This is a genomic window from Enterococcus sp. DIV0421, assembly GCF_051713745.1.
Taxonomy (GTDB): Bacteria; Bacillota; Bacilli; order Lactobacillales; family Enterococcaceae; genus Enterococcus_D; species Enterococcus_D casseliflavus.
This window is the reverse complement of sequence record NZ_JBIOQM010000002.1, coordinates 692,057-807,399: the sequence shown is the minus strand read 5'-3', so window position 1 is coordinate 807,399 and position 115,343 is coordinate 692,057. Positions and strand designations below refer to the sequence as shown.

The window sequence follows — 115,343 nt, the reverse complement described above, 5'->3', positions numbered from 1 at the left end:
ACTCTTCCTGTCGGTTTTTGATTGGCATTATGATGATTTTTTTGGAACGTTTGATCAAAGAAACTAAGATTCATCTTTTATTTCACTTCCTTTTTTGCTTTTTTATTGGTATTCGGATTTTATTTACTCGGTTTCGTTTTGAAAAACTCTTTTCTATTTTTGGCTCTTGTTCCTGTACGTTTCTTATCCCTTTTACTTGAGATTGCAATTTCTTATCCAACGATACTTGCCGTTTATTTGAATCAATTCTTTCGTTTTTTTGTAGGATTTCGCCAGTTTCTTTGTTGTATTTCACACCGTTTCTTTGGCCAACGTCGTGGACGCGTACTTCTTTTTTGTTGCTAGTATTTCCTAGAGTTTGTGTCGTCTTGTTTAACTTATTCGTATCTTTAGGCTGTGAGGATCTACTGTCGGAATTTCTTTGTTTTGCTCGTTCAACTCGTTCATCTTTTTCACGTTGCTGATTACGAGGATTAGCGACCGACTTAATAAACTTACCCTCTGTTTTTTCATTTGAAACCTTCTGAGCGTGCTTCTGACGCGCCTCTTGATCATTGTCAGATTGATTCTTCGGTATATTTCCTTTTTTGAGTTCATTGGATGATCCTGATTCCGATCGATTTTCTGTATCTTCAGTCGCTTCAGGCGTAGGACGTTTCACTTGGCGTAACCGTTGTCGGTTCAATTCTTCGGAGTCGTCTCCTTGACCACTTGACTGGCTGCCAGCTGTTTGATCCTCTCTATTTGTCAAATCTTTTTGAGCTTCAGCAACTTCTTTTCGTTTTCTAAGGCGTTGGTTTTTAGCATCTTTGTTCTCGGCATTTTGATTAGCATTCTTGCCAGATCCAAGTCCATTCTCATTTTCTTCTGTGCCTGGAGAATTTGCTTCCGTGTTATTGCCTGCCTTACTTAATCGATCAAAGCGAGCTGTATTCTTCTTGTTAGTCTTTGTTTGCTTCGGAGAATTAAGCTCATTTGTCGGATTTTTACCGCCACTTTCTTCTTGTGCTTTTTTCTTCTTCTCAAACTCTTTTCGTTTTCGGTCTCGATCCTTTTCACGCTGACTCCGTTCTTTTTCTCGCTGGTTATTGACTCTTTTAGCAGACTGAAAAGGATGAAAAGCTGCATTGATCATGCCACCCGATAACAACCTTACTCGAGAAGAGAATACACTAGCTAACAGATATCGGAACACATAAATGGTCAGCGGTGCAAGTATCCAAGCAATAATGGTAATAATAGACTTAATAACACTGTCTGAAGACTGAATAGTTTTATACCCTAAAGCGATATAACTCACAAAAATCAGTGTAAACAAGGATAAACCACTCTTGATTAACGATAATGAGAAAAGCCCTTTGAAATAACCGCCAAGAATACCACTATCAACGAAGCACATAGCTAAGAACAGTGCGATAGGTAGGAAAACAGGAATAATAATTAGCAGTAGCTGTAGCGCAATTCGCAGCATGCCCAAAATAGAAAAGACAATGGTTTGAATCCCGTTTGTTAGAATATAAAGAACATTGAATCCAGTCAGCGCAAGACTATTGGTATAGGAGATCGTTGAATTATTGAGTTCATCCGCTTCATAATCTGTTACTTTTTGGACAAATTTCACTTGCTTCTTACTAGCGCCATCATTATCAAGCAATGCACCAATTCGGTCATATGACTTCCCTCCGTATTCAATCGTCTGTTTCCGAATCTCTTTTGTATGGTTTGTCCCATAATTCATATATAAATACGGCTGATAGACATTCGAATAAAACACTTCCGAACGAACTTTTTCGGCCACCGTCTGGTTTGTATTTTCATTTGGTTGGAATTGAGGATTGACACCTGCAAACATGTTTTCAATTTGATGATCGACCTCCAACACCGAATCAAAAAAGAATTCATTCCCTTTTGGCGTAGTAAACGTCGCAAATGAAATGCCCACGAGTAATGCAAGGCAAAAAATTTTCACAGCTTCAATCATTCTTCCTGAAGCTGTGAATCTTAAGATCATTACCAAAGCGATTATGACAATGCCTAACGTCATAGCACCATCGTTCATTTTTTCCGCTAGTAACAAAGCCATATCTTGAAAAGGTTCTTTCACCTCTTTTGCAATATCTATCGAAAATAGGATATGCGTTAATTCGGCATTAAATTTCCCAATCATAACAACAATCGAGAAAGTAACGTTTTTCAGCCATGAGTTCGCATTTTGTAAGAAGGTATTAATAATATTCAACGAATCATATTCAACATTCATTAAGCTAAAACTATTATCCTTATAACGATCATATATTTCATCTATATCGTCCGTAGGGTCTTTTTTTTGTACGTCGAAGGAATCGTCTTCTTCATTAACACTTATTCCAGAATTGCCCCTTTCGCCACTATTCCCGCTAGTTCCTGAGTTGCCGTCTGAACCAGAATTTCCATCAGAGCCATTGTTTTCGCTTATTGTAAGACCAATTACATATGGTGAACTGGCCGCTTCAGCTTGTGTAACACTTGCGAGTAATCCAGAAAAAATGAACGTAAAAAATGCTGCTATTCCTAGCAGCTGCCATCTTATTTTCACCTGATGCCCTCCTTTACTCGTTAAAATTGATTGACTGTCTCAAGTTCTAAGGCTCTTTGGGTTGTTTCATCTGTCGTATCTGTTGTTTTGATCGCTTCTAGCCATTCCACAAACAACACATCGATCGCAATCGGCTGATTGCGCCCCATATGATCATGAAAAAGACACGTTCCCTGTTTGAGATTTTTCAACATTTCTATGTTGTCCTTGTTTACAGACATACCGAAAAACTTCAATACTTTTCTACACTGTTCATCGGATCCTGGACGAAAAGCAAACTTATATGAAACGAGATCTTCCATTTCATCACTATCGTTATCAGAATGTGACTGTGTTAACGCATAGATATCAGTATTATAGGCTCGACCTTTACGAAAGCCATTTTCTACTAACTCTTGTCCTCGAGGGGTACTTGTAAAGCCTTTGGCTTCATCAAAAATAATACTTGCATCTTCGTTACTATTCGTTGAAAACACATCAACTAAGTGCATAATGACATCCATAATTGCTTCACTGGCAATTTTTTCATTCCCTAAATTGTCACGATCATTCTGCTTTTCTTTCTCTGTAGGCATTTTCAACCCTTGAATCCCTAATACATTTACTTGTGCAGAAAAATTAAGCCCTTTGCTATCATTTTCTCCAATAATTACTTTCCCGATCCCTTCTTTATAACTTTCGATAGTCGTTCCTAAATCTTTATCTTTGGATTTGATTACTTGGATCACATTGGAAAGATTCGTTGGAATTTCCGGACGATCCATCACATCATTTAAAGCTTCTACTATGATCGCTTTGTATTTTTTAGCAGTTTGAGGATTTTGATTTACTTCCCCTAGAATGTTCAAAATGGTTTTGGCTTCAACTTTTGCCTGTTCTGTTGGCAAAATCAGCAAAGGATCTAACATTCCTCTTGAATGTTCCTCTGTGGAAATAGTGATAAAATTAATCGACTCACATAAAGTGATAAATTCAGACATGTAATGAAATGTTTCCGTTGCTTTTTTTACAAATTTTTCCATTTCATTTTTAGGATCGATATAGAGAGTCTTTTGGCCAAAGAAAATGAGCCAAAAAAAAATATATTTGACAAGCATCGATTTCCCTTGCCCAGATGGACCTTCTATGACAGTATTTCCGTTTCTATGAAGACTACCCTCAATGTTTTTCTTTGCTAAATGCGGCGCAAACCAAATTAGCTGGCTTGAATATGCAAGAGCTTCGTCAACATCACGATATTTTTTTTGATTGATTCCTCTCCCCAGTGGAAAGCCGTACACATTACCGATTGTCCGATACAAATCTAATCCAAGGTCAATTACGTAACCTGTAGTTACCTTTAACTCATAGTCTTTAAATGTGTATGGCGTGGCTAAAAGAGATTGATGGAATAGTGTCATTTGATCGGCTTGCGGTTGATAGATTTTATAGGCAGTTCCTTTTAGGATACTTTTTAGATGATTTATTCGAATTTTTAATTCATCTTCAGCCGTCGCTGCAATAACAAACCACCCGGACATATTCACTACCCGTCGATCTTCTCGCTTCAAATCACGATTTAATTGCTTTAAACGCATATCTCCTTCTAAAATAACTTCATCATCATCTAATTCCGCATCTGCTAGATCGGCTTCATCCATTTGATTCTTAATTTTCTTAAACATTTTCCGCACATGAGAAATATCTGCGGACTTATTCGCAAACCGTAAGCGAAGTTGTGTTTCAATAGGGAAATAACAACTTGTCTGAACTTCTTGAATAAACCCGCTTCCTAACAAACTGCTCGGCATTTCGATGAGTGGAAGAAACGCTTCACAATACGAACTACCGATGTGTCGATGAATCAAATATCCTTCTTTACTATTCGATAGTTCTCCTTCGTTTACCTCAAATTTCGAGAATGTTGTAGGTAAAACTTTTTTTCCTCTATGGAAAAAGTAGTACATTACTTTCTCCAATTCCTTCTCTGAGGGACGTCGAATAGTTTTATAAGCACTGAGATCTTGAAAAAGCGTTTCTTCTTTTTTCACATAAACACTTGGTGCCACTTGTGTCGCCGCTGGTTGACCAGTCACAATCTCATTGAGCCTAGCTCCTAAATAGTTTTTGAATAACTCATAGTATTCCTTAGGTGTCACTACTGGAGGAACGGTCGTTAATTTGGCTAATAGTAGGGTAGAATATTTTGTGACTTGAAGTCCTCTATCTAAAATATATGCCGCTTCATCATAGTAATAACGTCCGACATCTGCCAACTCTCCTTTTACTAATTCATCTTTTATCGTTTGGAAATGCTTCGTTAAAGAAAAAGAAGTGGGGATATTTATAAAATGATACTCATATTCATCATGTGCAAATATATTTTTTCCCTCATCCACATACGGCTTAAAAAATTCAGGATCATTTACCGGGAAATAAACATTATCCAAAAAATATGCGACCCAAATATCCCCATTTTTAGCGAATAAAAAATTACGATATTGCGCTTCAATTGGATATTCTGCAAGGGCAATCTTTGTCTTCATTTTCTTTTCCCTCCTTTTTGATATGTAATTATAAACTGGTCATACACCACCAAGTCTTCATGTTCAATCTTCACTTCTTTGGTTTTCCCATATCGAATCTGACTTACTAGATAACGATACGCATTCTTATTATCCCAAGTCATCGAAAACAAAATCCAAGAGAAAAGGATAATGAAAAAGATAATAATAAACCAAGATTTAGAAAAGAGACTGCTTATAAAAGCAATCCCTTTAATAGCTGTTATTAAAGCAACAATACCAAAGAGCACGATAAATACTGTAGTGGTCACTACATAGGACAGTTTCAACCCGGCAGGAAAGAAACGGGAAAGATTAAATGCTCCTATTTTATAAACCTTATGCGGTTGTTTCCACTCTTTGGTATAATTATATTCCACGAAATACACCTCGAATCATTTCACTTGATCCTTCAATAATAGGAGGCACAATAAATCCAGTTTTCACGATCATTTTTGAGAACCACTCAGAAATTGCTTGTAAATTCCCTAAAATCGCAAACATAACACCAATCCCTACCACGATAAGCAAGGTGCCAAACATTGCACCTGCGCCTCTGGTTAAGAGCGCACCAAATCCTGCAATTACTCCACAAAATACTAAAATAAAGTAAAATTGTGGGGCAAAATTATTCCATAAACTTTCAAAATTTAAACTCATTGTAATTCCTCTTTTCTAGTTATTTTTCTTATTCTGACAAGCCTTTTACAAAATAGCTATCCGTTGTTTTTTCAATTTGGACGTGGAAATAGGAAGTTAATTCACTATTTTCTATATAGAAGAATGAATATGTTCCTTCCACAATGTACATGCCATTCTTTTCAACGATGTTTTGAACATTCACATTATTAAGTGACTCCGCATTGATTCCCTGAACATTCGAAATAAATTTCAAGTTCCGATCATTGGTCACATACAATTGAAAAAAGTCTCTAATAAACGCTTCAATGCTATTTTTCTCAGCGCTATCTACTTCGGTTCCTTTCGTAAAATAGATTGACTGATCATACGCATACGTATTTGACTGATTATTTTCAGATGGTTCAATGTTCAAATAGGTTGGATAATTCACGACTTTAAAGTCTCCATTTGCCATGGACGTCTCCAACTTCAGCTGTGTCGTAACCGATTTATCCGATGTTTCATAGGTTACCTCATAGGTAAACGCATAAAGTGCGTCTTTCCCACTCTTTGTAATATGGCTAGAGATCAATTCAATTCGCGAAACACTCTGTTTTGTCTCTGAATTCTGACTAAGAAAGTTCATGCTATTTAGATTGGTAGCTAACTGCCTTTGCAGCTGTTCCTGTCTGCTTTCTCGATTTGTCTCATCAACAGTAAAAAGCAATCTTATGAAGTTCTTTGCGTAAAACTGCGCTTCAGACTGATCCATAGTTTCTGTAGCGCCTCGGCCACTCGCTTCGGCTTGTGCCAAATTTTTGTTCGCCAAGTCAAGAACATAATTGAAACGGGTAAAATTCATCATATTCATTCCTAGCGAAAATAAAAACACTGTCCAAAAGAAAATGGTCAAATAGCTTCGAATCCCCCGCTTTTCAAAACGTATACTTCGAGTGCTTCGCGCTATTTTTTCCTTCTTCATTTTTTTCTTCTTATTAGAAGACTGTTCCTCCAGCACAACGGGGGACTTCTTGAACGCTTGAGGATTATAGGAGATTTTCCGTTCACTCATTTACAATTTGAAACCTTTCTAGTAATGGTTTTTCCAGCTTGTCCGCAATAATTACTTGATCGACAAGTACATTTGCCCCTGATAAGAATTCTTTTACTAGTGCCCACTGTGCTTTTGTAATCTGAAATTTCTGTTGCAGAGGCTCGTAGTACAATCTGCTACCAATTCTTAATTTTTTTCTATGAATCAGCCACAATACATAAACAACTGCTTGTTCTTTATTGCATAAATGGGAAAAACCCACGGCAATTTTTTCTTCTGTTTCCTTTTGATGGTCTAACTGGATTTCTTGATCCATTCTTTTTCCCTCCTACTCACAAAAACAAGCAACTATGATAACATTCATTTCTGCTTGTTTCTTCACGTATTTCCTACCGATTTCCTTCTTCATAAAGATCTGGAATTGGATTGTCATATGTTCGTGTATAGTATACTTTCCATTGGTCATCTTCTGTTTTGCGGTATTGTGCCCATAAAAACAAGTACTGGCTTTGATCTTGATCATGGTTATAGAAAATTTCTACTGTCGATAACACTTCGTAATTCACTTCATCCAATTGACGGAAGTAGTTCCGATGATCGACTAACTTTGATGTGAGTTCCGGATAGCCTTCTGGTTCTTTATCTAAATACAAAGCCTTAACTCGCTGCTCATTATAGATAAACGAAATCAACGTCTCATTCTTTTTACTTGGACTTTCGAAGGTAAACATTGCTTCTACAAATTGATCATGCGTCTTCAGTATCGACTCTTCTAGTTTAGCTTTTTCTAACCGCGCTTGATCTTGATCATTTTTTGTCCTTTGTTCTTTCCATGTTTCTAACTCTTTTTCTAAGACTTGTATTCGCTCCTTGTCACTAACTTTTTCCACGGATTCCATCGTTGGTGATTCAGTGTCTCCTTGTAAGCCTTTTGCCACAAAAAAACCACCCATAAACAATAAGATGACAAAAGTACTAATTGTATGTTTCTTTTTCACCTCTTCACGCCCCTTCTCATTTCGTATCCGGTGGAATGACGATTGATGCAATCGAATTTGGTCCATTATAAGGCCGTTCAAATGTAGCTACAATTTGACCTTTTTCCGTATTCTGCTCATAGGTTAAAATATTTCCATTGGATAATCCATGGATCACTCCGGTATGTCCCCAAACGGCACTTGCACTCCATGACGCCACTTGACCACCTCTTGACCAGTTAATAATCGCTCCAGGAACGAGTTGATCATACGTTGGATGTTTAATCACTGTCCAACTTAGCGCCGACCAATTATAGGCACTCCCAATATCTGAAGCTGATTCTGTACTTCCAATTACATGAGAAAGTCCGTAACTAGTACCCGCACCTAACCCCGCACCACCCATAAATCCACTATATTCAGCAGATAGTGCGTAACACTGCCCATTACCAATAGAACGGCCTAGTAGCGATTGTAAGTGATCAAGACCTGCTGAACTCACTTGTATCGTAGATGTACATCCTCCTCCGGTAACTCCTCCTGATAATCCACCTAATTGTTCAATCATGCTTGTCACAGTAGGTACCCAGTAGACGTTTAATCCTGTTGGATCATTAGCAGCACCAATCGGGGCATAAGCAGAACTTAATTTTTCGATTGTATTCAATCCACGCTCATTCCATAAATTATTTAACGTTTGCCCGGTCATATCTAGCCCTTCTTCCAACGTCGCAAAATGAATAATTGTACTTCCTTTCATTTGACCACTAGGATTATTATGATTTATTACTGCCGCGCTTTTCCCCCATCCAGTTTCATGCAGAGAAATAGCAATTAGCAAAATCGGATCAACATTGTATTTCTTCCCAACATATTCAAAGGCCGTTCTCTGACCAGCAAAGGCACCTGCGTCTTTCAGAACAGAATCCACCAAATCAGCGTTGTAGCTTCCTGTGATAACAGAGCAACCGGAACCTAAGTCCCCAGCTACTTTCGTTTCATTACCTCCGCTAACGACTCCGAGAACTAAAATGAAAAAAGAAACGGTAAAAACGGCTAACGGAAAGCACATAATAACTATCTTCTTTTTCATGATTCACCTAGTCCTATAAACAAGTAAAACCTAAACATTCGATTCAACTGAATTATCCGAAATAGGATCTTCCGTCATATCTGCTAAAGGTTCTTTAAAGTAACTATCTTGTTCTATACTTTTGTTAACGCTGGTAACTTCTCCAGGAGCAGATTCGACTTCTTGACCACTTAACTCCTCTGAATTGGTAACGTTACTTTGGTTATCGTTTTCTGGTTCTTCAAGTGTTGTTACTTCTAGCAAGACTTCCTCTCCTGTATCACTTTCATCAGCAGCTGATTGATCAGATTCTTCACTTTCTTCTTCAGATGCTTCAACTTGACTACTAACTAGTTCATTTATAGCACCTTCTAAGACTGAAATAGCTGAATCAACAGCATTTTGAGTTGCATTTTCATCTGAAGAAATCGCTTGAGCGTATGTCAATGAACCAATAAATATTTCCCAACTCTCAGTTGTATAATTTTCTTCAATTAGCTGTTCAGCAGAAGTAATAATCGAAATTAATCGGGATTTATCTGCTTTATTGACTAATGAATTTTTGGCTTCAACCAATTCTTGATAGGCCGAATTTACATCATTTTCTTGTACTGATTCTTGCTGTAACAACCATTTTGCCACTGTCAATTTATCAGATAAGACAGCATAGGAAATTGGTGTATAGTCTTCTGCTGATAGTGCTTCACACTCTTTGACCAAACGTGCCAAATAAATTAACGATAGGTCAGGCTGATCGACCTTTCTTAATTGATCATGTGCACTTTCTAACTTGGCATAAGAAGCATCGATCGATGATTGTGACGAATCATTTTCAGAAACAACTTTTTTTGCTTCGTTAAACGCTTGATCGAATACATTTAAGCTTTCAACTGTGTAAATTTCTCTATCGATATCTGACAAACGGGAAATCAGCTCTGAAAGGCTGCTAGTGTTTCCCTTTTTCACAAGATTCTCAATCGCTGTTTTTAAGGCCTGTACTTGTTGATTCACTTGAGTTTGACTTGCTGTTCTTTCCTGTATCATTTGCTCGGCTATCGAATATTCACAAGTAAAAGCATAGACACTGGAAGACACAAATAGACTTTTGTCGATATTAGCGGAATTTTCCACCACACTTTCTAATTCACTATAATCAACAACGATAGGAATTATGGGGATTACTGGAATTTCTGGATCAACTGGCACTTCTGGGATAATCGGTTGTTCTGGAATTATAGGATCAATCGGCTTTGGATCAGGTAGCACATTGCTATCATCTGGAAGTTCATTCGAATCCGGCTGGTCAATGGCTGTATTTTCCTCTTTTGGCTTATTTGATACCGTAACAATATTTTCCTTATCTGCTTTAGTAGCAAGGGTATCAAAAATGAGTAAATCTTTTTGTACAGTGTTTTCGACTGGATTCGAACTAGATTTAAATAGTGAAAAATCCTGAACAGCTAACGATTTATTATTTTCTTTCGTTTGATCAATAGGATTTTTATTGTTTTGTTCTGTGTTTGATTGTGCTTTCTTTACGGAATCGATCGCTGATTGGCTATCCTGACTTCTCTCCATAGGTTTGAATCCACTGATTGATTCTGCAGTCGATTGATTCCTTGCTTGGTCAGAATTCATTTGAGTAAGCCCATAAATACTTCCACCCAAAAAAATGGCGCTAAATAAAGTTATACCTATCATTTTTACTTTAAGTTGCTTTTTGTTCATTGGTAAACACTCCTCTATAAATTCAGAAGTTCTTCTTTCAGGGCAAACTTTTCTTTTGCCACTGATTCTGCCTTCTCTCTGTTTTTACTGCCGCCTTTAGCTAGTTCTTCCAGTTCTTTATCTTTTTCATCGATCGCTTGCTTTAGTTGTTCATAAGTGAAAATTTTTTCTTCTAGAGCAAGGCTGGACGTTTGATCGCAAATATCCTTTGCTAATTCTAAATTATCGCTTTTTAAATAGGCATAACCTGCTAATTCAAGTCGAGAATTATCTCCACTAAAACTAGACGTGTTCTTTTCATAGGAATTGATAACTTCAGCATAATTTGCATTTAATATAGCAAGATCAAATGCGCCAAAAGTCGTCTTGTTTTTCTCAACGAAAGTCTTTAAAGAATTCATAGTTTCATCTGTTTTGTTTTCAAGTACCTTTTGATAAAGATAGTTTTCTATATCGTCTATCTTTTCAGGATAAGTTTTTACAGCAGTTTCATAGTCTTTAGAGTATATGAGTTCCTGATAACTTGGAACCTCCTCGGCAAAAAACTGAGGAACCATTTTTATGCCTAATAAAACCATTAAAGTAAGAACAACGATACAAAAAAAAGCAATCCCTATTTTCTTTAACGAAATTGAAGACTGCTTTTTCATGGCTTTTTTTCTAATTTTTTTCTTTTTTTCAAGTTTGGATGTTCTTTCCTTTTTCGTTGGGATACGCTTCTTTTTTTGAGGAAATAATTTTTCAAGATACAAGATAAATTCTTGTAACTCCTCGCTTTCTCCATCTACTGTATCCAACAAATCCTTTTGTATCTCATTAAACAAATCAAAATTATCTATCGGAAAGGTCAGTTCTCCTTGTAGCAACTCTGATTCATCCTCTGAAATACTATAGGCAAAATACATTTCAATTTCTGATTCCTTTGCAACTCTATTTTCTCTGTTTAGTAATTCAAGTGCTTTTTCTAATGGGATTGGTCGTCCAATTGCAACTTCTATATTTTCAACTTCTAAAAAACAAAAGGTTGCCATTCGTTCCTCCTCCCTCTATCAATTAATCAAATGTGACTGCCTCATCATAAATAATTTGAAATGGACGATTCTTTGAAAACTTAATACGTTTTTCCTGATTTCCTAACGTCAAGATATAAAAATCATCCTTCCCTTCAAAGAAATATGTAAATTCATTTCTCTTACATCCATATTTCTTTTCAATCGCTTGATCTCGTTGTTTTTCAACAAAACGTTCATCTTTAAGTAAAAGAGGCATAACTACTGCATGAATGTAAGCCCCCATACCAATCCCTAAAAAAAAGGCAACAAGTACTAATGTATTGTTCATATTCGTCTCCTCTTGCTTCATATCTTTTATCAATAGAAAAAGACAACACAACCAATTGTTGTGCTGCCTTTTACTGAAGAGTAAGCGATAAGGAGCTTTCCTCCTTCCGTTTTTTAGAATGTTGTGAGTAGTCTAATAACCAACTCTCTTACTCTTTCTTGATCATTCCAAATTGTCTAAAAACAAACAGCTAGTTGTCTAACCGCTTGTTAGCCCTTTTTAGTCTTTGACCTTGTATAAGTCATAACCTATCAATCCTGCCGCAAGGACAAAAATTAATCCAATCACGACCCATACATGGTTATCTTCAGATCCTGTTTTTGGCAACGTTGGTACTACAGAAGCTGCTTTCACTGGTTGTGGTGGTTTTGGTGCTTCCACAATTTGAACCGTTTGATCTTCATTTGTTAGATCCACATTGTGTTTCGCCACTTCTTCAAATGTTTCTTCCTCATCTTCTGTTTTGGCTTGAAGCCATTCCGCAAAACTCAAGCCTTTTCCGGCAAGGTTTCGACCGTCTACCAAGAATTCAAACAAGAATTCCATGGTTTCTTTGTCTGCCGTAAAGATTTTTTCGGCATGTGTGCCTTCAAACGGTGTACCGTCTGGTGTCAAGTAACCTTGTACAATCAATTGATAAATTTGACCAATTGCTAGACCGTCTACTTTGACCCATTCAAGCACTGGTTGATTTGGCAAGTCTAAAATCTCTTTTCCACCATTTTTATTCGTAGCTTTGGTCGTAATGGTTGGATGAACGATTTTGATGGTTTGGTCTTTATCGGTAATATCTGCGTGAGAAGCTAATAATACACCTTCTCGTAAGAGATCTTCAAAGACCACCACTTCTTTGCCTCGTAACGCACGAGCATCTAGGATAAAGTCTAGATTTACTGTACCGTCGGTACTTTCTGCCACAAAGGTTAACGTACTGGTGACCTCTTTGCCGTCTACTAGCACTGGTTGTTCTGTTGCTTTATCCATTAGAATACCGTTTACTGTATACTTGCGACCAATGATCAAATCATGGTAGCTCACAGCGTCTGTAATGGTGACTTTCGTTAATGGATTGACCACTTTCAAGACAGTTGTTTTGTGTGTAGCGGTGGTACGAACACCTGGATTCGTTACCCGTACCGTTTGCCCTTCATCCGTAATATCCGCATGAGAGGCTAATAATACACCGTCTCTAAAGAGATCTTCAAAGACGACCACTTCTTTTCCACGTAACGCACGAGCATCAAAGATAAAGTCTAAGTTGACTGTACCGTCGGTACTTTCTGCTACAAACGTCAACGTACTTGTGACTTCTTCGTCGCCTACTAGCACTGGTTGTTCTGTTGCTTTGTCCATCAAAATCCCATTGACTGTATACGTCTTTCCTACAATCAGATCATGATAGGCAACTGCATCGGTAATCGTTACAACAGCCAATGGATCAATCACTTGTAATCCTGTTTCTTTGTCTGTTGCTTTGGTGCCGATTGCTGGATTGGTGATACGTACCGTTTGCCCTTTGTCGTTGATATCTTTGTGATTTGCCAGCTCTTCGTCATTTCTGAATAAGCTTTCAAACACAACAATCTCACGACCATTTAAGCCGGTTAGATCAAAGGTAAATGGCACGATCACCGTTTCATTTTCTGCTTTGGCAATAAAGCCAACCGCACTTTCTACCGGTTGATCATGAACAAGCAAGACTTCACCGGTTGCTTTGTCCATTAAGATTCCTTTGACCAAGTAAGCTTTTCCTGGAAGGATCTCTTTAACTTCAACGGTATCGTTTAATGTAAACAGCCCTGTTGGGTCTGCGACCGTCAACCCGTCTTCAAAGACAGCTGTGGTATGAACGCTTGGGTTATTTACTTTCACACTTTGGGATACATCGTTGATGTCTTCATGTGCCGCAACTTCAATGCCATCACGGAAGAGTTTTTCAAAGACAACAATGGTTTGACCTTTTAAGACGCTGGCATTGACCACAAATTCCAGGTCTTTTGTGCCATTAGCTTTGTCTGCAATAAAGGTCAACGTTTTTCTGATTTCTTTACCATCTTGTAGGATCGGCGCATTTGTGGCGTTGTTCATCAATATACCTGAAATGGTGTATTCTTTGCCGACAAACAAGTTCGTATAAGAAACACTGTCTTTAATGACGATCGTTTCTAACGGATCCACCACTTTTTCTCCGTCTTCTTTATTCGATGCTTGTGTTTCAAGTGTTGGTGGAATCAAATAGTTGCGTACGGAAACCAGCAGCGTTTCGCCATCATCTGGCGCATTTTGTTTGAATGTGATAGTGAATGCTTGTTTGTCTGTATTTGGTTGGAAGCTTTCTAATGGTGCTTTTTCGACAAAGTAGTAAGATCCAGCGACTAAGCCTTTGACCAGGAGTTCACCGTTAGTATCGGTGGTGTATTCTCCTAAAGCTTTTCCTTCTCCGTTATACAGAGTAAAAGTAACACCTGCAAGTGGCGTTTGTTTGTTATTCCATTCTTCATACTTGAACAATTTCACATTCTTACGTGCTTGACGGTTCGCAAAATTGATCACTTTGATTGGTTCTGTATCATCCGTAATCGAGAACACCAATGGTGTTTTGTTCAACACATAATTTCTCGGTGCGTTGATTTCTTCGATACGGTAGCGATTGTTTCCATAGGTAAACGTACCGTTCGTAACAAGGTAGCCTTTGTCATTTGTCCGGAAAATATCCGTTACTTCGGTATCGTTTGGAATCGCAAAAGTAACATACTCATTCGCTAAGGTGTCAAAGATCTTGAACTCCGTATTAGCAAGTGGAATCACTTTGCCTGTTTCTTGATCGACTTTAACAATTTTGACTTGTTGCTCAATGATTTGGTCTTCTAACACATAACGGAAGGTTTGACCTTGTTCAGAAATCGTTACTTCGAACGGTTCAAACAATTTGTATCCTTCCTTGCCTTTGGTTTCAGAAACACTATAGGTATCAACGACAACCGCATTTTTACCGAAGGTAAAGTAACCGTCTTGGTCAGTCAATACCGCTTTAACGACTTTGCCTGTTGTTTTCGAGGTCAGTGAAATTTCAATGCCTTCTAATTTTGGTTTATTGTCAGGATCTTTCGTGTCCACAAAGTCTTTATTGCCGACTTTTACCCCTTCAATCGTTCCTTTGATCACTTGATCTTTTGCCGTTGTTTCCACAGTGACTGTTTCTACTCCTTGACCGGCATAAACAAGATCAAAAGTAAGTTTATTTGTGTTCAAGTTGTATCCGGTTGGCGCTTTTTCCTCGATCCAGAAGTATTCCCCTAATTTTAAATCTCGGACTTCTGCTTGGACTTTTCCGTTAATATTTTTCAATGTAACAGATTTGATTTTCATACCGTCTGCTTGGTACAATCCATAAACTGCGCCTTCTAAGGTCGCAGCACCTTGTGCGTTGTTTCCAGTTTCTTCATCTTGTTTGAAAATGCGCACAATCCCTTTTTGTTCTTGGTTTTGAATTTTTTGATCTACATTTGTAACTTCAACATCTTGGCCTGCATAAACAATGTCTACTGTCCATGTAGCAGTGTTTAGCACATATCCATTTGAGGCAGCTGTTTCTTTAATTGTATACGTGCCTAAAGGTAATGCCTTTGTTTGGGCTTTTCCTGCATCATTCGTCGTAATTGTGTCTACAAGATCACCTGTAATCGTTGGTCCAGCGTACACTTCAAAAACATTTCCAGCCAATGTATATTGATCATTTGGCATAGTTTTATTGAATTCTACCCCTGATTTATCGATCGTAATGGTCCCTTTTTGCGCTTTGTTTTCAAGGGTCACTTTGATTGTTTTATTGGCTTCAATCGTAAAATCTTTGCTTGTTTCGTTTAATACATAGCCGGTTGGCGCTTTGATCTCAACAACGGTCCCTTTGGTGCCATGCGTGATATTCTTGATCGTCGCAATTCCTTGATCATTCGTTTTCACGGTTTGATCTTTACCAGCAATTGTGACTTTGATTTCTGCATTGGCTAAAGGTTCTTTTGTGTCTGCATCAATCTTTAAAATTTCTAGGTTACCTTGTTTTAGGACATTTAAATTTAATGTGTATCGTCCTGGCTCTTCCGGATTAAGAACAGCAATCGTTTGTTTTCCTGATTTCTTATACACCATAGGAGTACCTAAAAAATCAATCCTATCTAATTTAATAGTTGCTTTTTCAGGTGCGTCTTTCGTTGCAGTAATGACTAATTGATTTCCTTGAATTTTTGCGGTAATCCCTTTAGAAGGAGTTATATTTTTGATATTTCCTAAAGAATTATTCGTATCTGTAACAGTGATTGTTTCGCCGACTTTAACAGTTTCGGTTTTCCCAGCAAAAGACACTTTTTTATTAAATGTCGCTATTTTCTGATTTATCTCATTTTTAAATGCCTCATAATTCAACACTTTATTAACCATCAACGGAGTTGAATTCAACTGTTCATGAATAAATAATTGTGTTGCAATTCGACGATGAAGTGATTTGTCTTTACTATCTTCCCAGCCAAAATATGCAATTAACTCAATTTTTTTACGAATATCTGCATTTTTCAAATACGTATCTAATGCAGATTCTGTAAATGTCCCTGAAGCACCTTCTACCCCAGGTTCAATACAAAAGGCAACTTTCCCATTGACTTCAAAAAGATCAATTTTATCATAAGCAAATGGCGTTCCATTTGGTAAACGCATCTCTGCCCAATAGACACCTTCTGTCGGTTGTGGAGCAACTTCTGTCATTTTTACATTTGCCGTATTTGCGGCACGTGTAGAAACTGCGGCACGACGAACACGGGCTGATCGTGGTTGAGTAACAACAGATGTTTCTTCTGCTGCTTTCTCCGACAATGTCGTTTCTTTCGTGTCAGTAGCGACTACAGGTTCTTCTGTCTTCTCTTCCGTATCCTTAGTGTCTACTGGTTGTTCCGCTGGTTTTTCTGTGTCAACAGCAGATACATCCGTTGCTTTTTCTACAGATGGTTCTGTCGAAGCAGGTACCTCAGAGTCTGGTTGATCTTCTGGAGTTGTTGCCTCTGTTGGTTCAGAAGAAGATGTCGTATTCGACGTGCTTTCTTCTGATGGTTCCGGTGAAATTTCTGTTTCTGCAGGTTGTGTGACCGCTGGACTGTCTCCTGGGTTTTGCGCTTCCCCGATCGTTTGATCAAGAGCTGCTTTTGAGTTGGTTGTCGGTGCATCGGTCTCTGGCATAGGCTCAGCTGGTGTTTCTACAGCTGGAACGGCTTCTTCTACCGGTTGAACTTCAACGGCTTCAACAGGAGCTGGTACCGTTGTTTCTACTGCTGGTTGACTGGGTGTTGTTTCTTCCGCTTGTGCTTGAAACGTACCCGTCAAAAAGCAAAACTGAGAAAATGCCAGAACCGCAGCTGCTTTTAACCAATTCTTTCTTGTTCTTTGTGACACAAGAATTCATTCCTTTCTGTTTGATTTTATCTATAATAAAACGCCGTTACCAGAATTGATAACGACGTGAATGGTTAATTTTATTTTGGTTGATCTGGGGATCTTGCCCGTGGGAATTGCTTCATCATGTTTTCCTCCAAACAAAAAACACTCTAAATAAAATAGAGTGCTCTAAATAAAATAGTTTAATCTAACGGACCATCTTTATAAAAATCAACAGTAAATTTATTTAATGGTTCTGCATTTTTATTTACTAATTGCTCAACCCAGAATCCACTATATTCACTATCTTCTCTCTCGATCTCTGCATAGCCATAATTATTTGCTTCATCTCGAGAATTAAATACTTTTCCACTATTTCCAATCATTTCTGGAAGTGGTTCTTGATCCGTTACTGTTGAAGGGTCAGTGACAGGAACTGTTGTCGATCCACCTTGTTCCCCACCTGTACTTGGTTGTGTCGGTGTCGTCGGTTGAACTGGTGTACTTGGTTTTTCTGCTGGTTGACTTGGCTGAGCAGGTGTTTCTACTGTTCCTGAAGGAGCTGTTGTCCCAGCAGTAGAGCTAGTTGTCCCCTCAACAGAACCGCTTGTCCCGGTTTGACTGCCGTTTGTCCCACTAGCTGCAGCACTTGTTCCTTGACTGCTTGTAGCCGTTTTGCCGCTAGCCGCAGGTGTTCCTTGCTCATTTTGTCCAGGCGTAGCCGTTTTGGTTTTATCTGTTGTTGATTTGGCAGGTTCTTGCTTACCTACTGGTTTACTAGCATCATTCTTATCCTCCGGCTGAATTACTGTTTGAGCAATTGTCTCACCTTGTTTGTTTTGAACTGTCGCTACATTGCCGTCAAATACTAGCGTATTGCCTGCGTAAATCAAATCGACATTCGCAATCTTATTCAGCTCTGCAAGTTTTTGTACCGTCAAATTGGTTGCCTGACTGATTCCCCACATGGTATCTCCCCAAACAATCGTGTATTGATTGTTTTTGGCTTTCGCAACGTCTGCTTTGATTTGTTCTACGGTTCGTGGTGTCCAAACCCGATTGACTTCTGACGCCTGTACATCATTTCCACTCGTGAAAAATACCACGCCTGCCGCTGCTCCAACAATCAAACTGACGAACACTTTTTTACTCATCTGAATTCTCCTCACTTTTTTTATTTTTTTCTTCCGCTAATAATTTGTCATACAACTCTTTCACTGCAATCTTCACAATTGACGTTTGTGGAAACTTTGCCCCATACAAACGTGCTTCCAAAATTTCTCGTATTTCTTGTAAATGTGCCGCAGTATCTGTATCAATTGCGACACTCCCACTTCTCTTTGCCTTTTTTTCTGCCATTGAGTACTCCTCCTCGAAGCTTCTTTATAAGATCTTACAAGCAGATTATAGCATGCTCCGAATTACCTGTAAATACTTTTATATACTTGAAGTTACTAAAAAAGACAAAAAGAAGTTTTAAACATCTATCACCTCCTACAAGTTATCTTATCATGGTTTTTATCGTCAAAATAGATTGATAAGGCATAAATATAATTCTACTTTCCCTTGACAATATAACTTTTCTATGATTTTCCTTCCCTTTTTTTGTTGCTTGATTCATTTTAATGATAGACAAATAGAAACCGTCCTTTTATGATTCTTTTAGGAAGATAATCTTCCATTCTCTTTCTATCCATTGCCATTTTTCTCTGTTCCTCCTTTTTACCCGTTCATTACTGAACCATTTTTACACATAAGAAAGGATCGATGATTGATGATAAAACCATTCAAATACTTATTCGGTACTCTCTTGATACTTGTAGGCCTGTTCGCTGTTCTAGCTTTTGAGCACTTAAACGAAAAATCAAAAGAAAACCAACCAGCGATAGAATCAACAGTTTTAACCGAACCAACGAAAGAAGCAAAAACGTTTGACTTTGCCCAACTCCAAGAAAAAGAAGGCGACGATCTGAAGGATCTCGGCATTTGGCAAATTGACACCATCATTTTCAAAGGAAAACCCAAGGCTATTCTCACCACAGCCAACGGAAAAGAAGTAAGCTTTCCTATCGAGATTACCAATCAGGAGCAAAATGAAATCACACTCCCTACAGTCAACTATGCACCAAAGAATCTTGTCATTGCCCAACAAGTTGGGTTATCTAAAAAAGACAATCAGTATTTCATGTATCAAATAAATCAATAAAATCGAATCGTTCCTCTTATTTCTGCCATAAGATACGAAAAATTTAGAAAAACAACACAACCTTTTATGAGCAATCTATTTTCTCATGTATTTTATTATCCGTATCTCTTTTTTCTCTTGTTATAATCTGCATATACTCGTAATACACATAGGAGATGATAATTTGTATTCTTATATTATTGATACTCTAGCTTTACTAGTAGGAATTATTGGTCTTTTCAAAGAAGGTAAATCTTCTAGTAAAATTGAAATTGTAGAAAGTTGTTATATTCCAAATAACATTGAACAACAGAATCTTGAAACTAAAAGAAGGATTATTCAGTGGTCTCTATTGATTATTTTTATCCTTTCATCCGTTTACATTGTTTACACAAACTTCGGAGCTGTTCCTATTATTAGTTCTGAACAAACTCTTCTTCCTTTTTTCAATGAATTAAATAGTTATTTATTTTTCACTGTGTTGACTCTTACCAAAGGAATGTCATTTACAATCCCTATCCTTGTAGCTTTTGTAACTATTAAGTATATTTTCAGTAAAACTGTTGCCTATAAATTTTTAAGTATATTCTGCTACGGATTACTTTTCATCTTAGCCATTACATTATCATTGTTTTTTAACGATCTAAATACAACAACATTTCTATCATCAGTGACCAATTTCAATAGCGAGATACACTCATTACTAGACTTTTTCAGAATATATACTGGTTATGTTTCGATGGTCCAAATAATTATTTTTTTCTGGATCATTAATCACTTAACACAAAATTTATTGTTACTAGAAAATAAATCTGTATATTTAAAAAATAATTTGGTTACAATTTTAACAAAAATATTTCTTCCAATCTCATTGTTTCTAATTATTCTTTATTGGACATACGTTTTATAAGCCGATACATTACGAAATAGATGAATAGGATAGATAACAAGAAAATACTTGAACAAACGAATTCGTGTCTATCTATACTAATCAAAAAGTACCCATAACAAAGAAAATGACAAAACATAAGTATTACCAATATTCCTCCTGTTTCTACTTTTTCGATCATTGTCATCACTTCTCCTCCTATAATTTAAGAACAAACCATTTCCCTTATTTCTGCCATAAGATATGGAAAATCTAAAAAACAACAAATCAACGCTGCGCCAATCATTCCAAAGAAAAAGATTGGCGCTCTTCTATAATAGAACGATCGAAGTCCTTCATGTAAACAAGTAGCGATTACTAGTAAAACAAACAGACGCATCGTCCAATGAATACTTTCCGCAGACATTTTTTCTCTCTCCTTCCTTTTTCTACTCTTTCAATAAATGGTACTTTTCCCGGAGATACATCAGTTTCGATCGTGAAAGTTGATAGGTTTCACAGAGGTGCTTGACTTTCTTTCCTGCAAGTAAACCTGAAACTATCCGTTCTTCTAATCCTGGACGCAAATCAAAGTAATACTGATGGGATCGTTTTTGAAACGTTTCTTTCGTTTCTCCGTCTTGACGAACCAGATCGATGGGTATGCCTAAAATCACGAGTAACGGATCCCGTCGTTTGATTGCTTGCGGATCATCCGCCCAATTCGGGTGGCGTTCTTCATCGGTTAATTCAAATAATTCTTTTCTCGACAGCTTTTTTACTGTCGCATTCCCCTCACTCATTCTTCTGCTCACACTCCTCTAACACCAAATGCTGATCAATCTGATCTAATGTTTGGTGAATACATGCCAGTGAAATTCCAGAAGTCTTGGCCAGAGAAACAATACAAACAATTGATAGCGTTAAGGCATCAGCTGCGCTTAAATTCCCTGCACTGACCGACAAATCATTCCCCTGTTTTTCAAACAACACACAACCATTCACTTCTTTATCCATCTTCTTTTCGTGCCCCTTTCTTTTTTTGATTGGTTGACCGATACGAGTATTCTGTGTTGAAAATCATTTTTTGTTGGAATTTTTTTCGGCTTCAATCGGCTAAATACAAGGAGTTATAAATACTCGCACCAGTCAGCCAACCACTCGTTTCCCCTTTTTTCTCTTTCTTTTCTGTTGTATACTTGATTTGAGCTAGTTTTCATATCATCAGTTTCATGGATACCCATCAACCCTAAACAATCTAGCTCAGCGGCTGTCGTTTGTCCTTTCACGACAGCCTTTTTTATTTGAAGCGCTTCGGTCGCTGTTCCAGCAATGCACAAATCTGAGCAACCATCCAATGCATGCAACAACCCAACAAACAATACATTCCCCAGAAAAACAAACAGGTACAAAATAGCATGATGCCATATGCGACTTGGCTCATTTTTCCTCCCCCTTGTTGATTATGTTGGTGGATTACTGACTAAATTGTTCGTTCTTTTCCACCATCAAGATTGATCTGGTTATACCCCAAATCTACTGTAATGCTTTCCACGTGTTGAGGAGTTCCCCGTTCATATCCTGCTTCATAATGACTTTTTTCATAGTAACTAACGGTAGAAACTACAACTTCTGCATCCGGATTATTTTGCAATATACTAATCAAATCTTTTGCTTTCATGTTTACCCTCCTATTCCTCCATTTCTGTCACTAACAGACTGACCAACCCAATTCGTTTAATCGTCGTTGATTGTTCAGCTTTTGAATTTCTAGCGGCGGTAATTCCGTCACACGGTATCCTTTTAACGTTGTTACCACATCCACAAAACTATACTTGATTTCTATGATTTCCCTTGCGATATAAAAAGCATTTTCTCCCAATTCACATACATCTCCAACTTTTACCGTTCGTCGTTTTTCCCAGGAAGGCAATGCATTCATCGAAGCTGTTTTGCAGTTGCTTATGATTTCTGTTTCTCTGGAAACTCGATTGTTTGGATCGAACGTACCGATTTTTTGCGCGACTACTGTTGCTTCAATCAGGTCATGTTGCCAACCTAAATTGCCTCCCATGTTGACATATCTTGCTTTCACTCGATTTTGGGCAATCGCTCGAACGATCCAACATTCGCGCTCATGATCAAAGAAATCATTGCGCTTGATCGAGTTGTTAAACCCAATCTTTTCTAATGTGATTAATTTAAGCATCCTTTCACCTATTTCTATTATTTGCTGACGAAATGCCTGCGAAATTTCCAATGAACAAACCCTTCAATCGTCACTCCGTACATGTCACAATAACGCACTAACTCCTCCTTGTTGTATATTTTTCCTCTCGATCAACACTTATTTGTTATCGGACACGGTAAAATGTAGGAAAATGGCCAAAAAACGACATTTTTAAATGTCCATTAACACTTATTCAACGAATCTTTCTTCTTACAAGATTGTCATGCGATCATTCCCTTTCCCTGATATACTTTACTTGATCACTAGATAAAGGAGTCTTTGTCATGGAAAAAATAAAAGAAATCCTATTGATTATTCCTATCTTTCTTATCTTGTACGTTACTCTTTGCCTGATTGTTGCATTTTTCATCAGTGTTTATCGCTTTGCTGTGAAAAAAGAATCTTTCTGGGAAAACTTCAAAGAATGGTTTATTGATTTATTTTTAGAACTCTTAAATCCCTTCAACTATCTTTTTTAATCTGCTGACTCCTACGAATGTCGGGAGGTGTCTAAACCGATGACCCAGTGAAAAAAGAAAGTGAAAAAACACTGGGAGGAGGAGCCCGACACTCGCACGGGTCAACAGATCTGAAACGGATGATCGGAAGATAGGTGTATCATTAAAAGAATTGCTCTCTTTCTGTCCAAAACTGCAACTTCCGTTGAAAATGCTTCTTATGCAGGCTATCGCTGATAATTCGTTCCCGACCACCAATTTGTTCCCATCCGCCAACGATCGCATATTGATACACCCAAGCTTGATCAGAGATTTCCGCATAATCTTGAATCCGCGCAAAATCACTGATAACGGCACAGCCTTTTACTTTCGCATGATCGAACACTTCCGCACGTTGCGTCAATCGGGCGTGTTCTGAAACGATCGTAAAATCACTCACCACCACATAGCCATACACTTCCGCTTGGTCTCGAACCTTTGCTCGTTTTTGAATCTGGGCATGGCCATGAACCCAAGCATCATCACACACTATCGCTTCATCAGAAACCCAACAAGTGTCCTCATGTGAAAGATTTTCCTGTTTCTCTATCCAACCACCCACCTCGCCGGCTTTCACGGTTCCAAACGCTCGACACGCTTGAATCCGATACAGTGTCCGGTGTTCATACGATTTGGTTTCGCCTGTAAAACAATATTTTGGCGTTCGTTCTCTTTCATACCGTGCCATATTTCTCTCCCCCTATTTCGCTAGTAAAGATACTTGATCGCATGTTTATACACGATTACAGGCTGCTCTTTTTCTTTCACTGCCAACAGACATTCATATTTGCCGACCTCGATTAAGGTACCAGTCACCATTTTCCCATCTAGAAAAGCCACCTTGATTAGCTGCCCTTTCTTTCGTTCCAATAGTTCTCGTTGGTTTGGCATTCGTTTCACGGATCTCTTTGGCCGAAAAGCTTTCTGTCTATCATTTGTTCTATTTTCCATCTGTTTCTTGTCCCCCTTACAAACTCATTTTTTCATCAGTCATTTGTCCGTTCCTGTATCCACATTCATTTCTCTGTTCTCTTCTTCGATCTACCCTAACGGGCATTCGACTGGATTATGGCGTCCGGATCCAGAAACCCTAGTAGACAACGGTAAATGCTCGCCCATCTTCTTGATAGGGTCTTCGCAAGTGCCTACATGTACTCCCGCATACGCTCAGAAAAAGTCTTTAAAAAACTCCTTCTGAAGTTTCCACATTACTGGAAATCTGATTTTCTATTTCAAAAATGTACGTAACCTTATCCCCTTAGTAGCGGTTCTGATTAGATAAGGCGCTATGGCTGATCGTTCCGATAATCTTCTTACTTGTGCCATCTATGGTTTACCGAAAACCGTCATCGTTTCCGTTCATTCCTGTTCCCAGTTCCTACCGCATGGACTCACACTACCAATTTGTTGTTGTAGATGCGTAAAAGAGAACCGACGTTGATGTCAAAAAAGGTCTAGCACATATGCCCTAACTTTAGCCGCAGACTCCCTAAGTGCTACTGTATTCGCTAAGTCCTCCATAGATTTTCTAAGCGTCCAATTACTTTCGATCAGATGTTAAGGTACATCGAAAAAGAGAACATCAAGTGTTTGTGTATTCAATTTTTAGTGTTCACCCTATCGCCCTGTTGGAAGCAACCAACGTAACGGCTGTTCAGGTTTCAAGCGGCGTGCGATCGTTTTTCCTGACGCATCCGTTACGCGTTTGATCTCTGGATAGATCGCTTTTAAGGGCAAGGTTTGTTTGTCATAGATTTTCCGCTCCTTTCCTTCCTGGTATTCCTCAAATTCCACAACGTCTCTGTCTTCGACACGAAATTTTCTCATATGGCGAATGATCCGTTTCTTTCCGTCCGATAAATAAATCGTTTCGAATGTGGGAAAACACTGGCACTCTACCCCGAGACGTTGTATATCGGTCATCCGAAAAATCCCTTGATCCTTCACCCGTGGGCCGGATTTTTCAGGAAACGCTTGATTTCTGTCCATTCCTTTTTCGCCTCCTCCGTTGATACTCTGTCACGTATTCTTGCGTGTCTGTTTGGTAAAATGTCCTACGACATACCCAATAAAAAGGCTGATACGGATGTCTCCGCTGGGCAATCAAAAGCCCATTCAAATCATAGATCGTCGCAAGTTGTGGGTAAATCTCCGCAAAATCGTAGGTCTCTAAGTAAAACCGTTGCGTCTGGTATCGCTTTTTGCGAGTGGGTGGTTCAGGAATCACCAAGTATTCACGAAATTTTCCTTGGTGTTTATGCCATTCAAAGAATCGAACAACAGGAATCTTCTCAATGGAGCCATCAGAAAAATGGAATCGTCTGGTTTCTTCAAAACTCCCGCAAGTGACACAAAAAGCATCAAAGTGTTTTTTCGTGAAATACTCCTGTTCATACACTTTTTCTTTTACCATTCCCTCAACCATTTTGTATCGCTTCATTTCTAAGCCAATCCGTTAAGTGAAGGATCGGTGTTTCTTCGATCTCTGTATAAAGCCACGTTTGAGCTTCTTTTCGGTCTCTTTTTTTCCGTTTTCGAATCTCATTTTCCAGCCCTGGAATCAGCGGAAGTTGTTCAGTGTCTGGTACAGGTTCTTTCTGCCGATCCGCCGTGTACATACAAGCTTCCCAAAAGGTTTCTATCGTAGCATGCCATACTTTCTCACGGTTGACATAAGGCTTATCCTTGACACAATTGATTTTTTCCTGAGATAAGAATCGTAAGACGCAGGTCGATAATTCTTGTTGGAAATTTTCTGCGCAGATCCGATAGTTTGTCCCTTGAGACGCAAGCCTTTGTTTTCGGCATTCCACTTGTTTTTTTGTTTGATAGGCAATATCAATCATGTCTTTTGCCGCAACGACACTGGGACTAAATAAAGCCATATGTTGCAATGCCTGGTCTTCAAAAAATGTGCTTTGATGAGTTTGAACAAAATGTGTGCGTAGGATCGCTTCTTGTTCGTATTGTTTTTTCTCCTCGAACGATTCCTCCACTGGCGCAAAACGATCGTTGAAAGAATTCGTTGGCTTCGTATCGATGTTTTTAGTATCAGTATTTTTAGTATCAGGTAGTTCTTTTAGATCTTTACATACCTCAAATTTTGAGGTTACATCATTAGACCGGGATTTATCGACCCTCTGATTTTTTTCGAGATTTTTCGATTCCTGATTTCTCAAGCTTTTTGCCGGCTCTCCTGTACCCTCATTTTTTGAGGTTACAGCGTCAGACCGGGATTTTCCTGTATCCTCAAATTTTGAGGTTACAGGAGCTGCACTTGTTTTTTCAGGAAGTTTCACCTCATTGGCCTTCGGCACCGCTGGGACATTTCCTTGCATCATTTGTCCAATATATTCAGATTGAATATCTCCATTGGCATAAAAAGGATCGTTCATAAGCGTCCCATCTTTTTTCCAGGTCTTTTCCAAAAAAACATCTGTTGGCAGGATCTGAATTTTCCCAACATAAATTCGATTTGGTAGTTTCTTAACCACCTTCCCATTTAAGAATTGATTCCCTTGATGTTCAATTCGAACCAATCCTTCTTTCTCCATTTGTTCAATGATCTTTCGAATGGTTTGTTCGGAACGTACTTTGGTATAAAACTGCATTTCTTTGACCGTCATCAAAATATAAGGTTTTCCCTCTTTGTCTAACAAAGTACGTTCACTCTGCTCATTGAACATCAGGCGATCCACCATTAATCCATATAAAATTCCTGCTTCAATAGGCAAATAATAATAGCGTTCGATCTCATTGAATATCTTGTAATACTTCACAAATGTCCCTGTTTTTAGATCCGCTAACGTATATGGGACAAACACATTTGATTCTGCCATCGACATTCCCTCCTTTGTCATTCACCAAACACAAAAAAACTTCTATGAACGAATTGTTCTGTCAGAAGTTTTTTGCTTGTTATTTTAATTTTCTTCTTGTCTGCGTCTGTTGAAAAAGGAGATTTTTCTCTCATTAATTTCTCATCTGTCTGGTAAATATTATACACTTACTTTGAACTTTTATGCTTATGGGCCTAAATCCGCCTGATCATGAAAGACGATCTCATCAGCGATTTTCCCATCACTTTCAAAAACGATGATCTCATTCATTCCGATTTTTAAAAACGGTGCTGGGACGTACAAGCGCTGCTGCGGTCCTTTTTCCCAGAAACGGCCGATCGTATGACCATTGACTTGGACAAACCCTTTACCCCAGCCTGGCAATTCGATAAAGGTATCTGCACATTCATCAAAAACACATTCAAAGCGTGAGAAACTTGGTTGTCCTTTTTGCCATTTTCCTTGGAAATCAATGGCATGCAAATTATCCATCGGTAAGGGATAGATTTCCCAGTTGCTTTGGAAGGCGCCATTGATGATCACACCGTCTTTGATGCCTTTGTGCTGATGGTTCATTTTTACAGAATAATTGACCCGCCCCATATTCTCCACCAAGATCCCCAACTCGTTTTCTGATTCTAATAAATCGAAACTGTGGGTTTGACCGATTTCTTGATCGTAATCGATGCGCAAAAGTTCCTGGTTGATAAACGTATGGGCACGATCCATCGTATTGATCAGACGGTAGTCGGCAATCTTCCGAGCAGGCCCAATCAGTGAGCGATAATAGATATAGCCTGTCGCTTGATTGCAGGCTTCCATCGATAACGGGAAATTACTTATGATCGGTTGACTGATTGTGTCGATCGTCGAAAACAAGGAGACTCGTTCTTTCACTGAGAATGTTCCATAAGCTTTTCGCTCAATTTTCATACTCAAGGGAAACTCAGGAATTTCCGCATAGTCAGCGATCACCTTTTTGAAGGCTTGGTATTTGGCAGTAGGTTCTCCCCATTCTGTCAACAAGGCATCGTAATCATAGCTAGTGACATCCGGCGCTAAGCGTTCATAATAGTTTGACCCGTTCATAAAGCCAAAGTTGGTCCCGCCATGAAACATATAGATATTGACAGAACCTAATGCTAAACAATCCTGCAATTCCTTTACTGCATCTTGTGTTGAGGTCGTATGGTGCTGGTCGTCACCCCAGGCATCAAACCAGCCGATCCAAAATTCCATGACCATCAGTGGCCGTTTTTCTCCGTGAAATCTTCGAAGTTTTTCAAAGTTTTCCTTGATGTTGGAGCCGCAGTTGATCGTAGGCAATGCCAAGTCTTTGATACTGCCGTTTTCTAGCATATCGTGCCAAGGTCCGTCAGAGGTCACTAACGGCGTTTCTACACCATGCTGCCGCATCGCAGCCACCATTTTCCGCAAATACTCTTTATCATTGGCGTAGCTGCCGTATTCATTTTCTACTTGCATCATTATAATCGGACCACCTTGGGTGATCTGCAGATCCCGCACTTGTGGAAACAAATGGGCGAAATAACGAGTGATTTTTTCCATAAATGGGGGATAATCAAACCGAAGCTTCATCATAGGGTCTTGCAATAGCCAATAAGGCAGTCCCCCAAATTCCCACTCCGCACAAATATAAGGTGCTGGTCGCAAAATGACATAAAGCCCTACTTCTTGTGCCGTTTGGATAAATCGCCGCAAATCAAGGATCCCATCAAATTGATAGACACCTTCCTGTGCTTCATGAAGATTCCAAGGAACATAGGTTTCGACGGTATTACAGCCCATCAAGCGTAGTTTCTCTAAGCGATCTTGCCAATATTCAGGAACGACACGAAAATAATGGATCGCTCCAGAGATCACTTTAAAAGGCTTGTTGTCTAAATAAAAGTCATCTTCAATAGCAAAAGTTCGCATCAGTTACGCCCCTCTTTGACGATATAGGTGGTGTATTGCGTCAGCATCATTTCTGAAGAAAGAACCTTACCCGTCAGAAGATCCGTTTTTCCAACAAACATTTCTGGCAGCGGTTGTGCTTCTTCGTGGAAATTGATGATGACGAAAAATTTCGCCTCTTCATTTTCACGACAGGCAATTTCTAGTTTTGTTGCCTCCTCGATCACTGGGGTAATATCGGTCTCTTTGACGATCGTTTTGAAAAGCTGATCTTGCAGCTGATCTTCCAACTGTCCACCAAAGTAATAGACGGTTCCATCGCCAAATGTATTTTTGGTCACTGCCGGCATTCCTGCATAGAAATTGCTCGTGTAATGCGCTAGCGCTTCGGCGTTTTCTAAATGGATCAAATCGCTGACTAAATTACTTGTTCCTGTAAGTTCTTCATTGACTAACGAAACCCCGTTTGATTGTTCTGGCGCTAATGCATCGATTTCTTCCACCCAGATGCCAGCTAACTCCCGCAAGGGGCCAGGGTAACCGCCTAAGTGAACATTGTCTGATTGATCAACGATGCCGCTCATATACGTTGTAAGTAAAGCACCGCCTTGCATAACGAAATCAGTTAGCCGCTCTTGCATCCCTTCTTTGATCATGTACAGAACCGGAGCTGCGACTAGCTTGTATTTTGATAAGTCAGCATCCACGGGAACCAAATCGACCGCAATATTTTGTTCGTAAAAATAGCGATAGTAGCGATGGATCTGTTCCACATATTTCAGGTCAACGGTTGGACCACTCGTATATTCTAAAGCCCAATAATTGTCCCAATCGAAAATCACAGCAACCTGTGCTTGGGTTTGCGTGCCAATGATGTCTGAAAGCTGCGCTAATTCAGCCCCAAGAGCGGCTGTTTCTCGGAAAACCCGCGTGTCTTCATGACCGACATGTTCGATGACCGCACCATGGAATTTCTCACAAGCACCAATGGAACGTCGCAATTGGAAGTATTGGATCGTATCTGCCCCATGAGCAATCGTTTGATAGCTTTGCGCCCGCATCTGTCCTGGTTTTTTTAATGAATTATAAGGCTGCCAGTTTTGTTGGGAAGGTGTTTGTTCCATCAGCATAAAGGGTTGCTGTTTTAACCCGCGCATCAAATCATGGGTCATGGCTACTAAGCTCCATGGCGTATTGTACGATGGATAATTATCCCACGAAACAAGGTCCATTTCCTTTGCCCACTTGAAATAATCCAGTCCTTTAAAGGTTCCCATCAAATTCGTTGTAATCGGTGTTGTGGGATCGATTTTCCGAATAGCGTCCCGCTCCATCATGTAGTTTTTTAAAAGACTATCCGAGTTGAACCGCCGGTAGTCAATAGAAATACCTGCAAATGCCGTCTTGTCATAGCCGATTCCTTCTGACAGCGCATTTGGCAGCACGATTTCATCCCATTCATACACCGTATGCCCCCAAAATTCCATATTCCAGGCTTTATTCAGTGCTTCGATCGTATGATATTTATCCTTTAACCAGACACGAAACGCTTTTTCACAGTTGTCGCAATAACATTCGCCGCCGTATTCATTATTGATGTGCCAACAAGTCACTTGTGGATTTTCGCCGTAACGTTCGGCTAATTTCGTTGCCAAGCGTTCTGCGTATTTTTGATAAACCAAACTGTTGGGACAGGCATTGTGCCGTTGCCCAAACTTATGATGGCGTCCATCATAATCGGTGCGAGCGACTTCTGGATACTTCTTAAACATCCAAGCTGGCAAAGCAGCTGTGGAAGTGGCTAAGACGATGTCGAAACCTTCCGTACTTAATTTTTCGATGATTTGATCCAATTCCTCAAAATCATAACAATTTTCAGAGGGTTGGATCTTTGCCCATGAAAAAACATTGACGGTCGCGCTATTGATACTTGCTTTTTTAAAGATCCGAATGTCTTCTTCCCAAATCTCTTTCGGCCACTGATTTGGATTATAATCGCCGCCAAATAGTATTCTATCAAAAAATTTTGTCATGTAAGTGAACGCTCCTTTAAAATAAAATGATTTCTACTCTCTTATTGTAAGGCTTTTCATTCTGTTGTAGTATAATACATGAAACACTATTTTATAACTTTTCGAAACACGGAGGTACGCTATGCCTATCTACTTTTATCAAACCAATCAGCAGCTGCCTTTATCTCTTGAAAGCATCGGCAACGATTGGGCGCAAGATGACGTCGCTCGTCCTGATGGTTATCCCTACTTCCATTGGCTGCAAACCGAGCAAGGGGAAGGCCGAATCACATTTGGTCAGGAATCGTTTATCTTACGTCCGAATGAAGGCATTTTGATTTTTCCTTTTACGCCCCATCGCTATTATCCATTGACTAACTGGAAAACATCCTTCGCCACATTCCAAGGCCCTTTGGCAGCTGAGGTGTTAAAGCAGTACACGAATCAGCCCTATATATTAGCTGAAGAGTCAGAAACCTTTTCTTATGTCACCTGGATCAATCAACGGATCAAAGAAGACCAACAAATCAGTTGGGACCCGCTACGGGCTTCTAGCGAATGTTACCGCTTTTTATTGGCGATCATGCAAGAACGCTCAGGGAATCCGACAGAAAAACACCCGCTGTTCCAACAATATCTGGTTCCCGTTATACAAGAAATCGAAACGAATTACGATCAGGCGATCACGATCAAAGAACTAGCAGGGCTCGTCTATGTTTCACCACAGTATCTTTCACGTTTGTTCCAACGTTTTTTGGGGCAATCTACTGCACAATATTTATTGAACTACCGCATGACCCGAGCCAAAGAGCTTTTGGTGGCACAGCCAGATCTGCCCATTCAACAAGCTGCCTTCGCAGTGGGGTTTCAAGATGCAAGTCACTTTACAGCATTATTCAAAAAAAGAGTCGGCTTAACTCCATTGAAGTTTCGCCAACTCTATCATTGATTTTTCGGTTTTAAGACGTCTTGCCATTGCCCCATCTGATCGATAAACTTCTTACTTTTTAAATGAATGCCCACATATTCATCATATAATAAATCAATCACTCGTCGGATCGCGGCTTTCGTTTCTGGCTTTAATTTGATTGAAGCAATCTGCTCGTAGGATATTTGCGAAAATAAGCGAATAAAATGGATCGCCCGAGAATCAGCATGATAACGACGTTCGTCCATCCCCCAGTGCTGTTCACATAAAATACCGCTATATTTTGAGGAATAGTCAAACCGACCGTCGGTTTTTCCGCAGATCGCACAATGGGTCCAATTCGGGGTGATCCCGAAACGGTGCAAAATCTGGATCTCAAAGATATTGGTGATGATCTCTGCGTCGTTTTCTTGATCCATTAATTGCAAGGCCTCATGTAAAAATTGGTATAGATGTGGGTCATAGACTCGATCATCAATAGCAGAATCAGCCAAATTCAATAAGTAGGTTGCATAACCAGCAATAAAAATATCACTTTGGATCGTACGAAAAGGATGGATGTCTTTGGCATTGTTTAAAAAGGACAAGCCTTCCGTTTTGATGGTTCCCATGTAGGTGGCTTCAGTATAGGAGAGCAGCGCTGGTGCCAAGGGGTTATTTTTCCGATGGGCACCCTTGACATAAAACATTTGCTTCCCAGCAGATTCCGTAAAGATTTTGACTAGCTTGTCTTTTTCTTTATGGTCTTTTGAAAAAAGCAAGATTCCTTTTGTTTCAACAAGATTCATCGTCGCACCCCATTTCTTTAAAAAAACTGATCCAGTTCGCTAACTGCATCAGTTTTTCTTCATTAAAACAGATCATGTTTGATCTGCATGTCATCAATACTCATCTTTGCGATAGCCATAATCTGTTAAGAATGTTTGCTTGTCGCGCCAATCTTTTTGAACTTTTACCCATAATTCCAAGAAGACTTTGTCATCTAACAAGTGTTCAATGTCTAAACGAGCTTTCGTACCGATCTGTTTCAGCATTTTTCCGCCTTTGCCGATGATAATGCCTTTTTGACTGTCACGTTCGACAATGATCGTCGCTTGAATATGCACCTTGTCATTGTGGTCTCGTTTCATGGAGTCAACCACGACCGCTACTGAGTGAGGTACTTCATCTCTGGTCAGTAGCAAGACTTTTTCCCGCACCAATTCGGAAACGATAAAGTATTCTGGATGATCCGTGATTTGATCCTCTGGGAAGTACTGAGGCCCTTCTGGCATTTCATCGATCAGTAGCTTCATTAACGTTTCGAAATTATTGCCTTCTGTTGCGGAAATCGGTACGATCTCAGCAAAGTCCATTTGTGAGGAGTAGTCTTCAATAATTGCCAATAAGGCATCTGGATGGACTTTATCAATTTTATTGATCACGAGGAAAACCGGTGTCTGACTTTGGCGCAATCGTTCGATAATAAAATCATCGCCCTTCCCACGCTTTTGGTCCGCACTGATCATAAATAGCGTCACGTCAACTTCTCGCAGTGCACTATAGGCGGTTTCAACCATAAAATCGCCTAAACGGTGTTTGGGTTTGTGGATACCTGGTGTATCGATAAAGATCAGCTGTGCGTCATCCGTTGTGTAGACCCCTTGGATTTTGTTACGGGTCGTTTGCGCTTTGTCACTCATGATCGCGATTTTTTGTCCTACGACTCGATTTAGTAGTGTTGATTTCCCAACATTTGGCCGCCCGACGATCGCAACGAAGCCTGATTTGTGTGTTGTCATTATTGTTCCCCTTTATCTTGTGTTTTGGTGCGCATCAGAAGAGCTGCAGCAATTTTGGCAAGAAGATGATCGCTGCGACGACTAACGCAAAAACTGCAGTCATCAGCACGGCACCAGCAGCCATATCTTTGATTTTTTTTCCGATAGGATGGAAATGGAAATCTGTAAACATATCTACGACGTTTTCAAAGACGGTGTTGATGATCTCAACGATCCAGACTAAGAAAACAGCTAGCAGCAACCAGAGCCATTCCATTTGACTCAAACGGAAAATAAAGCCCGCAATGATCGCAACGATTCCTAGTGCAACATGTTTACGCATATTGCGTTCCTCTTTAAAGACGGTTTTTATACCAGTGAAAGCAAATTCGATCGACGAAATAAATTGTTTGTTTTTCCCAATATTCTTATCTTTTGAGTCCATAGGCATCCAGTATTTCCTTTTGCAATCCAAACATTTCCTTTTCATCTTCAGGTGTCATATGATCATAGCCATTGATATGCAAGAAACCATGTAACGCCAAGAAACCCAGCTCCCGATCATAGGTGTGCCCGTATTCAGCAGCTTGTTCTTTCGCTCGTTCAATGGAGATCATAATATCTCCAAGATCACGCGGCAGCTCTTCAAGGGCTTCGTCAAAAATGATCGACAGCTCTTCGTCTGTTTCTTCTTCAAAGGCAAAACTAATGACATCTGTTGGCATATCTTTGCCGCGGTACTCCCGATTGATTTCTTGGATCGCCGCATTGTCCATAAATGTGACGGACATTTCTGTATCCTCTGGAAGTTCTAAATGTCCTGCAGCAAATTGCAACAGTCCTTCGATCTCTTTGATCTTGGTTTCCCCCACTGAATTTGTCTCATCTAAAAAGGTAATCTCCATTAGCGCTCTCTTCTTTCTTGTTCTTCTTTCATTTTCTCTGCTTCCGACTTCATTTTTGGATATTTGATCCGTGAATGGAAGGTACTGCAAAGTCCGTTGACCAGTGATTTTTCAATCATTCGGATTTCTTTCAAAGTCAGGCCTGTTTCATCCAGTTGACCGTCTAAGATCCGATCATTGATGAGATTTGCAACAAATTCTTGAATCTTTTGATTTGTTGGATTTTCCATCGCTCGAACAGCTGCTTCACAACTATCCGCGATACTCACAACGCCAGCTTCTCGTGTTTGCGGTTTTGGACCAGGATAACGGAAATCTTCTTCCGTTACCTCGGGATTACGCTCTTTGGCTTTCACGTAGAAATACCGCATCAAGGTCGTGCCATGGTGTTGACGACAAATGTCGATCACCATGCGGGGCATTTTGGCTTCTTCGAGAATTTCCGCCCCATCGATCACGTGACCGAAGATAATTTGTTTGCTGTCTTCAGGCAACAAGAAATTATGCGGGTTTTCGGCACCAGCAGGTAAATTTTCTACGAAGAAATTGGCATGTTTGACCTTGCCGATATCATGGTAATAACAAGCCACACGAGTCAGTAAGCTTTGCCCGCCGATTTCGGCAACGGCATTGGCACTAAGATTGGCAACCATCATACTGTGATGATATGTTCCTGGCGCTTCTTCCAGCAACTGTTTTAATAATGGATGATTCGGGTTGCTCAATTCATTTAACACGATCATACTCTCATCCGTCACCAACAATTCGATGTAAGGATGTAGTCCCATCGTTAGCAAATAGCTTAAGAGAGAGCCTGCTAAACCACAAATGATCGTGGTCCAAGTGTTCCCGCGAGCAAAATCCATTCCTTGGAAAATCACCAGCACAAAACTCAGTAAGAGCGGAAAGACGATCACCCACGCTACTGCCGTTTTCCCTTGACTAGCGATGCGGGCGCGCTTGATCATCGTTCCCATCAAGCCAGAGAACAAATAGGTGACTAAGACGGTCGTCAACAAGTTGGTTCCGCTAGAATCAAAGTAAATAAAGAGTGCACTGATTACTTGGAAAATCGCAGACAAAATCCCCAAACGACGGCTGGAGAAAATACTCAGGATCAACGGTGTAAACGCAGCTGGGAAAAACAGCGGGATAAAGGTCACTAATTCAGATTGGAAAAGTTGGAAAAACTTCATGATCAAAATACTGAATGCCATTGCCAAAATATAAAACGTGACCGCATTCATCCGTTTTTCCACGTCTTTCGTCTGTTTCGTGTAATAAAACACCATCAGCATCTGTAAGACTGTTGCTAACACTAAAGCGATCAATGGAAAAACAGAAAAGGTCTGATTAGTCATTCCTAAAAGCTGCAGCTTCTCTAGGGCATTGGCATCGATCTGCGAGCCCTCACGGACAATGATCTCTCCTTGATAAATCATCACTGGAGGAACAGCATCCATGGCGGTTTGCCGTGCTTCTTCTGTCCGTTTTTCATTTGGGATATCGTTCACGACGATTCCTTGATTGACTAAGAAACGTAAGACAGAAGCCATGTCTGAGCTAACGTCTAAGAACTGGATCTTATCTTCCGCCTCAGAACGAAACGTACTTAATTCCGTTTGGCGGATCTGTTTCGCCATTTGTTCATCAACTAATTGTAGCGCATAGGTACGCACTGTATTTAATTCATCATCACTTAATGAGAACATCGTCGTCAAAAAATTATTGGTAAATGACTGATAAAAATCCAGTTCATCATCACTCATTTTTTCAAATTCTTGTTTTAAGGCTGCGATATATTCATCTGTACTAGGTTTAGGGATATTTTCATCCTCATCGGCCTCAGCCACTTTTTTTTCATGGGCTTCATCCACTGATTTTTTGACTGAAGCAACTAAGTCAAATAAATGATCGATACGATCATGCTGCGTTTGCGCCAGTGTATCCTGATACGTGTACTCTGGTGGTACAGCTTCGGCAGCCAGTTTACGTTTTTGTTCCGTCGCAGCGGTATTTTCGATCGTTTTATTGGCACGGATATTTTCTTCCGCCACTTGACCTTCGCTATAATCGACATTGTTTTGTTTGACGCTGGTGTACATGATACCAATCGAAAAAAGAAAGAAAAGGAACATCAAAACTGGTAGATAGAATTTCCCAAGTCTTTCTCTAAATTTCCGTTGTGGTTGAATGATCATAGTTCTCCTCCTAAAAGACGATCAGCGCTTGTCTTTAAGATCTGCTTCTTCATATGCGCGAATGATCTCGGCAACAACTGGATGCCGCACGACATCTCCTGCTTCAAAATTAGCAAAAGCAATTTTAGGGATCTCTTGTAACGTTCGTTCGGCGTGGATCAGGCCGCTTAAAGTCCCTTTTGGCAAATCGATCTGGCTGGTATCGCCATTGACGATCATTTTAGAGTTGAATCCTAAACGGGTCAAAAACATTTTCATTTGAGCGATCGTCGTATTTTGCGCTTCATCTAAAATGACAAAGGCATCTTCTAGCGTACGTCCACGCATATATGCCAATGGTGCGATCTCAATGACGCCTCGTTCCATGAGACGGTTCGTATGATCCATCCCAAAAATTTGATACAACGCATCATAAACGGGGCGTAAGTAAGGATCGACTTTTTCTTTCAAGTCTCCTGGTAGGAAACCTAGATTTTCTCCTGCTTCAACGGCGGGACGTGTCAAAATGATTTTTTGCACTTGGCCTTTCTTTAGAGCTGCAATTGCCATTACGACTGCTAAGAAGGTCTTTCCGGTTCCAGCGGGGCCGACACCAAACACTACATCATGTTTACGGACGGCTTCGATATATTTTTTTTGTCCAGCATTTTTCACTCGGATCGGTTTGCCGTTACGGTCTTTGATGATCTCTTCTTCATACATATCTTTGAAATAATCAAGACTGCCCTTATTCACCATATTCAATGCAGTGATCACATCAGGGGTACTGATATTGATGCCTCGTTTGATCAACTCTTGCAAAGCCCGAATCACGGATTGTGCCTTTTCAGCGGCTTCAGTTTCTCCTACGATTTGGATCAGCTCACCACGAGTGTGAATGACCGTTCCTGTGGAGTCTTCAATAATTTTGATGTTCTTATCGTGGGCACCTAATAATAAACGAACGTCATCGTTTTCACTAAGTGTTATCTCGATCGTTATTGTTTTGTCTGTCAAATATGTTACAGCTCCTTTTTTGGCGTTCTTATTAATAATAACATAAGATGGAAAAAAGAAAAATTACTTATCAAGTACAACAGTCGTTTCCCCTTGTCCTTATGCTTTTTTTAAGTTTTCGAAATCAGAAAAAAAAGCCGCAAGCATGTCATCCATACTTGCGGCGTGAGCTTACATTTGATCCAATAATTCTTTAACGATCGCATTGACTTGATTGCCGTCTGCTTTGCCTTTAACTTGTGGCATTACAGCACCCATCACTTTTCCAAATTCTTTGGAAGAAGAAGCACCAGTCTTTTCAATCGCTCCAGCGACGATTTGGCGGATTTCCGCTTCATCGAGTTGTGCTGGCAAATATTTTTCAACAACTGCAATTTCAACTTTGACTTTCTCTGCTAGATCATTTCGGTCAGCTTTCTCAAACTCATTTAAAGAATCACGACGCTGTTTCATCTCACGAGACAAAACGGTCAACTCTTCTTCTTCATTCAAGTCAGAACCTTTTTTGATCTGCTCATTTTGAATTGATGCTTTCAACATGCGGATCACCTGCAAGGTTTCCTTGTCTTTGGCTTTCATCGCTGTCTTCATGTCATCATTCAGTGTACTTAGTAGTGTCACACTACCAGCTCCAATTCTCAAAACAGTAGAAAATTAGAATTTTTTGCGTTTTCTAGCTGCTTCAGATTTTTTCTTACGCTTTACGCTAGGTTTTTCGTAAAATTCACGTTTACGAGATTCCTGTAAAGTACCCGCTTTTGACACGGAACGTTTGAAGCGACGAAGAGCATCGTCAAGTGATTCGTTTTTGCGAACGACTGTTTTTGACATGTAAATTCCCTCCCTCCGAGCTTAAAAAGTAACCGTAGTTGTTATTGAAATAAAATCCCAAAAAACACGACTGTCCTTTAAAAATTATAGCTAACCCCTGAAAAAGTGTCAAGGCATTCTGTTAAAAAAGTCTTCGATCCCATCAAGTTTGTTTGGGTTTTCATTGACATTCTTCACAACGGCCCAAAATCTCGAAGCGATGTCCCTCGATCAAGCAGCCAGGAAGCTGTTCTTGGAAGAAGTCCATCGGGCAAATATGCAGTTCTTTTGTTTTGCCACAAACCGTGCAAATAAAGTGATGGTGATGATGGTCCTCTAATTCTGCACAGCAGTTATAGCGAAACTTCATCTCCCCGTTCAGCTCTGTTTCTTCTAAAATACCGATCTCAGAAAAATCATGCAGATTACGGTAGATCGTATCATAGCTCAAGCCAGGATACTTTTCTGACATGTATTCATGAATTTCCTTGGCTGGCAAATAGCGATTGCGTTTCACTAAATAGGTGATGATCGCTTCTCTTTTTTTGGTGTATTTAAAGCCATTTTCTTTCAATGTAGTCATGGCATGCTCAATAAGTGTTTGATTTTTCATCGTAGGCCCTCCTGATAAATCAAAATCATTCCGATTCTATCGATCTTAAGTATGGTATAATGAAATCAATAAAAAAGCAAGAGAGGATTTTTCTTATGAAGCCAACTGAACCTGAACAACCAGACTTGCAAGAAAAATTGCAAACCAGTGCCGCAGTGACGATGTTCGTGTTGTCGGACTCTGCCGGCGAAACGGCATCGAAGCTTGCACAAGCGACAATGGCCCAATACCCCAGCGTCGAATTTAACCTTTTTAGACGCACATTTATCCACACAAAAGAGCATTTGATCAAAGCTTTGTCTGATGCAAAAAAACACAACGCCATTATTCTTCATACCTTGATCAAAGAAGAACTTGTGGATTTGACGAATCATTTTTGTGAAGAAGCTGACCTTTACCATTTCGACGTATTGACCCCTCCAGTAAGTGAAGTAGAACGCCGAACTGGCGTAGCACCTTCACGAGAGCCAGGGGCTTTGCACCACTTGAACGAAAATTATTTCAAACGCATCAAAGCCATGGAATTTGCGGTCATGTACGATGATGGGAAAGACCCTCGTGGCTTCTTGGAAGCAGATGTCGTGTTACTAGGGGTTTCTCGGACGTCAAAAACACCTTTGAGTCTATTTCTAGCAAACAAAAATTTAAAAGTTGCTAACCTGCCTTTAGTACCGCAAGCCCACATCCCAAAACAGCTCTGGGAAATCGATCCGAAAAAAATCGTCGGGCTAACAAACGATCCGAATGTGTTAAACAGTATTCGCAAAGAACGGATGCGCTCCTACGGCTTGAACCCAGATTCTGCGTATTCCGATATAGAAAAAATCAAAGCGGAGCTGACGTTTGCCAATGATCTGTATGAAAAACTAGGCTGTGTCGTGATCAATGTCGCTTCTCTTTCCATCGAAGAAACCGCCTCTATGATTTTAAATGCATTAAACTTAGAAGATCATAGTTATTACACGTCAGAAACGAAAGACTAACCTCGATGAAGCAATGAAAAATGGTGAGCAGAAAATCTTCTGCTCACCATTTTTGGTCTGTGGCTCATTTATTATTCTCTTTTAGAACACTTGCAGCCCTTCACGATCGATTTGTAATTGTTCGATATACGCATTGCTCTCCAAGGCATGCAAAAGTTTTGAGATTCGTTCTGCCCGTTCCTCTGGGACGATCGCTAAGACCGTAGGACCTGCGCCGCTTAAGAAACAGCCATAGCCGCCTTCTTCTTCGCAGATTTGGCGAATGGTCGACAAGTGCGGCACAAGCTTTTCCCGATAGGCTTCATGAAAACGATCCTGTTGCATCAATTTTCCTGCAAGAGGCAGATTGCCATTGATGACCGCTGCGATCATCACGTTGGCGATCGCACTGGCTTCGACAGCTTGCTCGTGCGAAAGGGTCTGCGGCAAGACTTGACGACTTGCTTCAGTCAACAGTTCTTCATGAGGAATATAGGCAATGATCTCACACTCTGGAAAATGATGCTTGACTAAATACGTATGCTTGTGCTGATGGTCGTAAGCAGCAACCGCAAAATCTCCATAAATCGCTGGTCCAACGTTGTCAGGATGCCCTTCGATGGCAGTTGCGATCTCAAGCTTTTGTGCTGCACTCAGATTCATGTGGGCCATGCGGTTGGCTAGTTCAATCCCGGCGACGATCACCGAGGAACTGCTGCCTAAGCCTCTTGCCAAAGGAATGTCCGAACTCATTCGGATTTTCAAAGGCTTCATGTTTGGTGCTAATTTCAGTGCCACACGCAAAAGCAAGTTGGTTTCATCCGTTGGGATCTCTGAACCTAGCTCATGGATGATTTCCCACGTATCGTTTTCTTTTAAAACTTCAATGAACAAATACTTTGACAGGGCAATCCCGCAGGAATCAAAACCAGGCCCTAAGTTCGCACTGGTTGCAGGAACGCGGATCTTCATAGATTGGCAACTCCTTCACGAAGATGCTGACGCATTTCTTCTAAATCACTCATCTTATTGATGGTTACTTCTGTCGCTTTGATAGCTGTATCAGGATCCTTCAGACCATTTCCAGTAAAGACGGCAACGACAGTCTCACCTGGTTTGATTTTCCCTGCTTTCACGTGCTGGATGACACCAGCTAGCGAGGCAGCTGAGCCTGGTTCAATAAACACACCATCTTGCGCAGCAATTTTACGGTAAGCATTCAAAATTTCCTCATCGGTTACTGCATCGATGTGTCCATTTGATTCATCACGAGCGGCTTCTGCCAACTGCCAGCTGGCTGGATTGCCGATCCGAATCGCTGTAGCAATCGTTTCTGGTTGTTCGATGACTTCACCACGGACGATCGCAGCAGCACCTTCAGCTTCAAACCCATGCATTCTTGGCAACGCGGTGCCTTTTTTCTCATGCCATTCTTTGAACCCTTTCCAATATGCCGAGATATTCCCTGCATTACCGACAGGAATCGCAAGAACATCCGGTGCTTGTCCTAATTGTTCGCATACTTCAAAGGCCGCTGTTTTTTGTCCTTCTAAACGATAAGGATTGACTGAGTTTACTAGCGCCACGGCTTCGGTTTCTGCAATATCTCGTACTGCTTTTAACGCTTCATCAAAGTTTCCTGGGATCGAAATGATGTCGGCTCCATAAACGATCGCTTGCGCCAATTTTCCCATAGCGATCTTGCCATCTGGAATAACAACATAGGCTTTGATCCCCGCTCTGGTCGCATAAGCTGCTGCTGCCGCACTGGTATTTCCTGTCGATGCACAGACGATTGCTTTGGCACCTTCTTCCACCGCTTTTGCCACCGCCATGACCATCCCTCGGTCTTTAAAAGAGCCTGTCGGATTCAGCCCTTCGTATTTTCCATACAATTGAATCCCTAATTCCTTGGAAAGGCTTGGTAAGGGAATCAACGGCGTGTTGCCTTCAGCCAGCGACAATGCTGGTGTATTTTCGTTGACTGGCAGATATTCCTTGTATTGATGCAATAATCCTTGATACATGTTTATTCCTCCATCACTTTCATTATTTGTATGTCTTGTGCATCGGTATAAGTTGCGAGTTTTTCTGTTAGCTCTTTTTCGCTCATTAGATTGGTGATTCCAGCTATTCGTTGCTCTGCTTCGTTGAACACCGTTTGCTCAAACGCAAACCATTCTGGAAGAGCGTTCCCTTTGATCTCTTGACTTGAAAACGACACATAATGCCGGCTAGGAACTTCTTCTACAGATGCTAATGCTGTTTCTTTTTCAAAAGTTAGAAAAGGTTCAACGATCCCAAAGCTTTTATTTTTTGCTAAAACGGTCAAATCCGCTACCACGCTGGTGGCCGTCGGTCGTGATCCTGCTCCTGGTCCATAAACCATTGATTGATCGATGCCTTCACTCTCGATAAAAATGCCATTAAACTCGTTTTGGATCGTCGCTAACGCATGGTTTTTCGGCACTAATACAGGTCCAACTGACACAGTAAGGGAACCGTCAACTGTCTTTTGTGCTGCACCGATCAACTTCACTTCATAACCAATGGCTTGTGCCTGCTTAATATCTGCCACAGCTAAGCCGCGGATGCCTTTTGTTGCCACATCAGCAACATAGATCGTTTTCCCAAAAGCAAATTTAGTCAGGATCACCATTTTATAAGCTGCATCGATACCGTCAACATCATTAGTAGGATCTGATTCGGCAAAACCTTTTACTTGGGCTTGTGACAAAGCATCTTCATAGGTCATGCCATCTTCCGTCATTTTTGTCAGCATATAATTGGTCGTCCCATTGACGATGCCAAAAATTCCTGTGATGGTATCAGGCAGATAGTGGGTGCTCAATGTACGCAAGATCGGAATGCCACCACCCACGCTGGCTTCATAATAAAGAGACACCCCGGCTTTTTCAGCGATTGCCAGCAGTTCAGGTCCATGGGTGGCAATCAAGTCTTTATTTGCCGTCACAACGTGCTTCTTATTTTCTAAAGCAGCTGAAATAAACGCTTTTGCCGGATCGATCTTCCCGATCAATTCCACAATTACGTCGATGGTCTCATCTTCAAACAACTCATTTGCCTCATTCGTCAACGCAAACCCGTACTTAGCCGCTAACGCAGACTTATCCTCGTAAGGCGAAGCTAATGCTTTCGTGATTTGCACACTGACTCCTGTGCGTGCCAGAATGGCTTCTTTTTGCTCTGCCAACACTTGGCATACCCCGCTGCCGACAACACCCATTCCTAATAATCCAATGTTCAATTGCTTACCCATAATGCCCCCTAACTGAAAACGTTATTAAAAACCGTTCATCTAATTTTAATATTTCCACTAGCATACCAAAAACAATAAGAAAAAACTAGGACTTTTGAGAAATTCTCGCCCTAGTTTTAACGGTGATGGATATGTTCGAATGTTTTTTGCAAAATATCCACAACATGTTTGTCATCAAGACTATAAAGGATGGTTTTTCCTTGTCTTTCCGACTTTACGATCCGATTATCTTTCAAAAGTTTCAGCTGATGAGAAACTGCTGATTGTTCCATATGTACTTGTTCTGCAATCGAAGTGACATTGCGCTCTCCTTCTTGAAGAGACAACAAAATTTTTAGTCTAGTGGGATCACTAAGCATTTTAAAAATCTGTGTTACTTGCTGAATTTCTTCTAGTTTCGGCGTAGTCATCGCGCCACATCCTCTCTTATTTCCTTTTGCATTTTAGCCCTTGATAGACAGCTTGTCAATCAATGCTCGACGATCAAGGAGAAGAAACGAGCTAAAAGACAAGAATAGATCCAAGCGTCAGAAAATTCCCTTTAGAAGCTTCGGTCCCTCAACCGCTGTTTGCTGAGGGAAGCGAACGCTTCTTTTTCTACCACTCGGATCATTCAGCCAATTGTAATTTTTTTGATTATGAAGACATCAGATGACTTTATTCACCTGTGATTTCTTCGATCGCTGCTTGCAGATCAGCAATTTTTTGTTCTGCTGCTTCTGCCGTTTCGCCTTTTGCACCAATATAAAACTTGATTTTAGGTTCGGTCCCAGAAGGACGAACAGCAATCCAGCTTTCATCTTCCAAGGTGTATTTCAAAACATCAGAAGGCGGTGTGGTCATTTTTTGTTGGTGACCATCTAAGCCCACACGAGTCAACAATTTAAAGTCTTCTGTTTGCACGACAGGGGTTCCTGCGAAGACAGAAGGTGCTTTTTCACGGAAAGTCTTCATCAAGGCAGCAATCTTAGTTGCCCCTTCCATACCGCTCATCGTTACAGAAATCGTTTTTTCTGCATAGTAGCCGTACTCTTCAAAAATATCTTGCAGACCATCATACAATGTTTTGTCTGATTGTTTGTAAAAAGCAGCCACTTCTGCTAATAAAACGAGCGCTTGGATCGCGTCCTTGTCCCGTACAAATGGTTTAACTAAGTAGCCATAGCTTTCTTCAAAGCCAAACATGAAAGTTTGAGAATGGTCTTTTTCAAATTGTTGGATTTTTTCGGCAATAAATTTAAAGCCAGTTAAAACATTGATCATATCAACATCGTAGGCTTTAGCGATCGCTGTTGGCAATTCACTAGAAACGATCGATTTTAAGACTGCTGCATTTTCTGGCAATGTTCCAGCTGTTTTATGGGCTTCTAAAATGTAACGGATCATCAATGCACCTAACTGGTTACCTGTCAAGACTTGGTAGTTGCCATCTGGCATTCTTACTGCAGCCCCTAAGCGATCGGCATCTGGATCTGTTGCGATCAATAGGTCAGCACCTTCTTTTTCTCCTAAAGCAATCGCATATTCAAAGGCAGAGTGCTCTTCTGGATTCGGTGATTTTACTGTGCTGAAGTTTGGATCAGCAACCGCTTGAGAGGGTTCAATAATGAATTGTTGGAAACCAGCTTGTTTCAACGCTTTCTCGCCAAGCATCCGCCCTGTTCCGTGAAGTGGTGTATAGACAAGTTTCAAATCTTTGCCCACCGTATCGATCAATTCTTGATCGATCGTGACTTCTTTGATTTCTTTCAGATAGGCAGTATCGATTTCTTCGCCAATAATAGAGATCAAGCCGCTATTTTTGGCTTCTTCTTCACTTAATACAGGAATCTCCAACGGATTTTCAATTTCCCGAACAAATTTTGTCAATGCATCCGCATCTGCTGGTGGCATTTGCCCACCATCTTCCCCATATACTTTGTAGCCATTGTATTCGGCTGGATTGTGAGAAGCAGTGATCATGATTCCAGTAAAGGTTTTTAAGTAACGCACAGCAAAAGATAATTCTGGCGTCGGACGTAAGCTTTCAAAGACAAAGGCTGGAATATCATGTTTTGCCAATGTTTTTGCTGCTTCCATCGCGAACTCAGGTGAAAAATGACGGGAATCATAGGCAATCGCTACGCCACGACGTCTTGTTTCGGGATCTTGTGTATCCATAAAGCGAGCCAAGCCTTCCGTTGCTTGACGAATCGTATAAATGTTCATCCGATTGATACCAGGTCCTAAAATCCCTCGCATGCCAGCAGTCCCAAATTCCAAAGGCATATAAAAAGCGTCTTCTAACATCGCAGGATCTGCTTCTAATGCGGTCAATTGTTCTTTTAATTGTGGATCTAAGTGTTCACTGTTTTTCCATTGATTAAATGTTTGTTCCCATGCCATAAAATAACCTCTCCTTTTTCCGTTAAAATGCTCTAAAATTAGTATAACACTACTTACAGATTTCTCAAAGAATAACCAAACGAAAAATAAAAAAAGCTGCTATCAAAAGTGATTTACACTTTAAAAATAACAGCTAACCCCATTAGATTATTTTGTTAATTGAGCATCCTTTTGTGTTTCAATAAAATCAAACACTTGTTGACCAGCAATACTGCCATCGCCGACTGCCGTTGTGATTTGACGCAAGCCTTTTTCACGAACATCGCCAATCGCGTAAACACCAGGAATTGAAGTTTCCATCTGATCATTTGTTAAGATCCAGCCAGCATCATTCGTGATACCGCTAGCTTTGAATGGTTCTGTCAACGGATCTAAACCAACATAGATAAAGACACCGCCAGCAGCTTCTTCTGTCACTTCATCCGTTTTTACGTTTCTGATTTGCACGCCAGTTACGACCATCTCATTGCCTTTGATTTCTTCCACAACAGAATCCCAAATAAAAGAGATTTTCTCGTTGGCAAATGCGCGGTCTTGGATGATTTTTTGTGCTCGTAATTCATCACGACGGTGAACGATCGTTACTTCAGAAGCAAATTGCGTTAAGTAGATAGCTTCTTCGACTGCTGAGTCGCCTCCACCAACAACGATCAAGCGTTTGTTACGGAAAAAGGCACCGTCACAAACCGCACAGTATGAAACTCCGCGTCCTGCGAATTCTTCTTCGCCTTTGACGCCTAACTTTCTATGTACACATCCTGTGGCAATGATGACTGTTTTCCCTTGATAGGTTTTGTCTTCGGTGGCAACTTCTTTGAACTCACCTTGATCCGTGATGCTTTGAACGATCCCATAGGCATTTTCAACACCAAATTTAATGGCACCTTCATACATTTTAAATGCTAGTTCAGGGCCTAATATTGATTCGAAGCCAGGATAGTTTTCAACCTCAGCCGTATTGTTCATTTGTCCGCCAGGTGCTCCTCGTTCAATCATTAGTACTGATAAATTCGATCTTGACGCATAAAGCGCTGCTGTCATCCCCGCAGGGCCTGCGCCGATGATAATTACATCATACATATATTTCCCTCCAATTTGGACTACCCATACTTTACTTTCAAAAGCAAATTCTTTCAACTCATCTGCTTACAAAAAATAATAAGATATTCCTGCTTTTACTTTTGAAAATTACATTGACTTTCTTTTCAATTTTTGTAAAATTTTCACGATACGTCTATTATATAGAAAATAAGGAGTCCTTACAATTGAATAAGAAAAAACTTTTAGGAAAATCAGACCGTGAACTGATTTTTCTCAGCTGGCCGATTTTTGTTGAGCTATTTTTGCGGGTCGTTATTGGGAATGTCAACGTTTGGATGATTTCTCATTATTCCGAGCCAGCAGTAGCGGCCGTCAGTGCTGCCAATCAACTATTGAATTTAACGGTCTTTATTTACGGTTTCATCACCGTGGGTACTCAGATCATTATCGCACAATTGATTGGTGCGAAAAAACGCGACCAGATACCGAAAGTCATCAATACCGCTCTTTTTGGGTCATTGTTCATCGGGATTTTGATCAGCTTGATGTTCCTTTTCGGCTCAACCTACCTTTTGCGATTCATGGGCTTAGATGCTGAATTAGTTGCTTTAGGTCATGGATACTTAAAAGTGTATGGCGGAAGTCTGTTCCTTTCATCGATCACGGCGGTCATAATTGCTGTCATGCGTAGCCACAGTTTCACAAAACCTGCGTTATTGGTACCGATGTTTGCTAGTATCCTAGCCGTCATTGGCAATTACTTTGTCTTATACAGCCCCTTTGGTTTACCGAATTTCGGTGTGACTGGATTGGCATTTTCTAGCGTCTTTGGTAATTCGATCGGTTTACTAATTGCCGCCATGTTGCTGAAGAAACATGTGAATTTTTCTGTTTTATCTGCCCGTTTCTCGAATGTCTCTTGGGGCGTGATGAAAAACATTTTGACTTACGGATTGCCTTCTTCTGGCGAGTCTCTTTCCTATCAAGGAGCGCAAGTCGTGGTGACGATGATCGTGGCTCAACTTGGCGCAAGTGTCTTGATTGCAAAATCTTACGTAACAGCTATCACCCAATTTGTTTATTTGATCGCCTCCGCATTAAGTCAAGGAAACCAAATCATGATTGGCCGCAATGTCGGTGCGGGTGAATTCGATCGTGCGCATCAGCGAGGCATGCGCACGATGGTGATCGGGATCATCGCCTCGGTAACGATCTGCTTATTGACCTATCTATTTATTGAACCGATCATGGGGATCTTTACTTCCAATACCGAAGTAATCGAGATTGCTAAAGGTGTCTTTTTAGTAGAGATCGTCTTAGAAACAGCGCGTGCAGTCAATATGATCCTAGTTGGTTCATTAAATGCAAGTGGTGACGTGAAGTTCCCATTGATCTGCAGCCTAATTGTTCTATGGGTCATCAGCTTACCGTTTTCCTACTCACTGGCCATCGTCTTTAAATTTGGCTTGATCGGCGTTTGGATCGCTTATGCCATTGACGAAGCATTGCGCAGCGTCTTAATGATCTATCGCTGGCATTCTGGGGTATGGAAAACTAAATCTGTCGTTCATCCACAAGAAGCAGAACCAGAAGTCTTACCAGAAGCATAATAAGAGTCCAGTGGTCCCAACGGCCGCTGGATTTTTTGTTTTTTATAAGAAATAAAATGCGCCAAGAAGTTTGCTTGGTTTTTTTGAAGACTTTGCTCTATACTTATCTCAGAAACTATCGACTATGATTTACATTAAAAGGAGCGTTTGCTATGTCAATCTATGACTACCAAGCAACATTAGAAAACGGCGAAACTTATTCGCTAGCAAACTACGAAGGTCAACCGCTGGTGATCGTCAATACAGCTACAAAGTGCGGGTTGAGCCCGCAGTTCAAAGAATTACAAAGTCTTTATGAAACCTATAAAGACCAAGGGTTGGTCGTTCTAGGGTTTCCTTCTGACCAGTTCAAACAAGAAGTCGACTCAGCCGAAGAAGCCGCAGCCGCTTGCCGAACCACCTATGGTGTTGATTTTCCGATGCACAAGTTAACGGTGATCAATGGCAAAGACGCAGATCCCTTGTTTCGCTATTTGGAAGCAGAAGCACCGGGTACATTAGGCAAAGCCATTAAATGGAATTTCACGAAATTCTTGGTGGACCGCCAAGGTAAAGTCGTGGAGCGTTTTGCTCCACAAACCAATCCTCAAAAAATGATTCCAGAAATTGAAAAAGTTCTTTAAAAAATGGATAAAGGCGACCTTAAGGACAAAACATGTCATGCTTAAGGTCGCCTTTTTTTGTAATTGCTGCAACGCAAGCCTTTTACAGCATTTTCATTGTCGGTTATCAATAATCTCTGAACAGCCATTTCTACTTATACAAATCATTCGTTTCAATAGTTTTTAAAAAGACTTTAAAAAAACTGCAGTCGATCTACTTAGATTTCTCTAAGGGATCAACTGCAGCTTCTTACAATTAGTTATTCGATAAATCTTCACCGTTTGAAGCAATCACTTGTTTGTACCAATCAAATGATTTTTTCTTTGTTCGTTTCAAGGTGCCATTTCCTTCATTGTCACGGTCCACATAAATGAAACCATAGCGTTTTTTCATTTCACCTGTTCCAGCTGAAACTAAATCGATACAACCCCAAGTCGTGTAACCCAATAAGTCGACACCATCTTGTTCAACCGCATCTTTCATTGCTTGAATATGCTCTGCCAAGTATTGGATCCGGTAGTCATCTTCCACATAGCCATCTGCATCTGGTGTATCCACAGCTCCTAAGCCGTTTTCAACGATAAACAATGGTTTTTGGTAGCGATCATAAATGTCATTCATTGTGATGCGCAAACCAAGTGGATCAATCTGCCACCCCCACTCACTTGCTTCCAAGTATGGGTTTTTCACAGAGGCAAAAATATTGCCAGCCGTTTGTTCTAATAATTCAGCGTCCGTGGTTGATACGCGGGAAGAATAGTAAGAGAAGGAAATAAAGTCTACGGTGTGAGCTTTCAACAGCTCAAGGTCGCCTTCTTCCATTTTGATTTCGATCCCATTGCGTTCCATTTCTTTCAGCGCATATTGTGGATATTCCCCACGTGATTGAACATCAATAAAGAAATAGTTTTCGCGATCTGCTTTGCGTGATTCCCAGACATCTTCTGGTTTGCTTGTATATGGATAGTATGCGCCAGCAGCTAACATACAGCCTACTTTGTTCTCAGGATCGACTTCATGAGCGATTTTCGTTGCAATCGCAGAGGCCAATAGCTCATGGTGAGCCGCTTGGTATTTCACTTGCTCAACGTTATCGCCTTCTTCAAAGTAAAGACCTGCTCCCATAAATGGCGCATGGAGAATCATGTTGATTTCGTTGAAGGTCAACCAGTATTTTACTAATCCTTTGTAACGGTTGAAAATCACGTTACACAAGTTTTCATAGAATCCGACCAATTCACGAGAACGCCATGCCCCGTATTTTTCAACTAAATGCATTGGGCAATCAAAGTGAGTGATCGTTACTAATGGTTCGATCCCATATTTGTGGCATTCTTTGAAAAGATCTTCATAGAACTTCAAGCCGTCTTCATTTGGTTCTGTTTCATCCCCTTTAGGGAAAATCCGACTCCAAGCGATCGACAAACGGTAGGTTTTAAAGCCCATTTCGCCAAATAGCGCGATGTCTTCTTTGTAGCGATGATACATATCGATCGCTTCTTTTGCTGGGTAGAAATGTTCGTCATCAAAATCGAACATTTTCATTTGACCAGTAATGACTGGAAAACGATCTTTGCCGATCGGTACCACGTCAACGTTTGCCAAGCCGCGTCCGCCTTCTTGGTAGCCTCCTTCACATTGATTGGCAGCTGTTGCGCCGCCCCATAAAAAGTCTTTTCTAAATGCCATGTTTCTTTCCTACTTTCTCTTTATTTAACTAGTTCGCGATCAAGTTCGCGGGCTACTTCATCTTGTACTTCTACGCCTTCTTTTTCAAGACGTGCGATCGTTTCCTTAAATTTAGGCAAGTGATCTTTGTGGGCAATAAACAGTTCGTCCATGACACGTTTTGCCGTATCACCTGATGGAACCAATGGGTTGATGGTGAAGGCTTGTAATGCGATATTGTAATCCCCCGTCACAGCTGCTTCGATCGTTAATAATTCCATTGCTTTCATTACCTGTAACCAACCTTTTTCAGCTGTCGGTAACTCACCAAAGGCAACATTTCTAGCACCTTGTCCGCCAACGTAAGCTGTTACTTCGACTACGCAATCGGCAGGAAGATCTGGAACGGCGCCTTCATTTTTGGTTGAAACGACGATTTGGGTATTTTTATTAGCATAAATGGAAGCAATCGTTTCACACGCTGCATCTGAGTAGTAAGCACCACCACGTTTTTGCAGCTGTTCAGGTTTATGATCCAATTCAGGATCTTTGTACAACTCAAACAATTCGGCTTCGGTTTGTTTCACTTGCTGTGCGCGTGTACCGACAGTCTTGTACTCTTCGATCGCATGATTCAACATTTCTTCTTGACGATAGTAATAACGGTGATACCCGCAAGGAATCATCTTCATTTGTTCCAGCTGTTCTTTGTAAAATGGTACATCAAAGATATTCTTCGGTAAGCCATTGTCTTCTTCATACATTTTATCAATAATGTCCATCGTAACGTCATTGCCGTGTGAGTCGGTAACTTTGTGCCAGTGGAAGTGGTTCAATCCTGCAAATTTGTAAATCAATTCGTCAGGTTCTTTGCCAAGCAACGCAGGTTCAACCATCGTTGCCATGACAGGCACGTTACACAACCCGATGACTTTGTCCCATTTTCCGTAACACACGATTGCTTCAGTCACCATACCGCTTGGATTCGCAAAGTTGATCAACCAGGCATCGGGACACAAGCGTTTCATGTCTTCAACGATTTCAAGAATGATTGGAACCGTACGAAACGCTTTGAACATACCACCAGGGCCGTTGGTTTCTTGACCAATCATGCCGTAATAGGCAGGAATTCGTTCATCTTTGATACGGGCATTCAGCAATCCTACTCGGAATTGAGTCGTAACGAAATCAGCATCTTTTAACGCTTCTTCTCGATCCAATGTCATGTGGATTTTTACATCGTAGGGTGACGCATCCCACATCCGTTGTGCCATCGCACCAACGATTGCTAATTTTTCTTTTCCTGCTTCGATATCTACTAGCCAAATCTCACGAATCGGCAATTCTTCATAGCGTTTGATAAAGCCTTCCATTAACTCCGGGGTATAGCTGCTGCCGCCACCAATGGTTGCAATTTTAATTCCTTTTGTCATTGTATTGCTCCTTTGCTATTTTATTTACATTCTTATTATCATTCATAAAAACATTTGATTCAATGTAAATAGCATATTTAGAAAAAGCGTTTGCAAATCTTGCTTCTGCTTGCAGGTGTTTTGTAAAAAAGATTTACAAAGAGCATAAAATAAGGAATAATTAGGATGTAAACGATTTGCTAGGTACTGAATAAAAACGAATTTCTGTAAAAACCATTTACAAATAATAATAAAAAAATGTAAAAAGGAGCATATATACCATGTTGTTACAAGAAAAAATGCGCCAAATCAAACTAGCACCCGCCGAACGATCGTTGATTGATTATTTATTAGCCAATCCGACCGCGATGGCGGATCAAACCATCAAGGAATTATCTGAAAAAACCTATGTTCATCCTTCTACTTTTATTCGGATCGCCAAAAAATTAGGCTTCAATGGTTGGCTCGACTTAAAAACGGCCTTTGTGGAAGAGCAAACATATATGAGCAGCCATTTTACCGATGTGGATGCGAACTTTCCCTTCTCTTCCCATGACGGGATTATGACCATCGCCAAAAAGTTGGCAAAGCTTGAACAAACAACGATCGAAGATACGCTTTCCTTGATCCATCATGATGAATTACAAAAAGCGAAACAATCGTTGCTCAATGCCAATCATATCAGGATTTTCGCCAGCAATGCCAACACCTTGATTTCTCAAGACTTTGTTTTGAAGATGCGGCGTTTAGGAAAAAGTATCCACGTCTGCGATACCTTCGGCGAAAGTGCCTATGAGGCATCCAACTGTACCTCCGATACGACCGCGATTTTGATTTCTTACACAGGTGAAAACAAAATGGTTAAAGAAATCGGTAAGATCCTCGCCGAACGGCAGGTCTCCATCATTGGGATGACTAGTATTGGCGAGAATGCGTTAGCGAAATTAAGCGATTGTGTCTTAAATATCACAACAAGAGAAAGGCTGTATTCAAAGATCGCGAATTTTACGATCAATACCTCAGTTTGCTACTTGCTAGATTTGTTGTATGCAGTCGTCTTTTCGGAGCACTATGAGAAAAATCTGCAGCATTTGATCGATATTGGGATGGCGTATGATAAGCGCCCCACTTCATCAACGATAATCGCTGAACCAACCTATGATAAAAACCTTCATTATAAAGACTCACTGTTTCCCAATTAAATGACTGTCAAAAAGCGATCGAGCCTTCACGACCGATCGCTTTTATCCTTATATAGCTGTTTTGCAAGTAAACATTTCCTAAACTAAAGCCGTGATCAAGTCATCGGAACAACCAACTTCTCGTTTGTCAGACTCGATGATATCCAAATAATCCGCTGAGTTGGTCACTAGCACTGGGGTCTCAATATTGAATCCTGCTTTGATCAATGCATCTTTATCAAAGCTGATCAATTTTTGCCCACGAGTGACTTTATCGCCTTGCTTCACATGCGCTTCAAAGAACTCACCATTCAATTGAACAGTATCCAAACCAATATGGATCAAAAGTTCTAAACCATTCTCAGAAATCAACCCGATGGCATGTTTGGTTGGGAACAATGTCATCACAGTACCATCAAAAGGAGCCACAACTTCGCCTTTTGAAGGATGGATCAGGATGCCTTTTCCTAGCACTCCTTGAGCAAAGGCTTCATCTTTGGCACTGCTTAGTGGCGCGATCGTTCCTTCTACTGGAGAAGTGATCACTTCTTTTCGAACAGTCATCGCTGGTTGTCCTTCTGCGATTTCTTCTTCCACTGCATCATCTTTCCAGAAAGCCATGGTCAAACCAAAGCCAATCGCTGCAGCGATCAAGATTCCGAAGACAGAGAACCACATGCCACTAGCGTCGCCTTCTGGAGTGATGTAGTTGAAAATGCCAAAGACCCCTAACCCACCAGAGGTGTAGCTCGTTGTTCCATTGATCATCAAGAAGGCACCTGCGACCGCACCACCGATCATTGAGTAGAAGAACGGCATTTTTTTCGGTAACGTGATCCCATAAATCGCTGGCTCCGTTACACCGAAAAGCCCTGAGATAATAGCTGGTGGACATAGTGCTTTCAGTTTTTTATCTTTCAGTTTAAAGTACATCGCCATCACTACAGCTGTTTGAGCAAAGCTGGCACCAAATGATGCTACCAAAATCTGACTGTAGCCTAGTTGTGTCACTTGCATAATGTGTAGCGGAACAACTGACCAATGCAAACCGAAAATAACCAGTACTTGCCAGAAGAAACCTAGCAACAAGCCATAGGCAGCTGGTGAAAAGTCCATCAGCGCTTCAAATCCTGCGCTCAAAAGATCCGTCAACATACTGATCACAGGTCCAATCACCAAAAAACCAATTGGCAATGCAATCAAGAGAACCAAGAACGGCACTAAGAACGTTTGGACAACAGAAGGAATGATTTTTTTCGCAAATTTTTGAACTTGCGCAGCAAAGGCAATGATAAAGATGACCGGCACCACACTGCTAGTATACGTTGCGCCAACCCACGGAATTCCTAAAAACGTTTCGTACGCAGGCAAGCCTAACAAGCTATACGGTGCAGCAGCTCCCTCGCCAGCGCCTGCAAGAAATGCGGCTTGCAAAGCAGATCCTTGAATTGTTGGGTAACAAAGCGCTGACCCGATCACGATTCCCACCATTGGATTTAAGCGAAACTTTTTCGCTGACGTATATCCTAAAATCACTGGCATAAACATGAAGATCGAATCGCCGATCGCATTAAACATCACATAGGTACCAGTCGTCGTTGTATAATCGATCAAGCCTGTTGTACCAATAAAAAGCAACAGTGCGTTTAGTCCTTTGATCATCCCCGCCGCACACAAAGCCCCTAAGAAGGGTTGGAAGCAGCCGCTCAAAATATCGATCAAACGATCAAACAAGTTGCCACCTGAAGCTGTTTCTTCAGCATCACCACTGATTCCTGCTACATCGATCACTTCTGCATAGACATCAGGTACATGGTTTCCGATAACCACCTGGTATTGACCGCCACTCTTCATGACCGTCACTACCCCATCCATGTTCTTTAAGACTTCATCATTTGCGACGCCTTCATCCTTTAATTTAAAACGCAGGCGTGTGATACAATGCGTCAAGCTATTAATGTTCTCTTTTCCACCGACATTTGCTACGATTTTTTCTGCTAATTCACGATATTTTCCCATTTTTGATTCCTCCAATTTTTTTGTATTGAAGGTTTAGCCAACTGAATGTCACTATCCAAAATGTTTTCTTATTTTGATTTCTTGCTGCATGGTCAGATGTCTTGAAGCTGATGTTTGATAAGAATCATTGCGAAGAAATTTTTCTTTTTCGACACCTTCTCATGAATCAAAAAATCCTTCTCCTTTCTTGTTTTTTTCAATCAACGATTTTTTTGCACAAGTCTGGCAATATGAATCGTTAAATACAAACTTTCGTCACTGGACATTTGATACTGATACTGATTTTCTAATAGCTCAGCGATTTTTTGCACGCATTGATACGCATTTCGATACTTCACTTTGACCATAGCCAAAAGATCTTCATCGGTTTCATCCACATGAGTAGTATGGTTTTGCATTCTTGAAACAAAAAATTTCAAATGCGTAGTGAAGCGATAAAAATAAACGGACTCTTCATCAAAGGTTGTTTTGAAAAAATATTTAACAATATTTATGATGTCTTGCATCGTTTGGGTTAGTTCAGCAATATTGCCTTGGTCACCATTCTCAGTTTGCGCATTGACGAGATGCAGAGCAATAAAGCCAGCTTCGTCATCTGGCAGCTGAATCCCGTAATGTTCTTTGATTTTCTCTACTGTTTTACAACCTATTTGGTACTCATCGGGGAAAAAACGCTTGATATCCCACAACAAGACATTTTTGACCGTCATTCCTTTTTTCGATCGTTCAATGGCACAGTGCATGTGATCCGTCAACGAGATGTAAATGGAATCATTGATTGGGGATGACAATTCTCGCCGAGCATACTCAATGATCTCATTGGATAATTCAAGATATTCCAGTGGTAAGTCAGCAAGCAGCTCTTGAAATTGAGATAAGATCGTCTGATTTTCTAAGCGATACACTTTATCGACCGTTTCTGAAGAAATTTCATCTCCCACTTTTTTCTTAAATGCAATCCCCCGCCCCATAACAATAATCTCGTTTTGACTTTGATCGGTAGTGATCACAACATTATTGTTTAACACTTTACTGATTTTCATGTCCTACCCCCACTTACTTTATCATTGCGGATATGGTTCATTGCTTGTCTTTATTGCTGAGCCAACAGTCAACACAGAAAAAACCTCATGAAAGCAGCGCAAATACCGCAGCTTCATCAGGTTTAGCTTGTTAAAAATCAACAATCACTATCCATTAGAACCAGTTTTATTATCTTTATCATAGCAAAGGTAGAAAGCGCTGTCAATCTTTGTTCGTTATTTTTATATTCATCCCTTCTTTCTTTTTTCGTACAAAAAAACCTTAAAAACGAAAGTCTTTAAGGTTAGCGTTTCTATCAAAACTATTAAACTTCACTTGCCTGCAAACGGTACATATCGGCATACAACCCTTTTTGAGCCAAAAGTTCATCATGGGTGCCTCGTTCGACGATCGAGCCTTTATCAAGCACCAAAATCAACTCGGCATCGCGGATGGTAGACAATCGATGGGCGATCGCGATCGTGGTTCGCCCTTGACGCATATTTGCCAACCCTTCTTGGATCAGTCCTTCTGTTTCAGTATCGATATTGGCAGTCGCCTCATCCAAGACCAGCACTTTCGGATCGGTCACCATGGTGCGGGCAAAGGAAATCAATTGTCGCTGCCCACTTGAATAGCTGGCGCCCCGTTCAATCACTTTGGCGTGGTATTTACCAGGTAATTTTTGAATAAAGGCATCTGCTTGAACAAATTTTGCTGCTGCTTCGATCTGTTCCTCACGAATGTCCTGATTCAATAAGCGGATATTGTCAGCGATGTCCCCATAAAACATGAAGGCGTCTTGCAATACGAGTCCGACTTTTTTCCGAAGCTCTTCCATCGTGAAGTCGCGGATATCTTGATCATCGATCAAAATTTGCCCTTCCCCGAATTCGTAAAAACGCATCAACACATTGATGATCGAGCTCTTGCCACTTCCTGTGTGACCGACTAAAGCCACGGTCTCACCTGGATAGGCGATGAAAGAAATATGATTCAATACGTTGTTTTTACCATCATAGGAAAAACTGACATCGCGAAACTCGATTTTTCCTTTGGTGATGGTTTGACTAGCATCGGGGTTTTGCTGCGGCGTGTATTCTTCGTTATCCATAATCTTTAGAATACGGCTGCCGGCGACCATCCCATCAGTAAAGACGCTGAGAAAATCCATCATCTGTGTCATGGGATTAAAGAATCCTTGAATATAGGTCGTAAAGGCGAAAATCAACCCGACTTCAATGGGCGATTCTAAGGCATCAAACCCAAAGACCGTCAACGACAAGGCGATCGCTAAGGCATACAACAAACTAATGATTGGTGATAATAGCAGCGCATTCGTGCGGATCATAGCGTATCTAGTTTTCAAATAATCATCGTTGGTCGCTTCGAATTCTTCATTCAGCCGCGCCTCTTGACGGAATTGCTGAATGATCTGCATACCAGAAATCGATTCATTCAATTTCGTATTCAGCTGACTCAGTTTTTCCCGCATTTGACGATAGATACGAGAGCTGAATTTTTGATAATACCAGATGACTACCATTAGGATCGGCAGAAAAATCAAGTTCAGTAAGGCAATTTTGACGTTGATGCGGAACATGGCGGCAAAAGAAGAAACCACCGCAAAAATTCCTGTCAATACCATCAAGAAGACATACCAAAATTCATACAACGTTTCTGTGTCGTTGCTGACCCGTGAAACGATCGAACCCGCTGGCGTCTGATCGAAATAGCGCATCCCAAGACTATGCAATTTTTCAAATAATTTTGCTCGAATATACTGATAGGTTTTTAAAGAACCCATCGAATAAAGGAACCATTGGAAAAACCAAATCACAGCTTTTACTAACACCCCAAAGAAATACAATGCAGCAAAGAAATAAATGACTTGCTGGGTCGCCGTTTGATTGGTCAAATAATTATCCATAAAGGTTTGAATGATCAAAGGCAACAGGATATTGACGATCGATAACACAAAAGCAAAAAAGATCGCTGCATAGAAGGTTTTCCGAAATGGCTTGGCAAAAAGAAACATTCGTTTGATGATGTTTTTTTGCTCTTTAAAGGGAATCGATTTACTCCATTCTGATTCTTGCATTAGGCTTCACTCCCTTCGATTTTGGCTTCTAGTTGCTGTTTGTCCCACATTTTTTTATACCAGCCATTTGCAGCCAATAATTGTTCATGGGTCCCACGTTCACTGATTTTCCCATTGTCGATCACCAGAATTTCTTCTGCGTGCTTGACACTACTTAGGCGGTGGGCAGCAATGATCGTTGTTTTATTCTGACGGAACGTCCGCAACTGTTGTAAAATAGCTTCTTCCGTTTTGGCATCTACTGCTGAAAGGGCGTCATCTAAAATCAATAATTCGGGATCAGTGATCAAAGCACGGGCAATGGATAACCGCTGTTTTTGTCCGCCAGAAAGAGAAACACCACGTTCCCCCACCATCGTTTCGTACCCTTCAGGAAACTGACTGATATCCTCGTGGATCACTGCCAATCCAGCAGCTGCTTCCACTTCTGCTTGAGAAGCCCGTGGTTGCGCAAAGCGGATATTGTCTCGAATCGTCATGGAAAATAAGAAATGATCTTGCGGAACATAACCGATCGACCCCAAAAGAGCATTCAAGGAGTATTGCTTGCTGTCAATGCCCCCGAAGGTGATCGCCCCGTCAAATGAATCATACTCTCGCAATAAGAGCTTCATCAAAGAGGTTTTTCCAGCACCGGTTTTCCCGACGACACCTAGTGTCTGACCCGCTGGCAAAGTAAAGTGGATGTCTTGCAGGGCAAAATCATCTCCTTGATAGTGAAAATCATTGATTTGAACGTTCACCGTTCCTTGGGCTGGGGCATCGACCGCATCTTTAGCTTCAATAATATGGGTCTTTGCCGCCAACAATTCGGCAACCCGATCATAACTAGCATTGCCTCGTTCCAGCACATTAAACAGACGTCCGATGGCAAACATCGGCCAAACTAACATACCGATATAACTGATGAAGGATACCAATTGACCGATCGAGATGGTACCATCCATAACATAATTGCCGCCAACGATGATCGTCAGCACATAGGAGATTCCGATAATGATCGTAATAAACGGATCAAACAAGGCATCCAGAAAATTGACTTTGCGGTTTTTGATGATGGCATGGTCGATTTTGGTTTGAAAATCAGCGATGTCCTCTTTTTCCTGTCCAAAGGTTTTGATGACTTTCATCCCAGTAATACTTTCTTGGGCTTTGTCGTTGATGGAAGAAAAGGCTTCTTGCGAGTCACGAAACGCATCATGCAATTTGCTGCCAAGAACCCGTGCCATGACTGCTAAGAAAGGCAGCGGCAATAGAGCAATGATCGTTAACCGCCAGTCGATAAAGAGAACCATCGCAATGATGGTTGCCCCTCCCGAGATGAAGGAATCGGCAAAGGTCAAGATCCCTGCCCCTGCCACATTTTGGATGGCATTCAAGTCATTGGTGGCATGGGCCATCAAATCACCTGTCCGATGCTTTTGATAAAACAACTGATCCATCCTTGTAAAATGTGCAAATAGCTGTCTGCGTAACGTTTTTTCTAGCCGAGCGGCACTGCCCCAGATATGCGTTCGCCAGACAAAACGAAACACGTATTGAGCGATGGCTGAAGCAATCAAGATCATGACCCAAAAAAAGATCGTCTGCATCGAGATCTCTTTTTCCGCAATCTCATCGATGATGATCCCGATAACTTTGGGAGGTGCCAACTGTACCAAGGCGACCAAGACTAAAGAGCCTACGCCTAACAAATAATGTTTCTTTTCTTGTTTAAAAAACCAACCTAACTTCCTAAATATTGACATAACACTCTCCATTTCTTTATGACCTGTTGCCTAAATTTTGCGATTTTTCCGAATATTCATTGGATTCAGATTCGATTGCTTCCCCGTTATTTACAGAACGTAAACAGAAAAAGCAGCTTGGGGACATTTTTTATTCGTTACTGCGTTTTTCCGCAATAAAAAGCGAGCTGATAAAATCAGCCCGCTTTTTAGAAAAAACCTACTTTTGGTTTTTCATTTGCTGCATCATCTGACGAATTTTTTTCTCAGAAGGTTTTTGACCCATTGACATCATCATCGAGCGAAGCATATCCTCATTAACGGGAGGATTTTTCTTTAGATAATCTTGCATATATTTACGCGCCAAAAAGAAGCCGCCGACAGCGCCTAGTAATGCTGCAACAACAGCGATCACGATTACGATTCCTACACTAACCATTCGAAAACTCTCCTTTCTCTTGTACTCTCAATGAATCATTTTACTAGAAAAAAACACAAAAAGAAAGAGTGAAAGCTGGATTGTGTGTGTCTAAATTTTAGTTTGAATGGATTTCGAGTTTTTTTAGAAGATTTATGAGGATTTTAAGAAATGATCTTTCATTTTTGTCTACACTAAATAAACTTAGCTGTATCGATTTTTTCGCGCCAAGTATACCATTTTTATTCATTCTTTTCAATAGAATAAACGAAAAAATATAAGGATAAATTCAAAATTTTTGTTTGTACCACTTTTCTACTCGATTGACTCGAATTTTAGATGGGAGTTTTTCATGCATTCCTTTTTTTAAATAACCTCGGGTAGCTTCTAATTGTTCAATTTGAAGGTATTCTTCTCGCCACTTTCCAAAAAATAATTCTCTCAATTGACCCTGTTTGACATCAATAATCATTTTACTCATTGTTTCTCCCCCCTGAATAGACCAGTACATTCCTCTTTTCTTCATACGATTAGCAATTTTTGATTGTTGCGATTCCATGACACCAATTCCTTTTCCAGAAAAACCATACTGATTCGGCAATTTTGTATAATGAAAATCTCTTAGTATTTTTCTGCTGAACATATCGAAACGCAATTGTTCCTCTTCTCCTTCAATCATAGAATCAATCGTCTCTAAAACCAATCGTGCTTCTTTTTTGCTGTGAATAATTAATGCGTGGAAAAAGCGTTGATATAAAGCTGGATCATATCTTTTAAAAAATTCTTTGACTTTTTCATGCAAATGATATCTGTCCCAAAAATGTATATGTTTTGCTCCAAAATAACCTGCAATTTCTTTAAAAACATATGGGGTATACCCCTTTCCCATATCAGAATTTGTAATCACCACCGTTTCCTCCCCTAATTCATAATGATTATAGATATAATCCACAACTTCTTCTCGCGCTTTTTTATTACTTACCGATACAATCTCATGCTTGTCAATGAGTTGATTTCGCCCATGATATTCTTCTTTACATCCTTTGTGGATCAAAAAATGTGCGACATCCATCCGTTGCTCTTCTTTACGATTCGTTTTAATCGTAATACCATCTCCTTCAATATACAAAACAGGAACTTTTTCCTTCTTCGTTGTTTCTTTTTCTTCTAAAAGACGATATTCTTCTTTTTCTTGATAATATTGTCCTGCAATCTGTACAGCCTTGCTAACCGTATCCTTTGTGATATATATACCTTTTAAAAGGCGAAACGTTCTTACGACTTCACGATAAGGCATTTTTGTCGCTAGTTCTGCCACTTGCAACAATAATTCCATCGAAAAACGAGTATATTTGGGTAACCCTAATACTTCATCTACTGGATATCGATACTCATGATTCTTTCGATAACATTTTCGAGAAAAAGTAATTTCACCAAAGGTGAAAATCACTGTCCGTTGAGCTGTTTTCACATATTTCCACCCTTGTGCTTGAACTTCCATCCCTACTTTTCGTTCAATCGCATGGAGCTTTGCTAGAAACCGTTCAATTGCTTTTCCTTGATATTCTCGTTCGAAATCTAATTCGTTAAACATAGACAAATTCCTTTACTGTATTTCTTTTTTCTTCCAGTATAGGAATTCTGCATTTTTTCACCAAATCTTTTTTTGTTCTGCTTAATTATCCGAAAAGTCTTTTAAAAAACTTGTTTCTAAATGATCTCCACATTACTGAAAATCTGATTTTCTATTACAAAAATATACGTATCCTTATCCCCTTAGTAGCGGTTCTGATTAGATAAGGCGCTATGGCTGATCGTTCCGACAATCTGCTTTCTTGTGCCATACATGGTTTACCGAAAAACCTCATCGTTTCCGTTCATTCCCGTTTCAAGTTCCTACCGCATTGTTCAATGATCTTTCGAATGGTTTGTTCTGAACGTACTTTGATATAAAACTGCATCTCGTTAACTGTCATCAAAATACAAGGTTTCCCCTCTTTGTCTAATAAGGTACGTTCAGTCTGTTCATTGAACATCAGACGATCCACCATTAATCCATATAAAATTCCTGCTTCAATAGGCAAATAATAATAGCGTTCTATCTCATTGAATATCTTGTAATACTTCACAAATGTCCCTGTTTTTAGATTCGCTAACGTATATGGGACAAACACATTTGATTCTGCCATCTACATTTCCTCCTTTGTTATTCACCAAACACAAAAAACTTCTGTGAACGAATTGTTCTGTCAGAAGTTTTTGCTTGTTATTTTAATTTCTTTCTTGCCTGTGTCTGTTGAAAAAGGAGATTTTTCTCTCATCAATTTCTCATCTATCTGGTAAATATTATACACTTACGCTGGCAAAGCCAGCTTTTTGTTGCCCGCCTAAACGGCGGTGGCGATTAGAGTGTGACGAGCAAAGAAAAAGAGAACGAATCTAACCGTAGTACATCCAGTGCGTATTGCTGATAGTCATGATTGACTACTAAATAATTCTAATTCCCCGTCTAAAAGTACGCCATCATTCACTTTTTCAGATAACTCATTGATAAATTCTCGTTCATTTTCTTCATTATAGAATTTCAAACCGATCAAACGAACATCTTCATTTTCACCAATCACTTCAATATCTAAGCCGTTTATTTCATATAACATCTCTTGCTTCCAAATTTCCTTTGATTCTAAATGTTGTCCTTTCGGTTCAATGTAAACTTGATAGTTGAAGGTTTCGTTTTCAAGATACAAGATAAAATCCGGCATAAAACCTCGTGGACCATGAAATTCTGTCAATTTCAAACGAATTCCTTTTTCATCGTTACGAATAAGATATACTTTTTCGTATTTATTTTTCAACGTTTGGACAAACATTCCTATCAAATCAACTAATTTCTTTTCTGTCCCATTTACAATAGCATGAGTATACACAAACCAATCTTTTCCTTTCATCGAATGTGGAAGAATATGTTGCGTAACTTGACCAGTTTGGAATTTAGGGGAGACTATTTCATAATCCTTCAAAACATCTCTAATAGGAACTGGTTTAAATACTTTCAAACCAATCTCTTTTTTATAATTTTTGCGAATTTTCTCTTCACAATACGTCAAAAAATTATCAATAATTTCTAATTTTTCAGTAGCTGATAAATCAACAATATGCTGTCCCTTAGGTAAAGACACCTTTATAGAAACACCATTAAAATACTGTGAACTATTAATCAATTCTTCTTTTGATTCAAGCAAAGGTAAATAATTTTTCAAATTAGAAAAACGGAAAAATGGGTTTCTCTGTAAAGCTTTTCTAAAGAAACGTTTATCTACATGTAAAAACTCTGATTCTCGCTGGATAACAGTATCATCACTAATTTTCCCTAGATAATCCGTCTCTATGGTTGAACCTATATATGCGGTTTCCCATTCTTTGGGAATTGTAAATTTATCTAGTGAACTATAATCTTTAGGAGTCGTTGCTCTACTTTCATTGATAAATAAATTTCCTTGTTTATAAACGTTTGAGTTTTTAAAAGAATTTTTTAATTTCGTTTCAAATATTTCTACTGTTTCATCACTAGAACTAATCAAATTAACGGCATTCATTGATTTTTCAAGATTAGCTAAATAGCCTTTTTCATTAATCGTATGATAGTGCAATGTTTCTAAAAAACGCAAATCACTATTCACATTATCAAATCTACGTTGGTAGCTTTTCTTTCCTTCATATTCAAAAGGAAAATATCTTGCTCCTCTACCAATAAGTTGGGCTTCACTATCGGTAGCAGTTCTGGTTACTCCTGCACCTTCAGAAATTCTGACAATATCATAAAGATTTAGGACATCCCAACCTTCATTAAGTTTTGCAACTGCAAAAATAACTCGAATTGGATTATTAATATCTTCTAATGTATTTAATAACACTGCATTGTGTAGACTCAACATGTTTTTCTCATTTGCATTTAGAATATTTCTGGGTTCAAAATCCTCCTGAATTTCTCGAATAACACTATCTAAATTTTGTTCTAAAAAATAAGAAAAGACTTTATAAAGTGTAGAATTCGATGATACTGTTGTTTTTCTTTGATGAATATCCTTAGATAAACTTTCTACAGATAAATTCTCTACGATACCATTAAAATCTTGCTGTTTCTGTTCAGAAATTTTAATTTTACTTGATTTAAACATGACAATCGGTTTGAAATAAGAAATACCATTCTCTCTAGCTATTAATTTCCTATATTGGCTTAATAAAAGAGCATCTTTCATTTTTTCTTCATCATTATTTGAGGATTGTAGTCTTAATACATTTTTTGAATAACCATCCATCATGAATTCTCGCAAGTCATATTTGTAAAGAATTTTATTACTATATTTTCGATAAATATTTTTATCATCCATATTTATAGTCGCTGAAAACTCTAGCAATTTATTATTCGTTCGCAAATATAACATTTTATTGATGGTATTTTCCCAAGATTGTTCTTCATCTTTTTCCTTCTTTGTGGAAGCATTAAAATGATGAGCTTCATCCCCTAAAATGATTATATCTTCCTCTTCCAAACTTTCTAAAGAAATACCATTCTCTCTAGGTTTAATTAATTCTCCATGAATTTTCTGAATCGTTGTCAATTTTAAATAAATAGTATTTTTATCTTTAACAGCAGGAAAATTGTCCACTGCTTGAATCATAATTTGCTCGCCATCAATAAAAATCCCGTTGGGATTAAATAAATACTTATTTGATTGCGTATTTAACATATTTTCTTGTGTTTTCTTGATAATTGCATCAGTATTTACAAGAAAAATAAAGTTTTGATAATTAAATTCTTTATATAAATACAACATTAAACTCGCCATAACCATCGTTTTCCCTGAGCCTGTTGCCATATTAAACAGCAAATATTTTCTCTGAAATCCTGCATTACTAATACCTACAAGCAAACTATCATCTTGCATAAACTGAAAACGTCTGAAAGCTTCTTCTTGATAATGGCGAAGTTTATCTTTTAAATTAGCCTTTATATATTCAGGAACTTCATGAGGATTCATAGCATAAGTAATGGTTCTCATTTCTCTATCAAGCCACTCATATAAGCGTTCTTTTGCCATAACTATTCCCCCTCATTACTATAAAAACTATGATTAAAGGCTTTATCATCATCTGAAATAATGACGTTCTTATCTTCAATTTCAGAATAAGGCACATATAATTGATTCTTATCTAATGCTTTTTTGAAAATTTCTTTTTGTTCGTCAAAAGTTAGGTCATTAAAAGTGATAGACCCCTCTCCTTCGTCATGTTCTTTTAACAATTCATTAGTTAATTTCTCTTTATCTAATTGGAAATTTAAATCAGCATTATTGTCTAATTCATTCCATAAATAAACTAATTCCTCTTTAGTTGATGCTTGGTCAATTTTGTTCATATATACTTGATTTAATTCCATCAATTCAACATAAACAAATGAACCTCCACCTTGCCAATTGACATCCTTTGAGATACCACCTTGTTCTCCCTCAATTACTTTTTGAAGTCTTGGAACAGAAACAGTATTGATATAATCCATCTGTTCAATACCAATAAATCTTCTATTCATTTTCATAGCAACAGCTTGAGTAGTTGCTGAACCCATAAAAAAGTCTAAAACTATGTCATTTTCTTTGGTAGTAAACTCCAAAACTCGCTTTAATAAGTTCTCATTTTTGGGATTATCAAACACTTTATTTTCAAATAGTTTTGTAAGCTCTGAAGTTGCACTTGAAGTTAGAAAATTTTCATCCCACCAAGTTGTTATTGTTTTTCTTTTATTTTTTGCATCTTCTAAATAATACTTTTGCGATAATGTTTTTCCTTTTTTTACTATCCTGCCCTCAGAATACATTTTTTCCATTGTTTCTTTGGAAAATCTCCAATAACCTTCAACTCCGAGAAACTCAAAAAAGGGATTCCCTTTTTTTGCTCCTCCTGGTCCATCTACCGGAACAAACTTAAATAACCCTTTATTATCTTGCTCTTTAAAGCCAGTTAAATCATTAGCAACTCCATATTCTTTTTTATTAGCAAAAACAGACCTTTCTTTTTTAGCATACATCAATAAATGATTATGACTTGTAGATATAATTTTATCATTTGAAACAGATGCTCTAGATTTATGAGCAATATCAGCTATAAAATTTTCTCTGCCAAAAATTTCGTCTGATAAAACTTTACAATAGTGAGCCTCTTTATCATCTAAACTAATAAATAGTATGCCATCATCAAGTAACAATTCCTTAGCTATCAATAATCTATTTTTCATAAAAGTCAACCATGTTGAATGGTTGAATCTGTCATTATATTTAAACGAATCTCCACCTGTATTGTAAGGTGGGTCAATATAGATTAACTTCACTTTTCCTGCATATCTTTCTTTCAATGAATGCAAAGCGAATAAGTTATTTCCTTTAATAATTAAATTATCTTCATTACTAAAAGAATCAACTTTATGCTCTCCATCAGCATCATATTTTTTTACATTCACAAATGCTTTCTGTGCTAAAAGGGTATCTATTTCATCACGTGCAATAACTTCATTATAGAAAACTTCTTCTTTCCCAGTATCTTCTTTCGTCATGCCACCTTCTAAGACACTATCTTTATAAGGAAAATCTAACACAACATCAGTATTATATTGAAGATATTTTCCTTCGCTTGATAGTCCAATCGTATTTGAATATTTAGTATAGCTATCTGTCCAATAGTCTTTATATCTCAAAATATCAATAAATTCTTGCATTTTAAAAATAACCACATCTCCAGCTTTTATCGAATAATTCTCTCTAATCTTTTGATTTTTCAATAATGCTGCAATCAAAAGTGCATCATAATTTTTCAAATCATCAATAATAATTGGCCTTTGGAGCTCTTCACCTTGCCAATATTGAGGAAACTCGCTTAAAATCTCTTTTATTTGTTGCATTAATTGAGTTTCCATTTACGCCACCACCTTTCGGTTGGTGGCAACAGAAAAAGCCTTCTCATTTATCAATGAAAAAGCTTGTGTTTGTGTTAGTGATTCTGTTTTTGTGCATAATAAATAAGCACGTTTACTTAGATTAACGTACTGCTGTGCTGTGCTGTGCTGTGCTGTGCTGTGCTGTGCTGTGCTGTGCTGTGCTGTGCTGTGCTGTGCTGTGCTGTGCTGTGCTCAAGAGTACCATCTGTTTCTCCTTTGTCAAATCTTTTTTAAGTAAAATTTAACACAAAAATCAATAGAAAAACAAGGAGCATTCGAAAAATCGCATGATTTTTGCCGATTTTCGAGTAATCCTTGTTTTTAAAGAGCTTAACCAGTTAAGTTATGTCACATCTCGATTCACCTATCTATCAATAGAGCCAGTATTGCAGCAATAAACGCGATTGCAATACAATCACCAACATTCACTAAGAATTGTTGATTTTTTATGCTATACCAGATCAACGTTGCCAAAAAAACACTAAAAAACGAATAAATGAATATAAAAATCTTTTTATTCTTCCACATTTTTAAAACCACACCCACCAAAACTCCAAATCAAAGAATCTGCTGCGACAGGCAACAAACCTTTAAATACATATTCCACCGCTATTTTTGTAATTTCATCAGTCGCCTTTTCTATTGTTTCTTTTTTGTATCAATAATACAAAAAGTAAAAATCAACCAAAAAACTAGAACAACAATGGCTATACCTATTTTCCACTGATTTTTAGTAAGCAACTTCAAACATAACAATAATAATGAAAGTCCAATCCCCCAAATACTACCATACAGCACTTGTTTTTTCATCTAACTAAATTCCCAATAACCATTATTAGGTATTTTATCATGTTTATCAATATATTTTGAAATTGCACCTCCAGGATCTGCCACGTTCATTGCAATTTCAAACAATGTACCATAGTAACCTGCAGCTACTTTGATTCCCCATTTAACAAACAACGCTTTTACTCTAGATTGAAATACCTTTTTAGCAGTTGAAACACCAACTTTTGTAATATAAGAAGCTAACCCTGCTCCAATTCCTCCTGTTAATGCAGAAAGCGCAACATTGATTGCTGCGGCTCCGACAGAATTTGAAATCCATCCATGCGCAGCTCGAGTGCTATAAGGTAAAGCTTGCTGAGAAGCTTTTTCCAAATCTTGATAAGTATCTGAAGAAGAATCAAATAACGAAATTAACGCCTCTTTAAATCGTTCTTTATCGACAAAAGAAGAATAGACACTTTTATTTACTTCGTTATCAATCAACTCTAAAAATTCTCTTTGTTGATCTTCAGTCATTTTTTGAATATCTAAATCATCTACATTTTGAACGATAGGCTCATTAGAATTTTCTGCCGCATAAACACTTGTTCCAACACCAGTTAATACACTAAATCCAAGCAATAACACCCCAACAAACGAAAACAACTTCAACAATCGAGCCATTCTATCTCCTCCTTTTTATTTGGCTGATAGTTATTTTTACTTTCTTTTAGTCGTTTCCAAAGCGAACTTTTTCCCGCTTTTTGTTTTACTCCTCTCTGCCTTGTAACAACCTTCACAAGTATAGATTGGCATAAATTCCGTTGAAAAAATAGTCTGTTTTTTCTTGTCTTTTTCATGTATAATTAATTTTATTGTGATATCCATTTTATTTTAACAGAAAATCATTCGATTGTAGTTGTTATTTAAAAATTATAGAAAAAACAGATAACCCAGGTGGCGCTTACTCCACCTGGGTCTCGTTTTTCTCTAAGTTCATTCTCCTCTTATTTCTTTTTCTTGTATGAACGCTACTTCTAATTCCTCAAAAAATTCAGAAAGAATTCGATCAAAAAATACCCTTTCATTTTTAGAAAATGGACTTCCATCTTTTTTAGTCATCGTCAATACCATTTTTCTTAGAGAAAGATTGATCGTATAGTTGATCCGATCATACGCGCTATACGTATAGCCATGTAATTGAAAACTAATATGATTCTTCAACAAATGCACATCATATTTTTCTCTTACTGCCTCTTTACTAATCAGAATTTTGTAGGAATAAACCAGTCGATTTTTTTCATTATCCAACGTAAATTCACCTTACTTTTTATTATATCCTAAATATTCTGTTATTCGTTCATAAGAACATCCTGCATAGACAACACCTACAATTATCCCAAAAACAGCTGCACCAATAAAATGATAAAGAAGAACCACTTTTTCCACATAGGTTCGATAAAAATTTGTCATAACGATCATCATGAATCCACTATTACATACGGCATGCATAAAAAATAATCGAAGAAAGAGAAGAGAAATCGTTCTCTTTCGAGCTATCCTTCTATAAAAAACATATATCCAATAGACATAAATGAATAAAGAAAGCAACAATAAAAACAATTTTATAATAAACCACCATGAAAAATGTGGATAGATTAAAAAATCAAGCAAGCATAAGAGCGGAACAAAAGCAAAAAATCGATAAGAATGAGACAAGTATTCCCAAAATGTTCCTTGTTTTAAGCGTTCCATTTGTTGATAAAATTTCTTATCATCCATCTTCTCTCATTCCTTTTCTTTTAATGATGCGGAAACTTGTACATCCTTTAATTTCTGAATATGTGCCAACATCGGTTTATTTCCCTTCACTACCAGAAAAACGATTCCTTGTTCTTTCCCTAAAGTGACTTCTTTTTCCAGTCTTAAAGGTTGTTTATCTGGTCCAAAAAATTCCCGTTTTTCTTTATCTATAAAACGAACCGTAATAAGATACGATTTTGTTGGATCTGCATGTTGGAAATCCAATTCTCCTCGATAGAGTTCGTTGACGGTTGTTTCTTGTTGGCTTTCTTGATTGGACTCTAAAATTTCAGTGTCTAGAAACAGTTCAGGCTTTAGTTCTTCTGTAGTAGCTATAGTGGAAGATTCCTTCTCTTCCTCTTTTGAAAAAAAGAGATTTCCTACAAATAAACCACTCCCTATGATCGTCAATCCGGCAATAAGAACAATAAAAACTTTTTTCACACGTATCCCTTCTCTTTTTTTTCCTATTTTTCCATATTTTCATCTATTTGACTACCCTTTTTCTCTTCTAAAACATCCATATACACCTGATTTTTTCTTCTCTTAACATCCATTTTATTCCCTCCAGCGTTGATACTTCCAATGATAAGGTAAATGATACCCCTTGATCCATAGAAACGTTTTCTCGATTGGTGCCTCAATTAATTCAGATAATTCAAAAATAAATAGATTGGGGCGATTCTGACACAGATAACAAAGCAACTCAATTTTTTCTCGATTCTTCTTTTTTTCATCTTCTAAACGCCGCATTTCTTTCACCTTCTTAGATTCTTTCACCAAATTATTCTCAAAAAATACCAAGAAGCAGAAATCGAATGGATTTCCGCTTTTCTTCTATTTTAGTTTTTGATATGCTTTTTATACGTTGACAAATCCAAAGTATGCAAATCTCACAATTCCACCTTTGTCAACGTAGCGACTACTTTTGAAAAGTAGTCGTTTTTTTGTCGTCCGCTGGAACTACGATTTTCCGAATATAAAAGTCAATTTGATTCGACGTTTTCAACCGATATTTCCAGCACTCGCCATCTGCGTACTCACAAAGATAACCGGTTTGTTCCAAGTAAGCATCCAGCGTACGCCAGTCTCTTACCACATCATCAATCAACCATTCAATCAAGCCATGCTCGTTATGCTGACCGAGAATATAACACTCTACTGGTCGTTCTTCTTTACTCATCGGGATTCTCCTTTCCTTCATTTATTCGCTCAAAATCAAATGTGCCTTTTATTTGTCGATACCGTGCTCCACAATGGCTACACTTCCAAATAAATGTATTTTCAAAATGCGGCGCTCCGCAAGGTAGTAGCTTAAAATGTACGATATGTTTGGCCAATTCCCCGCAATCACATCTTACATACGTCGGCGGCCAGCTTGCATGATAAAGGGTTTCAAACGGCACGTAATAGCTGTTGTAGCACTGGCGATTGCTTGTTATAGGCATCTTTCTTTCCCTCCCTCTGCTTTTCTTCTAATCCTAGTTTAGCACCTTAAAACGCCTTCTTCCTCTTTCTTTCTGCAAAGGTTGCTTGTGCAGTGTTTCAGACGCCTAAGCGTCTGAATTTGAGTGACTTTTCCAGCTATGAATCGGATCAAGAGATTCAGTTGTCAAAGAAGCGAACCCTCAGAAGATTTTCTAATTCATGCATCAGTCATTTGGCTAGCATAACCTAAACCATGTTCTGACAGTTGCCAAGGGTAAATTGCACGCTACGCGCCCTTGGCAACTGTCAGAACATGGTTTCGAGCCGGTTATGCCAAACGACCGACGCACGAAAAGAAAATCTAATCAGAATTTTCACTTTTGATCTTTGACAACAGAATACTTTTTCTTGATCTCTCAGCTGACTATGAAAGTCACTCAAATCAAGACCTTAGGGGCTTTGCCCCTAACACCCCAGCCAACTTACTCCACCGAAAAGGTAGGAGGGGTAGGCGCAACTCTCAAAGAAAACAAAAATTTATTTTTAGGAGGAATCACCTATGATCACACAAACAAAAAACACCCCGTACCAAGTCGGAGACATCTTTTATAGCTCCTGGGGCTATGAACAAACCAATGTTACTTTCTGGCAGATCGTGAAATTAACAGAAAAAACCGCCTGGTTTCGACCATTAAAAAAGCAGACTGTCAAAACATATACTTCTATGAGTGGCGAAACAATGCCAATACCAAATGAATTTATCGATTATCCACTTGCAAGAACAAAAGATAGCATTGTTAGAAAACGAATCAACCCAAATCATCCAAATGAACTCTATGGCAATCGCAGTTGGGACACCTTTTACCGCTATGATGGAAAACCTGTTTATGAAAGTAGTTACTACTAAGAGGGATCTTTCCCTCTTAGTTCAAAACAAAAAAATAAAAAATCAAAGGAGCGAAAACCAATGTCAAAAACAAAACCTATCGTTGATTGTTACGATCGAAATACCAAGGAGTATTTAGGATCCTTTGAACAAACGGATGAAAATATTGTGAATTATGTTGCGAGGTTAAGTCCTTTCCAATCGGTTTATTTAGTGGAACAGCTGACAGATACACTTATTCTAAGCACTATCGGGAACTTTTTAGATCGTGTCCCTAATCAACAATGGCTACAACAGATCTTGCCTTTACTTATTGCCAAACAAACAGGAGAAAGACCAATTAAACCAGTTGCCATATTTTCTTAAATCATTCACTATTACGTACTCAAGGGAAAACTTCTTCCCTTGAGAGAAAGGAGAAAACTTCATGTTTACAGATCTTACCCCTTTTGGGGAACCCATTCAAAAAGACGAATTTGTGCAACACTACATGGAATTATTCGAAGGCGCAATTAAAAAAATGTATGCTATTGATACCTTCTATCCTAAAGAACGCCAATACCTAAAAGCCGAACAACAAAAAATCACTTTGCTTTATGAACAATTTGAAGCAACTTACCAAAGCGAACCAGATTATCGTTACTTGTCTCAATGTCTAACACAAAATATTCTCAAAAAAGAACATCTTTTTGCGACACATGAAACAAATCTTATGTCCGCAGAACACTTTGCAACTATCTACACCGATCAACTAAAACAACAACACATTTGCACATTCGAAAAATTTGGATCTGATACTTTTTATATTCTAAATCGGGAATACTATCGCGCTATCACACGTTACAACGAACAAAACCAAGCCATTGAAGGCTATCCTGAATTACAGATCCAAAACAATCACTTTTTACAACAACAATTGCTTAAACAGCTAACAAATGAATTTCACGAAATCTACCAAAATTACCATATAAACTAATCGCTTTACTCCTCCCGTTTTTCTCGGTACCTTCGAAAAGTTGTTCGATTAATGCCAGTTCTTCGTGCGATTGCTGCTTCTGTTAATCCTTGATCATAAAGAGCAAAGGCATGCTGCAGGCATTCATCTTCTAGCGTATATTTAGGTTTACGCCCCTTAAACCTTCCCTGGTGTTTTGCCATTGCTATTCCTTGTGCCTGGCGTTCTTTGATCCGTTTTCTTTCAGATTCTGCTTGATACTTATACAATTCAATCACTAAATTATTTATCAACCTTCTTAGATTCTCATCTTCAATCCCAGTCATAGAAGGTAAATTCAACACTTCTAAAGTCGCTCCTTTTTGTTGGATATGATTCATAATCGCTGTAAGATCTTTGTTATTACGTCCTAAGCGGTCTAATTCTGTAACAACTACTATATCACCTTCTCTAATATAGTCTAACATTGCTTGTAATTGCGGTCGTTTGATAGATTGCCCACTTATTTTATCTGAAAACAGCTTAGAAACGTCCTGTAATGCCCCTAACTGTCTATCTAAATTCTGTTCCTTACTACTTACTCGTGCATAACCAATTCTACTCATCTTATCTCCTTCTTTTATATAACATTCTGATAAAGTTGATCAATGGATTCTTTTATTTTCAGTAAAAATTCTTTCTCACTTATTAAGTGTAACTTTTGCCCCTCACATTTTAAGGCTAAAGCCGTCAACTTTTTTCTTGACTGATCCAAAGGATCCGTCAATTTTGTTTGACGATAACCAACAACCAGTAAGGTTGTCTGCTTTGTTACCGCATGTTGTACATTCCAACCCACACCAGTCACAAGAGCCTGTGCTCGTTTTCTCGTCATTGAATTTAGGCTTCCTGTAAAGACGACAAATTCTCTCTCTTTTCGCACGTAAAAATCACCTCTATTTTGAACAAGTCTAATGAACACTCACAAAGACTGATTGAACAACAAAACAAAAAAGTTCAATAGAGTATACTCTACTGAACTTTTTATAACTCACTACTTACTTATAGATTTAATTTCTTTTCTAAGGCCTCTGCCATTGTTTTAGAAAAATTAATTTTTGCATTCATTGCTCGAACGTTCAGCCAATGAGGAATTTTAATGGTTTTCTTATCAAGCTGATCTCCTTTTAAATAATCGTTCAATTCAACAGATACCAACGTCGCAAATTGTTTATCTAAATCAAGAGATAAAGCATTTATAGGAGTTGGTACTGGCAATAGTTGATTTTTTTCGACTAGATCTCCTAACATAATCCCTAGAGCATCTGAAGCAATTTCTAAACCTTCTGAAACATTCTCACATTGTGTAACTGCTCCCTCAATATCTGGGAAAAAAATACTATAGCCAACAGGATCTTTTTCAAAAATAGCCGGATAAACTTTCTTCAAACTACTCCCCTCCCTATTCTGTCAAAGGACAGCGGGCTTATAAGCCCACTGCTTTTCGGACAGATTCTTCTACTCTTTTAGATAACTCTTTCGAATGGCTCGTCAAGATGACCGGTCTGGGAAAGTTTTCCTTCACAAATTTTCTATGAGAGCCTTTCCCACCCTTCACTTCTCTGAACCCAGCTTCTTTGAGTAGTTTCTCTGCCTCACGTATTGTCATAGGCATGCGCACTACCTCCTGACAAGACCATTATAACACGTACAGGGCGTATTGGAAAGGGGGCAGAATATTAAACTTTTAAAGAATTTATAGGTTGAATTCTTGGTCTTGCACATGCTCTTTTTCAATAAATTTTTCCTGACGTTTTTCTTCGTTTTCCAATTGGCTCAAGGCATAAAGTGTAAATCCTTTGATATCCTGATTTGCCAAATATTCCAAATACTCACCTTTATCTTCTGACTGAATGATAAAAGGAGGAAATCCTTCTTTTATCAACGAATAATTCAAGACTAATCGCCCTGTTCGTCCGTTCCCATCACTAAAAGGATGAATCCGTTCAAATTGGATATGGGTTTCTAAAATCGCCTCAAGCTGTTCTTCCTCACTTATCGCAATTCCTAAGCGGAAATTCAAATTATCAACAAGCTGTTGCATCAAAAAAGGTGTCTCTGCTGGTCCAGCTGTCTCAAAATTTGCACCAACAATTGCATTTTCATTTGTCTTAAAGTGACCTCGATCAATAACTAATTTATCCATTAGCCGCTCATGTAACTCTTTGATAAGAGGCACAGATAATTCTTGTCCTTCTTGAAGACAATCTAACATAAAAGCAAATGCTCCCCGGTGATTTTCAACTTCATACAATTCTCTCAGAGAGGTACGTTCTGGAACCGTATTATGTAAGAGGATTGAAATAGTCTGAGGCAACGAAATAGTATTCCCTTCAATAGCGCTAGAATGATGGGCCAATCGAACCAAGATATCATCTAGATACTCGGATGAGAACTGTTGATTTTCAAATTGATTTCTTGCAATGGCATATTCATCTGAGTAATAGCCTGACATAAACTCTTCCTCCTTCATCATTTTTCTACTCACAGTATACCATGATTTCTATAATTCTTAATACGCACTTCGTACATAATAAACATGAAATTCATCAATTTTTTGTTCGTTAGGGACTACTTTCACTTGTAATACAATCAATCGAGTCACACCATTCATTGTTTCTTCGCCAAACAATAAATACTGATTGAACTGTTCAATGTCTTGTGTCATTTGATAGATTCGTCCAGTCGTCTCTACTTGTACATGCGGGTCTACATCAATACTATTGTCTTTGATACAACGATCCGTCATATATTCCCGCACCGCTTGATTACGTTGATAAACATCAGTGAAATTACTCCACTTTCTAGCAAAGTCTTTTAAAAAACTTTTTGTCACATCGTTTATTTGTTGCATTGGTTGTTCTAACGAACTGATCTGCCTTTCACTTTCTGATTCTTCTGCTGCTTCGATTGTTTCCTCTGTCATTTGTGTTGCTTGTTCTTCGAAAAAAAAACAATGACAGCCAGTCAATCCCACCAAACAAATACAACTAAGCACAACTACGATTCCTTTTTTCATTCCTCTATTCACCTGCCTTTTTTATCCTGTACCTGAGAAATTCTCGAATATATTAAAAACTAGTTTCCACTTCTATCCATTGACTGAAAGCCAAAGACAACTTGACCTTCTGGTTGCCCAAAATCAGTGATATACGTAATGAATACATGATAACTATTTCCTGTATAGTTTCCTTGATGCCATTCACGCAAAATCACTAAATCATCCACTTGAAACTGTCGATCATTCTTGCGAATTTCAAATTGCTTTCGTCCACTTGTCACTGCTTCGAAAAATTCAGGAAGGATTTTTAATTCATGTATCACAAGCATTCATCTCTTTTTTTATTTCACTTTACGAACCAGACTTCGAATTTTTGTTTGATTGTATGTGCGTTGGTATCGTGCCATAATCCGCCCTTGTTCGGCGTTTTGTTCTACCGTTGAGAAACTTTGTCCACCATTTGACACATTAGTGATAATACCCGTATGTCCCCAAATACCAGGAGATAATGCTCCACCTGCTTGCCAGTTGATCACATCCCCTGCGTGGAGATCACTTGGCTTTGGATTCATAATGACTTGCCAACCATACGCCGCCCAATCGTAATCTTCACCAATATACATAGCGTAAGAATGTCCAGATCCCATTAATTGTGGACCGCCTAATTGAGACACGTACCAGGCTGTCCCCCCATAACATTCCCCGTTATTCATTGTTTGACCAATCACACTGTCTAGCACTTTCGCATTGCCTTTACTCTTGCCTGCAACCGCCGTACTATTTGTAGGTAACGTATTCCAATGCTTGATCGCAAAGTCGTCGTACTCAGTCAAATGATAGGACTTTATAATACTCATTGCGCCTTGATAATACGCACTACCTTCAGTGATTCCTGCCGCTGCATACCCGCCACGACCTAGAATCAATAAACAACTCCCTGGATCTTTATTGCCTACACACTGATTGAAATTGCTTTGTGTCGAAACCATCCATCCGTAATAGCTATAACAAGCTTTTAGATTCGGAAACTTCATATAATGCCCACCTTCTGACCCACCAATCCCTCGAGCGGATCCTTGCGGATACGGACATCCAGGAAACCAGGTAATCCCAAAAAAGTTGGTATCATTTCTTCCTGACGCTGACTGCCCATAAGCCGATTCCCAACCCAATTGAGATAAAATGACACTAGGTAATAACCGATACTTTACAGCTGTTCCTACGGCTGCTCGTGCGTGTTCGTCGGTAATCGGCCCTCGTCCTTTGATTTCTTCGAACATCGGTAAGTCTTCGGTATAAGCTCCAGTATAGGTACCTGCAAATACGGTCATTTCTTCTTGACTCCCAACTACTGAAAGTAGTTGGATAAACCACGTACAGAAAAAGACGAGTGGAAAACAGAACAGAAGAAAAACAGACACCATCATCATAAGTTTCCCTTTCATTTATTCTCCCCCCTAAAAAGTTTTTTCAAACATGATACTCAGTGATTTCTACTAATTTTTTTGACAATTCCTGTACGATAATCGATCGTATAGCCGTCTTGTCTATTGTGAATATACACATTGAAAGAAATTTCGTCATCTTCAATACTTTGTGCTTCAATCCGCACGCCTCGTGCGACCAATTCTTCCCCTTGAAAGTCAGGCGTGACACGATAACGAACATGATTCCCTGTGTTTCGTAAATACTCAGCAACTTTATTTTCAATGTCAACCATGGCAGGCGTGTTAAAAGAACGCGTGCCTGTCATCAAATTTTTCGGGTTATTGTTCTCACCTGTTAACTGAAATCCAATCAAATGACAGCGATTATAGAGATAGTCTCCATTCGGCATTTTCTTTTGTTTCCAGCCGGTAGGATTGATAAACAATCTCTCTCTTTCTTCTGTTGGCATCATATCTCTATGCAACAAAGCGTTTGCTTCCCCTACACGGTTAAGAGGATCCAACGAAGAAAAGTGTTGCCAAGCACCATTTGCCAAAGAAAGATCATTAGAAGAAAATGTTGGATGCTTTTGATCAACCAATGTTTGTGGCTCTCTCACTACTGTTTCTTGTGACGGATGTTCTTCCAGCAAAGATTGCATGGTCTTACAAACATAAAAAGAAGAACACCCTGAAAGACACACGATAAAAATCAACAACCAGAAAGACAATCGTTTTTGATTCATCATTATCCTCTCCCTCATCAAAACAAACGCAAATAACCTCGAGAATCGCTTTCTCCGAGGTTTTAAAAATATTTCCGATTAATTGAACGTCTGAAAGTACAAAGCAAACATCAATGTCACACAGAAAGATCCAAAATGTTTCGTTCATAAAACCAATCATTTTGCCATTGTTGTGTTTGATCTCTTAATGTCCGTCGCAAACGATAGAATTGTTTGCGACGTTCTATTTCCTTTTGCCACTCTTTTTGCAACTTCATTCGTTGCTTTTGTGTGAGTGTAGGTTTTCTTTTCTGCAATTGAGTCGTTTTATTCAGACCATTCCTTTTTGATTCTTTTTTCAATTCTTGATAAATAGATTTTAATTCTTTAGGCTGCTCTTCAAATAATTTTTCGTATAAATCTTGATTAGAAATCGTTGATTGTATTGTTTTGAAATATCTTGACCATTCTTCTTTTGTCGGTGGCTCATTTTCTTTATGTTGAAAAGGATTCCTTTCAATCTTTCGAACAGCGTCTTTCATTTTCTTAACAAATTCAATCTGATAATTAGAAACCGATCGTTCTTTTGGTACTATTTTTTCAACAAACTGCTCAATCTGTTTCTCTCGTTCTGCCTCAGAAAAAAATGTAGACTCCGAAAAAGTTTCCAATAGTTTTTTCATTGCTGGTGGAAGTTCAATTTCTTCGACAGATATTTGTTTCGTTTGTTGATTTTTTCCCACACTTTGTATCAATTGTTGTTTAAGCTTTTCTTTTTGATACTTTCGTTCTTCCGCAAGCTGTTCAATCGCTTGAATTTCTTTTTCTTCTAAACGAATATAAGAAGACAAACTTTCTAAAACAGGCGGTTCATTTTTTCGACGTTGCGCTGGATTATCCACAATTTTTTCAAGCGCCCGTTGAAATGCTTCAGAAGATTCCTTTTTATTCCCAAACACTTCCTTACTCTGTATCTCATCCATAAATCGTTTATCTAATCGACCATTTACTTGCCTTCTTTTCGGCGCAAGATCCATTAGTTGAATTTCTTTCAATATAGTATTTCCAAGTCGGGTATACAACGTGTGCAATTTATTTTCAGAACTATTCCGACCTTCTCCAAATGCTGCTTCTTCCTCTGATTGAATATGTGTTTGTTTATCCACTATTTCTTGATACAACTCAGAGTAATTTTTTGAAAGAAATGAGTCAATCATTTGATCTAAATCTTTTTTAAACCCATATTTTTCTGCATAGCCATATTTTTGATAACCTTTTTGTACAGGAAGTTTTTCCGCAAGTTTAACAAGTTCTTCTCGCCTCTCATGTAACTGTTTCTTCCCTTGTTGCGAACGTAGTCCTTCCACCATCACACGTTTTAATGCATCAATTTGCGCTCGTTCTTTTTGTAGATCCAACAATTGATTAGCAAAAGAAGACTTCATCTTTCGTATCGTTTTTTTAGAACGATACCCTTTTCTTTCAACTATTTTTTCTCCAGTCTCAAAATCAATCACTGTTTTCCATGTTCTTGTTGGATGTGGCTCCACTGTTGCAACATGAACATGAATATTATCTGTATTATAGTGAATGGATGCCGTCCAAATCGCAGACGCAGTCATCTTTTCTTGTTCAAGCATTGTAGCCATAGCCAAACGAATCGCACAATGAATTTTTTCTTCTTTCAACTGATTTGTTTTTGCGTCAAGGTACCCATGTTGCACTAACCATTGATTATCAAAAGAAAAAACATCTTGCCACATGGGGCTACCATTTTGAGACGCACGTGTGAACTGTTGTTTCATTTCTTTGCATTCTTCTTTTGTCAAACAATCACTCTCTTTTGAAAACAACCGCGACGTTTTGATTGGATTTTCCATATAATGAATGTATCCTTCTAATGTTTCTTCTTCATCTCCTTGATAAGTTGCACTTGTTCCTTCCCTATTTGTGAATGCTGAATAGGAATCGTATGCTTCATTTCTGATTGCTTCCTCCCGATCCATATAATCCAAATAGGATTGAAAAGCAGACGCTCCTGGTCTCGCAAACTTCCCTGTCATAATGATTCCAGGACTACTCATGATTCAGACGCTCGCTTTTCTAAGTGATGAAAGATTGCTTTTTTTCGTTGTTCCTCTAAATATTCTTCTGTCTCTTTGAACAACGCAGATAGAGCTTCTTTTGAATTTTTTAACCCTGGTAATCGTTCAATATGCAAGCGAGTATTTTCTACCTCATAAAGTACATCTACCTTATGTTCAACATTCCGAAACAAACTTTTCCGCAAGGAGCGTTCTTCATCCAATTGTTCTTTTAACTCTTGATTTTCTTTTTCCAATCGTAAAAAACGATCTGCCAAAATATTTATCACATCAATTTTCTTTCCACCAACTGTCAGTAACAATTCATCAAGTAATTTTTCTGTTTGTTGGTTTGGACAAACTGAAAATTTTACCATTTATCTTCCTCCATTCTATAGAACAATTTATTCTTTTTCTTCTATTACTTCTACCATCTCCTCCACTAATGGTAAATTCCCCTGTTGCACATTCATCAAATACGCTTGCGTATTTAAATCCAAATGTGCAATCACATCATCAATAATTGCCTTCATGCGTAACTCCGTACTCAAAATTAATTCGAAGCGTCCTGCATCACGAATAAAGTATTCAATCATTTTTGTTCGACTTTTCTTTGACCTTTTACAAAACTCATTGAACAGTATCCAATCAGATTCACTTATATTTTTTAGTTTTATCGTCTTCATAATATTTCCCCATTCTTCTTGTTTATCATCCAGCTCTATCTAAATCATTTTCTATTGCTTATTTTGTCTTTTTGATTCCAAATGTGAATAAAAAAGATGTTACTTGTTTTCTTCCACTTAAAAAAATAAATTCAAACAATTGAGTGAAACATTCGTACCGTTTTTCGTTCGACTTGAAAAAATAGAGTCAACATTTGAACGATTTTTCCAAAAAACATGATCCATTTTTTTCTCAAAACATTCGACTTCGTTTTTTCTTTTTTCCCAAAAACATCCCTCACCTTTTTCATAACCTTCAAAAACCGTCATTTTTCTAACTTTTAACTGTGATTTTCACTCACAAATGCAAGAGCATAAGACAAAAAGGGGGGGCTAAATGCCCCCCAACCCGACAGTGTCGGGCTTTTTGAGGTACCCCCTAAAAACGCTGTTTTCACCTATTAGGTGACGAAATCACCTGTTAGGTGACGAAAATCACCTGTTAGGTGACGAAAATCACCTATTGGGTGACGGAATCACCTATTAGGTGACGAAAATCACCTATTGGGTGACGGAATCACCTGTTAGGTGACAATTAAAATTAGCTGTTTTTTTCTTTACAAAATATAAACTCTTTACCTAACCACAAAAAATACGATCTCAATACTTTTCATCCTCTCGCGAAAAATAATCGCATCATTTTATTTGATAACATGCGTCGTTTTTTCGCCTGTTCGAAAAAACAATCTGCACATTTCGTTAAATAACCGTTGTCATTTTTACTCAATAAACAAAAATAGTTGCCAACTTTTTATTCAATGACACTTGTTGTTTTTCGTTCTGTCGGCCAAAAACAATGAACCAATTTAATAAAAAACAGTCTTGCTCTCTTTCAAAACGATGCCTTCTATTTCGAAAAATCATGAATCTGTTGCTTCACTTTTTTTATCTTTTCCTCTAACTCTTGATTGTTTTCTTCCGCTTCTAAAATCGTCACTTGATGGGCTTGAATGTCCATTTTTCGATCCTGGATCACCTGATTTGTTTCTTCCATTTCTGTCTGTGTTTCGTATTTTCTTTCTGCTTCTAATGCACGAATTTCTTTTCCCAATTCCTCAATGGCTTGTTCTCTTTGATGGATCAATTCTTTATTTTCTTGAATCAATTTTTGAGATTCATCGATCTGTAATTCAAGTGCTTTTGCTAAATAATTCGCTTTGTTTTGTGGTTTGACTTGTGCATCTATCGGTACTTTTCTACGACTCATAAACAATGCATCTTGTACCGTTTCTTCATTTTGCGCATTCCTTTTTTGTCCGTAAGTTTCAAACAAATCATCGATCGATTTTGGTTCAAAGTTCGGATTTGTTGGTGAAACAATCCCGATATCTATCACAATTGATTTCCAATTAGAAGGAATTTGTTTCAATTGAATCAAGTAATATTTTTCGGTTAATGGAATCAATTGATGCACAACTTTTTGTTCTGTTTTGGATTCAGACGCAAGCATTTTCAACTCTCCTCCTTCTGGCATTCGACCATCTACTTTTAACAAAATCTCTGCATAATGTAACTTCTCATTATATCCTCGTTCCAATTGAGTGAGTGTTACATCATCTAATTGAAGACGGTAATTAACACCAATTGGCGTATCAGCTAAATCTTTTTCTGTTCCAAATAAAAAGGATGGAATGGTAAAAAACAAACCTAAACAAACGGTAAAAAATAAAGCAAGGCGATAAAAAAGATCCGCATATTCTAGAAAGAAAAGACGAATTTTTTTCCATCCCTTCGTCAGTTTTTGCTTCATTTATTTGTTCCTTTCACTTCTTAATGACCACCAGTAAATAACTCAATCTCCTCTTTCGATAAATCAATCTTCAATTGTAGATTTCCCTTTCCTTTAATAGCCAAAATCGTCTCCCCTTGTTTTAAATGGGGAATTTGTTCCAATTCACTAGCCCGTAACGTCTCTTTAAAAGAGCGTCGCAATTCTTCTTGTGAACTTGGATCCTGTTGCATCACAAAAATATAGGTGGATAGCTTCAATAGCTTTCGTACTTTATCACGAAAAGAATCAGATGCCCCCTCAGAAAAAAGATCAGAGATATCATGAGTCGCAAGCCCAAATCCACCAAACGCTTTACGTGCTTCACGTTCATAGCGGTCTAACAGATCAATCGCATCCATATTTTCTTGACGAGTAATATTATGAAATTCATCAATAATCAACAACGAACGAATCGCTTCATCTGGTCGTTTTAGATGATTATCTACAAAATATTTTTCTCGCATCCCTCGTGTCATTGACAGATTCCAAACCAAAAAAAGCAGATTATAAAACTGTGCATTAAAAACTGCTTTCCCTTTGTTTAACAGACTACCTAAATCAAAAGAAACCGAATAATAATCGCCCAATTGCAATGAGGTTGGACGATTAAAAATTTGTGGATCTGAATTTAACATAGCCTGGTTTACTGTATCCATTTTATCCAAACGATTCGCTTCAAAAGAGGATAACTCTGAACGCACCTGTCCTTGCCCATCATAAAGTTTCTCTTGAATAAACAAAGCAAAATCCTCTAATAAAGGATAGGCATCATTCGCATATTGTGTTGCTTTTTCCAATACCATATCGTGCGTAGAAAACCATTCTTGGTAAAATACATCGATGTATTTATCTAATCCATGATTCAGGTCAGGATCGTTCTGACCATAGATATTACTATAAATCGTTTTGATTTTGTTTTTACTAACGTTGTAGCTTTCTTGCTCATCAATTTCTCCTGTTAACTCATGAATGACTGTCGCAAAAATTTGAAACGGATTAACTGTTCCATCTCGACCAGATGCATCAATTGAAACCCCACCATAAGCGTTCATGAAGCGATCATTTTCTGCATTTGCCATGAAATAATACGTATAGTTTCCTAACAGATGATTATGACTACCTATTTTTTTTAACGTTGAACTTTTCCCCGAACCAGGCAAGCCGAGTAAAACAAAATTATAAGACAACCGTCTATAATCTTTATGCCACATGTCCAAAATAACCAACCCACCTGTAAAGGTTCTGCCAAAATAAAGCCCCCGTGGATCAATCAGCTGACTATGATTTAATGGATAACTAGCACCCAAATCCGTTGTTGTCAGTTCTTTTCCTTGGCGATTTTTCATTTGTTTTTGTTCTTTATGGGAACAATACAACGCCAACAATTCGGTATTCTCTTCCCCCAAAAAGAAAGAGGTCTTGTAACCTCTAGGAGAAAGTTGTTGATTGATGCTTTCTTGTTTCTCCCAAACAAGTTCTTTTGTTTTTCCTGAAAGATAATACCTTGTTGTCGTTTCTTTGACACTCTCATTACTAGTAACCATCGATTCCAGCAATTCAGATAATAATTGATACTCAATCTGTGCTTTCATCTGTGCATCTCGTGTCAACCCTTTGCGGATATTATCTTCGTTATCACCAATTGAACGATTTAATTCTTTTCTTATTTTGGTTAATCCTCGATGAGAAATATCCACTGTTGTGAGCGCCCCCGGTTGGCGAAACACTTGTTCTCCCCAATAAAAATGTTCTTTTTTTGCATAACGATACAAATGAGACACACCAATATAGCCACTACCTGTTTTCGTAAACCAATTCCCTTTCGAACTGATTCCTGTTTGTGGCATGATCTCACTCATAAATTTCCGATCTTCTCCTGCGTGATTCAAAAGATCTGGATCAGACAATGAATCATCAAAAACAGGTGGTTGCTCGCCTAAATTATACAATTGATATAACAAACTTTTTTTCTGGGAAACCGTTATTGGATGAATTCGAATCATTTTACTCGTCCCATTCATGATTTCTGAACGCACCTGTTCCAATTCTTCTCTGGTATCACCAAAAAACTGGACATAAACAATATCTTCCAAAATACTCTGCGACTTTTCTAATTCCCAAACCTTATGATCTCTCTGTTGGCGTAAACAAGCATTGCCATCCTTAGGAAACCGCTCAAAAATCGTTTCAATTTGATACGTCGTATCTGCCGAATAGCCCATAAAAATCAGTTTGATATCTGACGTAACTCCTCGAAAAAAATCAACATAACTTTGAATGCCTTGTTGTTGAATGGCGGGAGCTTCTTTTCGAATCGGATGATTTTCTAACAATACATAATCTGTAAATCCTTGACGTGTCGTAATACAATCCTCTTCAAGAAAAGCAATGTGATTCATCATCTTTAAGACACTGTTCGGAATCCGCTCATATACTTTTTTCTTCTTTCTTTTTTGTTTTTCTTCTTTTTGTAATGTGTCGTCAATTATCAGTGACATTCGATCGTTTTTCCTCCTTACTGCTGAAAAAAGCTTCTTCTTGGGAAGAATAAATCGTATCTGGTGCATAGACCGTCTGATCTTTTTTCAATAAATCAATCAGTGTCGTAATATTCTTTTGTCCTGGTTTCATCGGTGAGGGCAACATCCAAAATAAAACGACAACACCTAAACATATCTTGAAACTCAAACGTAATGGCGGATAGATATACTCACTAATTGTTCCAAATCCATAAAGAACAACAACTAGTAAGATCAATACATCAACCATGGTATAAATCCCACCAAATCGAGTAGTATCTGTAATTCGATTCGGACGCGTAAACATACTTACCACCTCTTGTAGTGTTTATTTTGAAATAACATTCATCTTTTTTAAAAGTTGATGGTGTGAATCCTTTTAGTGAAGAATGATTTTATACTATTTATATTTCTTGATTTTGAAGTATGAGTTCTATTGCTTTATAGAACGCTTGTTTGTGGCAGAATTTAACTACACACTAATGCAGCCGAAAGTACACAACTATGCAGCAGTTTGACTGCGAACTAGTTTCCTTCCATCATAAGTTTTAGTGACTTAGTGATGGAGGTACAGAAAGGTTGTTAACTTTGGATGATATTAAAACGATAAAACATTTGAGAAATAATCGTGATCAGTCAATTGATCAGATAAGAAAAGCAATGAATATCAATTGGCGAACAGCGAAAAAATACGCCGACAGTGATCAGCTATTCATTACGGATCCTACTCGAAAAAATAAATCCATGATGGATGATGGCTGGGGAGAAATTATCGGTAGTTGGCTAGAAGAAGACCTACGCTTACGTAGAAAACTCCGTAGAACTGCCAAAGCTATCTATGAACAATTGAAACCTTTGGGTTTCCCTGGCTCCTATCGAACAGTTTGCGTCTATATTTCTCAATGGAAAAAACAGCGGTACGACGAAACGAATTACAAAGCTGTCGATCGCCTTGATCATCCGATCGGAGAAGCACAGGTCGATTTTGGAACAATGGAAGTCATGCACGAAGATCACATGAAAGACATACAACTTCTTATCATGTCATTTCCCTATAGTAATGCGACGTTCGCAAGTGCCATGCCAGCTCAAAACCAAGAGTGTTTCCTGGAAGCATTAAAGCAACTATTTGATCAATGCGGCGGTGTTCCAAAAAAGATCAGAATAGATAACTTAACTCCAGCGGTGAAAAAAACAAAATCAAAATTTGAAGAAGCACAACTAACCGATGAATTCTTACGTTTCACCATTCATTATGGTTGTGATGTTCAAGTCTGTAACCCACGTAGTGGGCATGAAAAAGGACATGTCGAAAATAAAGTGGGTTATGTCCGATACAATTTCTTCTCGACTTCGCCAATCATGGACTCTTTTGAGTCCCTAAATAAGCAGCTTGAAGAACAATTGAAAACAGATCGAAAAAGGACGCATTATTCGAAACATCAATTAATCGAAGATTTGTGGAAGAAAGAAAACAAGGCGTTACATTCTCTTCCCCAAGAGGATTACCCAATTTTTAAAGAAGTAGAAGCTAAACTAAATCGTTATCACGAAATGAAATTGGATCAAACGGTTATTCATATTCCTAAAGCATATGGATATTCTCAATTGACCGTTGTTTTGACTTGGAATAAATTTAAAGTTCTTACGCCTCATGGAGACCTCTTAATGAACGAATATCGCCCCTATATGAACAAAAAACGATTGATCCCATGGAGTGATATCTTGAAACAATGGAGTAATAAATTGAATGTCGTTAGTTATTCGAGGTATTGGAAGTACTTGCCTGCACGCCTTCAAAATTATCTAGCAATTGATAATAATCACCTTAAATACAGACGGATAAAACAATTACTAAGTTTATTAGCGACCTATGATATCCAACAAATTAATGAACAATTTTACGAATTAGTTGTTCAAGAAGATGCCCCCTCTGACTTTGATGTGAATTGGTCAAACTATGATGCATTAACAAAATCAGGAGGCGTGCAAAAATGACTGGACAGACGCTAGAAGATTATTGCAAAAAGCTTCGATTAAGCCATATCATCACGAACTTACCAAGAGCTTCTTTCGAAGCTCCAGAACAATTTATTACCGATTTATTCCGTTTAGAGCTTGAGACCAGACAGCAGATCAAATTAGAACGGATGGAAAAATTAGCCAAATTTCCTGTACCAAAATCGCTAAAGAACTATGAATGGCACGAAGATATTTTTCTACCAGCCCATCTAGATAAGGCGACCCTTGTCTCTCTTGATTTTCTAAAAAGGCAAGAAAACATTGTTTGTGTTGGCTCTCCTGGTACAGGGAAAACGCATCTAGCGATCGCATTAGGGAGAAAAGCCTGTAGTGAAGGTGTTTCAACCAAATTTTTCCGAGTAAACAATCTCGTTGAACAATTAGAGAGTGCCTTAAAAAAACAACAGCTAGCCAGTTTCAAGAAGCGATTCGAAACAACAGAATTAATTATTCTTGATGAAATGGGGTACTTACCATTGACGAAAGAAGGAGCTGAACTACTCTTTCAACTGATTTCAGATTGGTATGAGCAAAAGAGCATTATTATTACCTCTAATTTAGAATTCAGTCAATGGAATCGAGTGTTTATGGATTCTCGCTTAACAGCTGCTCTCGTTGATCGGCTAATCCATCACGCTCACATTATCAGCTTTAAAGGCGAAAGTTTCAGGTTGAAAAATTCATTATCTAAATCATATTGAAGGAAAAAACTAGTTGCAGCAAAACTCTGCACTTTCGGCTGCATTTTTTTGTAAAAAGCTATTGCACAACACAAACGCTACTTCCTTTTTTATCGCAGGAACTAAATCTAATTTTTTCGTGTCTACATAATCAAAAAACATGAGCTTTTTTAAATCAGTTTCTTTTGGGTCAACCATAAAAAAATAGGAATAATCTTTATAAAACGCCTCACTTTCCTCATCCCTATACTCATCAGGCAATGGCTGGTTGCCAATTGCTTTGTATAAATGATTTGATAACTTTTCCTTATAATAGTTTCCTTGTACGATTTTCATGAAAACCCTCCTTTTTGAAACCATTATTACAAAAAAGCCCCGAGAATCGCTCTCTACGAGGCTTTAAAAACATTTTCGACTGATTTCATCATTGATTCATTCAAACGCCTGAGACCGAAAAATACGAACAATTTCATCCTTTTATTTTTCTCTCTTTTCAGCTGTACTTTTTTTACCAATTTCTTTCTTTTGATGCATCAATTCTCTTTTTGTATCGCGATACGCACGATAATTTTTTCCTAAATCAAACGCATCACGACGTTTTTCACGAAATGTTGGTTTCGGTTGATAACGACGTAGATCTTCTTTGGAATACCCGAATATTTTGTCTTTTGCAGCTTTTTTCAATGGATTTGATTTTTTATGTTCAACTAATTGTTGCCCAATTTTATTCGATTGACGTTCATCATCCAATGATCTCGAAAGATCCTCTTCCTCAGTTGGTCTTTCTCCGATACTTCCTGAAAAATCATCCACTTTATCTTGAGCGGAGGAAACCGATGAATTCGAATCCGCTAAATATTCTTGTCCATTTTCCGCTTCTGGAATATTTGATTGATTGAACATTTCCGACTGGCTCCATTCATCCGCCTTGTTTATTGGCTCCGTTTGATCAAACATATTCTCAGGCTCTGTTTGTACAGTTGGTTCCACTGGATTCTCTTCTGAAGAGATCTTGTGATTAGAATCATCCACTGATGGATTTTCTTGACCATTACTTTCTGTCCCTTTCTTCGATGCGTCTTGTTGATTCATCGACTCATTGCGTATCCCTTGCTTTTGGTCTTGCTCTTTTTCACGCACTTGTTCATTGAATCCTTTTCTTTCATTTCCTTCATGTGAACCATTAGCATCTTCTCTTTCCTGTTGATTAACCCCTTTCATTGATCGATTGGCATGTGTCGAGTCTGTATTTGCAAAAGACATTCCTAGTCCAAAAGCACCAACATCTGCCAATGCGCCACCAGCTGATTTTGCAATCGTTGTTCCTAAATGAGTCGCGCCTTTCACTAAACTAGAACTTCCTAGAGCTGTCATTAATACACCTGCTGTTCCCCGCAATCCAGCATCAATACCTGTTACACGTTGAAAACCATTCGGTCCATCAATTAATGCCCATGCTGCACCTGCCATAGCAATAATGTAAGAAAAAAAGTTAAAATTCATCGATTTAATGACCACTGTTGAAATGATATAAATTTGAAATAAAATAGGAATATAGACCAGTAAAGCAAAACTTCCAACCAATTCAGAAACGATCGCTTTCACTCTCTGTAATCCCATAAAATCCGCAAATCCACCTTTTAACAACAAGACATAATCACCATACATTTTGATAATAATAATCGCAAATTTAAAAGAGGAAATTCCTAATGCAACAATGGAGACCAACATAGTTAAATAAATATTAAAAAAACGTACGTGATTGCGATAATAAAAAGGGGAATAGAGGCTCTTTACCAATTCTTTTGCAATCCCACCTGGCTGTTGAATCTCCTCTAATTGATCATTTCCATTGGTATCTGTCACTAAGCGTTGCTTCAGTGCTTCGCCATTATCTATCTCATCTGGTTGTTCTAGTTTTTCCTTCATATCAATTTGACGTGCATGCTTATATTTGTTTTGTGTCTCACCTTTTTTTAGCTTCCAGCCTTTTTCAGCAACTAATTTCATATCTGTTGTATTCTCTAAAATAATTTGTTCTCCAGGACTTTGTTCAACCGTATGGATTTCAGTAAAGATCGCCTGTGTTGCTGTAGAAGCTGTCTGCCACAAAGAAGGCAACAAAAGGGTCATACATAAAACAAGTAATAAATTTAACGGTGCTTGCGCAGTATCTTTTGCGCGACTAAACATAAGTAAAACAAAAAAGCCGACAAGTGCCAGCGTGAATAAAAACCACTTAAGTGGTTCAATTTTATCTAACAATGCCACAAAAGAGTCATTGTCAAAAATCGTTAATAGTTTTAGCAAATCACCCATTACACCATATAATCCATCAATGAGCCATGCACCGCCTTCTGCAATCTTCATCCCAATTGGTCGTAAAAAATCCCAAAGTGGATTCCCTTGCGTCAAATAATCAGAATAAGTATCTAACAATTCCAACAGAGAAGCTTCCGATGGTTTTTGATCTCCAAACATTTATCCGTCATTCCTCCTCCATCAGTCCACGTTTTTCAAGTATTTCAATGAATTGTCCATAAATCCATTCTCTTCCCTCATTCCCTAACCACGCTTTCAATCTTTTAAATGTTTCCTTTTGATAAATTTGCTCAAATTCTTCTTGGAGACGTTCTGTTTCCTCCTGTGTTAATGAACATCGAGCAATGATTTGTTCCATATCTTTCACTGAATAATAAGATAATCGATCAAACACGAATTGCTCTTGCTGATTCACAGGAAGAAATTGATCAAACCATTCATCTAACTCTGCTATCTTTGTATGATTCGTATCTGTTTGAACACTTCCATCATCTGATTCCATCCTTTGGGGTGTTTCTTTTGTACATTTCATGTTCTTAGGAACTTCTTTCGATGATGTAAAAGAAACAATAGATTTATCACAGGCAGAATATTTTTCACTAGATAAAAGTGCCTTCCGTCGTTCTTCTTTTTCTTTAATAAGCAACGGATTCAGCAAGTACAACAACTTATTCAACTGAATGGCTGTATGAGGTGCGTTGTGATACTCTTGCTCAATTTCTTCCCACGTACTAACATATTCTTGGTAAGGGAGATACTTCCATGTTTCGATCATGCGTGTTTCCCCATGATTATAAATAGGATACATATTCTTGATCACGTTGCCAGCTAAATCATGTGTTTTGACACTTCGAATAACTACAGTTTCTCCAAACGGCAACTGCAATAATTCATCTTTTGTTAACATAGGAATTCGTTCCATCGAATCTGTAAGCAACTTCTCTGAAGCTGCTACCTTCCCCTGCCTCGAAAGGGCAAGATTTGCGCGATTTCCCAAATCCTCTACAATCATTTCTCGTGTTTTTTTGGATTTTGTTTTAATGACAATCGTATTTCCGCAATTCGATAAAATAGTATTGGCATCTGCGCCGTATTTATCCAACTGCTCATAATTTTGCAAAACAATCACATGACTCATTCCTACCTTTAAACCATCCGTCATTTTTGTTGCCAACTCAGGAATTTTCACCATGTTTCCTGCTTCCTCATAAAGATAAACCACTTTTCTAGGTAGCTTTCGATTCACTTCTTTTAGACCAGCTTTCATTAATTCTTTAAAGCTTTGATCAAAAAAACTAGCCGCAATTTCATGATTTGATTTATCCTGATCAGATACTACCACAAAAACAGCTACTGGCTTTTTCCCGTAACCTAGATTCATATAATTGATGGAGTTTTGAGCCATCAATTTTGCATTCCCAGTTCGCCGGAAAGCTTTTAAACGCGTTAACAAATGCGTCACAACATTCCCAATCGTTATTTTCGCAGGCGCAGAAGCCAAAATATCTAAATACGCCAAATGAGCCGGATGATCATCCGGTAACTCCTGAAAATAGAAATCCAAAACAGATTTATCTTTATATTTGATCCATAGACGCTTTCTATCATTTACTATCGGTGCATAAGCTTGTAATATCGGATGGTTCATGTCTGTAATACGATCGCTATTCATTTCCGCAATCATCGTTACAATCGTATAGATATTGGCCAATTCTTCGTTTTCCAACAATAAACTTTCTTCAATCAATGCCAAGCAGCCAGCGGTAAATAACGCAGACGCGGCATCTTGCCAAATAGGTTCTTTAGCATTTGGATCGTGAAAATACATATAACATAATGTCGCAAGTTCCGCCTGGGCTTGGTCTAATCCTCGATCTCGAATCACTTGTGATTGACCAAATAAATACTGCTTATAGTAATGAACCACCAATGTCAAAGGATTCATCGTATCAGAAATCGCCGTATCATTCAGATTCAATAAATACACGACATACTGCCGTTCCTCTAATAGTTTTTTCCATTTTAGATACAATTCACCCGAGGGATCATGAATGACCATCGATTGTTTTTCTTGCAAATCATTCGTTCGACTAAAACCATCAATCGCTTTTTCCACACCAAATACGCCCTTCCCAACACGTGTTTCTCCAACAATACACGTATTACTGGGTTCATTAGCAATATATTCCCGAACCCGATTATGTTTCTTATCTTCTTTGGTTCGAGGTGACGTGCCAACAACCATCCCCGATGGTCCATTATAGGTTGTCAATGCATCGGTTGCCATCGTCTTATATTGATAATCCAATTCACTTTTCCCATCTGCCCAACGAGAAGTTGCGGCCGTCAACGTATCTTCTAACGGCATAAAGCTCTTTGACATCCGATAAAGTTTAAATCCGATGATCCCCCCTAAAACAAACAATACTAGGACATATCCTCCCCATTGTGTCGGGGTTTGAGGTATTCTCAAAAAGAACCGCCACTGAAAAAGATTGTCCCATTTTCCAGATTTGGTTAATCCTTCAGGAAACACCTCGACAAAAAGTTCCGGAATAGAAAGAATAAGATTTCCAACCAGTAAAAATAGAACAAGAAGTACCCCTAAAAGGGGATAAAGCACTCGTTTTTGTCCAAGATAACGCTCAATATGTTTATACGGACGACGAGTTGGATCACGCCAAAACCGAGATCCAACAAGATCTTGATGCTGTTTTCTCCATTTCCATCGAACCATTTCTACCCTTCTCCTTTATCAATTAATGTCTTCCACCATTGTTTTTGAATAAGCCACAGCTTTTTACATAACAAAACAAAGTGACGTCTTTCCGCAAAGAAAAGGGCCACGCTCATACAAACAATTGCACCGTAAGCCAAGATTCGTTGTTCCATAAATAGACCATAGAGAGAAAAACCGCAAAAAACAACACTACAAAATATATTCAAAAAACAAGACCCTATCTTTTTTAATTCCTCTTCAGAAGAACGTCCTGAAAAACAAACCTTTAATTGAAAACAGGAATACGGAATCTGATAGACTAGTTGAGTGGATTCAAACAAACGATCTGGAAAATGAGGGGGAAAATGGCGATCTTGACGAATCACAACTTCTTTTGTCCTTGTTTTAAATCGGAGCCATTGAAGATCTTCTTTTCCTTGATACAGTTGATACGCTTCAATCAATTGTTGATCTTGACAATCATTCCATCGACGATACAAAAAACAAACCACACTAGAAGTTAAGCACGAACGTAGCAAGTCAACACTTAACTGTTGACCTAACCACAAATCGATCGCACCAATTCCCCCTATGACCAAAAAGAAACCATAAAGCTTCTTTCCCAAAAAAAGAAGCATAGAACCAATCGAATCAGTAAGGCAAAAACGATAACCACGAAAGAAAACAACACACAGATACATAACAAAGCACAACAACAAAAAAACACCTGCCGGAAATGTCACATCTGGTGATTGTACCGTAGAAAGCATATAATTTTGAGAAAGATGCGTATATCCTTTCATACTCAAAAGAAAAAGAGAACAAAGACACACAAGTGTCAAAAAAACACTCGTGTATCTTCGCCACAATAAAAAAAGATAATCAAATTTAGACATTCGAATCCTCCCCATCAGTTGGTATCAGGGGTGGTTCAACTTCAGACGTTGTTGTCTCCGTTAGACTAGTTGTTTCTGCCGATTCAGAAGGTTGTGCGGTACTTGACGCACTTTCTTCTGAAGGATTCGATGAAGTGCCTGTTTCTGTTCCATCACTGCTTTCAGACTCATTGGACGATGCACTCAAATTCACTTGAGGCAATCCTTCAAAATCAGCATACGCTGCTTCTGTTGCGACTGTTTGTTTTTCTGCTTCTTGTTCAACCATCGTGACTTGTTGGGTCATTTTCTCAGATCCATTAAGGGATTTATTTTGTTTTTCCAACTGTTTTTCTACTTCCTGATTCAACCCTGTGACTGTTTCTGTGGCTTGAACCGCTTGTTGGATTTCTGATTGTACCTCTTTTTTCACTTTTGGATTGGTTGCTGCTTGAGAAACCACTGCTTGTGCCTTAGAAACCGTTTGTGTCACATCTGATTGAAGGGATTCGTAACTTTTTACTGTTTCCGGATACGATTGAAGGGCTTGACTTGTCGCTTCTACTGTTTGTTTAAATTGAATGGTCTGATCATTTGCTTCTCGTTGAGTTTCTTTCATTTCATGGATTTTTGTTGCTAAACCTTGATACAATTCATGATATTGATCATAATGAATCGGCAGGACTTCCTCATTCTCTTCAACTAATTCCTTGATTTCTTTTGATAAACGATTGTACTCTGAAACAAGACTGGAAAGATGTTCCCAAGTTTGTATCGCACCTTCAAACTGCAGCGACGTTGTCTCTTCTAGCAATGCAAGCTGATCCAAAGAAGACTTCATTTTAGCTAATTCCGCATTTACACGTGTTACTTGGGTGGTCGCATCATTTAACGCCACACGATTTTCTGAAATCATTTCAACCAAATGATCCTCTATCCCCGCCTCTTCTTCCTTCAAATCAGGACTTGGAAGAGGCGTCGGTGTCACTGGAATCTCCGGTTGCGGCGTTTCAGGTATATAAGGAACTGGACTATTCTCTAATGGTAGATTCAAGCCTGTTTCTGCTGTTGGATCAATAGGTACATCCAATACCAAAGAAGGTTCTTCTGTACCTACTATCAATTTATCAGAAGCGCCATTTTCTTCAGCTTTTTGTGTCACTTCTCGTTTTTCTTCTTTAGAAAGTTGTTTCTCAAATGCCTGTGCTAACTGACTCAACAACGTACGTTTTTCTTTTGGCTGATTCTCTAATACATCCATCCCAAAAATTCGAGAATCTTCAGATTTCTGATCAATAATGACGCCTAAAATTTGATCCAATCCTGATGGAGTATCTGGCGCTTTTTCTGGATTGATTGATTTGTCTGCTTTCTCCTTCTTTTCTGTGCCTTTTTTCTCTTCGCTTTTTTCTGTCACTTGTTGTTCCCAAGGAGGCAAAGAGTCTTTTTCTTTTGCCTCAGAAGATGTGTTGGTTTCTTCCGCTACAGGTTGTGACTGTAGCGATTGATAGCCATAAATCCCCACACCTCCTAAAATCATCAAACTAAAAAGGCCAATCCCAATCAGGCCTCCTTTTTTTAACATATATTTGGATTCACTTGGTCCTTCTTGTGTCATCAAGATCCCCTCCTAATTGGTTTAAATTACTTGTCCATAAAGTAAAATTACGCTCTGCTTCTTTTCTCTCTTCTCTCGATAATTTCGTATTTTCTTTATCTTCTTGATATTTATGAAGCAGATTAACAATACTCTTCGCTACTTGGATATCTTCTTCTAATTCAGAATCATTTAGCTCTTTATTGATTGATTCAGCGCTAGAAATATCTTTATCCCGCAAATGTTCATACGCCATCCTCTTTTTTGCTTGTTTAATTTGATCACTTAACGTGTCATTTTTCAGCACTTGATTGATCAATTCTGCTTCTTCAATTTTTTCTTGTGCAAGATACGCATATCCTCGCATACCTTGAACGGTTGTATTTTGAGGGATTTCCTTCATTTCTGTCACTTTCTCCCATTGTTCCGTTAAAAACAAATAATAAAAATAAGCCAAAGTAGAGTGTCCCTTTTGATACAATTCAAACAACTCCTGGTCCGCTTCTTCTTTATACAATTGTTCAACCAGCGCTTCTTCTTTTTGAGGATACTGTTTGAATGCTTCTTGATAATCTTTTTGTTCAATCAATGTATCATAAGAAGGAAGGGCCGGAGAAAGTCGATCTGTTCGAGAAAAAAGAAAATAAGCACCTACGAGACACACGATCAAAAGTAGTCCAACCCCTAATTTCCAACGTTTCTTCCCATGCATAAAAGAAGAAAACAAAGACAACTCCCGCTTTTTTGATGGTGAGAACGTTGATTTTATCGGCAAAGACTCATGGGAAAGCGCCTGAAACTCTTGATCCAATAAATCCAATAAATGTTTACCGTTTTTCTTTTTGACGGATCCTTTTTCGATCATCTCACAGATTCTCAGTTCAATGGATTCATGGACCGTCAATCCTTGAACTTTTTGGAATTTTCCTTGATATAATTGCTTTTTCCCATGAATCAATGTAAACATCACAAAATCACCTGGTCGAAGATCTTCAGAAAGTTCTTCAAATTCGACATAAGTGTAACGTTGACGAGTCACACGAATCGCATTGGTTGTTTCAATTTTCACTTCAATCAACGTTCTCACCATCCATTAATTCATCTTTTGGAACCACTCCACTAGTTGCATGGTAAAAGAAATACCAACAATTCCAACTCCTGCACGAATAATCCACATTTTTGCCTTTTGACTAATTTCGACAATAGGAAGCATGTTTCCAAGCCATCCAGCTGCAATAATTGCAGCTCCTACCATTCCAGAAATATTTTTTATTGTTGTAAAAATGGACTTACCTGCATTATTAACTGAGCTTTCAATATCCGCAAAGGCAATCATCGGTTCAGTCAAAGTAAAAAAAAGGGTTATTGCTAGAAACAACAAACCTATTTTCATACAACGAGTCGTTTTATTCGCTAAATTTTTGGTCTGTAATTGTGTTTGGCTGTGCATAAACGGTTCCTCCCTGTCTTTCTTTTTTTCCTGCTTGTATTTGTAAACTAGTTAAAATCAATTCTTGATTGTTTAAAATGATTGCTTGATGAAATTCATCTAACGCAAGATCATAGCTTTTTCCTTGAGCCTTTAAGATAGCGATCGCAATCTCTTTCGTTTTTCGTTGTTCTGAAGTTAATCCCATGCGTATTCACCTCACTCGCTTCTCTCACTATTTCCTTAGGTCTTCAAACACTTGCCTTATTCAATACCTCATTACTCAGTTCAGATCCTGGCACAAATTCAATGTATCTCACTGACCATCTCTCCTGTTTCCCCGTTTCCGGATTAGGTACATTTACTTCTTCATTAATAATTAAAAATTTCCCAAAACGATTAAATTTGATTGCTTCTCCGTTTTGTAGATGTTCAATCATTTTATCCAATAGTAGACTAAACAATTGGTTAATCGTTCGAGCATCCATTTCAATATCTAAAGCAATTTCTTTTGCTAGATCACGCTTTCCTATCATTCAAATCCCTTCCTTTTTTCTGACGCTTGTGCTTTGCGACTTCATGCCAATATTTTCTAGAAAACTCACGATTTTGTAATTTTCTCCTTTCCGCTAAAACTTCTCGATTTCGCATTCGACTTTTTGAATAAATTTGGCGCAATTCTAAAAATGTAATATCATATCCGCTTCGCTGCAATTCTTCTACAAAAAATTTATCAAGTGTCATTAACAAGAACTTCCCCTCCTTCTTCTAAAAATTCGCATTTTACCAAAAAACGACCTCGTGAATCGCTTTCTCCGAGGTTTTAAAAACATTTTCGACTAATTCTTCATCGATCGACTAAAATGTCTCAAATCGCAAAATACAGCGCATTTCCACTCATCTCGTTGTTCTAAATACATAAAACATACCCCGCTACAAGGAAAAAAAGAAGGACAAAGATCGTCAACGACGTTTCTAGAATATCCCATCGTCGTTCCTTCTTATTCCTTGATTCGTTGTTGGTTACACACTCGCTGTTTTTCTGGTACGGAAATGAAATAGCACTTGTAATAAATAATTTTGTGATCCGTACCAAAATGCGTTTCACAAAAATAGCCCGCTTCTTCGATGGCTTGAATCACTGAAGGAGCAATTGGTTCATACTCCCATGACAACGTGAGTGACTCTGACCACTCATGTTCTTCTTGATACATTCGAATGCCTTCAAGTAATTCCTCTACCATATAACAATCACAACAAGAAAATATTCCGATTCACCTCCACAAACTTTTTTTCTTTGTTATAATTTGCATAAAAAAGGAGGGGTAACATGCAGATTTCATTGACACAAGATGAACTGAATCAGATTGTAAAAAAAGCGATTGAGCGAAACAATGGTGCTGAACATGATGCTATGCGTGATGCTTTAGTGGAATGCTTGATTTCATTGTTTCCAGACAAAGAGTTTACGCTAGACGAAGCAGCTACCGTTGAAAAAATCGTTGATTTACTCATTCAATTTTCCGTCACTTCTGCTGCAAGAGCTTCAGTTGAATTATTGGATGTACTAGGTCAAAAAGCATTAGCCGCACAATAAGCAAGGAGATTCTTTTCCTTGCTTATTTTTATTGGAAAACAGGCAGCACAAACCATTGTTGTGCTGCCTGTTACAGAAGAATAAGCGACAAGGAGCTTCCCTCCTTCGGTTTTTAAAATGTTGTGAGTAGTCTAATAACCAACTCTCTTACTCTTTCTTGATCATTCGAAATTGTCTAAAAACAAACGGCTAGAATTTCTAACCGTTTGTTCATCCTACCTAGTCATTGACTTTGTAGAAGTCATAACCTATCAATCCTGCCGCAAGGACAAAGATCATGCCAATAATCATCCATACATTGCTATCTTCAGACCCTGTTTTTGGCAACATTGGTACAACAGAAGCTGCTTTGACTGGTTGCGGTGGTTTTGGTGCTTCCACAATTTGAACCGTTTGATCTTCATTTGTTAGATCCACATTGTGTTTCGCCACTTCTTCAAATATTTCTTCCTCATCTTCTGTTTTGGCTTGAAGCCATTCCGCAAAACTCAATCCTTTTCCGGCAAGGTTCCGACCATCAACTAAGAATTCAAACAAGAATTCCATGGTTTCTTTGTCTGCCGTAAAGATTTTTTCGGCATGTGTGTCTTCAAATGGCGTGCCATCTGGTGTTAAATAGCCTTGAACAATCAATTGATAGAGTTGACCAATTGCTAGACCATCTACTTTGACCCATTCCAACACGGTTTGATTTGGCAAAGCCAAGATCTCTTTGCCACCATTTTTATTGGTAGCTTTGGTGGTAATGGTTGGATTAACGATTTTGATGGTTTGGTCTTTATCGGTAATATCTGCGTGAGAGGCTAATAATACATCGTCTCTGAAGAGATTTTCAAAGACAACCACTTCTTTGCCTCGCAACGCACGTGCGTCTAAGATAAAGTCTAAGTTGACTGTACCGTCGGTACTTTCTGCCACAAAGGTTAACGTATTTGTGACCTCTTTGCCGTCTACTAGCACTGGTTGTTCTGTTGCTTTATCCATTAATACCCCATTGACTGTATAGGTTCTACCAACGATTAAGTCATGGTATTTCACAGCGTCTGTAATGGTCACTTTCGTTAATGGATTAACCACTTTCAAGCCAGTTGTTTTGTGTGTAGCGGTGGTACGAACACCTGGATTCGTTACCCGTACCGTTTGCCCTTCATCCGTAATATCCGCATGAGAGGCTAATAATACGCCTTCTCTGAAGAGGTCTTCAAAGACCACGACTTCTTTTCCACGTAATGCACGTGCGTCAAAGATAAAGTCTAAGTTGACTGTACCGTCGGTACTTTCTGCCACAAAGGTTAACGTACTTGTGATTTCTTTGTCGTCCACTAAGACTGGTTGTTCGATTGCTTTGTCCATCAAGATTCCATTGACTGTATACGTTCTACCGACAATCAGATCATGATAGGCAACTGCATCCGTAATCGTGACAACTGCCAATGGATCAATCACTTGAAGTCCCGTTTCTTTATCTGTTGCTTTGGTGCTGATTGCTGGATTCGTTACCCGTACCGTTTGCCCTTCATCCGTAATATCCGCATGAGAGGCTAATAATACACCGTCTCTGAAGAGATCTTCAAAGACAACGACTTCTTTTCCACGTAATGTACGTGCGTCCAACACAAAGTCTAGATTTACTGTACCGTCCGTTGTTTCTGCCACAAAGGTTAACGTACTTGTGATTTCTTTGTCGTCCACTAAGACTGGTTGTTCGATTGCTTTGTCCATCAAGATTCCATTGACTGTATACGTTCTACCGACAATCAGATCATGATAGGCAACTGCATCCGTAATCGTGACAACTGCCAATGGATCAATCACTTGAAGTCCCGTTTCTTTATCTGTTGCTTTGGTGCTGATTGCTGGATTCGTTACCCGTACCGTTTGCCCTTCATCCGTAATATCCGCATGAGAGGCTAATAATACGCCTTCTCTGAAGAGGTCTTCAAAGACCACGACTTCTTTTCCACGTAATGCACGAGCGTCCAACACAAAGTCTAGATTTACTGTACCGTCCGTTGTTTCTGCCACAAAGGTTAACGTACTTGTAATTTCTTTGTCGTCCACTAAGACTGGTTGTTCGATTGCTTTGTCCATCAAGATTCCATTGACTGTATACGTCTTTCCTACAATCAAATCATGATAGGCAACTGCATCCGTAATCGTAACAACTGCCAATGGATCAATCACTTGTAATCCTGTTTCTTTGTCTGTTGCTTTGGTGCCGATTGCTGGATTTGTGATACGTACGGTTTGCCCTTGGTCATCGATGTCTTTGTGGTTTGCCAGCTCTTCGTCATTTCTGAAAAGACTTTCAAACACAACGATTTCACGACCATTTAAGTCCGTTAAATCAAAGGTAAATGGCACGATCACCGTTTCATTTTCTGCTTTGGCAATAAAGTCCACACTGATTTCTACTGGATTTCCATGAACTAGTAAGGCTTCACCGGTTGCTTTGTCCATTAAAATTCCTTTGACCAAGTAAGCTTTTCCTGGAAGGATTTCGGTAATTTCAACGGTATCATTTAAGGTGAACAGCCCCGTTGGGTCTGCGACCGTCAAGCCATCTTCAAAGACAGCAGTCGTATGAACCGTTGGATTGTTTACCCGAACACTTTGATTTTCATCGGTAATATCTTCGTGTGCTGCAACTTCAATACCATCACGGAAAAGTTTTTCAAAGACAACGATTGTTTGACCTTTTAAGACGCTGGCATTAACTATAAATTCCAGGTCTTTTGTGCCATTAGCTTTGTCTGCAATAAAGGTCAACGTTTTTCTGATTTCTTTACCATCTTGTAGGATCGGTTCATTCGTTGCCTTGTTCATCAAGACACCTGAAATGGTGTATTCTTTGCCGACAAACAAGTTCGTATAAGAAACACTGTCTTTAATGACGATCGTTTCTAACGGATCCACCACTTTTTCTCCGTCTTCTTTATTCGACGCTTGTGTTTCAAGTGTTGGTGGAATCAAATAGTTGCGTACAGAAACGAATAAGGTTTCGCCATCATCTGGCGCATTTTGTTTGAATGTGATAGTGAATGCTTGTTTGTCTGTATTTGGTTGGAAGCTTTCTAATGGTGCTTTTTCGACAAAGTAGTAAGATCCAGCGACTAAGCCTTTTACAAGAATTTCACCGTTTGTATCCGTCGTATATTCACCGACTGCTTTTCCTTCGTCGTTATACAACGTAAACGTCACACCTGTAAGTGGCGTTTGTTTGTTATTCCATTCTTCATACTTGAACAATTTCACATTCTTACGTGCTTGACGGTTCGCAAAATTGATCACTTTGATCGGTTCGGTATCGTCTGTAATCGAGAACACCAACGGTGTTTTGTTTAAGACATAATTTTTCGGTGCGTTGATTTCTTCGATACGGTACCGACTAATTCCATACGTAAACGTACCATTCGTAACGAGATAACCTTTATCATTAGTACGGAAAATATCCGTTACTTCGGTATCATTTGGAATGGCAAAGGTGACATACTCATTCGCTAAAGTGTCAAAGATCTTGAACTCCGTATTAGCAAGTGGAATCACTTTGCCTGTTTCTTGATCGACTTTAACAATTTTCAGCTGTTGCTCAACGATTTGGTCTTCTAACACGTAACGGAAGGTTTGACCTTGTTCAGAAATCGTTACTTCGAACGGTTCAAACAATTTGTATCCTTCCTTGCCTTTGGTTTCAGAAACAATATAGGTATCAAAGACAACGGCGTTTTTACCGAAGGTAAAGTAACCGTCTTTGTCAGTCAAGACTGCTTTAACGACTTTACCGGTTGTTTTCGAGGTCAATGAAATTTCAATGCCTGCAAGTTTTGGCTTATTGTCAGGATCTTTCGTGTCCACAAAGTCTTTATTGCCGACCTTAACCCCTTCAATCGTTCCTTTGATCACTTGATCTTTTGCCGTAACTTCTTTTGTGACAGTTTCTTTGTCTTGGCCACCATAGACTAACTCAAAATGAATCTTATTCGTATTGAGATTGTATCCAGCTGGCGCTTTTTCTTCGATCCAATAGTAAGAAGCAAGTTTCAGATCTCTCACTTCTGCTTGGACTTTTCCATTGATATTTTTCAGCGTAACAGATTTTATTTTTGTGCCGTCTGCTTGGTACAAGCCATAAACTGCGCCTTCTAAAGTCGCAGCACCTTGAGCTTTGTTTCCAGTTTCGGCATCTTGTTTGAAAATGCGCGCAATCCCTTTTTGTTCTTGGTTTTCAATGTTTTGAGTCACATTTGTAATCTCGACATCTTGACCTGCATAAACAATGTCTACTGTCCATGTAGCAGTGTTTAGCACATATCCATTTGAGGCAGCTGTTTCTTTTATCGTATACGTCCCTAAATCTAATGCTTTTGTTTGGGCTTTTCCTGCATCATTCGTCGTAATTGTGTCTACAAGATCACCTGTAATCGTTGGTCCAGCGTACACTTCAAAAACATTTCCAGCCAATGTATATTGATCATTTGGCATAGTTTTATTGAATTCTACCCCTGATTTATCGATCGTAATCGTCCCTTTTTGCGCATCATTTTCAAGGGTCACTTTGATTGTTTTATTGGCTTCAATCGTAAAATCTTTGCTTGTTTTGTTCAACACGTAGCCCGTTGGAGCTTTGATCTCTACAAGGGTGCCTTTTGTGCCATGCGTTATATTCTTGATCGTCGCAATCCCCTTATCATTGGTTTTCACGGTTTGGTCTTTGCCGTTGATCGTCACTTTGATTTCTGCGTTGGCTAAAGGTTCTTTTGTGTCTGCATCAATTTTCAAGATTTCAAGATTTCCTTGTTTTAGGACATTTAGGTTTAGTATTACTTTTCCTCCAGTTGGATCTCCTAATACTGAAATGGTTTGTTTTCCTGGTTGTTTATAGACTAGTGACGTTCTATTCAGTTTTGTTTTATGAAGCGTAATAGTTGCTTTTTCAGATGCATCTTTCGTTGCAGTAATCACTAATTGATTTCCTTGAATCTTTGCGGTAATACCTTTAGAAGGAGTTATATCTTTAATATTCCCTAAAGAATTATTCGTATCTGTAACAGTGATTGTTTCGCCGACTTTAACAGTTTCGGTTTTCCCAGCAAAAGATACTTTTTTATTAAATGTCGCTATTTTCTGATTTATCTCATTTTTAAATGCCTCATAATTCAACACCTTATTAACCATCAATGGAGTTGAGTTCAACTGTTCATGAATAAATAGTTGTGTTGCAATTCGACGATGAAGTGATTTGTCTTTACTATCTTCCCAGCCAAAATATGCAATTAACTCAATTTTTTTACGAATATCTGCATTTTTCAAATACGTATCTAATGCAGATTCTGTAAATGTCCCTGAAGCACCTCGTACCCCAGGTTCAATACAAAAGGCAACTTTCCCATTGACTTCAAAAAGATCAATTTTATCATAAGCAAATGGCGTTCCATTTGGTAAACGCATCTCTGCCCAATAAATACCTTCTGTTGGTTGTGGAGCAACTTCTGTCATTTTTACATTTGCCGTATTTGCGGCACGTGTAGAAACAGCCGCACGACGAACACGAGCTGAACGAGGTTGAGTAACAACAGGCATTTCTTCTGCTGATTTCTCCGACACCGTCGTTTCTTTCGTGTCAGTAGCGACTACAGATTCTTCTGTCTTTTCTTCCGTATCCTTAGTGTCTACCGATTGTCCCGCTGTTTTTTCTGTGTCAACAGCAGATGCATCCGTTGCTTTTTCTACAGAAGGTTCTGTCGAGGTAGGCGACTCAGATGCTGGTTGATTTTCTGGAGTTGTTGCCTCTGTTGTTTCTGCTGACTCTGTTGCTTCAGAAGAAGATGTCGTATTCGACGTACTTTCTTCTGATGGTTCTGGTAAAATGTCTGTTTCCGATGTTTCTGTTTCTGCAGGTTGTGTGACCGCTGGACTGTCTCCTGGGTTTTGCGCTTCCCCGATTGTTTGATCAAGGGCTTCTTTTGAGTTAGTTGTCGGTGCATCGGTTTCTGGCATAGACTCAGCTGGTGTTTCTACAGCTGGAACTGCTTCTTCTACCGGTCGAACTTCAACGGCTTCAACGGGAGCTGGGGCAGTTGTTTCTACTGTGGGTTGACGTGGTGCATTCTCTTCTGCTTGCGCTTGAAATGTCCCCGTCAAAAAGCAGAACTGAGAAAATGCCAGAAGCGCAGCTGCTTTGAACCATTTCTTTCTTGTTCTTTGTTGCACAAGAATCAAATCCTTTCTTACATTTTTTGTATAATAAAACGCCGTTACCAAAAACGATAACGACGTGAATGATTGGTTTTATTTTGATTGATCTGGGGATCTTGCCCGTGGAAGTCTTCTCATTATATTTCACTCCAAACAAAAAAGATATCAGCACATTTACTGATATCTTTTCCATATATTTGTTATTGATTAAAGTTTACCGTCCATTTACCAATAGGTTCATAATTTTTATTTACTAAATCAAACCATTGCCATTCGTATCCATACCATTTGCTATCTGGATTTGTTGCTTCTGCTTCACCGTATGCTTCAGCTTCAGCCTCAGAGTTAAATATTTTCCCGCTATTACCAAGAGTTCCCGGCATTGGTTCTTGATCCGTTACTGTTGAAGGGTCAGTGACAGGAACTGTTGTCGATCCGCCTTGTTCCCCACTTGGGCTTGGTTGTGTCGGTGTCGTCGGTTGAACCGGTGTACTTGGTTTTTCCGCTGGTTTGCTTGGTTGAGCAGGTGTTTCTACTGTTCCTGAAGGAGCTGTTGTCCCAGCAGTAGAGCTAGTTGTCCCCTCAACAGAACCGCTTGTCCCACTAACTGCAGCACTTGTCCCTTGTTTATTAGTATCAGCTTTTCCACTTGTCGCAGTTGTTCCTTGCTTGTTTTGTACTGTTTCTTTGGCTTTATCTGTTGCTTGTTTTGCAGGCTCTTGTTTGCCTACCGGTTTACTTGCATCATTCTTATCTTGTGGGGTTACCACTGACTGCGCAACTGTTTCTCCCTTATCGTTCTTGGCTGTCACGACATTGCCATCAAAAACTAGCGTATTGCCTGCGTAGATCAAATCGACATTCGCAATCTTATTCAGATCTGCGAGTTTTTGCACTGTCAAATTCGTCGCCTGACTGATTCCACTCAATGTATCCCCCCAGACAATCGTATATTGATTATCTTTAGCTTTCGCAATGTCTGCTTTGATTTGATCCACTGTACGTGGTGTCCAAACCCGATTGACTTCTGACGCCTGTGCATCATTCCCACTTGTGAAAAATACCACGCCTGCCGCTGCTCCAACAATCAAACTGACTAATACTTTTTTACTCATCTGGATTCTCCTCACTTTTTTTATTTTTTTCTTCTGCTAATAATTTGTCATACAATTCTTTCACCGCAATTTTCACAATTGACGTTTGTGGAAATTTTGCCCCATACAAACGTGCTTCCAAAATTTCTCGTATTTCTTGCAAATGTGCCGCAGTGTCTGTATCAATTGCGACACTTCCACTTCTCTTTGCCTTTTTTTCTGCCATTGAGTACTCCTCCTCGAAGCTTCTTTATAAGATCTTACAAGCAGATTATAGCACGTTTTAAATTACTCGTAAATACTTTTGTATACTTAAAGTTACTAAAGCAGACAAAAAGAAGTTTTTTAAAATCTACCACCTCCTAATCCGGATTATTTTGCAATATACTAATCAAATCTTTTGCTTTCATGTTTACCCTCCTATTCCTCCATTTCTGTCACTAACAGACTGACCACCCCAATTCGTTTAATCGTCGTTGATTGTTCAGCTTTTGAATTTCTAGCGGCGGTAATTCCGTCACACGGTATCCTTTTAACGTTGTTACCACATCCACAAAACTATACTTGATTTCTATGATTTCCCTTGCGATATAAAAAGCATTTTCTCCCAATTCACATACATCTCCAACTTTTACCGTTCGTCGTTTTTCCCAGGAAGGCAATGCATTCATCGAAGCTGTTTTGCAGTTGCTTATGATTTCTGTTTCTCTGGAAACTCGATTGTTTGGATCGAACGTACCGATTTTTTGCGCGACTACTGTTGCTTCAATCAGGTCATGTTGCCAACCTAAATTGCCTCCCATGTTGACATATCTTGCTTTCACTCGATTTTGGGCAATCGCTCGAACGATCCAACATTCGCGCTCATGATCAAAGAAATCATTGCGCTTGATCGAGTTGTTAAACCCAATCTTTTCTAATGTGATTAATTTAAGCATCCTTTCACCTATTTCTATTATTTGCTGACGAAATGCCTGCGAAATTTCCAATGAACAAACCCTTCAATCGTCACTCCGTACATGTCACAATAACGCGCTAACTCCTCCTTGTTGTATATTTTTCCTCTCGATCAACACTTATTTGCTATCGGACACGGTAAAATGTAGGAAAATGGCCAAAAAACGACATTTTTAAATGTCCATTGACACTTATTCAACGAATCTTTCTTCTTACAAGATTGTCATGCGATCATTCCCTTTCCCTGATATACTTTACTTGATCACTAGATAAAGGAGTCTTTGTCATGGAAAAAATAAAAGAAATCCTATTGATTATTCCTATCTTTCTTATCTTGTACGTTACTCTTTGCCTGATTGTTGCATTTTTCATCAGTGTTTATCGCTTTGCTGTGAAAAAAGAATCTTTCTGGGAAAACTTCAAAGAATGGTTTATTGATTTATTTTTAGAACTCTTAAATCCCTTCAACTATCTTTTTTAATCTGCTGACTCCTACGAATGTCGGGAGGTGTCTAAACCGATGACCCAGTGAAAAAAGAAAGTGAAAAAACACTGGGAGGAGGAGCCCGACACTCGCACGGGTCAACAGACCTGTTTGTTCTCTTCTTCGATCTATCCTAACAGATAGCAAAACGCCATATCCGTAAGGATGTCATTCCTAATCGTGTATCCAAATTGCCTCTGGATCCTTTAGCCCTTTTTGTTTGCCCGTTTCATTTTAAAAACATTTTTAAACAGATTTTTTACGCAAGGTTTCTAGCGTTCGCAACCCATAAACTCTCAAAAAGTATCTTCGCTCCCTCGAAAAACGATTGACTCATTCTCCTTATTATCTGATCTTCGCAAAAATCTTTTTTGTCCTGTGCCACACCCATCCAAACATACCGTGATTTTAGACTGATCTCAGTTTCACCATACTTTTTTAGGTGGTTTATCCTTCCTAAGCCCCTGTTAGGCACGCTGATTAGCTTAGAAAGTCCTGTTGTTTTATTCATTTCTCAATGTCCTCCCAAAAGTCCCAAATAAGTTGACGTGTATCGCTTCCGTTCAAAAGGACGATCTCGTCCTTGAGCATTCCAGCTCTCCTATCCTAGGAATCTCTTCCGCCAGCATCCTTTAAGCTTTACCTAAAGGGTTTCGTGTCCGTGTGCTTATTTGTTCCTTTTTTCGATCGCTTCATTCTGTGCGAGCGATAACGCAAGATTTATTCATTTTTTCAAACGAACAAACAAAAAGAGCTAAATGGATCCAACCTAAATACTTTTTCTTAACTCTCTCTTTGGAGTAAAAATCAAGAAGAAACAATAACTGAAACTCTTAGTTCTAACTACCTAAGTACAACTTTTCTCGCTAAAAAGTGATAGTATTCATCTATATTCAAAAATTTCTGATGTTTTTCTTCAATAAATTTCTTGGGATTATAGCTATCCAAACAAATCAGTCGTTTCCCTAAATTTAGTAGTTGTTGTTGTCCATATATACGAACTTCTCCTGGTTGACTTCCTCTAATCATCAAAACAGTATAAGATTGTCCTAAACTAGATAATTTTTCATAGACACCAGATCGTTCACTGTTCGTTAAATCATCAAAATATTCATTAACGATTTTATGATAATTTGGTTCAACTACTTTTACACTCTTTACCCCATGAAGAGTAAAATCTGCTAATCTCAATACCATTGCCTTAGACTCTTTATCCGCAAATCCTATTTCTTCCCAGTGATACTCTATCCATTTAGGAAAATTACGCAACGTTTTGTCATAATAAGAGGAAATAACTATCCTAGATGCTATTTTAAAGTGGTAGTTAACTGCCCTTTTTTTAAATCGAAAGACGTATGTCCCCACCCTAGCGGCTTCTAACACTACATGATCAGGCAATACCTTATTTATTCTTTCTATCATAGTCTTAAGATATTTAGGCGCTTTTATTTTACTAGCTGTGTAGGGACTGATTTGTCCTCTATTTTTTTCTACTTCTTTCAAAATTTCTTTGTACTCTTTTGGTTGAACACGTTCAATTGATTTGGCCACACTTCTAGAAAGAACATTATCCTTACCTAAATTTTCTTGTACAAATTTATTCATAATTTTCTTTTCACTACGATAGATTTTGTGTAAACGAAACAATTCTTTTTCATCTAAACTATTTCCATTTTTGATATAGTTTTTCATAAATTTAACAAGTTTTTTCTTTGCTTTGCGGTAAGAATCTTGATAGAAATCGGGTAGAATGATCTCGGTATACTCCGTCAAATCCTTTTTATCCGTTAAGAGACTGTAAAATTCTTCGTTCTTATCCAGCAATTTATTATACCTGTACAATTCATCTTCATTTTTGACTATTCTTTTCATGAATGCTAATTCTTTGAAATTATTTGAACAATTCCCACCAATGTATAATGACTGTTGATTTTTTTTGTTAATAATCTTATAACGTGTCTGAATTGGTTGATTACATAAATCACAGTGATACTCTTTTTCCCCAGAGATACAAGTCCCTTTTCTATCTATCTCCCATTCCTTTATAGATAGGTTTAACCAGTGTGCTAGATTTTGATTTATTTTCGTTACTATTCCAAAAGTTTCCGCTTGTTTTGGATAGATCCTTTTATTTTGTTTCAGACAAGAATAGACATCTGGTTCGACTTTTTTTAGTGCTTCACTATGTAGCAACAAATTTCTCTGACTTAAACAAATCAATACTTTCTTTCCCATCTAACTGCTCCTTTTTAATATTTTTGTAATATTATAGCATCTATGTTATTTTCTCGACCAGTCTAATTCGTTTAAGAAATATTTATTCAGTTAAAAAAATCTTTTCATAACCTTTTAGCTATTTATGTTTTTTCTTTTCACTAGTTTGGCATATTGTTTATTCGTGAGTGATAATGCTTGTGTAGAACATCCCCGATATGCAACGAGCTTCCCATCAAACCAAATTTGCTTAATCTGTGAAAAAAATAGTTTTCTTGCAAGATACGATGTCAAAGATTTCGTATATAATACAATTGGCTTCCCAGACGAATCGATACTTATTCGTTGGGCTATCTGATCATGAATCTTCCATCGTTGCCGATTGAATAGTGTCACTTCACAACACATCCACCGTAAATGATTTTCATATAAATTCATTCCTCTTCCTCCAACCAGTTATTCAAAAAATCTTACTTTTATCTTGCTTGAAGCAATACAATTCCATGACTTCTCCAAAAGTGTCTACACTTTTTAACGAGGTGCCGACACTTTTTTCAATCCAACATCGAAATGAGCAGCTTCTTGCCTAACTAGAAGATCCAATGCATGGGCAAGAATTTTACTTTCCGAAAGGACGTATTTTTTTGATAATCGCTTTAATGCTGCTTGTTGCTCCGTGTTTAAAGTTGTCACGCCTCTCTTATTTTCTGCCTTAATCATTTTTCTTCTCCTTCTTCTCGATCCATCGGTTCAAAATTAAATGTGCCTTTTATTTGTCGATAACGTGCCCCACAATGTTCACATTCCCAAACAAATGTCTTATGAAAATGCGGTGCTCCACAAGGCAATCGTCGATAATGGACGATATGTTTCGCTAGCTTCCCACAATCACAATCAATATACGTTGGCGGCCAACTCGCATGAGCCATTGTATGGAATAGCACGTAATAACTGTTATAGCACCGTCGGTTCGTCTCTAGAAACTTCATCGGGGTTCCTCCTCTTTCCCAATTTTAAGCGCTGTTTCACGCAAACAAAGCAATTCGTTATCCAATTGCGTCAACGTATATTTATCAGGAAAAATTGCTTGAAGCACACTTCGCTCTATTAACTCATTCGCTAAAAATTCTTGTCTCAAGTGTTCGATTTCAGAGAAAGAAACAACCGTTTCTGCCAACAACACCAATTTCCAGAAATGAGTCATCATCCGATAAAAATAAGCAAATGGATCTTGAATCGGTTTTCCTTCATGACAACTCGTACGATATTTAAAAATGAATTTCTCTACTTCATGTTCCAAATCTTGCGCCCAAAGTTCTCCGTTTAATCGTGGCAAAACACGATAATGGATCGCTAGAATATCCGCATACTCTTTTTCTACTTTGCGTTTTGCGGCATAGATCTTATCAATCATTTTTTTGGCATCTGACCCAAAATGAGAAAGCAGCTCAATGGTTCGCTTCGTCAAAAATGGATGGTCGCCCATTTTGAGCAGCTCTGTTTCTGGAATTTCTGAAAGAGAAACATCCGTTGGTTTCTCGTATCGATTTGTATCGTTAATATTCTCAGTATTACTTAATTCAGTATTACTAGGGTTAAAAATTTTACCTTCCGGACGTTCATTTTTTGGACGTCCAAAATCTTTACCTCCTTGTCCCCCAAGGGATTCCGGCGTTTTTTCTATTCTTTTCGAATGATCCTCTTTCGGAAGAGGAAGGTCATTTCCAAGATAATCCAAACGCTTGATCAATCGATTTTCTGAATCATATTCTTCAATAATTTGATGATCCGCTTCGACTAATTGAAGATACAAACGATTTGGTTTATTTAATCCTTGTTTTACTTCTCGCAACAATTTCATTTTTGCCAGTTCCTGTTTTACTTTCGTAACCGTTGGTTTTGACTTATCTAGCAATTCCATCAATTCTTCCACAGTAAAAATCAAAAACACAGAACCATGTTCATCAACAAAATCACGTTTTCCAGATTCATACGAACGAATCGATAACTGACAGCGATTATACAATGCCCCATACGCCAATTTGGCATCATTGGATAATTGTGCGTAATCGCTCGTATAGCGAATCTTTTTAATAACTTTTCCCATACTATCTTTGATACGCTCTGTCCGTGTCATAAAGATTTGGGGAATTTGATAAAAGTATTGCGTGGTTAATTGATTCACTGTAATATCTGCCATGTTATAGCCTCCTTCAGATTTTTCTGCTTCTCCGCCAAGAGAAATAGAAAAAACTCATAAAATTTTGTAAGCAGGCAACGGGAGTCGAACCCGTACTCGCCAATGTCAAAACATCTGAATACCTGCGGCTCAGTATAGTCATCTAGAAAGATTTGGCGGAAACTATACTGATCATCTAGAAAGAGAGTCAATAATATGGCTTTGGGAGCTATTTCTAGTCCCTATACAAATACAAGGAATCGAACCTTTGAACCGACCACTTCGGATAGTTGTTTCATGAACTCTCCTTTTCCGCCTGAACAACAAAAAAGAGGACAGATTTCTCTATCCTCTTTACTTCTAAATTCTTATTTTTTAATCCTAACTAAACTCTAGACACTTACAGCTGGATTTATCCAAAAACTTTCACTCGTTTCCTCAACTTAATGCGACATCTCTTTTGTTGAATAACCAATTTGTTAAAAGGTAGATTAAAACACTGTAAACAAGGATCCCGATCGCCATTTCCCAATAGCCCAATCCCGGATCAAAAGCAGTCATCTGCATGTCAGGACTATTTAATACACTCGGTATCTGCTCTTTGATATTCATAAAATTAAATGGATTCCACTTCAGCCATGGGTATTTTTCTTGCGCAAAAAGCATGATCGAGTTGATGATGCTGCTTCCAAACAACATACCCAAGCCTAAGCCTACCGCCAGGCTTTGAGAGCGAATGACGGCTGAGATAAAGATGGTCAATGCAATATAAAAGACGATCAATAGCAAGTTGGTTCCCGCAAAAACAAGGGCAACGAGAATCGCCGCTAGCCCGTTGTAGCCAGTAGCAGCAAAAGGTGATTCAGCAGCTAAAAATAAATTGGCAGCTGCTAAACTACTGATGAGTAAAACAGCGGTCCCTAACAGCGCAAATAAAAACGTGTTGATGGCTTTTGCTGCTAAGATTTGGCTTCTGGAAAAAGGCCGAATCAATAAGAACTTAATCGTTCCACGACTGAACTCTTCTGCCACTGAAGAAGCCGCCACAATCACTACAAATAAGTTTAAGAACGACGTCATATCGCTTAAAGAAGCAAATAAATCATTGGCCCCAATTTCTGGACTACCTAAGCGTACAACATAGGTCAAGCCAAACGTCATTAAAACCAATAAAAGCAGCATGATCCAAGTAGAACGCTTTTTGGTTAATTTGATCCATTCATTTTTTATCAATGTCAGCATGCTTACAAACCTCCTTCTTCGGTCCAAGCCAAGAATGTATCTTCTAAAGAAGATTGCTTTGTCCGTAGTTCTTTTAAGCCGATACCCGCCGTCACGATCGCTGCAGCGATTTCTGAACGCTTATCTGTTTGCAACGTGACTTGCAATTCGTCTTCTACGTGCAAGACCTCGACGTCAAAGGAAGCTTTTAACAGTGCTTCGGTTTGCAAGTGATCATCGGTTTTGATGATCAACACATTTTTCTCTGCTTTCAACTCTGCCATTGCTACTTGATGGGTGACTTTTCCTTTTTGCACCACGATCAAATGATCGGCAATTTGTTCGATGTCGCTTAACTGATGACTGGAAACTAAAACAGAGACCCCTTTTGCTCGCAAAGAAAGAATCATTTCCCGAAACTCCCGCATGCCTTTAGGATCCAGGCCATTCATCGGTTCATCTAAAACTAATAAGTCTGGTTGATGGACTAATGCCTGGGCAACACCTAAACGCTGACGCATCCCTAATGAATAGGTTTTGACTTTTTGATGGATATGTCCTTCTAAATGCACCTGACGGATCAGGGCTTCTAGCTCAGAGGCTGTGCCTTTTTTCTTCGCCATACGCTGATACTGCATCAAATTCTCATAACCGGTCATATAATTATAAAACTCAGGATTCTCAACGATCGCTCCGACTGAGGCAATCGCTGTTTTAAAAGAAGAATCCAATAAATTTCCCATAATGGCAATCGATCCTGTGTTGTGCTTCATCAAGCCAACGATCATTCGGATGATCGTCGTCTTCCCAGCCCCATTGGGCCCTAATAAACCAACGACTTGTCCTTGGTCCACCACAAAGGAAACATCATCAATGATTCGTTTGGTTCCAATCAATTTGGAAACATTTTGCAGTGCTAATACTTCTGTCAAAGTTACCCCTTCTTCCTAACACCATTTCTGCAACGATTTTAAATAAAAAACGTTATGATAATATGTATACCATGCCATCTCTGTAAAAAAAAGTCAAGAAGCGAAAAAGGAACATCGATGCTCCTGTTTTTGCTTCTTGACAACTTCGTTTATCACTGTTGCTTTTCACGTTTGCCCTATTGCTGCTAGTCAAACGCTTGGCAAAATTATAAGTTCTATTGGCTCGATCTTATAGCGGGCTCACTCCGTTTGGGTGAATGCCAGCTGGGCGAACGCTGCCTTGTTCTTGGCACTTCTGATCTGTTTGATCACTTGCTTGAGCTGTTTCCATTCCTTTGCGCTTGGGTGACCATTCCAATAAAAGAGGTAAGGCTGTTCTTCCTCGGAAAATTCCTGATGGATCGGATAATCGCTGATCACCAAATCTGGTTTTTGAGACAGCGAATAATGGGCCATCGCTCGATGCGTGGCATTCATCAAGCGGTTCTTGATCCAAAGCTCTTGCGTTTTTCCGTATTTCGAATGGATCGAGAACGTGACCGGCTGTTCATATTTGATAAAAATAACTCTCAGTAACATACAGTATTGGAAAATCAAGCGATCATTTATTTGCAGTAATCTACGCAACTCTGGTAAAGAAACAGTCGCTTCCAAAAAAAACCGTTTCATGGTTGGATAAAGCACTGGAAAAGCGGCTTGCAGCTCTTGCTCGTCGGTTGTTTTGCCAAAACTATCGCTTTTTTGTCGCGTACCAAAACAGCCAGAGGCGGAATGGATCATGACCAGATTAACCAGTAAATAGTTTTTTTCGGCTTCTGTAAACGTCAACCGAAAATACACGGCTAGTTTTTCAACGAGCTGCGCTTCTTGCTGGTACTTTGGCTGAGTCAGCCACGAGATGTTAGCAGCATCGAGATCCTCCTCAAGATAGGTGTTCATTACCCCGAACATATAATACAAGAAGCTGCGTTCAACCTCCGAAATTTCAGAAAACGGCAGATGACTCCTGTTAAACAATGGGTTCAAAAAGACCTGATCAAACTGTTTTTTTTCAATTAATGGGTGCTCAAAGGTAAGTACTTCGTTTGGTAAAAACGAAAGCGGATGCTTTTGATGGATTCTTTGCACGGAGATAGCGAATAGATGAAGAAATTTATCGATATCGATTTTTCTCATATAAGAAG

At 38.8% G+C, this 115,343-nt stretch carries 111 protein-coding genes and 2 pseudogenes (2 of these 113 running past the window's edge); 14 read left to right on the top strand and 99 right to left on the bottom strand.

The window, feature by feature from the left end:
• The 16 genes and pseudogenes from IGI96_RS14895 to IGI96_RS14820 all read right to left on the bottom strand — a co-directional run.
• A protein-coding gene (locus tag IGI96_RS14895) for a TraM recognition domain-containing protein (protein WP_438785302.1) crosses the window boundary here: on the bottom strand, window positions 1-74 show its 5' portion. 2,077 nt of this gene lie to the left of the window's left edge; 74 of the gene's 2,151 nt are visible here — the first part of the coding sequence; its start codon is at window positions 72-74; the stop codon falls past the left edge of the window.
• Window positions 75-82: 8 nt separating this feature from the next.
• Window positions 83-2,575, bottom strand: a complete 2,493-nt coding sequence (locus IGI96_RS14890; RefSeq protein ID WP_438785301.1) for a hypothetical protein — start codon at window positions 2,573-2,575, stop codon at window positions 83-85.
• Between the two features lie 20 nt (window positions 2,576-2,595).
• Window positions 2,596-5,100 (bottom strand): ATP-binding protein, encoded by a 2,505-nt coding sequence (locus IGI96_RS14885; RefSeq protein WP_438785300.1) that lies wholly within the window; start codon window positions 5,098-5,100, stop codon window positions 2,596-2,598.
• Entirely contained in the window at window positions 5,097-5,498 is a 402-nt protein-coding gene (locus IGI96_RS14880; RefSeq protein ID WP_438785299.1) for a TcpE family conjugal transfer membrane protein, read from the bottom strand. The genes IGI96_RS14885 and IGI96_RS14880 overlap by 4 nt, the downstream gene beginning before the upstream one ends.
• Window positions 5,488-5,778, bottom strand: coding sequence for a hypothetical protein (locus IGI96_RS14875; RefSeq protein ID WP_438785298.1), 291 nt, complete (start codon window positions 5,776-5,778; stop codon window positions 5,488-5,490). Before IGI96_RS14875 ends, IGI96_RS14880 begins: the two co-directional genes overlap by 11 nt.
• 28 nt (window positions 5,779-5,806) lie before the next feature.
• Window positions 5,807-6,601 carry a conjugal transfer protein gene (locus tag IGI96_RS14870; RefSeq protein ID WP_438785297.1) on the bottom strand — a complete coding sequence of 265 codons (795 nt, stop codon included), beginning with the start codon at window positions 6,599-6,601 and terminating at the stop codon, window positions 5,807-5,809.
• 202 nt (window positions 6,602-6,803) lie between these two features.
• A complete protein-coding gene (locus tag IGI96_RS14865; protein WP_438785296.1) occupies window positions 6,804-7,109 on the bottom strand; it encodes a hypothetical protein in 306 nt (101 codons plus the stop codon).
• A gap of 73 nt (window positions 7,110-7,182) precedes the next feature.
• Window positions 7,183-7,791, bottom strand: a complete 609-nt coding sequence (locus IGI96_RS14860) for a hypothetical protein (protein ID WP_438785295.1) — start codon at window positions 7,789-7,791, stop codon at window positions 7,183-7,185.
• Between the two features lie 16 nt (window positions 7,792-7,807).
• Window positions 7,808-8,263: pseudogene (locus IGI96_RS14855) on the bottom strand (CHAP domain-containing protein); the annotation flags it as partial.
• A 75-nt stretch (window positions 8,264-8,338) separates the two neighbouring features.
• A pseudogene (locus tag IGI96_RS14850) lies at window positions 8,339-8,842 on the bottom strand (glucosaminidase domain-containing protein); the annotation flags it as partial.
• Between the two features lie 51 nt (window positions 8,843-8,893).
• A complete protein-coding gene (locus tag IGI96_RS14845) occupies window positions 8,894-10,570 on the bottom strand; it encodes a hypothetical protein (protein WP_438785294.1) in 1,677 nt (558 codons plus the stop codon).
• Window positions 10,571-10,584: 14 nt separating this feature from the next.
• Window positions 10,585-11,601, bottom strand: coding sequence for a hypothetical protein (locus tag IGI96_RS14840; protein WP_438785293.1), 1,017 nt, complete (start codon window positions 11,599-11,601; stop codon window positions 10,585-10,587).
• Between the two features lie 22 nt (window positions 11,602-11,623).
• Window positions 11,624-11,911 (bottom strand): hypothetical protein, encoded by a 288-nt coding sequence (locus IGI96_RS14835; protein ID WP_438785292.1) that lies wholly within the window; start codon window positions 11,909-11,911, stop codon window positions 11,624-11,626.
• Window positions 11,912-12,130: 219 nt separating this feature from the next.
• Entirely contained in the window at window positions 12,131-17,350 is a 5,220-nt protein-coding gene (locus IGI96_RS14830) for a VaFE repeat-containing surface-anchored protein (protein WP_438785291.1), read from the bottom strand.
• A 185-nt stretch (window positions 17,351-17,535) separates the two neighbouring features.
• Window positions 17,536-18,486, bottom strand: a complete 951-nt coding sequence (locus IGI96_RS14825) for a LysM peptidoglycan-binding domain-containing protein (RefSeq protein WP_438785290.1) — start codon at window positions 18,484-18,486, stop codon at window positions 17,536-17,538.
• Window positions 18,479-18,691: a hypothetical protein gene (locus IGI96_RS14820; protein ID WP_252712719.1), complete on the bottom strand. Its 213-nt coding sequence runs from the start codon at window positions 18,689-18,691 to the stop codon at window positions 18,479-18,481. Before IGI96_RS14820 ends, IGI96_RS14825 begins: the two co-directional genes overlap by 8 nt.
• Window positions 18,692-19,106: 415 nt before the next feature.
• On the opposite strand from IGI96_RS14820, the gene IGI96_RS14815 reads away from it, so the two are divergent.
• Window positions 19,107-19,538: a hypothetical protein gene (locus IGI96_RS14815; RefSeq protein ID WP_077454748.1), complete on the top strand. Its 432-nt coding sequence runs from the start codon at window positions 19,107-19,109 to the stop codon at window positions 19,536-19,538.
• Window positions 19,539-20,834: 1,296 nt separating this feature from the next.
• Here IGI96_RS14815 and IGI96_RS14810 read toward each other — a convergent pair.
• From IGI96_RS14810 to IGI96_RS14790, 5 genes are all read right to left on the bottom strand, one after another.
• Window positions 20,835-21,188 carry a hypothetical protein gene (locus IGI96_RS14810; RefSeq protein WP_438785289.1) on the bottom strand — a complete coding sequence of 118 codons (354 nt, stop codon included), beginning with the start codon at window positions 21,186-21,188 and terminating at the stop codon, window positions 20,835-20,837.
• Window positions 21,181-21,402, bottom strand: a complete 222-nt coding sequence (locus IGI96_RS14805; protein ID WP_077454753.1) for a hypothetical protein — start codon at window positions 21,400-21,402, stop codon at window positions 21,181-21,183. The genes IGI96_RS14810 and IGI96_RS14805 overlap by 8 nt, the downstream gene beginning before the upstream one ends.
• A gap of 113 nt (window positions 21,403-21,515) precedes the next feature.
• A complete protein-coding gene (locus tag IGI96_RS14800; RefSeq protein ID WP_438785288.1) occupies window positions 21,516-21,767 on the bottom strand; it encodes a hypothetical protein in 252 nt (83 codons plus the stop codon).
• Window positions 21,768-21,868: 101 nt separating this feature from the next.
• Window positions 21,869-22,066, bottom strand: coding sequence for a hypothetical protein (locus IGI96_RS14795; protein WP_438785287.1), 198 nt, complete (start codon window positions 22,064-22,066; stop codon window positions 21,869-21,871).
• A 30-nt stretch (window positions 22,067-22,096) separates the two neighbouring features.
• Window positions 22,097-22,594, bottom strand: a complete 498-nt coding sequence (locus IGI96_RS14790) for a hypothetical protein (protein WP_438785241.1) — start codon at window positions 22,592-22,594, stop codon at window positions 22,097-22,099.
• 305 nt (window positions 22,595-22,899) lie between these two features.
• Between IGI96_RS14790 and IGI96_RS14785 the strand changes: the two genes are divergently transcribed.
• A complete protein-coding gene (locus tag IGI96_RS14785; RefSeq protein ID WP_438785240.1) occupies window positions 22,900-23,094 on the top strand; it encodes a hypothetical protein in 195 nt (64 codons plus the stop codon).
• Window positions 23,095-23,236: 142 nt separating this feature from the next.
• Here the strand turns inward: IGI96_RS14785 and IGI96_RS14780 are convergent, their stop codons facing one another.
• From IGI96_RS14780 to IGI96_RS14750, 7 genes are all read right to left on the bottom strand, one after another.
• Window positions 23,237-23,800 (bottom strand): hypothetical protein, encoded by a 564-nt coding sequence (locus IGI96_RS14780; RefSeq protein ID WP_438785286.1) that lies wholly within the window; start codon window positions 23,798-23,800, stop codon window positions 23,237-23,239.
• A 20-nt stretch (window positions 23,801-23,820) separates the two neighbouring features.
• Window positions 23,821-24,063 carry a hypothetical protein gene (locus IGI96_RS14775; protein WP_252712378.1) on the bottom strand — a complete coding sequence of 81 codons (243 nt, stop codon included), beginning with the start codon at window positions 24,061-24,063 and terminating at the stop codon, window positions 23,821-23,823.
• Window positions 24,064-24,729: 666 nt separating this feature from the next.
• Window positions 24,730-25,101, bottom strand: a complete 372-nt coding sequence (locus tag IGI96_RS14770) for a hypothetical protein (protein ID WP_438785285.1) — start codon at window positions 25,099-25,101, stop codon at window positions 24,730-24,732.
• The gene (locus tag IGI96_RS14765) at window positions 25,076-25,552 is read right to left on the bottom strand and encodes a hypothetical protein (RefSeq protein WP_438785284.1); all 477 of its coding nucleotides are present in this window, start codon (window positions 25,550-25,552) and stop codon (window positions 25,076-25,078) included. Before IGI96_RS14765 ends, IGI96_RS14770 begins: the two co-directional genes overlap by 26 nt.
• Window positions 25,530-26,951, bottom strand: coding sequence for a hypothetical protein (locus IGI96_RS14760; RefSeq protein WP_438785283.1), 1,422 nt, complete (start codon window positions 26,949-26,951; stop codon window positions 25,530-25,532). Before IGI96_RS14760 ends, IGI96_RS14765 begins: the two co-directional genes overlap by 23 nt.
• 186 nt (window positions 26,952-27,137) lie before the next feature.
• Entirely contained in the window at window positions 27,138-28,889 is a 1,752-nt protein-coding gene (locus IGI96_RS14755; protein ID WP_438785282.1) for a glycoside hydrolase family 35 protein, read from the bottom strand.
• Complete coding sequence (locus IGI96_RS14750) at window positions 28,889-30,901, bottom strand: beta-galactosidase (protein WP_086338323.1); 2,013 nt, start codon at window positions 30,899-30,901, stop codon at window positions 28,889-28,891. The genes IGI96_RS14755 and IGI96_RS14750 overlap by 1 nt, the downstream gene beginning before the upstream one ends.
• Window positions 30,902-31,022: 121 nt before the next feature.
• Between IGI96_RS14750 and IGI96_RS14745 the strand changes: the two genes are divergently transcribed.
• Entirely contained in the window at window positions 31,023-31,829 is an 807-nt protein-coding gene (locus IGI96_RS14745) for an AraC family transcriptional regulator (RefSeq protein ID WP_005225848.1), read from the top strand.
• Here the strand turns inward: IGI96_RS14745 and recO are convergent.
• From recO to IGI96_RS14700, 9 genes are all read right to left on the bottom strand, one after another.
• On the bottom strand, window positions 31,823-32,596 hold the full coding sequence (recO, locus tag IGI96_RS14740; RefSeq protein ID WP_005225847.1) for a DNA repair protein RecO: 774 nt from the start codon (window positions 32,594-32,596) through the stop codon (window positions 31,823-31,825). The genes IGI96_RS14745 and recO overlap by 7 nt on opposite strands.
• A 93-nt stretch (window positions 32,597-32,689) precedes the next feature.
• Window positions 32,690-33,589, bottom strand: coding sequence for a GTPase Era (gene era, locus IGI96_RS14735; RefSeq protein ID WP_005225846.1), 900 nt, complete (start codon window positions 33,587-33,589; stop codon window positions 32,690-32,692).
• Between the two features lie 34 nt (window positions 33,590-33,623).
• Window positions 33,624-34,013, bottom strand: coding sequence for a diacylglycerol kinase family protein (locus IGI96_RS14730; RefSeq protein WP_016610244.1), 390 nt, complete (start codon window positions 34,011-34,013; stop codon window positions 33,624-33,626).
• Window positions 33,997-34,473: an rRNA maturation RNase YbeY gene (gene ybeY / locus IGI96_RS14725; protein ID WP_005225844.1), complete on the bottom strand. Its 477-nt coding sequence runs from the start codon at window positions 34,471-34,473 to the stop codon at window positions 33,997-33,999. Before ybeY ends, IGI96_RS14730 begins: the two co-directional genes overlap by 17 nt.
• On the bottom strand, window positions 34,473-36,674 hold the full coding sequence (locus IGI96_RS14720; protein ID WP_438785281.1) for an HD family phosphohydrolase: 2,202 nt from the start codon (window positions 36,672-36,674) through the stop codon (window positions 34,473-34,475). Before IGI96_RS14720 ends, ybeY begins: the two co-directional genes overlap by 1 nt.
• Before the next feature lie 21 nt (window positions 36,675-36,695).
• Window positions 36,696-37,670: a PhoH family protein gene (locus IGI96_RS14715; RefSeq protein ID WP_086338324.1), complete on the bottom strand. Its 975-nt coding sequence runs from the start codon at window positions 37,668-37,670 to the stop codon at window positions 36,696-36,698.
• A gap of 171 nt (window positions 37,671-37,841) precedes the next feature.
• On the bottom strand, window positions 37,842-38,291 hold the full coding sequence (locus IGI96_RS14710) for a GatB/YqeY domain-containing protein (protein WP_005225841.1): 450 nt from the start codon (window positions 38,289-38,291) through the stop codon (window positions 37,842-37,844).
• Between the two features lie 33 nt (window positions 38,292-38,324).
• Window positions 38,325-38,501 (bottom strand): 30S ribosomal protein S21, encoded by a 177-nt coding sequence (rpsU, locus tag IGI96_RS14705; protein WP_002356740.1) that lies wholly within the window; start codon window positions 38,499-38,501, stop codon window positions 38,325-38,327.
• Window positions 38,502-38,661: 160 nt separating this feature from the next.
• Window positions 38,662-39,093, bottom strand: a complete 432-nt coding sequence (locus IGI96_RS14700; protein ID WP_005225833.1) for a Fur family transcriptional regulator — start codon at window positions 39,091-39,093, stop codon at window positions 38,662-38,664.
• Between the two features lie 95 nt (window positions 39,094-39,188).
• On the opposite strand from IGI96_RS14700, the gene IGI96_RS14695 reads away from it, so the two are divergent.
• Window positions 39,189-40,076: a pyruvate, water dikinase regulatory protein gene (locus IGI96_RS14695; protein WP_010748043.1), complete on the top strand. Its 888-nt coding sequence runs from the start codon at window positions 39,189-39,191 to the stop codon at window positions 40,074-40,076.
• Between the two features lie 81 nt (window positions 40,077-40,157).
• Here IGI96_RS14695 and thrB read toward each other — a convergent pair whose 3' ends face one another.
• From thrB to trxB, 6 genes are all read right to left on the bottom strand, one after another.
• Window positions 40,158-41,027 carry a homoserine kinase gene (thrB, locus tag IGI96_RS14690; protein WP_005225831.1) on the bottom strand — a complete coding sequence of 290 codons (870 nt, stop codon included), beginning with the start codon at window positions 41,025-41,027 and terminating at the stop codon, window positions 40,158-40,160.
• Window positions 41,024-42,082 carry a threonine synthase gene (thrC, locus tag IGI96_RS14685; RefSeq protein WP_005225830.1) on the bottom strand — a complete coding sequence of 353 codons (1,059 nt, stop codon included), beginning with the start codon at window positions 42,080-42,082 and terminating at the stop codon, window positions 41,024-41,026. The genes thrB and thrC overlap by 4 nt, the downstream gene beginning before the upstream one ends.
• A 2-nt stretch (window positions 42,083-42,084) precedes the next feature.
• Window positions 42,085-43,335: a homoserine dehydrogenase gene (locus IGI96_RS14680; RefSeq protein ID WP_086338325.1), complete on the bottom strand. Its 1,251-nt coding sequence runs from the start codon at window positions 43,333-43,335 to the stop codon at window positions 42,085-42,087.
• 116 nt (window positions 43,336-43,451) lie between these two features.
• Window positions 43,452-43,745: an ArsR/SmtB family transcription factor gene (locus IGI96_RS14675; protein ID WP_005225828.1), complete on the bottom strand. Its 294-nt coding sequence runs from the start codon at window positions 43,743-43,745 to the stop codon at window positions 43,452-43,454.
• Between the two features lie 247 nt (window positions 43,746-43,992).
• Window positions 43,993-45,720, bottom strand: a complete 1,728-nt coding sequence (locus IGI96_RS14670) for a phospho-sugar mutase (RefSeq protein WP_086338326.1) — start codon at window positions 45,718-45,720, stop codon at window positions 43,993-43,995.
• Between the two features lie 147 nt (window positions 45,721-45,867).
• Window positions 45,868-46,800, bottom strand: a complete 933-nt coding sequence (trxB, locus tag IGI96_RS14665; RefSeq protein ID WP_015509534.1) for a thioredoxin-disulfide reductase — start codon at window positions 46,798-46,800, stop codon at window positions 45,868-45,870.
• Window positions 46,801-46,985: 185 nt separating this feature from the next.
• Here trxB and IGI96_RS14660 point away from each other — a divergent pair, with 185 nt between their 5' ends.
• Both IGI96_RS14660 and IGI96_RS14655 read left to right on the top strand, forming a co-directional pair.
• Window positions 46,986-48,371, top strand: coding sequence for an MATE family efflux transporter (locus IGI96_RS14660; RefSeq protein ID WP_034858018.1), 1,386 nt, complete (start codon window positions 46,986-46,988; stop codon window positions 48,369-48,371).
• 152 nt (window positions 48,372-48,523) lie between these two features.
• Window positions 48,524-48,994, top strand: coding sequence for a glutathione peroxidase (locus IGI96_RS14655; protein WP_016610263.1), 471 nt, complete (start codon window positions 48,524-48,526; stop codon window positions 48,992-48,994).
• A gap of 235 nt (window positions 48,995-49,229) precedes the next feature.
• Here IGI96_RS14655 and IGI96_RS14650 read toward each other — a convergent pair whose 3' ends face one another.
• Complete coding sequence (locus IGI96_RS14650; RefSeq protein ID WP_008378424.1) at window positions 49,230-50,663, bottom strand: 6-phospho-beta-glucosidase; 1,434 nt, start codon at window positions 50,661-50,663, stop codon at window positions 49,230-49,232.
• Window positions 50,664-50,683: 20 nt separating this feature from the next.
• Window positions 50,684-52,075 (bottom strand): 6-phospho-beta-glucosidase, encoded by a 1,392-nt coding sequence (locus tag IGI96_RS14645; RefSeq protein ID WP_438785280.1) that lies wholly within the window; start codon window positions 52,073-52,075, stop codon window positions 50,684-50,686.
• Between the two features lie 260 nt (window positions 52,076-52,335).
• Between IGI96_RS14645 and IGI96_RS14640 the strand changes: the two genes are divergently transcribed.
• Window positions 52,336-53,256: a MurR/RpiR family transcriptional regulator gene (locus IGI96_RS14640; RefSeq protein ID WP_010748037.1), complete on the top strand. Its 921-nt coding sequence runs from the start codon at window positions 52,336-52,338 to the stop codon at window positions 53,254-53,256.
• Window positions 53,257-53,334: 78 nt separating this feature from the next.
• Here the strand turns inward: IGI96_RS14640 and IGI96_RS14635 are convergent, their stop codons facing one another.
• From IGI96_RS14635 to IGI96_RS14560, 16 genes are all read right to left on the bottom strand, one after another.
• Window positions 53,335-55,254, bottom strand: a complete 1,920-nt coding sequence (locus IGI96_RS14635) for a beta-glucoside-specific PTS transporter subunit IIABC (RefSeq protein WP_074931551.1) — start codon at window positions 55,252-55,254, stop codon at window positions 53,335-53,337.
• A 200-nt stretch (window positions 55,255-55,454) separates the two neighbouring features.
• Complete coding sequence (gene licT / locus IGI96_RS14630; RefSeq protein ID WP_005225819.1) at window positions 55,455-56,297, bottom strand: BglG family transcription antiterminator LicT; 843 nt, start codon at window positions 56,295-56,297, stop codon at window positions 55,455-55,457.
• Window positions 56,298-56,602: 305 nt separating this feature from the next.
• The gene (locus IGI96_RS14625) at window positions 56,603-58,378 is read right to left on the bottom strand and encodes an ABC transporter ATP-binding protein (RefSeq protein ID WP_010748035.1); all 1,776 of its coding nucleotides are present in this window, start codon (window positions 58,376-58,378) and stop codon (window positions 56,603-56,605) included.
• Window positions 58,378-60,126, bottom strand: coding sequence for an ABC transporter ATP-binding protein (locus IGI96_RS14620; RefSeq protein WP_042890950.1), 1,749 nt, complete (start codon window positions 60,124-60,126; stop codon window positions 58,378-58,380). The genes IGI96_RS14625 and IGI96_RS14620 overlap by 1 nt, the downstream gene beginning before the upstream one ends.
• A gap of 199 nt (window positions 60,127-60,325) precedes the next feature.
• Window positions 60,326-60,544 (bottom strand): YneF family protein, encoded by a 219-nt coding sequence (locus tag IGI96_RS14615; RefSeq protein ID WP_005235432.1) that lies wholly within the window; start codon window positions 60,542-60,544, stop codon window positions 60,326-60,328.
• Window positions 60,545-60,812: 268 nt separating this feature from the next.
• Window positions 60,813-62,117: an ISLre2 family transposase gene (locus IGI96_RS14610; RefSeq protein ID WP_438785279.1), complete on the bottom strand. Its 1,305-nt coding sequence runs from the start codon at window positions 62,115-62,117 to the stop codon at window positions 60,813-60,815.
• A gap of 283 nt (window positions 62,118-62,400) precedes the next feature.
• Window positions 62,401-62,712 (bottom strand): hypothetical protein, encoded by a 312-nt coding sequence (locus IGI96_RS14605; protein ID WP_438785278.1) that lies wholly within the window; start codon window positions 62,710-62,712, stop codon window positions 62,401-62,403.
• Between the two features lie 285 nt (window positions 62,713-62,997).
• Window positions 62,998-65,625, bottom strand: a complete 2,628-nt coding sequence (locus IGI96_RS14600) for a DEAD/DEAH box helicase family protein (RefSeq protein ID WP_438785277.1) — start codon at window positions 65,623-65,625, stop codon at window positions 62,998-63,000.
• Between the two features lie 2 nt (window positions 65,626-65,627).
• The gene (locus IGI96_RS14595) at window positions 65,628-67,490 is read right to left on the bottom strand and encodes a DNA methyltransferase (RefSeq protein ID WP_438785276.1); all 1,863 of its coding nucleotides are present in this window, start codon (window positions 67,488-67,490) and stop codon (window positions 65,628-65,630) included.
• A gap of 660 nt (window positions 67,491-68,150) precedes the next feature.
• Window positions 68,151-68,321, bottom strand: a complete 171-nt coding sequence (locus tag IGI96_RS14590; RefSeq protein WP_438785275.1) for a hypothetical protein — start codon at window positions 68,319-68,321, stop codon at window positions 68,151-68,153.
• Entirely contained in the window at window positions 68,322-68,963 is a 642-nt protein-coding gene (locus IGI96_RS14585; protein ID WP_438785274.1) for a hypothetical protein, read from the bottom strand.
• A gap of 312 nt (window positions 68,964-69,275) precedes the next feature.
• Entirely contained in the window at window positions 69,276-69,590 is a 315-nt protein-coding gene (locus tag IGI96_RS14580) for a hypothetical protein (RefSeq protein WP_438785273.1), read from the bottom strand.
• 12 nt (window positions 69,591-69,602) lie between these two features.
• A complete protein-coding gene (locus IGI96_RS14575) occupies window positions 69,603-70,061 on the bottom strand; it encodes a hypothetical protein (RefSeq protein ID WP_438785272.1) in 459 nt (152 codons plus the stop codon).
• Between the two features lie 6 nt (window positions 70,062-70,067).
• Entirely contained in the window at window positions 70,068-70,526 is a 459-nt protein-coding gene (locus IGI96_RS14570) for a hypothetical protein (protein ID WP_438785271.1), read from the bottom strand.
• A gap of 114 nt (window positions 70,527-70,640) precedes the next feature.
• A complete protein-coding gene (locus IGI96_RS14565) occupies window positions 70,641-70,835 on the bottom strand; it encodes a hypothetical protein (protein ID WP_349705889.1) in 195 nt (64 codons plus the stop codon).
• A 169-nt stretch (window positions 70,836-71,004) separates the two neighbouring features.
• Window positions 71,005-71,265 carry a hypothetical protein gene (locus IGI96_RS14560; RefSeq protein WP_438785270.1) on the bottom strand — a complete coding sequence of 87 codons (261 nt, stop codon included), beginning with the start codon at window positions 71,263-71,265 and terminating at the stop codon, window positions 71,005-71,007.
• 804 nt (window positions 71,266-72,069) lie between these two features.
• Between IGI96_RS14560 and IGI96_RS14555 the strand changes: the two genes are divergently transcribed.
• The 3 genes from IGI96_RS14555 to IGI96_RS14545 all read left to right on the top strand — a co-directional run bounded on the left by IGI96_RS14555 (window position 72,070) and on the right by IGI96_RS14545 (window position 73,372).
• Window positions 72,070-72,417, top strand: a complete 348-nt coding sequence (locus IGI96_RS14555) for a hypothetical protein (RefSeq protein WP_077454708.1) — start codon at window positions 72,070-72,072, stop codon at window positions 72,415-72,417.
• A 60-nt stretch (window positions 72,418-72,477) separates the two neighbouring features.
• Window positions 72,478-72,762, top strand: coding sequence for a hypothetical protein (locus IGI96_RS14550; RefSeq protein ID WP_438785269.1), 285 nt, complete (start codon window positions 72,478-72,480; stop codon window positions 72,760-72,762).
• A gap of 61 nt (window positions 72,763-72,823) precedes the next feature.
• Window positions 72,824-73,372: a hypothetical protein gene (locus IGI96_RS14545; RefSeq protein WP_438785268.1), complete on the top strand. Its 549-nt coding sequence runs from the start codon at window positions 72,824-72,826 to the stop codon at window positions 73,370-73,372.
• A 5-nt stretch (window positions 73,373-73,377) separates the two neighbouring features.
• Here IGI96_RS14545 and IGI96_RS14540 read toward each other — a convergent pair whose 3' ends face one another.
• From IGI96_RS14540 to IGI96_RS14470, 15 genes are all read right to left on the bottom strand, one after another.
• Window positions 73,378-73,956: a recombinase family protein gene (locus IGI96_RS14540; protein ID WP_438785267.1), complete on the bottom strand. Its 579-nt coding sequence runs from the start codon at window positions 73,954-73,956 to the stop codon at window positions 73,378-73,380.
• A 14-nt stretch (window positions 73,957-73,970) separates the two neighbouring features.
• Window positions 73,971-74,273, bottom strand: a complete 303-nt coding sequence (locus tag IGI96_RS14535; RefSeq protein WP_438785266.1) for a BRCT domain-containing protein — start codon at window positions 74,271-74,273, stop codon at window positions 73,971-73,973.
• A gap of 119 nt (window positions 74,274-74,392) precedes the next feature.
• Window positions 74,393-74,779 carry a type II toxin-antitoxin system HicB family antitoxin gene (locus tag IGI96_RS14530; protein ID WP_086339316.1) on the bottom strand — a complete coding sequence of 129 codons (387 nt, stop codon included), beginning with the start codon at window positions 74,777-74,779 and terminating at the stop codon, window positions 74,393-74,395.
• A 37-nt stretch (window positions 74,780-74,816) separates the two neighbouring features.
• A complete protein-coding gene (locus IGI96_RS14525) occupies window positions 74,817-75,005 on the bottom strand; it encodes a type II toxin-antitoxin system HicA family toxin (RefSeq protein ID WP_181236084.1) in 189 nt (62 codons plus the stop codon).
• An 81-nt stretch (window positions 75,006-75,086) separates the two neighbouring features.
• Window positions 75,087-75,845: a Fic family protein gene (locus tag IGI96_RS14520; protein WP_438785265.1), complete on the bottom strand. Its 759-nt coding sequence runs from the start codon at window positions 75,843-75,845 to the stop codon at window positions 75,087-75,089.
• A gap of 57 nt (window positions 75,846-75,902) precedes the next feature.
• Window positions 75,903-76,409 carry an EF0163 family protein gene (locus IGI96_RS14515; protein WP_438785264.1) on the bottom strand — a complete coding sequence of 169 codons (507 nt, stop codon included), beginning with the start codon at window positions 76,407-76,409 and terminating at the stop codon, window positions 75,903-75,905.
• Between the two features lie 59 nt (window positions 76,410-76,468).
• Window positions 76,469-76,714: a DUF3850 domain-containing protein gene (locus IGI96_RS14510; RefSeq protein WP_438785263.1), complete on the bottom strand. Its 246-nt coding sequence runs from the start codon at window positions 76,712-76,714 to the stop codon at window positions 76,469-76,471.
• Window positions 76,715-76,732: 18 nt separating this feature from the next.
• A complete protein-coding gene (locus tag IGI96_RS14505; RefSeq protein ID WP_438785459.1) occupies window positions 76,733-77,722 on the bottom strand; it encodes a glucosaminidase domain-containing protein in 990 nt (329 codons plus the stop codon).
• 152 nt (window positions 77,723-77,874) lie between these two features.
• Window positions 77,875-78,564: a DNA/RNA non-specific endonuclease gene (locus tag IGI96_RS14500; protein WP_438785262.1), complete on the bottom strand. Its 690-nt coding sequence runs from the start codon at window positions 78,562-78,564 to the stop codon at window positions 77,875-77,877.
• Window positions 78,565-78,680: 116 nt separating this feature from the next.
• Window positions 78,681-80,627 carry a MobP2 family relaxase gene (gene mobP2 / locus IGI96_RS14495; protein ID WP_438785261.1) on the bottom strand — a complete coding sequence of 649 codons (1,947 nt, stop codon included), beginning with the start codon at window positions 80,625-80,627 and terminating at the stop codon, window positions 78,681-78,683.
• Complete coding sequence (locus IGI96_RS14490; RefSeq protein WP_438785260.1) at window positions 80,624-81,004, bottom strand: hypothetical protein; 381 nt, start codon at window positions 81,002-81,004, stop codon at window positions 80,624-80,626. Before IGI96_RS14490 ends, mobP2 begins: the two co-directional genes overlap by 4 nt.
• Window positions 81,005-81,031: 27 nt before the next feature.
• A complete protein-coding gene (locus tag IGI96_RS14485) occupies window positions 81,032-81,313 on the bottom strand; it encodes a hypothetical protein (protein ID WP_438785259.1) in 282 nt (93 codons plus the stop codon).
• Between the two features lie 886 nt (window positions 81,314-82,199).
• Window positions 82,200-83,102 (bottom strand): hypothetical protein, encoded by a 903-nt coding sequence (locus tag IGI96_RS14480; RefSeq protein WP_438785258.1) that lies wholly within the window; start codon window positions 83,100-83,102, stop codon window positions 82,200-82,202.
• Window positions 83,103-83,122: 20 nt separating this feature from the next.
• A complete protein-coding gene (locus tag IGI96_RS14475; RefSeq protein ID WP_438785257.1) occupies window positions 83,123-85,621 on the bottom strand; it encodes a hypothetical protein in 2,499 nt (832 codons plus the stop codon).
• Window positions 85,605-85,949, bottom strand: a complete 345-nt coding sequence (locus IGI96_RS14470; protein WP_438785256.1) for a DUF5592 family protein — start codon at window positions 85,947-85,949, stop codon at window positions 85,605-85,607. The genes IGI96_RS14475 and IGI96_RS14470 overlap by 17 nt, the downstream gene beginning before the upstream one ends.
• A gap of 281 nt (window positions 85,950-86,230) precedes the next feature.
• Here IGI96_RS14470 and istA point away from each other — a divergent pair, with 281 nt between their 5' ends.
• Complete coding sequence (istA, locus tag IGI96_RS14465) at window positions 86,231-87,640, top strand: IS21 family transposase (RefSeq protein WP_438785456.1); 1,410 nt, start codon at window positions 86,231-86,233, stop codon at window positions 87,638-87,640.
• Window positions 87,637-88,365 (top strand): IS21-like element helper ATPase IstB, encoded by a 729-nt coding sequence (gene istB / locus IGI96_RS14460; protein ID WP_195958049.1) that lies wholly within the window; start codon window positions 87,637-87,639, stop codon window positions 88,363-88,365. Before istA ends, istB begins: the two co-directional genes overlap by 4 nt.
• A gap of 9 nt (window positions 88,366-88,374) precedes the next feature.
• Here the strand turns inward: istB and IGI96_RS14455 are convergent, their stop codons facing one another.
• The 11 genes from IGI96_RS14455 to IGI96_RS14405 all read right to left on the bottom strand — a co-directional run bounded on the left by IGI96_RS14455 (window position 88,375) and on the right by IGI96_RS14405 (window position 98,500).
• Complete coding sequence (locus tag IGI96_RS14455) at window positions 88,375-88,680, bottom strand: hypothetical protein (RefSeq protein WP_438785255.1); 306 nt, start codon at window positions 88,678-88,680, stop codon at window positions 88,375-88,377.
• A gap of 141 nt (window positions 88,681-88,821) precedes the next feature.
• Window positions 88,822-90,789 (bottom strand): pLS20_p028 family conjugation system transmembrane protein, encoded by a 1,968-nt coding sequence (locus tag IGI96_RS14450; protein ID WP_438785254.1) that lies wholly within the window; start codon window positions 90,787-90,789, stop codon window positions 88,822-88,824.
• A gap of 43 nt (window positions 90,790-90,832) precedes the next feature.
• Window positions 90,833-93,403 carry a type IV secretory system conjugative DNA transfer family protein gene (locus tag IGI96_RS14445; RefSeq protein ID WP_438785253.1) on the bottom strand — a complete coding sequence of 857 codons (2,571 nt, stop codon included), beginning with the start codon at window positions 93,401-93,403 and terminating at the stop codon, window positions 90,833-90,835.
• Between the two features lie 2 nt (window positions 93,404-93,405).
• Entirely contained in the window at window positions 93,406-94,281 is an 876-nt protein-coding gene (locus IGI96_RS14440) for a hypothetical protein (RefSeq protein ID WP_438785252.1), read from the bottom strand.
• Entirely contained in the window at window positions 94,274-95,878 is a 1,605-nt protein-coding gene (locus tag IGI96_RS14435; RefSeq protein ID WP_438785251.1) for a hypothetical protein, read from the bottom strand. Before IGI96_RS14435 ends, IGI96_RS14440 begins: the two co-directional genes overlap by 8 nt.
• Window positions 95,856-96,935 carry a hypothetical protein gene (locus IGI96_RS14430; protein WP_438785250.1) on the bottom strand — a complete coding sequence of 360 codons (1,080 nt, stop codon included), beginning with the start codon at window positions 96,933-96,935 and terminating at the stop codon, window positions 95,856-95,858. The genes IGI96_RS14435 and IGI96_RS14430 overlap by 23 nt, the downstream gene beginning before the upstream one ends.
• Before the next feature lie 15 nt (window positions 96,936-96,950).
• Window positions 96,951-97,307 carry a hypothetical protein gene (locus IGI96_RS14425; RefSeq protein ID WP_438785249.1) on the bottom strand — a complete coding sequence of 119 codons (357 nt, stop codon included), beginning with the start codon at window positions 97,305-97,307 and terminating at the stop codon, window positions 96,951-96,953.
• The gene (locus IGI96_RS14420) at window positions 97,264-97,494 is read right to left on the bottom strand and encodes a hypothetical protein (protein ID WP_438785248.1); all 231 of its coding nucleotides are present in this window, start codon (window positions 97,492-97,494) and stop codon (window positions 97,264-97,266) included. Before IGI96_RS14420 ends, IGI96_RS14425 begins: the two co-directional genes overlap by 44 nt.
• Window positions 97,495-97,537: 43 nt before the next feature.
• Entirely contained in the window at window positions 97,538-97,822 is a 285-nt protein-coding gene (locus IGI96_RS14415) for an HU family DNA-binding protein (protein WP_438785247.1), read from the bottom strand.
• Window positions 97,806-98,036 (bottom strand): hypothetical protein, encoded by a 231-nt coding sequence (locus tag IGI96_RS14410; protein WP_438785246.1) that lies wholly within the window; start codon window positions 98,034-98,036, stop codon window positions 97,806-97,808. The genes IGI96_RS14415 and IGI96_RS14410 overlap by 17 nt, the downstream gene beginning before the upstream one ends.
• A 251-nt stretch (window positions 98,037-98,287) precedes the next feature.
• Window positions 98,288-98,500: a hypothetical protein gene (locus IGI96_RS14405; RefSeq protein ID WP_438785245.1), complete on the bottom strand. Its 213-nt coding sequence runs from the start codon at window positions 98,498-98,500 to the stop codon at window positions 98,288-98,290.
• Between the two features lie 116 nt (window positions 98,501-98,616).
• On the opposite strand from IGI96_RS14405, the gene IGI96_RS14400 reads away from it, so the two are divergent.
• Window positions 98,617-98,883 carry a hypothetical protein gene (locus IGI96_RS14400; protein ID WP_438785244.1) on the top strand — a complete coding sequence of 89 codons (267 nt, stop codon included), beginning with the start codon at window positions 98,617-98,619 and terminating at the stop codon, window positions 98,881-98,883.
• Between the two features lie 219 nt (window positions 98,884-99,102).
• Here the strand turns inward: IGI96_RS14400 and IGI96_RS14395 are convergent, their stop codons facing one another.
• The 4 genes from IGI96_RS14395 to IGI96_RS14380 form a co-directional block, all read right to left on the bottom strand.
• Window positions 99,103-105,093 carry a VaFE repeat-containing surface-anchored protein gene (locus IGI96_RS14395; protein ID WP_438785243.1) on the bottom strand — a complete coding sequence of 1,997 codons (5,991 nt, stop codon included), beginning with the start codon at window positions 105,091-105,093 and terminating at the stop codon, window positions 99,103-99,105.
• Between the two features lie 185 nt (window positions 105,094-105,278).
• The gene (locus IGI96_RS14390) at window positions 105,279-106,193 is read right to left on the bottom strand and encodes a LysM peptidoglycan-binding domain-containing protein (RefSeq protein WP_438785242.1); all 915 of its coding nucleotides are present in this window, start codon (window positions 106,191-106,193) and stop codon (window positions 105,279-105,281) included.
• Window positions 106,186-106,398: a hypothetical protein gene (locus tag IGI96_RS14385; RefSeq protein WP_368264566.1), complete on the bottom strand. Its 213-nt coding sequence runs from the start codon at window positions 106,396-106,398 to the stop codon at window positions 106,186-106,188. Before IGI96_RS14385 ends, IGI96_RS14390 begins: the two co-directional genes overlap by 8 nt.
• A gap of 214 nt (window positions 106,399-106,612) precedes the next feature.
• Window positions 106,613-107,110 carry a hypothetical protein gene (locus IGI96_RS14380; protein WP_438785241.1) on the bottom strand — a complete coding sequence of 166 codons (498 nt, stop codon included), beginning with the start codon at window positions 107,108-107,110 and terminating at the stop codon, window positions 106,613-106,615.
• Window positions 107,111-107,415: 305 nt separating this feature from the next.
• On the opposite strand from IGI96_RS14380, the gene IGI96_RS14375 reads away from it, so the two are divergent.
• Window positions 107,416-107,610: a hypothetical protein gene (locus tag IGI96_RS14375; protein ID WP_438785240.1), complete on the top strand. Its 195-nt coding sequence runs from the start codon at window positions 107,416-107,418 to the stop codon at window positions 107,608-107,610.
• 262 nt (window positions 107,611-107,872) lie between these two features.
• Here IGI96_RS14375 and IGI96_RS14370 read toward each other — a convergent pair whose 3' ends face one another.
• From IGI96_RS14370 to IGI96_RS14335, 8 genes are all read right to left on the bottom strand, one after another.
• Entirely contained in the window at window positions 107,873-108,124 is a 252-nt protein-coding gene (locus IGI96_RS14370; RefSeq protein ID WP_438785239.1) for a hypothetical protein, read from the bottom strand.
• A 332-nt stretch (window positions 108,125-108,456) separates the two neighbouring features.
• The gene (locus IGI96_RS14365; protein WP_438785238.1) at window positions 108,457-109,848 is read right to left on the bottom strand and encodes a hypothetical protein; all 1,392 of its coding nucleotides are present in this window, start codon (window positions 109,846-109,848) and stop codon (window positions 108,457-108,459) included.
• Window positions 109,849-110,358: 510 nt separating this feature from the next.
• The gene (locus tag IGI96_RS14360; RefSeq protein ID WP_438785237.1) at window positions 110,359-110,547 is read right to left on the bottom strand and encodes a hypothetical protein; all 189 of its coding nucleotides are present in this window, start codon (window positions 110,545-110,547) and stop codon (window positions 110,359-110,361) included.
• Window positions 110,544-110,816, bottom strand: a complete 273-nt coding sequence (locus IGI96_RS14355; protein WP_438785236.1) for a hypothetical protein — start codon at window positions 110,814-110,816, stop codon at window positions 110,544-110,546. Before IGI96_RS14355 ends, IGI96_RS14360 begins: the two co-directional genes overlap by 4 nt.
• Entirely contained in the window at window positions 110,813-112,027 is a 1,215-nt protein-coding gene (locus IGI96_RS14350) for a replication initiator protein A (protein WP_438785235.1), read from the bottom strand. Before IGI96_RS14350 ends, IGI96_RS14355 begins: the two co-directional genes overlap by 4 nt.
• A 417-nt stretch (window positions 112,028-112,444) precedes the next feature.
• Window positions 112,445-113,248 (bottom strand): ABC transporter permease, encoded by an 804-nt coding sequence (locus IGI96_RS14345; RefSeq protein ID WP_005225815.1) that lies wholly within the window; start codon window positions 113,246-113,248, stop codon window positions 112,445-112,447.
• 2 nt (window positions 113,249-113,250) lie between these two features.
• A complete protein-coding gene (locus IGI96_RS14340; RefSeq protein WP_086338327.1) occupies window positions 113,251-114,159 on the bottom strand; it encodes an ABC transporter ATP-binding protein in 909 nt (302 codons plus the stop codon).
• Window positions 114,160-114,399: 240 nt separating this feature from the next.
• Window positions 114,400-115,343, bottom strand: partial view of a helix-turn-helix domain-containing protein gene (locus tag IGI96_RS14335; RefSeq protein ID WP_086338328.1) — the 3' portion only. The gene runs 580 nt beyond the window's last position; the window shows 944 of its 1,524 coding nt (coding positions 581-1,524); its start codon lies off the right edge, out of view — the gene reads right to left on this strand; its stop codon occupies window positions 114,400-114,402.

What these genes read in the sequence shown, in the direction of transcription:
- IGI96_RS14885 (WP_438785300.1), bottom strand. Translation starts at nt 5,100, where the DNA reads ATGAAGACAAAGATTGCCCTTGCAGAATATCCAATTGAAGCGCAATAT.
- IGI96_RS14875 (WP_438785298.1), bottom strand. Translation starts at nt 5,778, where the DNA reads ATGAGTTTAAATTTTGAAAGTTTATGGAATAATTTTGCCCCACAATTT.
- IGI96_RS14870 (WP_438785297.1), bottom strand. Translation starts at nt 6,601, where the DNA reads ATGAATTTTACCCGTTTCAATTATGTTCTTGACTTGGCGAACAAAAAT.
- IGI96_RS14865 (WP_438785296.1), bottom strand. Translation starts at nt 7,109, where the DNA reads ATGGATCAAGAAATCCAGTTAGACCATCAAAAGGAAACAGAAGAAAAA.
- IGI96_RS14845 (WP_438785294.1), bottom strand. Translation starts at nt 10,570, where the DNA reads ATGAACAAAAAGCAACTTAAAGTAAAAATGATAGGTATAACTTTATTT.
- IGI96_RS14840 (WP_438785293.1), bottom strand. Translation starts at nt 11,601, where the DNA reads ATGGCAACCTTTTGTTTTTTAGAAGTTGAAAATATAGAAGTTGCAATT.
- IGI96_RS14835 (WP_438785292.1), bottom strand. Translation starts at nt 11,911, where the DNA reads ATGAACAATACATTAGTACTTGTTGCCTTTTTTTTAGGGATTGGTATG.
- IGI96_RS14825 (WP_438785290.1), bottom strand. Translation starts at nt 18,486, where the DNA reads ATGAGTAAAAAAGTGTTCGTCAGTTTGATTGTTGGAGCAGCGGCAGGC.
- IGI96_RS14820 (WP_252712719.1), bottom strand. Translation starts at nt 18,691, where the DNA reads ATGGCAGAAAAAAAGGCAAAGAGAAGTGGGAGTGTCGCAATTGATACA.
- IGI96_RS14815 (WP_077454748.1), top strand. Translation starts at nt 19,107, where the DNA reads ATGATAAAACCATTCAAATACTTATTCGGTACTCTCTTGATACTTGTA.
- IGI96_RS14810 (WP_438785289.1), bottom strand. Translation starts at nt 21,188, where the DNA reads ATGAGTGAGGGGAATGCGACAGTAAAAAAGCTGTCGAGAAAAGAATTA.
- IGI96_RS14805 (WP_077454753.1), bottom strand. Translation starts at nt 21,402, where the DNA reads ATGGATAAAGAAGTGAATGGTTGTGTGTTGTTTGAAAAACAGGGGAAT.
- IGI96_RS14795 (WP_438785287.1), bottom strand. Translation starts at nt 22,066, where the DNA reads ATGAAAGCAAAAGATTTGATTAGTATATTGCAAAATAATCCGGATGCA.
- IGI96_RS14790 (WP_438785241.1), bottom strand. Translation starts at nt 22,594, where the DNA reads ATGCTTAAATTAATCACATTAGAAAAGATTGGGTTTAACAACTCGATC.
- IGI96_RS14785 (WP_438785240.1), top strand. Translation starts at nt 22,900, where the DNA reads ATGGAAAAAATAAAAGAAATCCTATTGATTATTCCTATCTTTCTTATC.
- IGI96_RS14780 (WP_438785286.1), bottom strand. Translation starts at nt 23,800, where the DNA reads ATGGCACGGTATGAAAGAGAACGAACGCCAAAATATTGTTTTACAGGC.
- IGI96_RS14775 (WP_252712378.1), bottom strand. Translation starts at nt 24,063, where the DNA reads ATGGAAAATAGAACAAATGATAGACAGAAAGCTTTTCGGCCAAAGAGA.
- IGI96_RS14770 (WP_438785285.1), bottom strand. Translation starts at nt 25,101, where the DNA reads ATGGACAGAAATCAAGCGTTTCCTGAAAAATCCGGCCCACGGGTGAAG.
- IGI96_RS14765 (WP_438785284.1), bottom strand. Translation starts at nt 25,552, where the DNA reads ATGAAGCGATACAAAATGGTTGAGGGAATGGTAAAAGAAAAAGTGTAT.
- IGI96_RS14760 (WP_438785283.1), bottom strand. Translation starts at nt 26,951, where the DNA reads ATGGCAGAATCAAATGTGTTTGTCCCATATACGTTAGCGGATCTAAAA.
- IGI96_RS14755 (WP_438785282.1), bottom strand. Translation starts at nt 28,889, where the DNA reads ATGCGAACTTTTGCTATTGAAGATGACTTTTATTTAGACAACAAGCCT.
- IGI96_RS14750 (WP_086338323.1), bottom strand. Translation starts at nt 30,901, where the DNA reads ATGACAAAATTTTTTGATAGAATACTATTTGGCGGCGATTATAATCCA.
- IGI96_RS14745 (WP_005225848.1), top strand. Translation starts at nt 31,023, where the DNA reads ATGCCTATCTACTTTTATCAAACCAATCAGCAGCTGCCTTTATCTCTT.
- recO (WP_005225847.1), bottom strand. Translation starts at nt 32,596, where the DNA reads ATGAATCTTGTTGAAACAAAAGGAATCTTGCTTTTTTCAAAAGACCAT.
- era (WP_005225846.1), bottom strand. Translation starts at nt 33,589, where the DNA reads ATGACAACACACAAATCAGGCTTCGTTGCGATCGTCGGGCGGCCAAAT.
- IGI96_RS14730 (WP_016610244.1), bottom strand. Translation starts at nt 34,013, where the DNA reads ATGGACTCAAAAGATAAGAATATTGGGAAAAACAAACAATTTATTTCG.
- ybeY (WP_005225844.1), bottom strand. Translation starts at nt 34,473, where the DNA reads ATGGAGATTACCTTTTTAGATGAGACAAATTCAGTGGGGGAAACCAAG.
- IGI96_RS14720 (WP_438785281.1), bottom strand. Translation starts at nt 36,674, where the DNA reads ATGATCATTCAACCACAACGGAAATTTAGAGAAAGACTTGGGAAATTC.
- rpsU (WP_002356740.1), bottom strand. Translation starts at nt 38,501, where the DNA reads ATGTCAAAAACAGTCGTTCGCAAAAACGAATCACTTGACGATGCTCTT.
- IGI96_RS14700 (WP_005225833.1), bottom strand. Translation starts at nt 39,093, where the DNA reads ATGAAAAATCAAACACTTATTGAGCATGCCATGACTACATTGAAAGAA.
- IGI96_RS14695 (WP_010748043.1), top strand. Translation starts at nt 39,189, where the DNA reads ATGAAGCCAACTGAACCTGAACAACCAGACTTGCAAGAAAAATTGCAA.
- thrB (WP_005225831.1), bottom strand. Translation starts at nt 41,027, where the DNA reads ATGAAGATCCGCGTTCCTGCAACCAGTGCGAACTTAGGGCCTGGTTTT.
- thrC (WP_005225830.1), bottom strand. Translation starts at nt 42,082, where the DNA reads ATGTATCAAGGATTATTGCATCAATACAAGGAATATCTGCCAGTCAAC.
- IGI96_RS14680 (WP_086338325.1), bottom strand. Translation starts at nt 43,335, where the DNA reads ATGGGTAAGCAATTGAACATTGGATTATTAGGAATGGGTGTTGTCGGC.
- IGI96_RS14675 (WP_005225828.1), bottom strand. Translation starts at nt 43,745, where the DNA reads ATGACTACGCCGAAACTAGAAGAAATTCAGCAAGTAACACAGATTTTT.
- IGI96_RS14670 (WP_086338326.1), bottom strand. Translation starts at nt 45,720, where the DNA reads ATGGCATGGGAACAAACATTTAATCAATGGAAAAACAGTGAACACTTA.
- trxB (WP_015509534.1), bottom strand. Translation starts at nt 46,800, where the DNA reads ATGTATGATGTAATTATCATCGGCGCAGGCCCTGCGGGGATGACAGCA.
- IGI96_RS14655 (WP_016610263.1), top strand. Translation starts at nt 48,524, where the DNA reads ATGTCAATCTATGACTACCAAGCAACATTAGAAAACGGCGAAACTTAT.
- IGI96_RS14650 (WP_008378424.1), bottom strand. Translation starts at nt 50,663, where the DNA reads ATGGCATTTAGAAAAGACTTTTTATGGGGCGGCGCAACAGCTGCCAAT.
- IGI96_RS14645 (WP_438785280.1), bottom strand. Translation starts at nt 52,075, where the DNA reads ATGACAAAAGGAATTAAAATTGCAACCATTGGTGGCGGCAGCAGCTAT.
- IGI96_RS14640 (WP_010748037.1), top strand. Translation starts at nt 52,336, where the DNA reads ATGTTGTTACAAGAAAAAATGCGCCAAATCAAACTAGCACCCGCCGAA.
- IGI96_RS14635 (WP_074931551.1), bottom strand. Translation starts at nt 55,254, where the DNA reads ATGGGAAAATATCGTGAATTAGCAGAAAAAATCGTAGCAAATGTCGGT.
- licT (WP_005225819.1), bottom strand. Translation starts at nt 56,297, where the DNA reads ATGAAAATCAGTAAAGTGTTAAACAATAATGTTGTGATCACTACCGAT.
- IGI96_RS14625 (WP_010748035.1), bottom strand. Translation starts at nt 58,378, where the DNA reads ATGCAAGAATCAGAATGGAGTAAATCGATTCCCTTTAAAGAGCAAAAA.
- IGI96_RS14620 (WP_042890950.1), bottom strand. Translation starts at nt 60,126, where the DNA reads ATGTCAATATTTAGGAAGTTAGGTTGGTTTTTTAAACAAGAAAAGAAA.
- IGI96_RS14615 (WP_005235432.1), bottom strand. Translation starts at nt 60,544, where the DNA reads ATGGTTAGTGTAGGAATCGTAATCGTGATCGCTGTTGTTGCAGCATTA.
- IGI96_RS14610 (WP_438785279.1), bottom strand. Translation starts at nt 62,117, where the DNA reads ATGTTTAACGAATTAGATTTCGAACGAGAATATCAAGGAAAAGCAATT.
- IGI96_RS14605 (WP_438785278.1), bottom strand. Translation starts at nt 62,712, where the DNA reads ATGGCAGAATCAAATGTGTTTGTCCCATATACGTTAGCGAATCTAAAA.
- IGI96_RS14600 (WP_438785277.1), bottom strand. Translation starts at nt 65,625, where the DNA reads ATGGCAAAAGAACGCTTATATGAGTGGCTTGATAGAGAAATGAGAACC.
- IGI96_RS14595 (WP_438785276.1), bottom strand. Translation starts at nt 67,490, where the DNA reads ATGGAAACTCAATTAATGCAACAAATAAAAGAGATTTTAAGCGAGTTT.
- IGI96_RS14590 (WP_438785275.1), bottom strand. Translation starts at nt 68,321, where the DNA reads ATGAAAAAACAAGTGCTGTATGGTAGTATTTGGGGGATTGGACTTTCA.
- IGI96_RS14585 (WP_438785274.1), bottom strand. Translation starts at nt 68,963, where the DNA reads ATGGCTCGATTGTTGAAGTTGTTTTCGTTTGTTGGGGTGTTATTGCTT.
- IGI96_RS14575 (WP_438785272.1), bottom strand. Translation starts at nt 70,061, where the DNA reads ATGGATGATAAGAAATTTTATCAACAAATGGAACGCTTAAAACAAGGA.
- IGI96_RS14565 (WP_349705889.1), bottom strand. Translation starts at nt 70,835, where the DNA reads ATGCGGCGTTTAGAAGATGAAAAAAAGAAGAATCGAGAAAAAATTGAG.
- IGI96_RS14560 (WP_438785270.1), bottom strand. Translation starts at nt 71,265, where the DNA reads ATGAGTAAAGAAGAACGACCAGTAGAGTGTTATATTCTCGGTCAGCAT.
- IGI96_RS14555 (WP_077454708.1), top strand. Translation starts at nt 72,070, where the DNA reads ATGATCACACAAACAAAAAACACCCCGTACCAAGTCGGAGACATCTTT.
- IGI96_RS14550 (WP_438785269.1), top strand. Translation starts at nt 72,478, where the DNA reads ATGTCAAAAACAAAACCTATCGTTGATTGTTACGATCGAAATACCAAG.
- IGI96_RS14545 (WP_438785268.1), top strand. Translation starts at nt 72,824, where the DNA reads ATGTTTACAGATCTTACCCCTTTTGGGGAACCCATTCAAAAAGACGAA.
- IGI96_RS14540 (WP_438785267.1), bottom strand. Translation starts at nt 73,956, where the DNA reads ATGAGTAGAATTGGTTATGCACGAGTAAGTAGTAAGGAACAGAATTTA.
- IGI96_RS14525 (WP_181236084.1), bottom strand. Translation starts at nt 75,005, where the DNA reads ATGCCTATGACAATACGTGAGGCAGAGAAACTACTCAAAGAAGCTGGG.
- IGI96_RS14520 (WP_438785265.1), bottom strand. Translation starts at nt 75,845, where the DNA reads ATGTCAGGCTATTACTCAGATGAATATGCCATTGCAAGAAATCAATTT.
- IGI96_RS14515 (WP_438785264.1), bottom strand. Translation starts at nt 76,409, where the DNA reads ATGAAAAAAGGAATCGTAGTTGTGCTTAGTTGTATTTGTTTGGTGGGA.
- IGI96_RS14505 (WP_438785459.1), bottom strand. Translation starts at nt 77,722, where the DNA reads ATGACCGTATTTGCAGGTACCTATACTGGAGCTTATACCGAAGACTTA.
- IGI96_RS14500 (WP_438785262.1), bottom strand. Translation starts at nt 78,564, where the DNA reads ATGAATCAAAAACGATTGTCTTTCTGGTTGTTGATTTTTATCGTGTGT.
- mobP2 (WP_438785261.1), bottom strand. Translation starts at nt 80,627, where the DNA reads ATGAGTAGTCCTGGAATCATTATGACAGGGAAGTTTGCGAGACCAGGA.
- IGI96_RS14490 (WP_438785260.1), bottom strand. Translation starts at nt 81,004, where the DNA reads ATGGTAAAATTTTCAGTTTGTCCAAACCAACAAACAGAAAAATTACTT.
- IGI96_RS14485 (WP_438785259.1), bottom strand. Translation starts at nt 81,313, where the DNA reads ATGAAGACGATAAAACTAAAAAATATAAGTGAATCTGATTGGATACTG.
- IGI96_RS14480 (WP_438785258.1), bottom strand. Translation starts at nt 83,102, where the DNA reads ATGAAGCAAAAACTGACGAAGGGATGGAAAAAAATTCGTCTTTTCTTT.
- IGI96_RS14475 (WP_438785257.1), bottom strand. Translation starts at nt 85,621, where the DNA reads ATGTCACTGATAATTGACGACACATTACAAAAAGAAGAAAAACAAAAA.
- IGI96_RS14470 (WP_438785256.1), bottom strand. Translation starts at nt 85,949, where the DNA reads ATGTTTACGCGTCCGAATCGAATTACAGATACTACTCGATTTGGTGGG.
- istB (WP_195958049.1), top strand. Translation starts at nt 87,637, where the DNA reads ATGACTGGACAGACGCTAGAAGATTATTGCAAAAAGCTTCGATTAAGC.
- IGI96_RS14455 (WP_438785255.1), bottom strand. Translation starts at nt 88,680, where the DNA reads ATGAAAATCGTACAAGGAAACTATTATAAGGAAAAGTTATCAAATCAT.
- IGI96_RS14445 (WP_438785253.1), bottom strand. Translation starts at nt 93,403, where the DNA reads ATGGTTCGATGGAAATGGAGAAAACAGCATCAAGATCTTGTTGGATCT.
- IGI96_RS14440 (WP_438785252.1), bottom strand. Translation starts at nt 94,281, where the DNA reads ATGTCTAAATTTGATTATCTTTTTTTATTGTGGCGAAGATACACGAGT.
- IGI96_RS14435 (WP_438785251.1), bottom strand. Translation starts at nt 95,878, where the DNA reads ATGACACAAGAAGGACCAAGTGAATCCAAATATATGTTAAAAAAAGGA.
- IGI96_RS14425 (WP_438785249.1), bottom strand. Translation starts at nt 97,307, where the DNA reads ATGCACAGCCAAACACAATTACAGACCAAAAATTTAGCGAATAAAACG.
- IGI96_RS14420 (WP_438785248.1), bottom strand. Translation starts at nt 97,494, where the DNA reads ATGGGATTAACTTCAGAACAACGAAAAACGAAAGAGATTGCGATCGCT.
- IGI96_RS14415 (WP_438785247.1), bottom strand. Translation starts at nt 97,822, where the DNA reads ATGATAGGAAAGCGTGATCTAGCAAAAGAAATTGCTTTAGATATTGAA.
- IGI96_RS14405 (WP_438785245.1), bottom strand. Translation starts at nt 98,500, where the DNA reads ATGTATCAAGAAGAACATGAGTGGTCAGAGTCACTCACGTTGTCATGG.
- IGI96_RS14400 (WP_438785244.1), top strand. Translation starts at nt 98,617, where the DNA reads ATGCAGATTTCATTGACACAAGATGAACTGAATCAGATTGTAAAAAAA.
- IGI96_RS14390 (WP_438785242.1), bottom strand. Translation starts at nt 106,193, where the DNA reads ATGAGTAAAAAAGTATTAGTCAGTTTGATTGTTGGAGCAGCGGCAGGC.
- IGI96_RS14385 (WP_368264566.1), bottom strand. Translation starts at nt 106,398, where the DNA reads ATGGCAGAAAAAAAGGCAAAGAGAAGTGGAAGTGTCGCAATTGATACA.
- IGI96_RS14380 (WP_438785241.1), bottom strand. Translation starts at nt 107,110, where the DNA reads ATGCTTAAATTAATCACATTAGAAAAGATTGGGTTTAACAACTCGATC.
- IGI96_RS14375 (WP_438785240.1), top strand. Translation starts at nt 107,416, where the DNA reads ATGGAAAAAATAAAAGAAATCCTATTGATTATTCCTATCTTTCTTATC.
- IGI96_RS14370 (WP_438785239.1), bottom strand. Translation starts at nt 108,124, where the DNA reads ATGAATAAAACAACAGGACTTTCTAAGCTAATCAGCGTGCCTAACAGG.
- IGI96_RS14365 (WP_438785238.1), bottom strand. Translation starts at nt 109,848, where the DNA reads ATGGGAAAGAAAGTATTGATTTGTTTAAGTCAGAGAAATTTGTTGCTA.
- IGI96_RS14360 (WP_438785237.1), bottom strand. Translation starts at nt 110,547, where the DNA reads ATGATTAAGGCAGAAAATAAGAGAGGCGTGACAACTTTAAACACGGAG.
- IGI96_RS14355 (WP_438785236.1), bottom strand. Translation starts at nt 110,816, where the DNA reads ATGAAGTTTCTAGAGACGAACCGACGGTGCTATAACAGTTATTACGTG.
- IGI96_RS14350 (WP_438785235.1), bottom strand. Translation starts at nt 112,027, where the DNA reads ATGGCAGATATTACAGTGAATCAATTAACCACGCAATACTTTTATCAA.
- IGI96_RS14345 (WP_005225815.1), bottom strand. Translation starts at nt 113,248, where the DNA reads ATGCTGACATTGATAAAAAATGAATGGATCAAATTAACCAAAAAGCGT.